General features: G+C 41.2%; 99 protein-coding genes, 1 tRNA gene and 6 pseudogenes (2 of these 106 cut by a window edge). 60 read left to right on the top strand and 46 right to left on the bottom strand.

Translation table 11 applies throughout. From position 1 onward, the window contains the following. Window positions 1-125, bottom strand: the 5' portion of a protein-coding gene (locus tag V7K38_RS13110; protein WP_334858341.1) for a competence/damage-inducible protein A. It extends 1,126 nt beyond the left edge of the window; only the first 125 of its 1,251 coding nucleotides appear in the window; the start codon lies at window positions 123-125; its stop codon lies beyond the left edge, outside the window. Between the two features lie 88 nt (window positions 126-213). Beyond that, window positions 214-1,497, bottom strand: coding sequence for a serine hydroxymethyltransferase (gene glyA, locus V7K38_RS13105; protein WP_334858340.1), 1,284 nt, complete (start codon window positions 1,495-1,497; stop codon window positions 214-216). 106 nt (window positions 1,498-1,603) lie between these two features. Here glyA and V7K38_RS13100 point away from each other — a divergent pair, with 106 nt between their 5' ends. The 3 genes from V7K38_RS13100 to V7K38_RS13090 all read left to right on the top strand — a co-directional run bounded on the left by V7K38_RS13100 (window position 1,604) and on the right by V7K38_RS13090 (window position 3,199). Further along, the gene (locus tag V7K38_RS13100) at window positions 1,604-1,756 is read left to right on the top strand and encodes a hypothetical protein (RefSeq protein ID WP_334858339.1); all 153 of its coding nucleotides are present in this window, start codon (window positions 1,604-1,606) and stop codon (window positions 1,754-1,756) included. Window positions 1,757-1,825: 69 nt separating this feature from the next. Next, window positions 1,826-2,578, top strand: coding sequence for a hypothetical protein (locus V7K38_RS13095; protein ID WP_334858338.1), 753 nt, complete (start codon window positions 1,826-1,828; stop codon window positions 2,576-2,578). Window positions 2,579-2,581: 3 nt separating this feature from the next. Next, a complete protein-coding gene (locus V7K38_RS13090; protein WP_334858337.1) occupies window positions 2,582-3,199 on the top strand; it encodes a DUF4231 domain-containing protein in 618 nt (205 codons plus the stop codon). 88 nt (window positions 3,200-3,287) lie between these two features. On the opposite strand, the gene V7K38_RS13085 is transcribed toward V7K38_RS13090, so the two are convergent. Beyond that, window positions 3,288-6,068: a M16 family metallopeptidase gene (locus V7K38_RS13085; RefSeq protein ID WP_334858335.1), complete on the bottom strand. Its 2,781-nt coding sequence runs from the start codon at window positions 6,066-6,068 to the stop codon at window positions 3,288-3,290. A gap of 488 nt (window positions 6,069-6,556) precedes the next feature. On the opposite strand from V7K38_RS13085, the gene V7K38_RS13080 reads away from it, so the two are divergent. After that, on the top strand, window positions 6,557-6,829 hold the full coding sequence (locus tag V7K38_RS13080) for a YlcI/YnfO family protein (protein ID WP_334858333.1): 273 nt from the start codon (window positions 6,557-6,559) through the stop codon (window positions 6,827-6,829). Next, a complete protein-coding gene (locus V7K38_RS13075; protein ID WP_334858332.1) occupies window positions 6,822-7,253 on the top strand; it encodes a type II toxin-antitoxin system VapC family toxin in 432 nt (143 codons plus the stop codon). The genes V7K38_RS13080 and V7K38_RS13075 overlap by 8 nt, the downstream gene beginning before the upstream one ends. A 33-nt stretch (window positions 7,254-7,286) precedes the next feature. Here the strand turns inward: V7K38_RS13075 and V7K38_RS13070 are convergent, their stop codons facing one another. The 5 genes from V7K38_RS13070 to V7K38_RS13050 all read right to left on the bottom strand — a co-directional run bounded on the left by V7K38_RS13070 (window position 7,287) and on the right by V7K38_RS13050 (window position 12,583). Continuing rightward, a complete protein-coding gene (locus V7K38_RS13070; RefSeq protein ID WP_334858331.1) occupies window positions 7,287-7,763 on the bottom strand; it encodes a Uma2 family endonuclease in 477 nt (158 codons plus the stop codon). A 126-nt stretch (window positions 7,764-7,889) separates the two neighbouring features. After that, the gene (locus V7K38_RS13065; protein ID WP_334858329.1) at window positions 7,890-9,959 is read right to left on the bottom strand and encodes a prolyl oligopeptidase family serine peptidase; all 2,070 of its coding nucleotides are present in this window, start codon (window positions 9,957-9,959) and stop codon (window positions 7,890-7,892) included. Between the two features lie 110 nt (window positions 9,960-10,069). Continuing rightward, complete coding sequence (locus V7K38_RS13060) at window positions 10,070-10,519, bottom strand: pentapeptide repeat-containing protein (protein ID WP_334858328.1); 450 nt, start codon at window positions 10,517-10,519, stop codon at window positions 10,070-10,072. A gap of 159 nt (window positions 10,520-10,678) precedes the next feature. Further along, window positions 10,679-10,894 carry a DUF2839 domain-containing protein gene (locus V7K38_RS13055; RefSeq protein ID WP_334858326.1) on the bottom strand — a complete coding sequence of 72 codons (216 nt, stop codon included), beginning with the start codon at window positions 10,892-10,894 and terminating at the stop codon, window positions 10,679-10,681. Between the two features lie 114 nt (window positions 10,895-11,008). After that, on the bottom strand, window positions 11,009-12,583 hold the full coding sequence (locus tag V7K38_RS13050) for an ATP-dependent DNA helicase (protein ID WP_334858324.1): 1,575 nt from the start codon (window positions 12,581-12,583) through the stop codon (window positions 11,009-11,011). Between the two features lie 110 nt (window positions 12,584-12,693). On the opposite strand from V7K38_RS13050, the gene V7K38_RS13045 reads away from it, so the two are divergent. The 8 genes from V7K38_RS13045 (at window position 12,694) to V7K38_RS13010 (ending at window position 22,071) form a co-directional block, all read left to right on the top strand. Then, window positions 12,694-13,665: a M48 family metallopeptidase gene (locus V7K38_RS13045; protein ID WP_334858323.1), complete on the top strand. Its 972-nt coding sequence runs from the start codon at window positions 12,694-12,696 to the stop codon at window positions 13,663-13,665. Between the two features lie 208 nt (window positions 13,666-13,873). Further along, complete coding sequence (locus V7K38_RS13040; RefSeq protein ID WP_334858321.1) at window positions 13,874-14,299, top strand: hypothetical protein; 426 nt, start codon at window positions 13,874-13,876, stop codon at window positions 14,297-14,299. Between the two features lie 298 nt (window positions 14,300-14,597). Continuing rightward, the gene (gene lysS, locus V7K38_RS13035; protein ID WP_334858320.1) at window positions 14,598-16,283 is read left to right on the top strand and encodes a lysine--tRNA ligase; all 1,686 of its coding nucleotides are present in this window, start codon (window positions 14,598-14,600) and stop codon (window positions 16,281-16,283) included. A gap of 151 nt (window positions 16,284-16,434) precedes the next feature. Continuing rightward, window positions 16,435-16,839 (top strand): type II toxin-antitoxin system RelE/ParE family toxin, encoded by a 405-nt coding sequence (locus V7K38_RS13030; protein WP_334858319.1) that lies wholly within the window; start codon window positions 16,435-16,437, stop codon window positions 16,837-16,839. Beyond that, the gene (locus tag V7K38_RS13025) at window positions 16,839-17,546 is read left to right on the top strand and encodes a helix-turn-helix domain-containing protein (RefSeq protein WP_334858318.1); all 708 of its coding nucleotides are present in this window, start codon (window positions 16,839-16,841) and stop codon (window positions 17,544-17,546) included. Before V7K38_RS13030 ends, V7K38_RS13025 begins: the two co-directional genes overlap by 1 nt. Before the next feature lie 135 nt (window positions 17,547-17,681). Continuing rightward, window positions 17,682-18,377: a hypothetical protein gene (locus tag V7K38_RS13020; RefSeq protein WP_334858317.1), complete on the top strand. Its 696-nt coding sequence runs from the start codon at window positions 17,682-17,684 to the stop codon at window positions 18,375-18,377. Between the two features lie 64 nt (window positions 18,378-18,441). Next, on the top strand, window positions 18,442-18,930 hold the full coding sequence (locus tag V7K38_RS13015; protein ID WP_334858315.1) for a hypothetical protein: 489 nt from the start codon (window positions 18,442-18,444) through the stop codon (window positions 18,928-18,930). 51 nt (window positions 18,931-18,981) lie between these two features. Further along, window positions 18,982-22,071 carry a CHAT domain-containing protein gene (locus V7K38_RS13010; RefSeq protein ID WP_334858314.1) on the top strand — a complete coding sequence of 1,030 codons (3,090 nt, stop codon included), beginning with the start codon at window positions 18,982-18,984 and terminating at the stop codon, window positions 22,069-22,071. A gap of 19 nt (window positions 22,072-22,090) precedes the next feature. Here V7K38_RS13010 and V7K38_RS13005 read toward each other — a convergent pair. Together V7K38_RS13005 and V7K38_RS13000 are read right to left on the bottom strand one after the other, a co-directional pair. Next, a pseudogene (locus V7K38_RS13005) lies at window positions 22,091-22,574 on the bottom strand (DUF29 domain-containing protein). A gap of 214 nt (window positions 22,575-22,788) precedes the next feature. After that, entirely contained in the window at window positions 22,789-23,385 is a 597-nt protein-coding gene (locus V7K38_RS13000; RefSeq protein WP_265274848.1) for a glyoxalase-like domain protein, read from the bottom strand. 197 nt (window positions 23,386-23,582) lie between these two features. Here V7K38_RS13000 and V7K38_RS12995 point away from each other — a divergent pair, with 197 nt between their 5' ends. Both V7K38_RS12995 and V7K38_RS12990 read left to right on the top strand, forming a co-directional pair. Further along, window positions 23,583-24,212, top strand: coding sequence for a sigma-70 family RNA polymerase sigma factor (locus V7K38_RS12995; RefSeq protein ID WP_334858311.1), 630 nt, complete (start codon window positions 23,583-23,585; stop codon window positions 24,210-24,212). A gap of 98 nt (window positions 24,213-24,310) precedes the next feature. Further along, window positions 24,311-25,384, top strand: a complete 1,074-nt coding sequence (locus V7K38_RS12990; protein ID WP_334858309.1) for a tetratricopeptide repeat protein — start codon at window positions 24,311-24,313, stop codon at window positions 25,382-25,384. 39 nt (window positions 25,385-25,423) lie between these two features. Here the strand turns inward: V7K38_RS12990 and V7K38_RS12985 are convergent, their stop codons facing one another. Together V7K38_RS12985 and V7K38_RS12980 are read right to left on the bottom strand one after the other, a co-directional pair. Then, window positions 25,424-26,131 (bottom strand): hypothetical protein, encoded by a 708-nt coding sequence (locus V7K38_RS12985; protein ID WP_334858307.1) that lies wholly within the window; start codon window positions 26,129-26,131, stop codon window positions 25,424-25,426. Window positions 26,132-26,658: 527 nt separating this feature from the next. Further along, a complete protein-coding gene (locus V7K38_RS12980; protein ID WP_334858306.1) occupies window positions 26,659-28,134 on the bottom strand; it encodes a sensor histidine kinase in 1,476 nt (491 codons plus the stop codon). A gap of 910 nt (window positions 28,135-29,044) precedes the next feature. Between V7K38_RS12980 and V7K38_RS12975 the strand changes: the two genes are divergently transcribed. The 6 genes from V7K38_RS12975 to V7K38_RS12950 all read left to right on the top strand — a co-directional run bounded on the left by V7K38_RS12975 (window position 29,045) and on the right by V7K38_RS12950 (window position 36,757). Beyond that, window positions 29,045-29,563 (top strand): Csu type fimbrial protein, encoded by a 519-nt coding sequence (locus V7K38_RS12975; protein WP_334858305.1) that lies wholly within the window; start codon window positions 29,045-29,047, stop codon window positions 29,561-29,563. Window positions 29,564-30,086: 523 nt separating this feature from the next. Beyond that, window positions 30,087-30,860 (top strand): fimbrial biogenesis chaperone, encoded by a 774-nt coding sequence (locus V7K38_RS12970; protein ID WP_334858303.1) that lies wholly within the window; start codon window positions 30,087-30,089, stop codon window positions 30,858-30,860. Window positions 30,861-31,047: 187 nt separating this feature from the next. Next, the gene (locus V7K38_RS12965) at window positions 31,048-33,381 is read left to right on the top strand and encodes a fimbria/pilus outer membrane usher protein (protein WP_334858301.1); all 2,334 of its coding nucleotides are present in this window, start codon (window positions 31,048-31,050) and stop codon (window positions 33,379-33,381) included. Between the two features lie 13 nt (window positions 33,382-33,394). Continuing rightward, complete coding sequence (locus V7K38_RS12960; protein ID WP_334858299.1) at window positions 33,395-33,835, top strand: Csu type fimbrial protein; 441 nt, start codon at window positions 33,395-33,397, stop codon at window positions 33,833-33,835. Window positions 33,836-33,971: 136 nt separating this feature from the next. After that, the gene (gene ppk1 / locus V7K38_RS12955; protein ID WP_334858298.1) at window positions 33,972-36,149 is read left to right on the top strand and encodes a polyphosphate kinase 1; all 2,178 of its coding nucleotides are present in this window, start codon (window positions 33,972-33,974) and stop codon (window positions 36,147-36,149) included. Between the two features lie 191 nt (window positions 36,150-36,340). Further along, entirely contained in the window at window positions 36,341-36,757 is a 417-nt protein-coding gene (locus V7K38_RS12950; RefSeq protein WP_334858296.1) for a response regulator, read from the top strand. A gap of 130 nt (window positions 36,758-36,887) precedes the next feature. On the opposite strand, the gene V7K38_RS12945 is transcribed toward V7K38_RS12950, so the two are convergent. After that, on the bottom strand, window positions 36,888-37,061 hold the full coding sequence (locus V7K38_RS12945; protein WP_334858294.1) for a hypothetical protein: 174 nt from the start codon (window positions 37,059-37,061) through the stop codon (window positions 36,888-36,890). Between the two features lie 380 nt (window positions 37,062-37,441). On the opposite strand from V7K38_RS12945, the gene V7K38_RS12940 reads away from it, so the two are divergent. Further along, entirely contained in the window at window positions 37,442-38,011 is a 570-nt protein-coding gene (locus V7K38_RS12940) for a DUF2854 domain-containing protein (RefSeq protein ID WP_334858292.1), read from the top strand. Between the two features lie 242 nt (window positions 38,012-38,253). On the opposite strand, the pseudogene V7K38_RS12935 reads toward V7K38_RS12940, so the two are convergent. Beyond that, window positions 38,254-38,942: pseudogene (locus V7K38_RS12935) on the bottom strand (group I intron-associated PD-(D/E)XK endonuclease). 42 nt (window positions 38,943-38,984) lie between these two features. After that, window positions 38,985-39,057: transfer RNA gene (locus tag V7K38_RS12930), tRNA-Arg, on the bottom strand. A gap of 357 nt (window positions 39,058-39,414) precedes the next feature. Between V7K38_RS12930 and V7K38_RS12925 the strand changes: the two genes are divergently transcribed. The 3 genes from V7K38_RS12925 (at window position 39,415) to V7K38_RS12915 (ending at window position 42,092) form a co-directional block, all read left to right on the top strand. Then, entirely contained in the window at window positions 39,415-40,074 is a 660-nt protein-coding gene (locus tag V7K38_RS12925) for an Npun_F0813 family protein (protein WP_334858290.1), read from the top strand. Window positions 40,075-40,214: 140 nt separating this feature from the next. Further along, a complete protein-coding gene (locus V7K38_RS12920; protein ID WP_334858288.1) occupies window positions 40,215-41,066 on the top strand; it encodes a hypothetical protein in 852 nt (283 codons plus the stop codon). Between the two features lie 21 nt (window positions 41,067-41,087). Continuing rightward, window positions 41,088-42,092 (top strand): transposase, encoded by a 1,005-nt coding sequence (locus V7K38_RS12915; protein WP_334858286.1) that lies wholly within the window; start codon window positions 41,088-41,090, stop codon window positions 42,090-42,092. A 119-nt stretch (window positions 42,093-42,211) separates the two neighbouring features. Here V7K38_RS12915 and V7K38_RS12910 read toward each other — a convergent pair whose 3' ends face one another. Both V7K38_RS12910 and V7K38_RS12905 read right to left on the bottom strand, forming a co-directional pair. Further along, window positions 42,212-43,153: an ADP-ribosylglycohydrolase family protein gene (locus V7K38_RS12910; RefSeq protein WP_334858285.1), complete on the bottom strand. Its 942-nt coding sequence runs from the start codon at window positions 43,151-43,153 to the stop codon at window positions 42,212-42,214. 409 nt (window positions 43,154-43,562) lie between these two features. Beyond that, a pseudogene (locus V7K38_RS12905) lies at window positions 43,563-43,667 on the bottom strand (RRXRR domain-containing protein); the annotation flags it as partial. Window positions 43,668-44,118: 451 nt separating this feature from the next. On the opposite strand from V7K38_RS12905, the gene sir reads away from it, so the two are divergent. The 5 genes from sir (at window position 44,119) to V7K38_RS12880 (ending at window position 51,071) form a co-directional block, all read left to right on the top strand. Further along, window positions 44,119-46,035, top strand: coding sequence for a sulfite reductase, ferredoxin dependent (gene sir / locus V7K38_RS12900; protein ID WP_334858283.1), 1,917 nt, complete (start codon window positions 44,119-44,121; stop codon window positions 46,033-46,035). Window positions 46,036-46,147: 112 nt separating this feature from the next. Further along, window positions 46,148-46,792: a Uma2 family endonuclease gene (locus V7K38_RS12895; protein ID WP_334858281.1), complete on the top strand. Its 645-nt coding sequence runs from the start codon at window positions 46,148-46,150 to the stop codon at window positions 46,790-46,792. Between the two features lie 13 nt (window positions 46,793-46,805). Beyond that, the gene (locus V7K38_RS12890) at window positions 46,806-47,534 is read left to right on the top strand and encodes a 16S rRNA (uracil(1498)-N(3))-methyltransferase (RefSeq protein ID WP_334858279.1); all 729 of its coding nucleotides are present in this window, start codon (window positions 46,806-46,808) and stop codon (window positions 47,532-47,534) included. 68 nt (window positions 47,535-47,602) lie between these two features. Beyond that, on the top strand, window positions 47,603-48,667 hold the full coding sequence (locus V7K38_RS12885) for a tetratricopeptide repeat protein (protein WP_334858278.1): 1,065 nt from the start codon (window positions 47,603-47,605) through the stop codon (window positions 48,665-48,667). A gap of 85 nt (window positions 48,668-48,752) precedes the next feature. Next, window positions 48,753-51,071 (top strand): VIT domain-containing protein, encoded by a 2,319-nt coding sequence (locus V7K38_RS12880; protein ID WP_334858277.1) that lies wholly within the window; start codon window positions 48,753-48,755, stop codon window positions 51,069-51,071. A 53-nt stretch (window positions 51,072-51,124) separates the two neighbouring features. On the opposite strand, the gene V7K38_RS12875 is transcribed toward V7K38_RS12880, so the two are convergent. After that, window positions 51,125-51,649 (bottom strand): hypothetical protein, encoded by a 525-nt coding sequence (locus tag V7K38_RS12875; RefSeq protein WP_334858274.1) that lies wholly within the window; start codon window positions 51,647-51,649, stop codon window positions 51,125-51,127. A 401-nt stretch (window positions 51,650-52,050) separates the two neighbouring features. On the opposite strand from V7K38_RS12875, the gene V7K38_RS12870 reads away from it, so the two are divergent. Next, on the top strand, window positions 52,051-52,683 hold the full coding sequence (locus V7K38_RS12870; protein ID WP_334858272.1) for an esterase/lipase family protein: 633 nt from the start codon (window positions 52,051-52,053) through the stop codon (window positions 52,681-52,683). A gap of 32 nt (window positions 52,684-52,715) precedes the next feature. Here V7K38_RS12870 and V7K38_RS12865 read toward each other — a convergent pair whose 3' ends face one another. Next, on the bottom strand, window positions 52,716-53,147 hold the full coding sequence (locus tag V7K38_RS12865; protein WP_334858270.1) for a VOC family protein: 432 nt from the start codon (window positions 53,145-53,147) through the stop codon (window positions 52,716-52,718). A gap of 610 nt (window positions 53,148-53,757) precedes the next feature. Here V7K38_RS12865 and V7K38_RS12860 point away from each other — a divergent pair. The 4 genes from V7K38_RS12860 to V7K38_RS12845 all read left to right on the top strand — a co-directional run bounded on the left by V7K38_RS12860 (window position 53,758) and on the right by V7K38_RS12845 (window position 60,964). Then, on the top strand, window positions 53,758-54,555 hold the full coding sequence (locus tag V7K38_RS12860; protein ID WP_334858268.1) for a TIGR00297 family protein: 798 nt from the start codon (window positions 53,758-53,760) through the stop codon (window positions 54,553-54,555). Window positions 54,556-54,865: 310 nt separating this feature from the next. Continuing rightward, a complete protein-coding gene (locus V7K38_RS12855) occupies window positions 54,866-55,648 on the top strand; it encodes a peptidylprolyl isomerase (protein WP_334858267.1) in 783 nt (260 codons plus the stop codon). After that, complete coding sequence (locus tag V7K38_RS12850; protein ID WP_334858265.1) at window positions 55,597-58,299, top strand: type I secretion system permease/ATPase; 2,703 nt, start codon at window positions 55,597-55,599, stop codon at window positions 58,297-58,299. Before V7K38_RS12855 ends, V7K38_RS12850 begins: the two co-directional genes overlap by 52 nt. A gap of 781 nt (window positions 58,300-59,080) precedes the next feature. Beyond that, entirely contained in the window at window positions 59,081-60,964 is a 1,884-nt protein-coding gene (locus V7K38_RS12845) for a S8 family peptidase (protein WP_334858264.1), read from the top strand. Between the two features lie 105 nt (window positions 60,965-61,069). Here the strand turns inward: V7K38_RS12845 and V7K38_RS12840 are convergent, their stop codons facing one another. The 3 genes from V7K38_RS12840 to V7K38_RS12830 all read right to left on the bottom strand — a co-directional run bounded on the left by V7K38_RS12840 (window position 61,070) and on the right by V7K38_RS12830 (window position 65,466). Continuing rightward, window positions 61,070-62,551 carry an HlyD family efflux transporter periplasmic adaptor subunit gene (locus V7K38_RS12840; RefSeq protein WP_334858262.1) on the bottom strand — a complete coding sequence of 494 codons (1,482 nt, stop codon included), beginning with the start codon at window positions 62,549-62,551 and terminating at the stop codon, window positions 61,070-61,072. A gap of 39 nt (window positions 62,552-62,590) precedes the next feature. Further along, window positions 62,591-63,466, bottom strand: a complete 876-nt coding sequence (locus V7K38_RS12835; RefSeq protein ID WP_334858261.1) for an SDR family oxidoreductase — start codon at window positions 63,464-63,466, stop codon at window positions 62,591-62,593. A 302-nt stretch (window positions 63,467-63,768) separates the two neighbouring features. Continuing rightward, window positions 63,769-65,466, bottom strand: coding sequence for a SpoIID/LytB domain-containing protein (locus tag V7K38_RS12830; protein ID WP_334858260.1), 1,698 nt, complete (start codon window positions 65,464-65,466; stop codon window positions 63,769-63,771). A 115-nt stretch (window positions 65,467-65,581) separates the two neighbouring features. Between V7K38_RS12830 and V7K38_RS12825 the strand changes: the two genes are divergently transcribed. Then, complete coding sequence (locus V7K38_RS12825) at window positions 65,582-65,845, top strand: sulfiredoxin (RefSeq protein ID WP_334858259.1); 264 nt, start codon at window positions 65,582-65,584, stop codon at window positions 65,843-65,845. A gap of 94 nt (window positions 65,846-65,939) precedes the next feature. Further along, a complete protein-coding gene (locus tag V7K38_RS12820; RefSeq protein ID WP_334858258.1) occupies window positions 65,940-66,431 on the top strand; it encodes a Dps family protein in 492 nt (163 codons plus the stop codon). Between the two features lie 167 nt (window positions 66,432-66,598). Here the strand turns inward: V7K38_RS12820 and V7K38_RS12815 are convergent, their stop codons facing one another. Next, window positions 66,599-66,805 (bottom strand): RtcB family protein, encoded by a 207-nt coding sequence (locus V7K38_RS12815; protein ID WP_334858257.1) that lies wholly within the window; start codon window positions 66,803-66,805, stop codon window positions 66,599-66,601. A 461-nt stretch (window positions 66,806-67,266) separates the two neighbouring features. Between V7K38_RS12815 and V7K38_RS12810 the strand changes: the two genes are divergently transcribed. Beyond that, complete coding sequence (locus tag V7K38_RS12810; protein ID WP_334858255.1) at window positions 67,267-67,566, top strand: ferredoxin; 300 nt, start codon at window positions 67,267-67,269, stop codon at window positions 67,564-67,566. A gap of 722 nt (window positions 67,567-68,288) precedes the next feature. Here the strand turns inward: V7K38_RS12810 and V7K38_RS12805 are convergent. Together V7K38_RS12805 and V7K38_RS12800 are read right to left on the bottom strand one after the other, a co-directional pair. Beyond that, window positions 68,289-69,191 carry a S1 RNA-binding domain-containing protein gene (locus tag V7K38_RS12805; protein WP_334858253.1) on the bottom strand — a complete coding sequence of 301 codons (903 nt, stop codon included), beginning with the start codon at window positions 69,189-69,191 and terminating at the stop codon, window positions 68,289-68,291. A 121-nt stretch (window positions 69,192-69,312) separates the two neighbouring features. Next, the gene (locus V7K38_RS12800) at window positions 69,313-70,053 is read right to left on the bottom strand and encodes a dienelactone hydrolase family protein (protein WP_334858251.1); all 741 of its coding nucleotides are present in this window, start codon (window positions 70,051-70,053) and stop codon (window positions 69,313-69,315) included. Between the two features lie 271 nt (window positions 70,054-70,324). On the opposite strand from V7K38_RS12800, the gene V7K38_RS12795 reads away from it, so the two are divergent. The 3 genes from V7K38_RS12795 to V7K38_RS12785 all read left to right on the top strand — a co-directional run bounded on the left by V7K38_RS12795 (window position 70,325) and on the right by V7K38_RS12785 (window position 72,038). Next, window positions 70,325-71,308 (top strand): GntR family transcriptional regulator, encoded by a 984-nt coding sequence (locus V7K38_RS12795; RefSeq protein WP_334858248.1) that lies wholly within the window; start codon window positions 70,325-70,327, stop codon window positions 71,306-71,308. Between the two features lie 186 nt (window positions 71,309-71,494). Continuing rightward, window positions 71,495-71,638 carry a hypothetical protein gene (locus tag V7K38_RS12790; RefSeq protein ID WP_334858246.1) on the top strand — a complete coding sequence of 48 codons (144 nt, stop codon included), beginning with the start codon at window positions 71,495-71,497 and terminating at the stop codon, window positions 71,636-71,638. Beyond that, the gene (locus tag V7K38_RS12785; RefSeq protein WP_334858244.1) at window positions 71,622-72,038 is read left to right on the top strand and encodes a Uma2 family endonuclease; all 417 of its coding nucleotides are present in this window, start codon (window positions 71,622-71,624) and stop codon (window positions 72,036-72,038) included. The genes V7K38_RS12790 and V7K38_RS12785 overlap by 17 nt, the downstream gene beginning before the upstream one ends. A gap of 240 nt (window positions 72,039-72,278) precedes the next feature. Here V7K38_RS12785 and V7K38_RS12780 read toward each other — a convergent pair whose 3' ends face one another. The 4 genes from V7K38_RS12780 to tig form a co-directional block, all read right to left on the bottom strand. Then, complete coding sequence (locus V7K38_RS12780; RefSeq protein WP_334858242.1) at window positions 72,279-73,196, bottom strand: alpha/beta fold hydrolase; 918 nt, start codon at window positions 73,194-73,196, stop codon at window positions 72,279-72,281. Between the two features lie 90 nt (window positions 73,197-73,286). Further along, on the bottom strand, window positions 73,287-74,627 hold the full coding sequence (gene clpX / locus V7K38_RS12775; RefSeq protein WP_334858240.1) for an ATP-dependent protease ATP-binding subunit ClpX: 1,341 nt from the start codon (window positions 74,625-74,627) through the stop codon (window positions 73,287-73,289). A 9-nt stretch (window positions 74,628-74,636) separates the two neighbouring features. Beyond that, the gene (clpP, locus tag V7K38_RS12770; RefSeq protein ID WP_334858238.1) at window positions 74,637-75,335 is read right to left on the bottom strand and encodes an ATP-dependent Clp endopeptidase proteolytic subunit ClpP; all 699 of its coding nucleotides are present in this window, start codon (window positions 75,333-75,335) and stop codon (window positions 74,637-74,639) included. Window positions 75,336-75,658: 323 nt separating this feature from the next. Beyond that, a complete protein-coding gene (gene tig / locus V7K38_RS12765; RefSeq protein ID WP_334858236.1) occupies window positions 75,659-77,098 on the bottom strand; it encodes a trigger factor in 1,440 nt (479 codons plus the stop codon). An 897-nt stretch (window positions 77,099-77,995) separates the two neighbouring features. Here tig and V7K38_RS12760 point away from each other — a divergent pair. From V7K38_RS12760 to V7K38_RS12750, 3 genes are all read left to right on the top strand, one after another. Beyond that, entirely contained in the window at window positions 77,996-79,033 is a 1,038-nt protein-coding gene (locus V7K38_RS12760) for an aspartate-semialdehyde dehydrogenase (RefSeq protein WP_334858234.1), read from the top strand. Window positions 79,034-79,159: 126 nt separating this feature from the next. Continuing rightward, window positions 79,160-80,044, top strand: a complete 885-nt coding sequence (gene dapA / locus V7K38_RS12755; RefSeq protein WP_334858232.1) for a 4-hydroxy-tetrahydrodipicolinate synthase — start codon at window positions 79,160-79,162, stop codon at window positions 80,042-80,044. Window positions 80,045-80,323: 279 nt separating this feature from the next. Then, window positions 80,324-82,096 carry a ribonuclease J gene (locus tag V7K38_RS12750; RefSeq protein ID WP_334858231.1) on the top strand — a complete coding sequence of 591 codons (1,773 nt, stop codon included), beginning with the start codon at window positions 80,324-80,326 and terminating at the stop codon, window positions 82,094-82,096. A gap of 146 nt (window positions 82,097-82,242) precedes the next feature. Here the strand turns inward: V7K38_RS12750 and V7K38_RS12745 are convergent, their stop codons facing one another. Together V7K38_RS12745 and V7K38_RS12740 are read right to left on the bottom strand one after the other, a co-directional pair. After that, window positions 82,243-83,064: a lecithin retinol acyltransferase family protein gene (locus V7K38_RS12745; RefSeq protein ID WP_334858230.1), complete on the bottom strand. Its 822-nt coding sequence runs from the start codon at window positions 83,062-83,064 to the stop codon at window positions 82,243-82,245. Window positions 83,065-83,328: 264 nt separating this feature from the next. Next, window positions 83,329-83,571 (bottom strand): annotated as a pseudogene (locus V7K38_RS12740) (anion transporter); the annotation flags it as partial. 476 nt (window positions 83,572-84,047) lie between these two features. On the opposite strand from V7K38_RS12740, the gene V7K38_RS12735 reads away from it, so the two are divergent. Then, window positions 84,048-84,425: a Mo-dependent nitrogenase C-terminal domain-containing protein gene (locus tag V7K38_RS12735; RefSeq protein ID WP_334858229.1), complete on the top strand. Its 378-nt coding sequence runs from the start codon at window positions 84,048-84,050 to the stop codon at window positions 84,423-84,425. 90 nt (window positions 84,426-84,515) lie between these two features. On the opposite strand, the gene V7K38_RS12730 is transcribed toward V7K38_RS12735, so the two are convergent. Next, entirely contained in the window at window positions 84,516-86,408 is a 1,893-nt protein-coding gene (locus tag V7K38_RS12730; protein ID WP_334858227.1) for a caspase family protein, read from the bottom strand. Between the two features lie 198 nt (window positions 86,409-86,606). Between V7K38_RS12730 and V7K38_RS12725 the strand changes: the two genes are divergently transcribed. The 3 genes from V7K38_RS12725 (at window position 86,607) to V7K38_RS12715 (ending at window position 88,302) form a co-directional block, all read left to right on the top strand. After that, window positions 86,607-87,089, top strand: a complete 483-nt coding sequence (locus V7K38_RS12725; RefSeq protein WP_334858225.1) for a hypothetical protein — start codon at window positions 86,607-86,609, stop codon at window positions 87,087-87,089. A gap of 156 nt (window positions 87,090-87,245) precedes the next feature. Beyond that, on the top strand, window positions 87,246-87,419 hold the full coding sequence (gene rpmF / locus V7K38_RS12720) for a 50S ribosomal protein L32 (protein WP_094328804.1): 174 nt from the start codon (window positions 87,246-87,248) through the stop codon (window positions 87,417-87,419). A gap of 277 nt (window positions 87,420-87,696) precedes the next feature. Beyond that, window positions 87,697-88,302, top strand: a complete 606-nt coding sequence (locus tag V7K38_RS12715; protein ID WP_334858223.1) for a sulfite oxidase-like oxidoreductase — start codon at window positions 87,697-87,699, stop codon at window positions 88,300-88,302. Between the two features lie 43 nt (window positions 88,303-88,345). Here the strand turns inward: V7K38_RS12715 and V7K38_RS12710 are convergent, their stop codons facing one another. After that, window positions 88,346-89,728, bottom strand: a complete 1,383-nt coding sequence (locus V7K38_RS12710) for an aldehyde dehydrogenase (protein ID WP_334858222.1) — start codon at window positions 89,726-89,728, stop codon at window positions 88,346-88,348. A 194-nt stretch (window positions 89,729-89,922) separates the two neighbouring features. After that, a complete protein-coding gene (locus V7K38_RS12705; protein WP_334858220.1) occupies window positions 89,923-91,041 on the bottom strand; it encodes a hybrid sensor histidine kinase/response regulator in 1,119 nt (372 codons plus the stop codon). Window positions 91,042-91,348: 307 nt separating this feature from the next. On the opposite strand from V7K38_RS12705, the pseudogene V7K38_RS12700 reads away from it, so the two are divergent. Then, window positions 91,349-91,693: pseudogene (locus V7K38_RS12700) on the top strand (transposase); the annotation flags it as partial. A gap of 375 nt (window positions 91,694-92,068) precedes the next feature. Here V7K38_RS12700 and ureC read toward each other — a convergent pair. From ureC to V7K38_RS12685, 3 genes are read right to left on the bottom strand one after another with little or no spacing between them, the layout of a single operon-like run. Beyond that, window positions 92,069-93,784 (bottom strand): urease subunit alpha, encoded by a 1,716-nt coding sequence (gene ureC, locus V7K38_RS12695; protein WP_334858219.1) that lies wholly within the window; start codon window positions 93,782-93,784, stop codon window positions 92,069-92,071. Between the two features lie 9 nt (window positions 93,785-93,793). After that, window positions 93,794-94,330 (bottom strand): DUF1349 domain-containing protein, encoded by a 537-nt coding sequence (locus V7K38_RS12690; protein WP_334858218.1) that lies wholly within the window; start codon window positions 94,328-94,330, stop codon window positions 93,794-93,796. A gap of 8 nt (window positions 94,331-94,338) precedes the next feature. Continuing rightward, window positions 94,339-94,644 (bottom strand): urease subunit beta, encoded by a 306-nt coding sequence (locus V7K38_RS12685; protein WP_334858216.1) that lies wholly within the window; start codon window positions 94,642-94,644, stop codon window positions 94,339-94,341. 30 nt (window positions 94,645-94,674) lie between these two features. Here V7K38_RS12685 and V7K38_RS12680 point away from each other — a divergent pair, with 30 nt between their 5' ends. Further along, window positions 94,675-94,875: a hypothetical protein gene (locus V7K38_RS12680; RefSeq protein WP_334858215.1), complete on the top strand. Its 201-nt coding sequence runs from the start codon at window positions 94,675-94,677 to the stop codon at window positions 94,873-94,875. A gap of 75 nt (window positions 94,876-94,950) precedes the next feature. On the opposite strand, the gene V7K38_RS12675 is transcribed toward V7K38_RS12680, so the two are convergent. Both V7K38_RS12675 and V7K38_RS12670 read right to left on the bottom strand, forming a co-directional pair. After that, window positions 94,951-95,604, bottom strand: coding sequence for a hypothetical protein (locus V7K38_RS12675; RefSeq protein WP_334858213.1), 654 nt, complete (start codon window positions 95,602-95,604; stop codon window positions 94,951-94,953). Between the two features lie 236 nt (window positions 95,605-95,840). Then, complete coding sequence (locus tag V7K38_RS12670) at window positions 95,841-96,968, bottom strand: succinylglutamate desuccinylase/aspartoacylase domain-containing protein (RefSeq protein ID WP_334858211.1); 1,128 nt, start codon at window positions 96,966-96,968, stop codon at window positions 95,841-95,843. 247 nt (window positions 96,969-97,215) lie between these two features. On the opposite strand from V7K38_RS12670, the gene V7K38_RS12665 reads away from it, so the two are divergent. Next, window positions 97,216-100,902: a tetratricopeptide repeat protein gene (locus V7K38_RS12665; RefSeq protein ID WP_334858209.1), complete on the top strand. Its 3,687-nt coding sequence runs from the start codon at window positions 97,216-97,218 to the stop codon at window positions 100,900-100,902. A gap of 60 nt (window positions 100,903-100,962) precedes the next feature. On the opposite strand, the gene V7K38_RS12660 is transcribed toward V7K38_RS12665, so the two are convergent. Further along, entirely contained in the window at window positions 100,963-101,094 is a 132-nt protein-coding gene (locus V7K38_RS12660) for a hypothetical protein (RefSeq protein ID WP_334858207.1), read from the bottom strand. A 131-nt stretch (window positions 101,095-101,225) separates the two neighbouring features. On the opposite strand from V7K38_RS12660, the gene V7K38_RS12655 reads away from it, so the two are divergent. From V7K38_RS12655 to V7K38_RS12645, 3 genes are read left to right on the top strand one after another with little or no spacing between them, the layout of a single operon-like run. Next, window positions 101,226-101,498, top strand: coding sequence for a hypothetical protein (locus V7K38_RS12655; RefSeq protein WP_334858206.1), 273 nt, complete (start codon window positions 101,226-101,228; stop codon window positions 101,496-101,498). Beyond that, entirely contained in the window at window positions 101,495-101,914 is a 420-nt protein-coding gene (locus V7K38_RS12650; protein WP_334858204.1) for a type II toxin-antitoxin system VapC family toxin, read from the top strand. Before V7K38_RS12655 ends, V7K38_RS12650 begins: the two co-directional genes overlap by 4 nt. Window positions 101,915-101,933: 19 nt before the next feature. After that, window positions 101,934-102,392 (top strand): hypothetical protein, encoded by a 459-nt coding sequence (locus V7K38_RS12645; protein WP_334858203.1) that lies wholly within the window; start codon window positions 101,934-101,936, stop codon window positions 102,390-102,392. A 34-nt stretch (window positions 102,393-102,426) separates the two neighbouring features. On the opposite strand, the gene V7K38_RS12640 is transcribed toward V7K38_RS12645, so the two are convergent. The 3 genes from V7K38_RS12640 to V7K38_RS12630 form a co-directional block, all read right to left on the bottom strand. After that, a complete protein-coding gene (locus tag V7K38_RS12640) occupies window positions 102,427-103,065 on the bottom strand; it encodes a histidine phosphatase family protein (protein ID WP_334858202.1) in 639 nt (212 codons plus the stop codon). A 504-nt stretch (window positions 103,066-103,569) separates the two neighbouring features. Continuing rightward, window positions 103,570-103,752, bottom strand: a complete 183-nt coding sequence (locus V7K38_RS12635) for a CsbD family protein (protein WP_069070399.1) — start codon at window positions 103,750-103,752, stop codon at window positions 103,570-103,572. Window positions 103,753-104,109: 357 nt separating this feature from the next. Beyond that, window positions 104,110-104,562: a hypothetical protein gene (locus V7K38_RS12630; protein ID WP_334858201.1), complete on the bottom strand. Its 453-nt coding sequence runs from the start codon at window positions 104,560-104,562 to the stop codon at window positions 104,110-104,112. Window positions 104,563-104,814: 252 nt separating this feature from the next. On the opposite strand from V7K38_RS12630, the gene uvrB reads away from it, so the two are divergent. The 3 genes and pseudogenes from uvrB to V7K38_RS12615 all read left to right on the top strand — a co-directional run bounded on the left by uvrB (window position 104,815) and on the right by V7K38_RS12615 (window position 108,054). Continuing rightward, window positions 104,815-106,812 (top strand): excinuclease ABC subunit UvrB, encoded by a 1,998-nt coding sequence (gene uvrB / locus V7K38_RS12625; protein WP_334858199.1) that lies wholly within the window; start codon window positions 104,815-104,817, stop codon window positions 106,810-106,812. Between the two features lie 92 nt (window positions 106,813-106,904). After that, entirely contained in the window at window positions 106,905-107,279 is a 375-nt protein-coding gene (locus V7K38_RS12620; RefSeq protein ID WP_334858198.1) for a DUF433 domain-containing protein, read from the top strand. A 172-nt stretch (window positions 107,280-107,451) separates the two neighbouring features. Beyond that, a pseudogene (locus V7K38_RS12615) lies at window positions 107,452-108,054 on the top strand (Uma2 family endonuclease). Window positions 108,055-108,200: 146 nt separating this feature from the next. Here the strand turns inward: V7K38_RS12615 and V7K38_RS12610 are convergent. Further along, complete coding sequence (locus V7K38_RS12610; RefSeq protein WP_334858197.1) at window positions 108,201-108,821, bottom strand: tetratricopeptide repeat protein; 621 nt, start codon at window positions 108,819-108,821, stop codon at window positions 108,201-108,203. Between the two features lie 208 nt (window positions 108,822-109,029). On the opposite strand from V7K38_RS12610, the gene V7K38_RS12605 reads away from it, so the two are divergent. The 3 genes from V7K38_RS12605 to V7K38_RS12595 all read left to right on the top strand — a co-directional run bounded on the left by V7K38_RS12605 (window position 109,030) and on the right by V7K38_RS12595 (window position 111,587). Further along, window positions 109,030-109,818 carry an SDR family oxidoreductase gene (locus V7K38_RS12605; protein ID WP_334858194.1) on the top strand — a complete coding sequence of 263 codons (789 nt, stop codon included), beginning with the start codon at window positions 109,030-109,032 and terminating at the stop codon, window positions 109,816-109,818. Between the two features lie 252 nt (window positions 109,819-110,070). Then, on the top strand, window positions 110,071-110,784 hold the full coding sequence (locus V7K38_RS12600; protein ID WP_334858190.1) for a rhomboid family intramembrane serine protease: 714 nt from the start codon (window positions 110,071-110,073) through the stop codon (window positions 110,782-110,784). A gap of 131 nt (window positions 110,785-110,915) precedes the next feature. Beyond that, the gene (locus V7K38_RS12595; RefSeq protein WP_334858352.1) at window positions 110,916-111,587 is read left to right on the top strand and encodes a rhomboid family intramembrane serine protease; all 672 of its coding nucleotides are present in this window, start codon (window positions 110,916-110,918) and stop codon (window positions 111,585-111,587) included. A 112-nt stretch (window positions 111,588-111,699) separates the two neighbouring features. On the opposite strand, the gene V7K38_RS12590 is transcribed toward V7K38_RS12595, so the two are convergent. Further along, the gene (locus V7K38_RS12590; protein WP_334858189.1) at window positions 111,700-113,874 is read right to left on the bottom strand and encodes a GumC family protein; all 2,175 of its coding nucleotides are present in this window, start codon (window positions 113,872-113,874) and stop codon (window positions 111,700-111,702) included. Between the two features lie 212 nt (window positions 113,875-114,086). Next, on the bottom strand, window positions 114,087-115,343 hold the 3' portion of the coding sequence (locus tag V7K38_RS12585; protein WP_334858188.1) for a polysaccharide biosynthesis/export family protein. Its footprint extends 102 nt past the window's final position; the window shows 1,257 of its 1,359 coding nt (coding positions 103-1,359); its start codon lies beyond the right edge, outside the window — the gene reads right to left on this strand; its stop codon occupies window positions 114,087-114,089.

The raw sequence follows: 115,343 nt of genomic DNA, 5'->3' as shown, positions 1-115,343 counted from the left end.
ACCACTGTTTGATAGTAGTGGGGGATACCTAGCTGCGCTAATTGTTGCGCCAAAAATTGAGCATTGCCGTTGAGGATATCTCCTAACAGCAGTTCAGTACCAACACAAATAATTTCTGCACTCATTGGATTGGGGAATGGGAAATGGGGAGTGGGGAGTGGGGGCAGGGGAGGCAGAGGGAAAAATAACCAATGCCCCATGCCCCATGCCCAATTATGCTAGTGCTGGGACAGGAATTTCCAAGTGAGGATATAGGGGGAAGCGATCGCACAATGCTGCTACCCGTTGCCGACAATCTTGGGTTACTACCTCAGAATCTGGAGAAAGCAGGCGATCGCTAATAATATTTGCAATCTCGCTAAATTCTGCTACTCCTAAGCCCCGCGTGGTCATTGCGGGTGAACCTAACCTCAGACCACTAGTAACAAATGGCGATTGCGGATCGAAGGGAATGGTATTCTTGTTAGCAGTAATATTTACAGTACTGACTAGTTGATCCGCTTGCTTACCAGTTAGATTTACAGAGCGTAAATCCACGAGGAGTAAATGGTTATCAGTGCCATTTGACACTATCTTTAAACCTCGACTTTGTAGTTGTTCTGCCAAAGCACGAGCATTTTCAATTACTTGAGCAGAATAGGTTTTAAACTCAGGCTTTAGGACTTCTCCAAAAGCTACTGCTTTACCAGCAATGACGTGTTCCAATGGCCCGCCCTGGCTGCCAGGAAAAACAGATTTATCTAGCTTTTTACCTAGTTCTGCGTCGCTGGTCAAGATTAAACCACCTCTAGGGCCGCGGAGAGTTTTATGTGTAGTTGTTGTGACTACATGACAATGAGGAATCGGATCGGGATGAAGACCGCTAGCAACTAAACCAGCGATATGGGCAATATCAGCAAGTAAGTAAGCGCCGATTTCATCAGCAATACTACGGAATTTCTCAAAATCAATTATCCGGGGATAAGCCGAATAACCACAAATTAAGAGCTTAGGACGCTCCCTCAGCGCCAGCTCCCGAATTTGATCGTAGTCAAGTTGTTCTGTTTGTTGACTGACACCATAGTGGCTAACTTGGAACCACTTACCTGAGACATTTACAGGTGAACCGTGGGTAAGATGTCCCCCATGAGACAAATCCATCCCCATAATTTTGTCCCCTGGTTCCAGCAGCGACAAGAACACAGCAAAATTGGCTTGTGCGCCAGAATGGGGTTGCACATTCGCATGAGCAGCACCAAATATCTGTTTAGCACGGTCGATCGCTAGTTTCTCGATTTTGTCGATAAATTCACAACCGCCATAATACCTTTTACCAGGTAAACCCTCGGCATATTTATTTGTCAGTACGGAACCTTGAGCCGCCAATACCGCAGCAGAGGTAAAGTTTTCGCTAGCAATCAACTCCAAGTGATCTCGCTGACGCTGTAGTTCGTCGTTGATTAACCCTGCGATCGCTGGATCGCTGGTGGAAAGAAAGTCTGAATTAGTCCTAGTCACTTCAATTATCCTTATGGGAATTTGTACAACGTCTGATTTGGCTCAGGCACAGCACCTAACAGTTCTATAGAGGCGATTAATCGTCTCCGTACCTGGAGGTTTATTTGTGCCAACTTATTTATTATTAGGCGTAAGCTTAATTAATGCATTAATTATCATAACGTTGCTTTTTGAAGCTGCTTGCGTAGGCGTAGCCCGTCGGAGACATCGCTCCTCGATCGATAAAAAGCTGAACCCTTCGGCAATTAACTGTCGGTAATATAACCCTTACGAAACACGAATGCGAAGTGTTACCCTGAAAAACTTAAGTACTCAGTATCTTTGACAAATGAAAAATTGTTTGCAACTTACTTTTGACAGTGGACAAACAGCATTAGCGATTCGAGCCGATCGACAAGCCGAATTACCAGATGCACTTAAACAAATCGGGCTTGGCAGTTCGCGTTCTGTTTTAGTAGTGGTGGGGGGTGCAAGTAACATCAGTGAAGCTGACTTTCTCCGCATTAAACGTTTGTTTACGGAAGTTTTAGCGCCCATCGCCGAAAGTTTGGGGGCTTATGTTGTCGATGGAGGTACGGATGCGGGAGTTATGAAATTGATGGGTGAGGCTCGTACCCAAATAGGTGCTAAGTTTGCTTTGATTGGTGTAACACCTGAAAACAAAGTGGCTTTACCTAATCAACAACAATCTGGTGCTGATTCGACACCCTTAGAGCCAAACCATACTCATTTTGTATTGGTTCCTGGCGATAATTGGGGCGACGAGTCTCCTTGGATATCTCGCGTTGCAACTGTGTTGGCCAATAACGCACCTTCGATGACTGTACTTTTAAACGGTGGTGAGATTACCTTTGAAGATGCATTTTCTAGCGTTAATACCGGAAGATTAGTTGTTGCGATCGCTGGTAGTGGTAGAACCGCAGATATCCTTGCAGATGCCCTGCGTGGAGAAGCTACTGATGAACGAGCGAAAAAGTTAGCTAAATCTGGTATATTACAATACGTCAATTTAATCGACATAGAGAAGGGAGTTAACAATTTAGGCAAAATAATTAAGGATTTACTTTCTAATGAGGAGTGAGTAATGGCAAAAAAAGATAGTTATCAGGAATTTTTAAAGGAAGATTTTAACAAGTTATTTGCAGGTATGAACTTAGGTGATGTGCAAAGGCATTTTTTGCGATCGCGCTGGTTAGACCAAGTACTCTGGATGGAAGGGAAGGCGAATTTATCACGCGATCGCCATTATCGGTTGCGGATAACAACTATTATTGGTGGTGTAATTCTCCCGGCATTGGTAAGTCTAAATATTAGCACTACTCAACCAGTTAACGATAGAGTCAAGAATGTCATTATCTGGTCAACTTTTGGTTTGAGCCAAATAGTTGCTATTAGTGCTGCTGTTGAAGAGTTTTTTCATTATGGAGAACGTTGGCGACACTATCGCCGGACAGTCGAATCTTTGAAAACCCAAGGGTGGCAATTCTCACAGTTGACGGGCCCTTATCGTAATTATACAAGTCACGAACAGGCGTTTAATATTTTTGCAGGTAATGTCGAAGATATTATTCAACGAGACGTGGAAATATATGCTACTCAAGTTGTCCAAGAAAAGAAAGAAGAACAGCAGAGTCCAGAAAATTATATCTTAATGCAAAATACAAAAATAACCAATTTGGAAGAAAAGAAAGAGGAAAAATAAAATCGGTAAAACAATATATGGGAGAAGCCATTCAATTTTAGATTTTGGATTGAAGAAAAAATCCAAAATCTAAAATTAACTTAGTTAATTAACTACCCTTGGGTACAGCGTCTCCAGGGCCGGCGGTGACAATTACCAGATTTTCTGGCTTAATTAAATCCTCAATTGCCTGTTGCATCTGAGCCATAGTAACTGCTTTAATCTGTTGGGGAAAGTCTCGGATTTCTGAAAGTGAAAGTCCCAAGACAGCATTATCCAAAATGATGCTCGATACATTACTGGGATTAGCTAAATCCACGGGGTAGCTATTGCTAATTGAGCGTTTTGCTGCGTTTAATTCAGCCTCAGTTACTCCCTGTTGGCGCAACTGTTTAAGTAAAGCGAGAGTACTGGCGATCGCTTTTTGGGTATCAAGAGGAGCAGTCTGCATCTGAATCAAGAACGGGCCGGGATTGATTCCGGCAGCAAAACCACTAAAGATACCGTAGGTTAGACCTTGGCGATCGCGCACTTCCGTACCCAAGCGACTCGATAAGGTATCACCACCCAAAATTTGATTCAGGATCACTGCTGCATAATAACGCGGGTCTTTTCGGGAAATGCCGTTGTAGCCGATGTAGGTAACAGCCTCTGCTTTACCAGGAATTACTTTGTTTAAACGTGTCGAAGTTTGTGGGAATGGCACGGATGATATTTTTAGCACAGGAGGCTTACCTGTGACTTGCCATTTGTCAAACGCCTGATTCAGCAAAGTTTTTACCTTAACTGGATCGAAGTCTCCAACTATTGCGATCGTTGTGCTATCTGGTCTGTAGTGTGTTTGGTAGAAGCCAAGCAAATCATCACGAGTAATGCTCTTTAAGCTCTCATCTGTAGGAAAGCTATGGAATGGATGATTTTCTGGATAAATTGCTTGCTGAAAAACTTGTCTTCCTAAACCTGTGGGGTCATCTAATCTGACTTTGAGACTTGTCAGCGCCCTTTGACGGCTCAGTTCTAGCTGTTCGGCGGGGAAAGTAGCGTTTTGTAAGACATCTGCCAGAGTTTGAATCAATATTGGCAAATTCTCTGAAAGTCCCTCACTGCTAACACTAGTTCCCTCTCGGCTGGCACTGAAGCTCAAACCGGCTCCCCGGTCTTCTAAGGTTTTTGCTAGGGTCAGAGCATTTTTAGTCTTTGTCCCATTCATTAAGTTGGCCGCAGTCAGATTTGCTAATCCAGCTTTTTTATTACCGTCAAATTCATTACCAGCGTCGATTTGTCCACTTAGATTAATGGTAGGGAGACTGCGATCGCGCAACAACAAAACCCGCAAACCATTATTTAAGGTAAACTCTTCTGGTAGTGATTGTTTGGTTGAATCTGTAGCTGATGTGGTAGGTGGGAGATATTTAGCCAGTTCTGCCGGATCTACAGGTTTACCAGGGCTGAAATTTTCCACCGTGCGCCCAGAACCAGCGCTAGAAGTTCCTGGTTTACCATCTGGTTGAGTTGGCTCAAAGAAGCCGATGGTTTGTTTCGCCGGATTTAGATAAGTTTTCGCTACTTTCTGTACTTGGGCTGGGGTGACTTTAGCGATCGCAGCCAGATACTGTTCAATAAAACGATAATCACCTGCGATCGTTTGGTTATACCCCAGTTGGTTAGCTTGACTAGTGATGTCTTGATTACCCAAGATATACGAGGCTTGCAGTTGCGTTTTCGACCGGTTCAGTTCTTCTATAGTGACTGGCTGCTGTTGCAACTTTCCTAAAGATTCTTGAAGCACCTGGGCAATTTTCCCTAACTCTTGACCCGGAGCCGCCGTAGCACTAATGTCATACCAACCTGGTTCGATGAGTTCGGCAGCACCGCCACTCACTGAACTAGCGAGTCCAGATTCTACCAAAGCCTGGTAAAGTCTAGAACTACGTCCACCTGTGAGAATGGCATCCATCACATCAATTGCCGGGACATCAGGATGCTTGATATCTGGTAAAGGATACACAGCTTGCAGTAGTGCCGCACTTCCAGGTTGCTTCAAAACAATCGGTGCTTTTTTAGTAGTAGAGGCAACCGGAGAAGACGGGGCGATATTTTCCCGTGTTCTCTTTTCCTCGTTTCCTCGTTTTGCCAACTTCCCATAAGTTTCTTTAACAACTTTCAGTACAGGTTCTGTGGCAAAATCCCCCGTGATTACCAACGTGGCATTGTCTGGGCTGTAGTAAGTTTGGTAATAATTCCGCACCTGCTCAACCGTAAATTTTTCTACATCAGCTTTTGTGCCTCCTACAGATAAGCCATAAGCTCTTGTAGGGAAAGCATCTCGCATTACTACCCGATCCAGACGAAAGCTTGGTGAATTTTCGTACCCCTGTAACTCAGAGATTACTACCCGCTTTTCACTCTTTAGTTGCTCAGTCCCAACTAAGGAGTTTTCCATGCGATCGGCTTCCAGTGTTAACAATGCTTCGAGTTTGTCTCTTTGCACTGTGCCAAAGTAAACTGTTTCGTCATAACTAGTAAAAGCATTGAATTGGCTACCCAAGGCACTAAATAACCTGCCAAACTGCACTGGACGGGCAGTTGTACCCTTGAACATCAAATGTTCAAGCTGGTGAGAAAGGCCATTTTCTCCCTTAACCTCGTTACGGGAACCAACTTTATACCAAACTTGCACGCTGACCACTGGAGCAGTATGGACTTCCTTGGTCAACACCGTTAAGCCGTTGTCCAATACCGTTTTTTTTACCCCTTGGGTGAATGAGGTAGTAGATACAGGTGTGACTGCTGTCGGTGTTGCAGCATTGATGAAATTGCCCGAAAACGGCATGATAGTTAGGAGCAGACTGAGAAAAAAACCTATAAACATATATGAACGTAGCTTCATAAGCAATGCCAAATGCCAAATTTCTAATTTTGAAGAAAAATTCAGAAGCGGAGCCGGAGTGTCTCCCGTCAGAATCAATATAGTAGAGAACTTACTACTGCTGTGCTATCTGTCAGTAGTACAGAATTCATTTTGACTCCTGAATTCTGTTTTGATAAAACAAAACCTTAGTAAGTAGGTAGGCGTAATTAAATATAAGATCAAACCTCACCCTCAATCCCTCTCCGATACTTTGGAGAGGGAAGCCAGAGGCAGGGTGAGGTTTTATATTTAATTTGACCCATTTACTTACCACTTTGTGTTAGTCTTCTGACTTACATTCTCGGCTTTTTTATCATTTTTAATGGTAGCCTTATTTTTTCTATGCCGTAATATAATAGTCGGTTTTCAAGTTTACCTATTTGCAACACACTTACGAGCAATATTCCACACGTTTATAAACTGAAGCCCTCTGGATATAAACTGGTTACAATAAATGGTATCAAAATTTGGTTGCAATTATTGCTATGGAACGCGAAGCCCTAACAATTCGGTTTCCGGCTGATTTACTTGTCAAAGCTAAAAAAATTAAGGATGGTAGCGAATCCTTGAATGATTTAGTAGTTGAGGCTTTGGAACGTGAGGTAAGCCGCCGCAGGGGATGGGCAGCCCATCAACGGATAATTGCCCGCAGCGAAACCGTTAAAGCTAAAACAGGGATACAACCAGCCTCTACAGATTTGATTCACAGCCTCAGAGAAGATGAAGGGAGACGTGACTAGAGTTTTGTGTTTAGATACCAGCGTTTGGATTCCCTATCTTGTACCAGAAGTTTATCAACCCCAGTCCAGAAAACTAGTAGCAAAAGCCTTAAGTCTGAATATACCCTTAGTGGCTCCAGCTTTTGCTTGGGCAGAAGTAGGATCTGTCCTAAGAAAGAAAACCCGTATGGGAGTAATTACAACAGAAGAAGCGCTAGGTTTTTTTGAAGACTTCTGCGAACTGCCTATTGATTACATTGAAGAAGAGGCAATTAGGGCAATAACCTGGAAAATTGCCGATAAATATGGATTATCCACCCTTTATGATGCAGCATTTCTTGCTTGTGCTGAGAGTAAGTCTGCGGAGTTTTGGACTGCTGATGCTGCACTGATTAGGCAACTCATACCCCGACCTACTTATCTCCGAGAAATAGCAGAAATATAGCAGTATAGGGAAGTTTTACTTTTGATAATTTAATTACCGTTTAATTTGCTTAGGAAAGTTAGGAACTAACAAAGATTGACCTAATTCACCTTGCTCATTATAGAATTTAATTTGACCTTGTTCATTACATAACCATACTTCCACAGCTTGAGCTTCTAAATATAAATTTCTTTTAAATTCCATTTCTTCCAAAGTGTTACCACTGGATTTTACTTCTACACAAATTTCTGGTGCAATAGATGCTGATACTTCATCTTCAATTTGAGAAAATCGTTCCTCTGAACACCAGACAACATCAGCAACTTTCACACCATCTGATGTGTTGATAGCACATTCTGGCATTACTTCTCCTGCATTCAATAAAGATTCTAATAAACGTTGGATTCTTCCTTGATAAAAAGAATGTTTAATTTTTACTGGACTCATAACGATTTGACCCCATTTATTTAATTCAATTTTGAAGGGTAAATCTTGTAATTGTTTATGTTCACAAACTTCTTCCCATCTCATAGTTGATATTTACCTAGAGTGATTGATTTAATGTTAACTCATCTATGAATACCAATTCTTTTCCTCTCATTGCTGACAAAATCTCACGCAAAGGCGAAGACACTTGCGTGAGACAATCATATTAGTCTAAACTTCAACATCCAAAGCACGCACTAAAAAAGCCCACTTATCGGCGGCTTCTTCGATAATTTTAGCTGTCGGTTTACCCGCACCATGTCCGGCTTTAGTCTCAATTCTAATTAGCGTTGGCGCATCACCTGCGTGAGCCTCTTGCAAAGCGGCGGCAAATTTGAAACTATGAGCAGGGACAACGCGATCGTCGTGATCGGCTGTGGTAATTAAGGTTGCTGGGTAAGCTGTATCTGGTTTGATGTTGTGTAGTGGCGAATAAGCATACAGCGCTGGAAACTCTTCTGAATTATCTGCTGAACCATATTCGGAAGTCCAAGCCCAACCGATGGTAAATTTGTGAAACCGTAACATATCCATTACGCCGACGGCGGGTATTGCTGCACCGAATAAATCGGGGCGCTGTGTTATGCAAGCACCCACCAATAAGCCACCATTACTACCACCTGCGATCGCTAGCTTCTCAGTTTTAGTATAGTTATTTGCAATCAACCACTCAGCAGCGCTAATAAAGTCATCAAAGACATTCTGCTTTTTATCCTTCATTCCTGCTTGATGCCATTCTTCGCCGTATTCTCCACCGCCGCGTAGATTGGGCATAGCATAGATACCACCCATCTCCATCCACACTAACAAACTTACCGAAAAGCCAGGTGTCATTGAGGCATTAAAACCACCATAGGCATAGAGATAAGTGGGGTTATTTCCATCTAATTTAATACCCTTTTTGTGGGTAATAAACATGGGTACTCTAGTACCATCTTTACTTTGATAAAAAACTTGTTTTGTCTCGTAACCATCTGGATTAAAATCTACCTCTGGCTGGCGAAAAACAGTACTCTTGCCAGTTATCATATCGTAGCGATAGGTAGTTCCTGCGGTGGTAAAACTGGTGTAACTATAAAAGGTTTCGGTATCATAACGCTTCCCTCCAAAGCCTCCGGCTGAACCGAGTCCAGGTAATTCTACCTCACGAATAAACGTACCTTTGAGGTCAAAGATTTTAATTTGGCTATGAGCATCTTTGAGGTAATCAGCAACAAATTGGTTATTAAGAATGCCTACACTTTCCAAGGTTTCTGCGGATTGGGGAATGATTTCTCGCCAATTTTCTGGCGCAGGGTTTTTGGTGTCAATTGCAATAACTCTTCCTCGTGGTGCATTTAAATCCGTGCGGAAATAAAAGACGCTATCATCATTGTCAACAAAGCTATAATCTGCCTCAAACTGGTTAATTAATTCTAAAACTTCAGCATTAGGGTTAGTTAAATCTTTGAAGAAAACCAAATTTTTGGAGTCACTACCCAGCCAAATAGAAATTATTAGATAGTGGCCATTTTCAGTAACACCACCACCGAAACCCCATTCTTTTTGGTCAGGACGATGATAAATTAGTACATCTTCTGACTGAGATGTTCCTAATTGATGATAGTAGAGCTTTTGATAATAGTTAACATCTTCTAATTGAGTTTTTTCATTCGGCTCATCATAGCGACTGTAGAAGAAACCTTGATGATCGTCTGTCCACGATACACCAGAAAATTTAATCCACTTTAAATGATCTTGTAGGTCTTCACCAGTTTCAACATCGCGTACTTTCCACTCTTGCCAATCAGAACCAGAGGTAGATAGGCCATAAGCTAAAAGTTTACCATCCTCGCTAATAGACAATCCTGAAAGAGCAACAGTGCCATCTTCTGAGAGTTTATTAGGGTCAAGTAAAACTTTGGGTTCGCCTTCGAGAGTTTTTAGAGTGTAGAGGACACTTTGGTTTTGTAGTCCGTCATTTTTAAAATAAAAGTAGCGTTCGCCTTCTTTAAAGGGGATACCATATTTTTCATAATCCCAAAGTTTCGTGAGGCGTTGTTTAATTTTTTCTCTGGCAGGAATTTCGCTCAAGTAGCCAAAAGTAATTTGATTTTGGGACTCAATCCAAGTTTTTGTTTCTTCAGAATCAGGATCTTCTAACCAACGATAAGGATCTGCGACTGAAGTACCGTGGTAGTTATCGACTTGATTGCTTTTGTGGCTGGATGGATAGGTAAGGGGTTTTTTGGAGGAGGGCATAATCTCACGTCGAAAGTGCTTCTTTATATACTACAAAGATAGACCGAAGACGTGGATCTGTAACATGAGCAAAAGAGGTACGGGTGCTGTTAAAGCTGGCAAGTAAAACTCTAACTATTACCTATACTGCCATCAGGCATAATTATAATTGTATTGCTATAGACACACTGCTCCATATATGCACCTTCCAAGTCGGCTCCAGTCAAGTCAGATCCAGTTAGATTTGTCCCAATCATGTCAGCAGCACCCAAGTAAGCATTAACTAACTTGGCATTCGTCAAATCAGTTTGAGATAGGTAAGAAAATCCCAAATTAGTTCCACTCAAATCAGCATTTCTGAGATTAGCCTTAACTAAACAAGCTTGCCCCAAATGAGCATTGCAGAGATTAGCCCCTTCTAAATTAGCCTCTTCTAAATATGCTTCACTTAAGCCAGAATTACTCAAGTCAGCCCCACTTAAATTAACTCCAGACAAGTCTTTTCCATCCAAACTGATGCCAGAAAAATTTATTTCTCCAGCAGCATATCTATTAAATAAGTCTTCAGTTTTTCTCGACATTAAACAACTTGGGAGTATATTAAACAGTTTATACTTTTCCTCTGTCTAAAGTGACAAAACAGGGTTAGTCCAATAGAAACCTAACCCCCAGCCCCTTCCCTACGAGGGAAGGGGAGTAAGATTCAAGGTCTTTTAGAGTGAAAAGATTAACAGCAGGATTTAGTAGACTACTTGCCACCAACCGAAGGTTGGGCCAATAAAACGGATAGTTGCCCATCCTACAACCATAAGGCCAATACCTATCCAGGCACCACGAGTTGTCCAAGTGACAAATTGTTCGCCTTGAGTTTTTGTGATGGGAACCCAAGGCAAGATGCGAGTTTCTTTACCGTATGTTTCCCCTTCTGTGGTTTTACGACGCTTTGCTTCACCCATAATCAGCAACTCAAATTTTATTTAGGTTCTAAATTTATCTTGCCAGGAATCATGACTATAGACAATTAAGGCATTGGGAATGGGGCATAGGGCATGGGGCATTAACAAATTACTTTAAGCGGAATTTTCTTCATCGGTATTAGAAAATAGACTGGGGTCGAGATAGTTAATGCGGGCGAAAGGACTTAAGGCAGCGAGGATTTTAGCGCCGTAGCTACGGTTAACTACACGACTATCAAGTAAAGCAACAATGCCTTGACTTTCTCGGACAGGCGCGATCGCTCTTTGTAATTCACTCAAGGCTGTCGGCAATAAATATAAACGAAACCAATCTTGATGCGATCGCTTATAAAGAGCTACCCTACCAGCTACAAGCGGATTTTCTAAAGATGGTAAAGGTAAAGTAGCAATAATTAACAGATGGGGTGCTGGCAAAACTCGCTGATGTTCTCGCCAAAATTCCCAACCGCTAATCAAAATACCATTTTCATCTAAACAAGTTTTTTCTACCTGCACCCGCGAACCAAACTCTGAAGCCAAAATTGTCGCCACTTGAGCCTTGAGTGGCACATCCCCCACCAAAACAACCGTTAATCCTGGTGCTGTAGCACTTAGACAAACCAGTGTGCGGACTTTGTGAATAAATGCCGCTTGAAATTCTGGCGTGTTGGGTAGAGGCAATTTATAGGGTACATACAGTTGAATTGCTTCCGCTTGACTCTCCGAAGAAAACTTCAGACAAGTTAAATCTTCCAAACCAAGGCGCTGTCGAAAAAGAGGAGCCTCAGTTTCTGGTTCTATGGCACTGCCAATTAAAACTACTGGTTGTCGCTGCCACAAGGGTGAGAGGATTTCGCTTAATTCCATTGGGGCGTAGTGCAAAGAAAATAAACCTTGCCGATGGGCAATAGTCGCCCAGAAGAGGGGAGGGGGGGCAGGGGAGGTAGGGGAAGCCGGGGGGAAAAGATTTTCGTCGAGGGTTTGTAATTGCTGCCAGAAATGTTTCCAAGTATCTGGGAGGTTTGCTGGATCTAAAGCAGCATAAAGACGGCTTAAAATCTCGATTTCTGGCTGGGAAATTAGGTAGCACTGATATGGATTAACAGGATGCTGAAAAAGTTCGTATGTTAGTTGTATCCGTGCTTCGCTAATTGCCTCAGCTTGATTTGGACAAGCCAGTATGAGTTCATCCCAATCATGAGGTTGAATATCTTGGGTAAGTTGATCGCGCACCCAATCTTCGAGATCGTCTACCCCATCAATAATTGTCGGGATGCCTTCGGGAAAGCAGGAGCCACCAGCAAATTGTCCTCTTAACCAAGCTTCTGGAGAGGTTAATAGTAGCCCTTGGAATTCAGCACTAGGCCAAGCGTCACCTGTTCTAATTGATTTATTGGCTGGTAGCCATTGCTGTAAACGGGGAATTTCTACCCGCAGCAGAAGTTGCTGCACGGGTTCTTGAGCAACAATAATTACAGGGCCATGCCACATTAGGGCTGATGCTACGAAACTGGTGCGATATCGTCCTTGATAGCCACAAACCGCTCCTACTTGAATGAGGGCGCTACGTCCCAGGCGCAAGGCGCGTGCTACCAACCGTGCCATCGTCAAATGATGGGGCCAGGAAGGGAACCCCGCTTGCGATCGCAAAAAGTTATGTAGTGACAAATGAACTTCTGCCTCAATCACACGCTTTTAATTCCATACAAAGTGACTTTTACTTCCAATTGCCCCATTTCTATTATGTGTCCTTTGTCATTTGTCCTTTGCCCAATTCCCAATTCCCAATCCCCTAAATTATGCCAACTTACACAGGAATTTCCAGCGAAGCCTTCAGGCATCCACTAGATCGTCAAGCCGAGCAAGCTTTACGAAATTTACCGGGATTTGATTTAATCGCTCGTAAATTTGTGGAATTTATCTACGAACGCCCTCAATTAGTCTATCTAATGGGTAACACCATCCAAGTCGGGCCGCGTCAATATTCCACTATTTACCAGATGTTTCGGGAATGCGTCCGAGATTTGGACATTTACCCAGAACCCAAACTGTTTGTCTCGCAAGATCCCCAAGCAAATAGCTATGCTCTGGGGCAAGAGAATCCTTACATAGTCATAAATACAGGGATACTAGACTTACTCGACGAAGCCGAGATTCGGGTGGTGCTAGCCCATGAACTGGGACATATTAAATGTGGTCATACTATTTTAATTCAAATGGCGATGTGGGCGATGAGTGCTGCTTCCGCCTTGGGAGAATTGACCTTCGGACTCGGTAATCTTATAACACAAGGCTTGATTTATGCCTTTTTTGAGTGGCGGCGGAAAGCTGAGTTATCGTCAGATCGCGCCGCCTTACTGGTAATGGATGACTTGAATCCCGTAATGTCAACGATGATGAAACTCTCTGGTGGTAGTAAAAAATATGCCAATGAATGTAGTTTACAAGAGTTTATCAAGCAGTCAGAAAATTATCAGGCACTCGATGAAGATGCGCTGAATCAGGTGTATAAATTCTTGATTTACAATGGCGCTCAGGGTACGATGTTGAGCCATCCTTTCCCAGTGGAACGCCTGCATTACTTACGGGCGTGGGCGGTATCTGAAGAATACCAGCAAATTCGCCGAGGAAATTATCAGCGATCGCCTGCTTCCGGCTCAGTAAATGTTGCAGCAGAATCTTCTCGAAATGAAACAGATAATTTGCGCCGTCAAATTGAGGAATTACAACGGGAAATCGACAGAATGAGAAGACCTGATAATAATTCGTAATTCGTAATTCGTAATTAACGAGTAATCACCGTAGGGCGGGGACTGCCATTAGTAGATAGTGCCTTCCCTACTTAAAATTGATGCCAGATGTGAGTTTTACCGCATTAAGGCACTTTTGAGGGTAGGATAAATTCAATATTCAAAATTAGAGACTTAAAAACTGCTTAACTATATCTGAGCCTTAAATGAGATGTAGGCATTTATCAATATGGCAATTCACTTGACAAAACGGCTCTCTGTGTTCGCTGCTATTCTAAGTATTGTCCTTTTCATGCCGGGAATTGCCTTAGCTGTACCGGTTCAACTACATATTACTTCTGGTGTCATTTTCGCCCAAATTAGTAAAACGGCAAGCTATTCCACCTCGTCGCAAATTAACCTGACTCCCTTACAACGTCAAGAACTTCAGGCTGTGCGTCAAAGAAGAAACAGGGAAATTGAGGCAGTATTAAACACATCGCAACGTGTCCAAGTTAATCACAATCTCCGGGCTGGTAATAATATGAATCAAGCCCTACAAAGGCTGAATTTAAAACCAGAACAGCAAGAATTTGTAAAGGCCATCGTGCAATATACTAATTTGAAAATGAAGGCTATTGCATCTAGGCATTCGCTAAAAATCGTACAGAAATAAAGATTTTAGTTGTAGAAGAAAATTATGCGCCTTTGTCAGCGAGGATATCAATAATATTTTCTCTATCATAGTTTTGGATAAACTACAACAACAGACGTGAGATTTAGTGTCTCTACAGGATTTTGATGATTTAATGGTCAACCTACGCTAGCGATGCCTGCGGCGGGCTGCGCCAACGCTTGAAATAATCTGATGCACATAGGATTGTCGCTACGTGTAGGGGATTTTAGTGCAAATATCTCTTCCTCTCAACTTTTGCAGCATCTATAATTAATCTTGCCCTATTTAGTTCGTTACCATGTCGGAAGAAGATATCCGAGCCGCAAGGCTGGAGAAAGTAGAACAACTCAAGCAGCTAGGGACTAACCCTTATGCCTATCGTTGGGAATCTACCCATCATGCAGCGCAGTTGCAAGAACAATTTGCCGATTTAGCCAGTGGTGAAGAAGTTGATTTAGAAGTTGCGATCGCTGGGCGCATTATGGCGCGTCGCGTTTTCGGTAAACTGGCTTTCTTCACTTTACAAGATGAAACCGGCACAATTCAGCTTTATTTAGATAAAAATCGCATCCAAGAAAGCATGGCAGATATTGATGCTGATGCCTTCAATCATTTAAAACAACTCACAGATGCCGGCGACATTCTGGGAGTTAAAGGTACTATTAAACGGACTGAAAAGGGCGAGTTATCTGTCTACGTTAAACAATATACTATCCTCACTAAATCACTGTTGCCCCTACCCGATAAGTGGCATGGATTAACGGATGTTGCCAAGCGCTACCGTCAGCGCTACGTTGACTTGATTGTTAACCCAGAAGTGCGCCAAACCTTCCGCCGTCGCGCTCAAATTACTGCTGGGATTCGCCGTTATTTGGAACAGCGAGATTTTCTCGAAATTGAAACACCAGTTTTGCAAAGTGAAACTGGGGGTGCAGATGCGCGTCCATTTATCACCCACCACAACACTTTAGAAATGGAATTGTATCTGCGAATTGCCACAGAACTCCATCTCAAGCGGTTGATTGTGGGTGGTTTTGAAAAGGTGTTTGAATTGGGACGGATTTTCCGTAATGAGGGAATTTCGACTCGACACAATCCCGAATTTACGACAATTGAAGTTTACCAAGCCTACGCCGACTACAACGATATGATGGCGCTGACTGAGGGAATTATTACCACTGTCGCCCAAGACGTACTCGGCACATTGCAAATTACCTACCAAGGGGAACCTATAGATTTAACACCACCTTGGCGACGGGTGACAATGCACGAATTAGTTAAAGAATTTACAGGCTTAGATTTCAATTCTTTCCAAACATTAGAAGAAGCAAAAACAGCAAGTAAAAATGCTGGTATTCCTAGTGTAGATGAAGCCAAATCAATTGGTAAGGTACTGAATTTAGCCTTTGAAGAAAAGGTAGAAGCTAATTTAATTCAACCTACCTTTGCAATTGATTACCCCGTAGAAATTTCGCCTCTAGCAAAACCCCACCGTTCTCAACCTGGTTTGGTGGAAAGATTTGAGTTATTTATCGTCGGCCGAGAAACTGGAAACAGCTTCTCAGAACTTACAGATCCCATCGATCAAAGAGAACGCCTAGAAGCCCAAGCTGAAAGAAAAGCTGCTGGCGACTTAGAAGCCCAAGGTGTAGATGAAGACTTTTTGACAGCCCTTGAATACGGTATGCCGCCTACAGGTGGTTTAGGAATTGGGATCGATCGGTTGGTAATGTTATTAACTGATTCTGCCAGCATTCGGGATGTAATTGCCTTCCCTCTACTCAAGCCAGAGGGCAGCGTTATTAAGCAATTTAGCTATGAACAAAAAACTCAAACACTGACTATTGAATTTGACAGTGGAAGTGTTTACGAGTATTTCAAAGTCCCTCCCAGCGTCAAGGAAGACTTAGACAATGCACCGTCTAAAGGTCAACACTTTAACAAGTTCATTAAAGGGAAATTCAAGTTTGAACAGTTGAGTTAGTAAGTACCATTCAACAGTAGGGTGCGTTAGGCAAAGCCATAACGCACCATTTTTATTACCTAAGTTGCACTTACTGATTCTATATGATATTCCTTTAAAGGAATAATTAATTGACATTCCTTATAAGGAATACTATACTGTGAGGTAGGAAGTGACCTGGACTTGGGAACTTTATCTAGATGTGAATGGGGAAATCCCCAAAGATTTGCTGGCTTTTTTCATCAGGATGATTCCCGAAGAGGAGCAACCAGAAAATCCACCAAAACCGTTACTGAGTGCTTCCGAAACCAAGCGCCTACAAGTTAATCTTGGCTACTTGTGCGACAAAGGACTCGCATCACTTACCAGTGGCATCTTTGAGAAACTGGAAGATGATTTGTATGAGTTACGGATGACTAAGAGCGAACATAATCCCCGGTTTATCTTAACGGCTGCTACTCCTCAGAGGTTTGTGGTGCTGCACGCCTTTATGAAGAAATACGACAACGCTATCAAAGATAGAGACAAAGAACCTGCAAGAGTGAGATTACGTGAATTGCAGCAGAGGGAAAAGTAATGAAAAAGCCTAATTTTCAAGCGTGGTTGCAGCAAAAAGTCAGCGACGAACCAGAGGTAATTTTGGCGGGAAAGTTAGAGTATCTGCGCCTTTATCTCACCGATGCCATGCGGGAAATACGTAATAAAGCAGGATTGACTCAGGCGCAGCTAGCGGAAAAGCTTGGAGTAAAGCAGGCGGCGGTGTCCAAACTGGAGTCAGCGTTAAAGGAACATGAGTTGGAATCAGTGTTGCACTATTTACACGCCTTGGATGCAGATTTGCTGGTAGCTGTAAAACAAGGGGATGAATTATATCAAGCTAGTGATAACGAAGGTGTATTGCTGGTAGATGTACCAGATGTGGTTTTCCAAAAGGCATTAGCGGCAAACATGAGCGTGCGCGAATATGTGCGTGTAGCCGTTGAGAAATTTTCGAGTGGGGATGATGGACTGAGAACAGCTTTGCTAAAACTGCTGGAAAGTGACGATTCGGTAGCGGTGAAAGTGAGAGAGCGTTTAGGTTCAAGGACAATCCTGGAAATTGCTGTAGATTTGGAAAAATGTTTGAGTCTTTCGGAGGAAGAAGACAGGATTTTTGCTGTGAAAAATGTTTTGGCTGCTAATCTAGGGTGTGCAGAAAGTAATCGTGTAAGTAGTGATGAAATTGATGAAATTGAGTTGTTGGATTTAGCGGAAGAATTGCTAGAGAAGTTGGCAGATATTTAGGATGACACAGACTAGAGTTTACCTTGAGGCTACATCTTGAATATCAAAATGGGGAGTTTTGTACCTATCGCTTAGACTGATAAAATAATATTAAAAATTTCAGCGACCAACTCCAGTTTTGAGGTTTATCATTATTTGCAAGCCCAAGAAATTAAAAAACAATTAAGATTACTCATAGAGGAAGCATCTGTCATAGATCCTGCTTTAGCGAAAAGGTTAGAAGAGATAAATCGCTGGGTGAAAGATGTCAAACCGGGTTCGCTGACTGCTAAAAGATTTGTCATCCTGTTTTTGCAACAAATGCTCCAAGATGCTGAAGTTTGGCTGAGACTTAAATCATTACCATCTGAAGAAGAGCAGCAATCAGCTTTAACAGTGCTGAATCCAACTTTACAATATTGGTATGGCTACTTGTTTCCTAAATGGTTGAGTGAAAACGACCCTAAATTTTATATTTGGAGACGAAAACTGATGGCGGGGGAGTTCAATCAGGATGATGCCAAATTAATTGACTCTATTGCTAATAATATTAAAAATTGTGGCGGGACAATTGTACAACGCTATATTGCAGACCTGTCTATGGCAACTGATATAATTGTTAGCAGTAGGCAAGAGAGGCCACTATGTATTCAACTCACTAGTGTTTCAGAGCAATTTTTCCAAGAAAAATTTGATGATTGGGAAAATACCCTAATTTTTTGGACAATAGATAGAGGATTATTTTTAAGTTACAATCCTCGTGCAACTGAGTTTGTGAATCAAATAGTCAACATATTATTATTTAACAGCAATAATCTGAGTATAGGTAGTTATTTAAAATTTAATTTATAGTTGTCGTCCACTTTTATTTACTGGATTTGTATAGCCACGTTATTACTTAACAAAGTGAGTCCTTATGGTTCCGGAAAAACAATCTGACCGTCAACAGAGATTAAACAAGTTTTTACAAGCTGTAGACGCTGCTCAAAAAGTGCAGGATGACATTATGAAGTATGGGCTTGAAGCCGCTCATTTATATTGTGATGATGTTGATGGAAATTGGCTAGAAACATGGGGAGAAGACGAAGATGAGCAGCAAAATTTTGTAGAATTAGTGACTAATTTGCTTGAAAGTGATGACTTGGTAGCTGTGAGGGTAAGAAAGCAGCTAAAAGATAAATCGCTCCAAGAGATTGCTGTTGAGTTGGAAAGATGTCTAAGTTTATCTGAAGAAGAAGACCGGATTTTTGCTGTCAACAATTTATTAGTGGGTGGTGTGGCGGTTGCAGAAAGAAATAGCGGAACTAGTAATGAAATTGATGAAATTGAGTTGTTGTATTTAGCTGAAGAATTGCTACAGAAATTAATACACATTTGGGCTAATAATCAAGGCTTAGGTTATTGATTTTATATTTGTCAAACTACCGCTTCGGAATGGGAAGTTTATAGAGTCTATATGGCAAAGGGATTCGGGACTAAAAAACAAACTATAGATGACTATTTAAACTTTTTAATAGAAGTATTACAGGCAACTATAGAGAGTGAAGATAAAGATGAATTAGTTATTCCACTTTTGCACGCAAATATAGACAAACTGGATGATAAATTTGCTCAATTTTTCCAAGATTGGGCAACTTCTAAGCTAATTGTAGAAATGCCAGACAAAGCAGAAGAGATAGGAATACTAATCGGTGATTTTAGTGACATCATTCGAGAACTGCTCATAGGAAAGAGAGCTATCAATTTAGAAATTGCGATCGCTGGGTATGAAATCGCTATTCAGGTTATTAGCCGTGAAGAGTCTGGGGAAGAATGGGCAAGGTTTCAAAATAATCTGGGAATTGCTTACTTCAAACGCATTTGGGGTGATATCTCTGCTAATTTTGAACTCGCTATTGCTTGTTATGAGAAAGCATTACAGGTATACACCCCAGACAATTTCATAGAAGATTGGGCTATGGTACAACAAAATTTGGGCAATGCCTATAGAGAGCGTATTCAAGATGAGCGAACAGAAAATCTAGAAAAGGCAATTGCTTACTATGTAAATGCTCTACAAATCTATAGCCCTAAAAATTCACCTCAATCTTGGGCTATAACTCAAAGCAATTTAGGGAATGCTTATTGGAAGCGTATTTTCGGCGATCATGCGGAGAATATTGAACAGGCAATCGTCTGTCAAAACAAGGCTCTAGAAGTTTACACCCGTAAAGCTTATCCACAAGCTTGGGCATTGACTCAACATGATTTAGGTATTGCCTATTGTCAACGTATTCTGGGACTGGAGACAGAGAATCTCAAACAGGCGATCATCTGCTTTGAAAATGCGTTGCAGGTTCAAACCCGCGAAGATTTTCCACAAGAATGGGCTATGACTCAACTTAGTTTGGGCAATACGTACAGTGATCTTATTCTGGGAGAACCCGCAGAGAATCTCGAACAAGCAATAGCTCATTATCAAAATGCTTTCCAAGTCTACAGTCGCCAAAATTTTCCCCAAGATTGGGCTTTGACTCAAAATAATCTAGGCGTTGCTTACAGGGATAGAATTTTAGGGAAAAAAGTTAAGAATTTAGAAAAGGCTATTGCCTGTTATCATAAGGCTTTGCAAGTTTACACCCATGAAGCTTTCCCAGAAAATTGGGCTATGACCCAAAATAATTTGGGTGTTGCTTATGAGGAAAGCGTTTGCGGGAATCAAGCGGAAAATTTGAAACACGCAATAATCTGCTATAAAAAGGCTTTGCAGATTCGTACTCCTACTACATTCCCAATAGACTGCCTTACAACGGGGCGAAACATGGGTCGGGCGGCTTTGAATGCTGGATTGTGGTTCACAGCAATTGAAGCTTATACCATTGCTGTTGAAGCAGTTGAAACCAGTCGAACCTGGGCAACTTCTGAATCTCGCCGTCAAGAAATTTTAGAAGAAGCCATTGATGTTTATCAAAAAATGGTGCAAGCTTGCATCAATGCTGGAGAAATAGAAAAAGCTTTTGAATATTCAGAGCGATCGCGTTCCAAACGCCTGGTAGACTTAATGGCAAGTAACAATCTCTACCAAAGCGGCGAAATTCCCCCAGCAGTTGCGGAGTTATTGCAACAGTATGAAGAACTGCAACAAATAATTGACAAAGAACGCCAAAGCCATAAATCTGAAAATAATCGTAGTGAAACACGCGCTGCATTCCAAGCTTACAATGAAGCGATCGCATCTTTAGAAACCCAAAAACAACAAGTTTGGGAAAATCTCAGACGCGAAGATCCCGTATTAGCTGGCGAAATTCAAGTTAACCCCCTCAGCTTGTCAGAAATTCAAAAGCTAATTGACCAACCCAATACAGCTATCCTCAGTTTCTACACTACCAACAGCGACACCCATATTTTTGTCGTGCAGCAAAACCAAATTACTCTCCACACCTGCACAGGACAAGGGTTAAATATGTTGCAAGGCTGGATTAGCCAGAATTGGTTATTGCCTTATATGAATGCTCCCAAAAAATGGGAAACTCAAATTAACAGTATTCTCCGTGAACTAGCTGAACGCCTGCAAATACCTGAACTCATTTCCCAACATCTTCAAAGAATAGAAGAATTAATTTTAGTCCCTCATTTATTACTACATCAGATTCCTTTCGCTGCTTTGTCTACAGGAGAATATCAGCAATATTTAGGAGATAAATTTCTGATTCGTTATACCCCAAGCTGCCAAATTTTAGAATTTTGTCAACAACGCAAAAATGTAGGGACATTTAATGAAACATCTCTAGAATATGGAACTGTGGAAGATGCCGAAGATAATCTTCCCTGTGCCAGATTTGAAGGCGAAAAACTCGCCCAAATGTATAACGTTTCACCAGAAAATAGATTAATTGGTAGCAGTCAAGCCACCTCTAAAAACTATCGACAGCTAGCACAACAAGTTCAAGTACTTCATTCCTGCCACCATGCCCAATCTCGTCTCGATAATCCTTTAGAATCAAAGTTAAAATTAGCGCATGGCAGCAGCATCACCTTGGGGCAATTGATGACACCAAGCTGGCGTTTACCTCAACTTGTAGAAGTGTTTCTCTCTTGCTGCGAAACTAATTTGGGTACTCCTTCTCCAACTGATGATATTCTTACTCTGTCTACAGGTTTTTTATGTGCGGGTGCTAGAAGTGTAGTTAGTACTTTGTGGTCAGTCAATGATTTAGCCACAGCATTATTTTCCATTTTTTACTACCAGCAGCGACAAGAAGGTAAAAACCGTCCTGAAGCTTTACAGCAAGCCCAAATCAAACTGCGCGAACTTAATAAAGAAGAATTATTAAAGAGAGAGGATATTCAAAAACTATACAATCATGCAAAAACTGAATTTGAAGAAGCGCAGAGTAAAAGATACCAATACCAAAGACATTCAGCAGAATGGTTAAAATGGACTAGTAAATATCTAACGTACCAGAAGCTTAAAAATCAGATTGAAGTGCTAGAAAATTCCATAGAGCAATTTCCTTTTTCAGATACTCGTTACTGGGCTGCTTTTATTTGCCACGGTTTACGGTGATAAAACAGGAATGAGCTAATTACTCGTTCTGCTCATTAAGCTGATTCAGATTTGGTAAGAATTCAGAATTTAGAGTTTCGCCTAAAGTATAAGGGCATATTTCTGGAAAAACTTGCTCACCTAACTCAGTTTCTCGAATTGCTAAAGCTAAACCTAGTTCATAAACAGTCACGAAAACTTCATTTAGATAAGGTTTTAAACTAGGGCTATCTTGCAGAAGCAGCTTAACTTGGACACGTTGCTCTCGAATTGTACTCAACCAGCTATTACTACGTTTTTCAGGTGGAAATTGCCATTTTAGTAAGTGTCCTAGCAATACTCCGAGCCGATTTCTCAATTCTTGTCGTTCTCTTCTGCCCAAAGTTTCAATTTCTTCAATCAGGTTGACTTTCTTCAATCAGGTTGACTGTATCTAATTGATTCCACTGTTGAGTTTTGAGCAAGCTAACCTGCTCTTGAGTCCAACCATAAAAATCTGTTTCATCCAGGTGAGATACGTACATCTTTTCAAGGGTCATAAGTTTCTACCTAGCAAAACCCTATAATGACTGTTCGTAGTGAGCGATTCATCGCTCATAGCAAGGTTTATCAATACTAAAATCCTTACTACAAACTTTAATTTATTTACGCCTAACTGCTCAAAAAAAATTGTGTGGCGCGATGCCTACGATCGCAAGCTACGCACCACACAATATAAAATTATCTAAAATCTAATGATTAATTCGCTACCTCAGCTACCTCAATCACGCGCCCTTCATAGTCTTTGACCAAAAAGTTCAGTGGCTTCTGGTTACGAATCTTGAATTTCAAACCGCGCGTTTCGACTCGCATTAAAATCATTTCTAGGCAGTCATGGTCAAAACAAACGTGGCGTTGCTGATTTTTGCTACCTAAACTCGCACCAGTAATAATGTGTAGCTGAGTATTTTTCTTCAATTGATACCACAGCCCTTCGGTGGCATTATTCATCATTTTGCTTGACAAACTCGGTCCAGTAGACATGTATAGCGGATCAATCCCAGTTGCGCCTATAGTTTGTTCGTAGTTGTAGTAATAGTGCAAGGGCACCTCAGCTGCTGGCAAATCTAGCAGCCCTTCATACAACTGTCGGGCAACCTCCAAATCTGACACCATTACAGTGTGTACTTTTGGGGCACTGGTGAGGAACATCCACATCGCACCAGCGTAAGCTGCTAGCAGCATTACCATAATGCCTTGGGTGGAAAACAGGCTGTCTAAAGGCAAGGAAGGGAGAAAGGAGCCTAATGTAAGGGGACTGAGCAGGAACGACATCACACTAACTGCTATAACCATGAACAAATAAGGATTCTATAGGGGAGTCGATTTTATAATTGTCGATTAAGACTAAAATTAAGTCCTTGTTTCTAGTTTATCAATAACTCAAGTTGTCTGAGTCTCGGCTACAAACTGGGCAACACCAAGATATTATGCGATTAACTACGGGAGTGCAATTCCCAAAATTATTTTAACAACTATCAACTCAAAGAATTGTGCAAATTCCTCATTTTCCTGAAGCTAATCACCCTCTGGTAAAGTCGCTATTCCATCACAGTGATCATGAACTACTGACTCTGTTTCAGCGCTATCCAGATGCCGGAAAGTATTTTACGGTGATTTTTTGCCGCTATAGCCCCATAGTGTATACCTTAATTCGGCATTCGGCGCGATCGCCTGTGCAGGCAGATTATCTGTTTGCCCTTACCTGGCGGCATATCTATTACGAACTCGGTGGACTAAATTTAACCGCCCCTGAATCAGGTGAGCAAGCTTTAACCATGCAAAATTGGTTAATTAATATGACAGCTTTTTGTATTAACGAAATTGAGCTACCACCCACAGAAGCAATTCATTATTCTCTGCAAGCAACTTCGCCGCCGCTATGGTGCTATGTACAACAGGCATTAGACCAACTACCACCTGTTTTACGATTAATTGTGTTAATGTCTCAAACTTTCCACTGGAGTGAAACTAGAATCGCTGCGTATCTGCAAGCCGAAGGAGAAGCGATCGCTCCTAACGAAGTAGCCAATTTTCTCCACGAAGGCTATCGTATGCTAGAGGACAAATTACCCACAGATATCCGCTCTATATACTTTGGGGAAGATTTTGCTCAATCATAAACTTAAGTGTAAATGCGTATATCATTTATCTTCAATTTAAAACTTAAAACTTCTTCTTAGACCTTCTACTTAAACCTGCAACTTTACGGGTAATTTTTATGAAACAACGGCTTGCATTTCCCAGGCAATTAGTTTGCGTAGGTGTGATTTCTCGTCCCCAGGTACTTTTACACAGCTTTTTACTGCTTACTTTTTTGCTGAGTCCCATAGCTGCGGGTGCGGTTGACATTACGCAACAACTCCACCGTCCTTTAAATAGTTCCATTGGGCGACAATCAAGAGATGAAGCAGACAGCTTGCTACGTATCGGTGAACAACAATATGCTTCAGGATATGCCGATAAAACAATTGCATCTTGCTTGCAGGCACTAGAACTATATCACTCAATTGGCGACCTAAAAGCACAAGGTCTCACTTACAATTTGCTTGCAAAATCTTACATCCAGCTTGGTAGTTCAAAAGAGGCAGAAGATGCTTTACGACGAGGATTAGCGATCGCTCGTGATACGAAAGACTTCCAAACTCAGATTTTTGTGCTAAATAATATCGGTACATTTCTCCTGCAACAGGGGGAATTTGCTGATGCTGGTAAAATAGTTGAAGATGCACTCACAATTGCTCACGGTGTCAAAAACATTGAAGGGGAAGGACTATCTTTGAGTAATTTGGGTTTGGTAAGTACCAGGTTGGGAGATTATAACAAAGCCATTAAATTGTATGAAAATGCTTTACTTTTTCGCCGTCAGACTGGCGATGCCATCGGTGAAGCAAATACTCTGAATAATTTAGGTGATGCTTACTTAGCATCGGGAAATTATCAGGATACTATTGCTAGTTATGGTGAAGCGATGCAGACAGCTAAAACTAACCGCGATCGCACTAATGAATTACGCGCAATTGACGGTTTAGTTGAAGCTCACACTGCTGTCGGACGCTACGAACGCGCCTTTTATTTACTAGAGCAACGTTTAGCACTTGCTAAAGAATTGCAAAATTTGCGAGAAGAATTAAAATCTTTTGAGTCTTACGCTCAATTATACAAGCAACAAGGTAATTACCTCACTGCTCGTAATTTTTACGAAAGGGCAATTATACTGGCGCGAACATTAGAAGACAGCAAACAAGAAGTGCAATTGCTCGATCAGTTAACTAAAATGCTTCAGAAACAGTAGGGGCAATTCATGAATTGCCCCTACTTTCGTACTATTTGATTAATTCAAAAACACTGAACCATTTCCTTCAATTCTCATAGCACTTCTACCCTGTGCTGCATTGGTGGCTTCCTTAAATGTAACTTCCAAACTTCCTGGAGATGAAGAAGCTTGTGGAGTGACTATCAACTGTCCGCCATCTTCTCGTTCAAATGTCACCGTTACTGGTGCTTTTAGACCTTGCAATGTGACATTAGACTTTCCTTGTAGCGATCGCGGTGCAGTATCGCCAATCACTTGGAAAGTTACATTAGCCGCAGTGTCATTTACCAAGCTGATATTAACAGTACCATTAGTTAGTGCGATCGTTGCACTTGGGGTTTGTCGTGGTGGTAGTAGTCGTTGTTGATCGGTGAAAATCCCTCCTGGTGAGGGCTGTTGAGTTTTAGCCTCAGGACGTTTAGCACTTGCTTCTGGAGTTTCACCGCCGATACCCAATCTTGTTTGTGTTTGCTCTGGTGATGGGTTAGCAGGAGCGGGAAGAAGCCCTTGAGCAGCTAGTCTTTGTGTTAGGGCATTAGGGGGACATCCCATCGGCACTACAACTTGACTATTATGTGGTTCTTCGTAGAAAATCCTGGGACAAGGGTTAACTTTGGGAGTAGATTCTTGCGCTAGTGCTTGAGGAATTGCTGGCGCACTAATCAGTAATCCCCCAAAAATAGCACCCAGTAATTGAGCGGATATACGAAAGTTTTGAGACTTCATATTTTTTATTTACTCCTGAGAAAAGTTAAAATATTTTTTCTTATAAGACTTGGCAAAATCATTGAATACAGTGAGAAATTAACGAATTACCTCAGAGTATGTTTGAAAAGTCGTATTCTCGGTATAAAAAGTTTTAAGTCCCCCTTATAAAAGGGGACTTAAATTCCGGTTCCCCCCTTTATAAGGGGGGTTAGGGGGGATCTAAAAGTGCCTAAAATAACAGTGAAATACTTGTTCATTCAACCTCTCACCGAAAATTATGTTTGTGGGTATTGTTTGCGTCATTCATTTTTGAGATGAATGATTTTTCAAGCAGTAAATTAATTAAATTAGGGATTATCAGACATTCAATATATTTATAATATAACAACCTATTAGATTTTTGGTATCTAGCTAAGGACTCGTAAATAATCTAAAAAAATAAATATATTTCATTCTCAAGATTGAAAATTTCAATCAGAAAATAAGCCCAAAGGTTTTAATCATTTGTAATTAACAACATTTTTCTAACAGTCAAATTGTGTTCTTTAAGACTCAAGAGTTATTGGTAAAGTCACGGTAAAGATTGTGCCAAAGCCTTGAGTACTTTCAACTTGAATATGACCCTGATGATGTTCGACAATAGCTTGAGCGATCGCTAATCCCAATCCTGAACCAGTAGCGCTGGCCGTAGCTGTATTCCCAGTTGTATGAGTTCGTGCCGGATCTACCCGATAAAAGCGATCAAACAAGCGTGGTAGTGCTTCTGCGGGGATGCCAACTCCGGTATCACTCACCTTAACTTGCAACTGGGCACTGGTGTAACGTAGTCCAGAAACGCGATTTATTCCCTCAATCCGCGCCAATTCCACTTTTACCCGCCCACCTGCTGGAGTGTAATGTAAAGCATTAGCAATTAAATTTGTGAATAGCTGCACCAGCTGATCCCAATTGCCCACAAGGGTAAACCAATTTTCCAGTAATTCAGGGTTAGTTTCAAAAGCAGGAGGATCAACTAAGTCTAGAGAAAGGGCGATCTTTTTTTCAGGGGCTAACAATTGTTGTTCTTCAACCACCTCCATCAGCAAGGCATCTAGCGGACAAGGTGAAAAAGTTTCTTTGCTAATACCGCTATCCTGCCTTGCTAAAAAGAGTAAGTCATTAACTAACCTACCCAAACGCTGCGTTAAGCGTTCCACTATCTTTAACTGTTGCCGATATTGCACAGAAGTAGTAGTTTCTGCCTCTGCTAACTCCAAGTCTGCGAGGGCGACTTGCACATTTGTTTGAATCAAAGTGATGGGACTTCTAAGTTCGTGAGAAGCATCAGCAGTAAATTGTTTGAGGCGTTGATAAGACTCCCCTACAGGTTCCATTGCTTTACCCGAAAGAAACCAGCCACTTGCGCCCACAGAAGCCAGCATTAACCCAATACCTAGCGCCAAATCAAAAATCAACTCACGACTGGGTTTAGTGACTTCAAACCAAGGATGACTAACACGCAGATATCCTACTACTTGCCGCCCCACTTCCAACCGTTGGGTAATTTGCCGTAATAAGAGTGGTGAGTTTTGAGTGAGGAGTGAGGAGTTAGGAGTTAGGAATTTTGAATTTTCACTCTCTCCCTTGACTACGCGCACAGTTTCACCAGTTGGGTTGACATGAATGGGAATATTTAGGGGTTCGGATAGCGTTGACCAAAGTAATTTACCAGTGGGACTAAACCATTCTAGGTCGATGTGGTCATCTTCTACGGTGTAGGCATTCTCACGAAAACTGGCTTCTAAATTAATGCGAAATTTATCTGCATCAGCATTAATTGGCTCAAATATGAGCGTAGATGCACAGGGATTTGTTGTCAGACAACGCTCTACTATTTCAACTACATGGTTAAGGGTATCATCAATCCGCTCAACCAAAGTACTACGAACGTATAAATAAACGCCACTAGCGAACAGTAGTAATAATACAGCAGTGACGGCAGTGTACCAAATTGCCAGACGACGGCGAGTAGCTTGGAACATATTTTTTTCTCTATTATTTTGTTAGCTGAAATAGCACATCTAAAGACTTTTTAAACATCTTTTAAAAATGACTAAGAAAGGGTTTGACTCTACTTAATACTGTTTCTTTGTGAAGCTGCATATAATTTACCCCCCTTAATCCCGCCTTATAAAGGGGGGAAACAGGAAATCCGGTTCCCTCCCCTTTATAAGCTACGGTCTACACACAAGTCTTTGAGAGTGGCCTCATAAGCTTTTGATCCCCCCAACCCCCCGATAAATTGGGGGGCAAAAGTCTCTTGAAGTCCCCCAATTTATCGGGGGATTTAGGGGGATCTCCAACGATTTTGGGTTTGTACAAAGATGTGTGTACACCGTAGCCTTTATAAGGGGAGGGTTATGGTAAGTGAACTCAATATCCAGTTTTTACAAGAGTTTCACGTTAGGGACTTCCAACAAATAAATTATCCAATTTTGTGGGGCGGACAAGATGTCCACTCAACAAGAAGTAGTTGAGTATTTTTTTATTTGGAAGTTCCTTAACTTGATACCAATGGCAACATGAACGCCCTAGTTGTGCAAATTAAATGTGCGACAGCTTATAATCTTTGAACAGTCGTTGTAAGACGCTTAAGTAATTATTTTTAGATTGTATTATAAACTTTAAGAGTTATTACTGAACTCATCCTGTAGTAAAATTCGTATCGTTGATTACAGTGCTTCATGAAAATGATAAGCAAGTTTCCTGGTTAATGCCGTGTCAGATACTTTTAATCTTCTGCTACTCTATCCCGGTCAAAGCCACGCTTTATCTCAGTTTAGAACAAGTTCTAAAGAGTTAGAGTTGGGTGTTATCAATTCAACAAACACGGTATTAACGATAGATGCGAACTTTTCAAAAAGCACATCAACTATTTGGAGAATTAACTATATGATGTTACGTCGTCTTGCTTTAGCTTCTGTTTTACTAATTGCTAGTTCATCTGCTCCCGCAATGGCAGGTACAGCAGGTACTAACTTAACTGTTTCAGCTACAGTTGGTGCTACATGCAGTATAAGTACCACTGCCCTTACTTTTGCCATCTATTCAACAACAGTACCTAATGATGCAACTGCATCTGTAATAACAAACTGTACGAGTGGTCTTGTAGGAGCGAAAGTTACCTTCGGTCAAGGTCAATATGCTGATACTACTGGTGGCAGTACTGATGCTGCACCTATACGTCGATTAAGCGATGGTAGTACTACTCCTAACTATTTAACCTATAACCTTTACTCAGACGCAGGTCGTGGAATTGTTTGGGGAAACACACCTGCTACAGGTGTGGTAATTCCTACTGCTACCGGTTCTAATCAAACAACCTCTATTTATGGTCGAATTGATGCTAATCAGACGACAGCTCCGGCAGGAAATTACTCTGATACAGTGGTAGCTACTGTTACGTACTAATACCAAGATTATATAGGTTTTGATGAGTTTAAGGCTAAGTTTGGGAGCCATTCAATGTGATGGCTTCCTGAAATCAGGAGAAGTTACATTTCAATAAGTAGACACAAAACGCTTAAACAAAAATTAATCCCACACCTGAATGGTCAGGTGTGGGATTAATTCTTGGGCAATAAATAATATAGTAATCCTAAATCATTAGTGAACAATTAGATCCCCGACTTCTTAAAGAAGTCGGGGATCTAAGCCTTGCAACTTTACCAATCAAATAGGATTTCTATAGCTCCACCTTAGTTGTGAGTATCTGCGTTAACAATTCATTAAATCTTTACAAAAAATTAATTTATAGAGTATTTTTATTTATTATTCAGTATTATTACTAATGTCAATTCACTATATCATTAATTAAATTACAGACTTACATAAGTAAAAAAAAGTAGGGTTTCATTCCTGCTAATAAAGCAAATGACAATATCTCAAATTGCTATAGCTTTGCAGTGTTAACTAAAATTTTTAATAAATTATTATGCTTTTCTTTAACAAAAAAAGTTCCCTAATTTTAAGTTTAATGTTGAGTCTGGGGCTGGTTGTAATAGACAAAGCTGGTGCGAGTAACTTCAGAGTTTTTCCGATTCAAGTCGCGTTTACTTCTAAGGTGTCTAGTCAAGTCCTCAATGTACACAATGAAAGTAATGAGACTTTACGCTTTCAACTTCACACATATACTTGGAAGCAAAATGCTAAAGGTGAGATGCAGCTTGATGCTACAGAAGACATAGTAGCTTTTCCTGGCTTATTTACCTTAAAACCTGGACAACAGCGCCTTGTACGTGTTGGGACATTAATCCCTGTCAGTCCCATCGAAAAAACCTACCGCATTTTCATTGAAGAACTCCCTCCAGAAAAAAAACCTAATCAAGAGCCGACTGGAATTAGCATCTTAACAAAAATAGGGATTCCTATATTTCTTCAACCTAGCAAGCAAATTGTAGAAGGAGGTATGGAAAATATTGTTGTTAGCAAAAATCAGATAAATTTTCAGGTCAAAAATACAGGCAACGTTCATTTTATTACTCAAAAAATCAGGGTGCAAGGTCTTGGGGAGGGAGATAAAACTGTTTTTGACCGCCAACGAAATGGTTGGTATATTCTTGCTGGGACATCTCAATCCTATGACTTAAAAATATCTCAACAGGAGTGTAGTAAAACTCGAACTTTAGTAATTGAGGTCAAAACAGATAATAAAGTTTTCACAGAAAAACGTGAAATGCCTAAAGGTGCTTGTAGTGCCTCAAATTAAGTAGCCGAGTGAATATAATTCGCGCTTACACAGACAAAACCCACCTCAGTGGGTTTAAAACCCTTGATTTTCTTTTAGTCCACAGAAGTGGACTTCTTTGCGAGACGCTATCCAAACACTTATGTAGTAGCGAACTTTATTGACCTAATACTTTTAAAACATCCTCTTAAGGAAAGTTATTTAGTTGATGAGAAATTGGCATTCATTACAGTTCCTTGGTAGCCTCACTTTTTGTTTAGGTTCTAGTCTTGTAATATGCCATCAAGTTGTAGCACAAGATCAAAAAGCTATTTTAGAACTGAACGTTAACCAAGTTTCCCAAGGAGAAGTTTTTGTTATATTACGGAAGAGCGATATTCTCGTTCGCCCCTCAGACTTACAAAAAGCACGATTGCAAGGCTTTTCTGGTATTCAGGAAAGTATAAACAATGAAACTTATGTTTCTCTTGCTTCACTAGCTCCTAATGTTAGCTATCAATTTGATGAAAATACTCTAACTTTAAGCATAATAGCCCAACCTGAATTACTAGGTTCTACCTCAGTAAATTTAGGAAGTGAGTCACCAAAAAATATTGTCTATAGCAAAGATACAAGTGCTTTTTTAAACTATGCCTTCAACGTGCCGCTTAATGGGCAAGCATTTGATAACTATACTTTCTCTGGAGAAGCTGGGCTAAGTTTGAAAGGCAACCTGCTCTTTAGCAGCTTTTCGCGCAACTTAGACGGCTCATTTGTGCGAGGCTTAACAAATTTTACTATAGATGATCCTAACAATTTGAATCGATGGGTAGTTGGAGATAGCTTTGCCAATACTGGCAATTTAGGGGGCGGAGTATTTCTGGGAGGTGTTAGCTTCTCACGAGAATTTGGACTTAATCCTTATTTCACTCGCCAACCAACCTTTGCACTATCTGGTGCTGTTCTTAACCCTTCTACACTAGAGGTTTTTGTCAATGGCCAACGAGTTCGTCAACAAGATTTGCCCCCTGGTCAGTTTCAACTAAATAATTTAGTATTACCTGTGGGTAATGGTTCTGCAAAACTTGTTATCCGCGATTCTTTTGGTCGAGAACAGGTTATTACCTCACCATTCTATTTTTCTACAGGGCTTCTCAAGCCAGGGCTATCTAGCTACAGTTTTAACCTGGGCTTCCGTCGGGACAACTTGAACATTGATAGCTTGAATTATGGTTCTCCTGTCTTTTTGGGTCAATACACTCAAGGTATAAGTAAATCCCTAACTTTAGGAGGACGTTTAGAAGCGTCGAGTAATTTAATTAGTGGTGGTTCTACTCTCACAACTGCGCTACCTTTTGGTGCGCTAGAAATATCTTTAGCCGGTAGTAGTGAATCAGGAGTACCGGGTGCGGCTGCATCAATAGCCTATAATTACTCTGGTAGAACTTTAGGTTTCGGTAGTTCGGTACGCTTATTTACTGACAAATATGCCAACTTAAGCTTAAGTTCGTTAGACGATAGACCAAACTTAGAAACTAATGCCTTTATATCTGCAACGCTAAATCGCAATTATAGCTTAGGTTTACAGTATGCCTTAGCTGATTATCGCGATCGCGGACAGACCAATCGAATTTCTCTATTTAATACTATTCGGCTGAACAATCGGTCAAACTTATCTATAAATCTTAGCCATTCTTCTCAAGCTACAGAGTCTCCAATAAACGAGATATTTATTGGGTTTAATTATTCTCTTGGTAACGCCACCAGTGCCGACGTGGGTCAGAGTATTAGTAGTGATAAAAAAGCTGTAACTACCTTATCTTTGCAACAATCCCCTCCTGTTGGGGAAGGCTTTGGCTATCGCTTTCAGTTGAGTCCTAGCGAGGAACAAATACCAGGTAATGGTAGGTTAGTTTATCAAGCTCCCTTTGGTATTTACGAGTTTAATTACGATCACAACCGCAACGGCGAAAATGCAAGTACTCTTGCCTCCGGTAGTATTGTAGCAATAGGAAACAGTGTCTTCTTTACCCGTCCTGTAACAGGAAGCTATGCACTCATTCAAGTACCAGCAGTTAGTGGAGTGCGGGGTTATATGAGTAATCAAGAAATTGGGCGAACTGATTCTAGGGGCAACCTTTTAATACCAAATCTACTGCCATACTATGGCAATAATATCAGAGTTGAAGATCAAGATATTCCACTAAACTACAGGGTTGATGCTAACGAAAAAGTAATTGCGCCTAGTTTTCGAGGTGGGGCAATTGTTCGCTTTCCTATAGAACGTATTCAGAGTATAATCGGCAATATTTCTCTAGAAGTATCAGGAAAAACTATAATTCCTGTTTATGGTCAGTTGACTGTAAATCTAAATGGCAATCAAGTAGATTCACCGATTGGTAATCAGGGAGAATTCTATTTAGAAAACATTACTCCTGGTCACTATGCGGCTAAAGTAGAATATGAAAAATTTATTTGTACTTTTGATTTAAATATTCCGCGTTCTGACAAAAAAATAGTTAATTTGGGAAGTTTAAAATGTACTCCAAATCCTGGGAAATAAGTAGAGAATTATAATGAATAAAAAAATTGTATTAATATTAGGCATTATTTTAAACTGCACAACTGCCTTACCAGCTTTATCCCAATGCACTATAAGCGCTAATGGTGTGGCTTTTGGTTCTTACGATGTTTTTAGTAGTACTAAGAAAGAGTCTACTGGCAATATAAATTATAACTGTACTTCGGGAACTCCACATTTTACTATTTACCTCAGCAAAGGTAATGCTCCATCTTATAATCCCCGGAAATTGACATCTGGAAATCATTCTCTTAATTACAATCTTTATCTAGACGCAGCAGGATTACAGATTTGGGGCGATACAACAGATAGCACCAATCAATATAGCAGTTCTAACCTAACGGGTAACGTAATTATTTATGGCATAATTGCACCTATGCAAAATGTCAGCGTTGGAAATTATACAGATTCCATTACAGCTACAATTAATTTTTAAGACTAGGGACTGCTAGGGTGGGTTAAAACTTAGCTATTGCTAACTGTTGTCTCAGCATACCGCTCAAGCACCATTTAACTTACTATGTGTATTGTCCCCCAGTTAAATGGCTATATCTGCCTGCCTTTAAGTCATTATGGCAAAATCTAAAAAAAGCTCTACCCCCATCAATCTCAGCGATCCACAATATTATCTTAACCGAGAGTTAAGCTGGCTAGAATTTAATGCCAGGGTGTTACATGAAGCCTGTGACGATCGCACGCCTCTTCTGGAACGCCTCAAGTTTTTGGCAATCTTTAACTCTAATTTGGATGAGTTTTTCATGGTGCGGGTTGCTGGTTTAAAGCAACAAGTAGAGGCGAAAGTCAGCTTATTAACTCCCGATGGTCGGACACCACAACAACAGCTAGATGATATTAGGTCTACCCTGATTCCTCATGTCAAGAAAGAGCATCAACATTTTGAGGAAGTACTTCGTCCCCTACTAGTCAATCATGGCATTCATATTCTGAATTACATAGATTTGAATCAAAAACAACGAAGTCATCTAAATAGCTATTTTGAGGAGCAAGTATTTCCAGTTTTGACACCTTTGGCTGTCGATCCTAGTCATCCCTTTCCTTTTATTTCTAATCTCAGTCTGAATCTGGCTGTTGTGGTTAAGAACCCAGACACAGAAGAAGAATTTTTTGCCAGAGTTAAAGTCCCTAGTGTTCTCCCGCGATTTTTACCAATACCGCCTGAGTTGGGACAAAATAACGACAAACCTGCTCACTGGACTGGAGTACCTTTAGAACAGGCGATCGCTCATAACTTGGAATCTCTATTTCCAGGGATGAATATTCAAGAATATCATCCGTTCCGCATTACCCGTGATAACGATTTGATTTTAGAAGAAGATGAAGCAGATGATTTGCTGTTAGCCATTGAACAGGAATTGCGAAAACGGCGGCTAGGTGGGAGTCCAGTCCGGCTAGAAATTCAATCCCAGACTCCTGAAACAGTGCGATCGCGATTATTGCACGATTTGGAATTAACAGAAAGCGATCTTTATGAAGTAGACGGTCTTTTAGGACTGCGGGATTTGATGTCTTTTATGGCATTACCACTACCGGAACTCAAAGATCCACCACGCCAATCTGTTGTCCCATCACGCCTGCAAAGGTTGAGGGAACCGAGTTTAGACCCCGATGTACTAGAGACCGACGAAGGAAAAGACTTTTTTGCTGTGATTCGAGAAAAGGATTTACTAGTACACCATCCCTATCAATCCTTTTCGGCTACAGTGGTGCGCTTTATCACCCATGCCGCCTACGATCCGAATGTGTTAGCGATCAAGATGACACTTTACCGCACTTCTGGCGATTCGCCCATAGTCAACGCCCTTATTGCTGCTGCTGAAAATGATAAGCAAGTATCTGTACTGGTGGAATTAAAGGCGCGATTTGATGAAGAAAATAATATTTACTGGGCAAAACGACTAGAAAGAGTTGGAGTGCATGTAGTCTATGGTTTAGTGGGGCTGAAAACCCATAGTAAAACCGTCATGGTGGTACGGCGCGAAAAAGACCGGATACGTCGCTACGTACACATTGGCACCGGAAATTATAACCCAAAAACAGCACGGTTGTATACAGATTTGGGATTATTTAGTTGCCGGGAAGAATTAGGTGCTGACATCACAGATTTATTTAATTTCTTAACAGGATACTCCCGACAAAAGTCTTATCGAGAGTTGCTGGTTGCACCTGTGAATATGCGCGATCGCTTTTTAGCACTAATTCACCGCGAAATTGACAATGTTAAAAATGGATTTTCTGGACGCATTGTTGCCAAAATGAACTCCCTAGTCGATCCAGAAATTATCGCTACTTTATATGAAGCTTCCCGCGCCGGAGTGCTAATCGACTTAATTATTAGGGGTGTTTGTTGTTTGCGTCCAGGACTTAAAGACATTAGTGAAAACATTCGCATTATCAGCATCGTCGGTCGCTTTTTAGAACACTCTCGGATTTATTATTTTCATAACAATACCCAAGAGGAAATCTATATCGGTAGTGCCGACTGGATGCGCCGCAACCTAGATCGGCGAGTCGAAGTAATTACACCAATAAAAGACCCTGATATTGCCAAGGATTTACAAGAAATTATGGGAATTATGATTGCAGATAATCGCCAAGCTTGGGATTTACAAGCTGATGGCAACTACATTCAACGCCATCCCTATGATGATTCTCCAGAAGCTAATTCACAAAAAATTCTCATGAATATGGCATTACGCTCAACTGGTATAGCCTCAAACCTGATTGATTAAATAATTAGCTGGTTATACCTTGACAACTAGCTCAACTTAGTAAATTTTAGAAAACTTTAATTTTTTGAGAAGTTATCTAAGCTGCTTGTCATCGGTTCACACAAGTTATTCAACCATTGGATAGATTGAGTGCTGGTACTTGTTAACATAAGCTAGAGGAGTTATCCTAAATAAATTTGTCTTTCACCTCGATGTTAATGTTATCCTGTGAGCTTTCTACCTTGCGTGTTCTAGTAGTCGATGACCACGAACTGACTCGTTTAACCTTACAACTAGTTTTTTCTTGCCAGGAAAATATTCAAGTAGTAGGTTTAGCCAGTAATGGTGAAGAAGCTATAGAAATGGTTAAACGTTGCCATCCTGATGTAATTGTTCTAGATTTACAGATGCCGGTCATGGATGGCTGGAGTGCGTCTAGTCACATTAAAGCTCTATCTCCAAATACCCAAATCCTTGCTTACTCCTCAGTGGAAGACGTAAATTTTCAGGGAGCAAAGGCAATGTCTAGCTTTGATGACGTTTGCAAGAAAGATGTACCCACAAGCGAACTGATAGCCTTAGTTAGGCAATTAGGTCAGCGTTCAGGAAATGGTTCAGTTGCAGGATAAATTAATACAGCTACGTTGCTTCGCCAACTCAGGCTTAGTCCAATTTTGGGGGTTTAAAGACACGATAGGACTAAAAAGCGTCGGTAGAACCGGAAATTTATGGTTAGACCGACGCAATTTTTGGTAATCTCTACTCTACCGGAATAGTGCGTTTAAATTCATCAATTAATTCATCCAGTTCTTCCAAAGCCTGATTTACGTCAACTCTCAAAGTTCCCAGGTTCGGTTGCTCTAGTAAGCCTAACAGGTAATCGCGTTTACTTTTAACTGCGACAATCCGTTCTTTTATAGTCTGTAAATCCATTATTTTTTCCTATTTTTAACTACCTTTAAGTTTTAAGTTAACTTAAAATCAAACATTCTGGGGCACTAAGTAGGTAAACCTAATTAAACATCACATCAAATGTTCAGCAGTATAGATATAGCGGTTCTCGGTTGAGTGAGATACACCCGTAGGGGCACGGCACTTGGTCTTTACTGTCAATACGTAAGTCTTAACTAATCCTCTTCCCTAATTTGTTACTAATAGCCGATGATAATAAGACTGATACCTTTTTGCAAAATTGCTGCTACAGGTACGTTGGTAGTGGCTTACAGCATTATGTCACTACAACCAATTCATTTGTTGCCAAAGTTTTGGGAAATTGTATTAAGGGTATTCAAAACTGATATTAATTTAAGCTCATGCTAGGTAAAATCTCTTTGGGAACACTCGGTTTAACTGTCGGCGGCATATTAACCATCATTGGTTTCGTCGCCTATGCTGGCAATAATGCCACACTCAATCTTGTCGGATTTTTTTACGGGATTCCTCTATTGTTGGGAGGGCTGGCGCTGAAAGCTAATGAACTCAAGCCAGTACCCTTTACCCAAACTACATCACCGTCAGCATTGATATTGCGACAACAGCAAGCAACTGATACTCAAAATAAAATTCGCAAAGACATCACCCGATATTGTTATGGTCAAGATGCTCATCTAGATACAACCCTTTCTTTTCTAGGTTTAAGTCCCACTGACGAGGAACGGCCAACAGTTACAGGGTTGCGAGAAGTAGAAGTTAATGGCAACTATGCCTTAATTTTAGAATTTGATTCACCGCTAATACCAGTTGATGTATGGCAAAAAAAGCAGGAAAAAATGACCAATTATTTTGGCCCCGGATTGGAGATTCAAATAAGGCAGCCATGTGAAAATACAATTGAGCTAGCGCTGATTAATACTCCAAAAGAGTCCCTAGTCACTAGTCAATAGTCAAAAAATCTTTTTTACTGTAGCTAACCTAGCTTCAAGAGCATAATTACGATGCTTTCATGAATACCCCAATAACAAGAATTCATCGAAACATAATTAGTTCGGGTAATCTGAAAAATATCTGAATTGTATAATCAAATTAAATCAAATTTTTGCAGGGTGGGCAGGTTCAAATGAGCGCTCACGCCGAAGTATTACCTGCCCTAATTGTGCAATTTCAATGTTGAATATCTTAATGCTAGCTAATCATTTTTTATAATGTTTCCATAAGCTTTTTTCACCCAATACCCTCTAGGTGGCTTGTCTATTCCATAGCTTTACACCATTTTTCTACAGCCTTATCAGACACACCAAAATCTCTACCAATTTGTGCTGTTGGTTTTTCCCACACCAGTTTTTCTAGTTCTTCTTTTAATGGTCTTTCTACTTTTCTGGTATGAATTCTAGAGCCTGGGTTAATTTTTCTGGTTGTTAAATCAACGCAAAACTCCTTATAGGTTCGCTTAGATGCTGTTTCAGGTAAGTCTATAAAATCTTCCCACCAGTAAAACAGTGTAGCTGAATTAGGTATCTGAGTAGTTATGTAGCAACCATTAAACTTAATTTATGGATAAACAACTTTATCTATATCAGGCAGATAAACAGCATAAAAGTCAAAGTCATTTACTTTGTACTTCTTCTGATGAGTACTATTTTTATCTACCCAAATAGTTTTATTGACTACTCTATTATCTCCCGCGTATTTAGCTTGTATTTTGTAAAATTTATCGTCTTTGTAGGCAACAAAATCAAAAGGTAAATGCTCACAAACAAATGGTGTGAGGACTAAATACCCTTTAAGGGTTAAATCAGCGATCGCTCTTGTAGCAGCAATATCGCCTTTATTCTTGGTATGATGCAGCAATAACGAACCCTCAAACGGAGAAATCATCATATCACTTTACACCGCTTGAGGGTTCATATTGAGTTAAAACGAGCGCGGCAGGGTTCGAACCTGCGACCGATTGCTTAGAAGGCAATTGCTCTATCCACTGAGCTACGCGCCCAAAACAAAATTATGGCTCCCAAAGGAGTCATCTAAACTATTATATCTTTTCTGCGTATCAAGAAGCAATCAAAAATTGCAGATTTCCTACTAACAAGGCTAAGATGCTAGTCGCTAGCTAGTCAATTTACACTAAAAACGAAACAGATGGGGTACTGGTTTAGATATATTCAGTTGTCAAGGGGTTATTTGCCTGTTAACACTACCGTCCTGTGGGCGACTACCTTCGGGAAGGATCTGGCGATCGCTAGGCCGATTTTCACAGTAAGCTAGGTAATTTCAGCCTTGGCGATACTGCCAAATGCCATTATATATTCCATATTAAGAGTGCCCCTGTGAGGAGTTATTTGCTAGTGCCATGTTTATTCTCAAACGGCAGGATGTTGAAATATCAAGCATTCAGCACCCAAAAAAGGATCAGCAGGTGCCGATCCTCAATTATCAAGGGCAGACTTTTCGTTTGATTAGTGTTTTCAAAGCTAGTCAAGAAGAAGAGGCTAGAGCCTTATGGAGAGAATTAACGGATAACCGGGGTAAAGCCTGTGTTTTACTAGAGGAACCAGAACGCTTTAGCGTCTGGGGTAAAATCCGTTTAGAGCAGCTAAATGGTGACACAGGTGGTCATGGCAAAACGGCGATTTTAATCCAAGCCAGTATTTTGCTATTGCAAGGTGTTTCTATCGATATTGAAGAATTTTTGGGTGCTAGGCAAGCTGCATTATTTGAAAAAGATATTGCGGAGGTATTAAAGCAGAAACAATTTCCTCAAGCATCTTCCCTAGAAGCAGTTAAATATTTGGTGTCCACTACTCCTTTGCCGACCGCCAAAATACCTGATTGGCAAGAAAATCATGTAGTTATCTTGTTACAAGAACTGCATCGATTAGGAAAAGCTTATTTTGGCAACGCCAATTTTACCAAACAAGTGATTTATAAGCTAGAAGATATGCCAGAAGGTGAGCGATCGCTATTTATCAACTGGCTAAATCAATCGCCACTGGGTAAACTGTGGCAGTAGCATGGAAAATTTTAACAAAATTCCGGCCACTGGCACTTGCTTTTTGTGTGCGATTGTGTATTATTTGGCAGACATACTGCTAAATATACAGTTATTTAACTCAAAATACTGCCAGAGTGCATCTACATAAGTCTTGTCCTATGAATAACTCTTACGCGAATTCGTTCCTTTCTAAATCCATTTTCAACACTCAGAACATTGTCTTAGCTAATATTGGCTGGGGCGTACTAGCACTGCTATACTTTTTGTTGTTTAGTGCCAAAGTTCCCGGAACCGATGGCATAGAAACCCGGGCCGAGTGGTATGTGATTGGCACAAATATTTTTGAAGCTTTAGCTTATTTGGGTGCTAGTATCTTATGCTTGAGGAACTGGCTGAGTCCACAAATCGTCAGTGGGCGAAATGTTTGGCTCTTGATTGGCTTGGGTATGCTTTCCTATTTCGTTGGGGGGATAATTTTTGGATATACCGAAATAGTTTTAAAAGATGAACCAGATGTGTCTGTAGGCGATATATTTTTTGTACTGACTTATCTATTACTTGGCGCAGGCATGATTTTAGCTGTGGCTTCCAGGCGAATCAATCTGGAAAAATGGCAATGGCTAATTGTGTTAGCAATTGCAGTGTTCGGGAGTTTGTTGGCATGGTGGATTTCTATGCAACAGGAAACACCCTCAGAATTGCTAGTCGCTATTTTGAATTGGTTTTATGTAGTTAGCGATGTAGTTCTGTTAATTATTGCTACCACTCTGCTATTAGCCTTTTGGGGGGGAAGAGTTTCCCAGTCTTGGCGAATGATTGCAGCAGCGGCCTTTTCGCTTTACATTGCAGATATGTGGTTTAAATACGCCCAAGGCCCTAACTATCAAAGTGGGGAAGTATTAGAAGTATTTTGGGTGTTTAGTGGAGTGTTATTTGGTATGGGCGCTGTCTTAGAATATGACGCATCACTAAGACGAACGCGGCGTACCACCGGACGTAAACGAGCTTAGTAAAGATTTTTGGTATCTACCGTGAGAAAACTAACAGACTCTGACAAGCAAGAAATTCTTAAGTTATATCGAGAGACTGCCGAAACAACCTCAACTTTGGCAGAACGCTATGGTGTGAGTAACTCGACAATAAGTCGCCTACTCAAAAGCACTTTGCCAGAGGATGAGTATGAATATTTAGTCTCTTTAAAACGGGCTGCGAGAACTCCTGAAGGCAGGGCGCAGGTAAGCTACGAGCAGTTACCTCTGCTGACTCAACCGGAACCGGAACCGGAGATAGAAGTTCCACCCATCGAGAGCCAACCCTTAGAAGTGCCAAAGGTTGAGCCACTGCCACGTCGGGTAATTCGTGTAGAGCAAGAACTGTACTCAGAAGAAACAGCAGAGTCACTTGCTGCTAGTAGACGGGTGCGCCGTCGTCCGTCGGCGGCGGAAAAACCCAAGCTCCGAGTCACAGAGAAACTAGAAACTCCAGAGCAGAAGCCGCCGGAAATAGTCAGCATCTCAATTCCACCGCTAAAGGATAAACATCCAGGAGCGGCTGTCATCGCGCAGATGCTAGGCGAAGATTTGCTAGACGAATCTGAGGATTTGGACGATTTAGATGATGATGATTTAGATGATGACGATTTTGAGGAAGAAGACTTTGATGACGATGACCTAGATGATGAAAGGCCGTTAGTCACAAAAAGAAGACCAGGTGAAGCATCAGTTCAAGTTTTACCTCTGTCAATAGCCAATTTGCCGAAAACTTGCTATTTGGTAATTGACCGTTCTTCAGAATTAATTACCCGACCCCTGAAGGACTTTGGTGATTTAGGGCAAATTCCCAGTCTGGAAACCCAGCAAAGGACTCTACCGGTGTTTGATAATCATCGCGTTGCCAAGCGCTTTTCTACCAAACGCGATCGCGTGATTAAAGTTCCTGATAGTAAAATGCTCCATAAGGCTCGGACTCATCTCCAAGCTAAGGGCATTACACGACTGTTGATTGATGGTCAGGTTTATTCTTTGTCTATGGTTTAAGAACATGGGGCATTGGGCATTGGGCATTGGGCATTGGTTATTCTCCTTGAGTCCCCAGTCCCCAGTCCCCAGTCCCCAGTCCCCAGTCCCCAGTCCCCAGTCCCCAGTCCCCAGTCTCTTCAACTGTAAACAGCCCTTGTAAAACGCTCTGCCAAATAAATAATGTCCTGTCTACGGGCAATTTGGTTCATCCATTTTTGAGGAATATTTTCCACCCCGTAATAAATTCCCGCTAACCCACCAGTGACAGCAGCAGTAGTATCGGTATCTCCGCCTAAGTTGACAGCTTTCAGCACCGCTTCCGAATAAGATGAGCTATTTAATAAACACCACAGGGACGATTCTAAGGTATCAATCACATAGCCACCAGAATTAATCTCTTCAACTGGTAACTTGGCAATCTCACCACTAAAAATTCTGCCAAAATGGGGCTTTTCTAACAAAAATTCTCGGACAGAATATATTGTTTGGATATCTTGTAATGCTTGTAGATAAGCTGTTTGGGGGTTAGCACCTTCTAAGAGCGCCACTGCAATACTAATATAAATGCCACAGGCCATTTGCGATCGCGGATGAGCATGGGTAATCGCTGAAACATCATGTACCCGCGCCAGCAATTCGCCTAAAGTCAAGTTTCGGTGACAATAAGCCATTGGCAAGATTCTCATCAACGAACCATTGCCATTAGTATTTTCAACCTTACCGCCCGCCTGATGGGGAACAACTCCCTGTTTCAGGCGCATAATTGCTGTGTGAGTAGTTTGACCAATATCAAATACATCGCCACGGGGAGTCCAGTAAGCCTCCTTGTACCAGCGCCAGAAGGAATTGGCTATGGCATCCAACGAATACCCCCGACAAAGGCATTCCGCCAAGCAAAAGCTTAAGGAACTATCATCTGACCAAGTTCCTGGTGGTTGATTCCATGTGCCATAACCCTGCATCGTTGTCACTGGAGATTTTACTCGTTCAGCACGGCTAGTAAACTCCACTGGCACACCCAACGCATCACCGACACATAAACCCATCAAACCAGACAACGTTTTTGTACCGGTTAGCATTATTCAATCTCCACGATAACTGCTCAAAATTAACTTTATAGATTCCCTCTATAGCTTGTTGCAACAGATGCTACAGCCGAGTTTTCATCCTCTGTGAAAAGCTCGTCAACAAATTGTTAATTGAGTATTTTATTTCCACTATTCCGATATAGTTTTAGTTCCAAATATTGTGCCAGTTTTAAAAGCGTCTATTTTTGGAACAAAGAACCGAGATAAAAAGACATTAAATCTAATTATAACAGCTTATTTATGATTCTTAAGGATAGTTAACCTACTAATCTTATGCATCAACAGCAACATCCATTTGATAAAATCATGGGAAAAATTTGGAACATTCTCATCCGATTTTCGATAGCGATACAGGAAAATCTGGACGTGATTCTTTAAGAATCAAAGTGAATGGAAACTATCTAAAAATTGCTGCTTTTTTATTTCGTAGTAATTGCCTCGCTTGTGCCGAGTGAATTGAATCTAACGGTCTTTTTTCTGAATCAATTAAGAATACTTTGGACATAAGTCCTCCTTGCAGGTAAAGTTAGCTTCGCCAAAGTTATCGGTCGGTACTATCCAAATTACACTTCCTTAACCCTGTTACAGATGTTAAACAATTTGGTTTTAGAGCAGGGAACTAGCTACGCATTCCCCGGTAAATCTTTAACTCTTGCCGATAACGTAGTCAATTAAAACTTAGGCTGGTCAGATTAGGGCAATTTCTGCGCCCCTGCCTTTAGGTATGGGGGTTTCTGACTCTATACTTTATTTAAGTACTCAGGACTTAGCACTAAAAACTCACTACTTGCAAAAGCTGGTTTTGTTAAGTGTTACATCACTGACAAAGCCGGCTTTTGCCGTGGTAAAATTAAACTATTCCTCATTATTCCGGCCGGATTACCGGGGATAAAGTAGCCGAAAGGTGCTGAGTCGGTGTCTACGTAATGCTTTATTGAGAATACTATACAAGTCTAATGGTTAAATCTGCTCCTTCCCCAATCGCTAGCCGTAAGCCTTCCAAAGTAGAAGTAATCAAGGAAAACAGTAATTTTTTGCGTGAACCTGTAGCAACTGAGATCCTTCAAGATACTACCCATTTTACCGAAAATGCGGTGCAGCTTTTGAAGTTTCACGGTTCTTATCAGCAAGATAACCGCGACAACCGCACCAAGGGACAGGAAAAAGATTACCAGTTTATGCTGCGGACAAAAAATCCTGGTGGTTTAGTACCGCCGCAGCTATATCTGGCTTTAGATAAAATCGCTGATGAGTATGGCAACCACACCTTACGAGCAACTACCCGTCAAGGTTTCCAACTGCACGGTATTTTAAAGAAGAATCTGAAATCATCAATTGCCACGATTGTCAATAACTTGGGTTCGACTTTGGGAGCTTGCGGTGACATCAACCGCAACGTGATGGCACCACCAGCTCCTTTTAAGAATCGCCCAGAGTATCAGTATGCTTGGGAGTATGCCCAGAATATTGCTGATTTGCTCTCAGCGCAGACAGGCGCTTATTACGAAATTTGGCTAGATGGGGAAAAGGCAATTAGTGTTGAGGAGAACCCAGAGGTCAAAGCAGCACGACAGCGTAATGGGAATGGCACAATTATTCATGACAATGAAGAACCAATTTATGGCACGTACTATATGCCCCGCAAGTTCAAAATTTGCGTGACGGTGCCAGGGGATAATTCGGTAGATTTGTATTCCCAAGACCTGACTTTGGTAGTAATTACCAATAAGAAGAAACAATTAGAAGGATTTAATATTTTTGCTGGTGGTGGCTTAGGGCGAACACATGGTAAAGAAGAAACTTTCGCTAGGTTAGCAGACCCTATTGGTTATGTAGCGAAAGATGACGTTTACAACGTAGTGAAAGCGATTGTTGCTACTCAGAGAGATTATGGCGATCGCACCGATCGTCGTCACGCCAGATTAAAATATCTAATCAACGATTGGGGTGTAGATAAATTCCGTACCCAAGTTGAAGAATACTTTGGTAAACCCCTCGAAGCCTTCAAACCATTACCAGAGTTTAAATTTCACGACTTCCTCGGCTGGAATGAACAAGGTGATGGCAAGCTATTCTTAGGAATTTCCATTGACAATGGTCGAATTAAGGATGAAGGTTCGTTTCAACTGAAAACCGCCTTGCGGGAAATTGTTGAGCAGTTCAACTTACCCATCCGCCTCACATCCAACCACAACCTGATTTTTTACGATATCGAACCAGATAGCAAGGAAGCCATTCAAGATATTCTCAGCCGTCACGGTGTCGGAGATGACCCTAGTAAAATCGAACCTTTAGTGCGGTATGCAATGGCTTGTCCGGCTTTGCCCACTTGCGGCTTGGCAATCACCGAATCAGAACGGGCAATACCAGGTATTTTGGAGCGAATTCGCGCTCTATTGAATAAATTAGCTTTACAAAAAGAGCATTTTGTGGTAAGGATGACAGGATGTCCTAACGGCTGCGCTCGTCCCTACTTGGCAGAATTGGCTTTTGTGGGTAGCGCTCCAGAATCTTACCAATTATGGTTAGGGGGTTCGCCAAATCAGACTCGATTGGCACAACCTTATACAGAAAAACTGCACCATAATGACTTGGAAAGCTTCTTAGAGCCGATTTTTGTTTACTTTAAGAAATCTCGGAAATCTAAGGAAAGCTTCGGTGATTTTTGCGATCGCGTTGGTTTTGATGCCATCCGCGAATTTAGCGCCACCTACGAACCCCAAGCAGCCAATGGTGCAAACAAATCGCGCCACAGGGTGAATTTGAAAGAAGAGGTTTATAGCAAGTTGAAGGAAGTGGCGCAAAGCGAAGGTAAGCCGATGACTCAGTTAGTGACTGAAGCGTTAGAGGTTTACTTTCAGAATCTTTCGTAAGCCGAAAAATTGAAGATAATAAAACTACAGATAGACACAGATGGATTTATCTGTGTCTATCTTGTGTAAATCCTAATGCAGTTAGGTAACACATCCACAGGAAAACGGAACTATGGTAACAACAGCAAAATTTGCAGAAACTAGGGATGTGCTGCAAAACATCAGCTGGCAGACATTCAAAGCTATGCTGGCAGATATGGGATCTGAGCGAAATAAAAGGCTAGCTTATGACAACGGAATAGTAGAAATTATCACCCCGTTAATGGCACACGAAAATTCAAACCGTCTAATTGAAGGTTTTGTTCTTGTGCTGTGTGAAGAATTTGGTTTAGAAGTTAAAAGCGCTGGCTCGTTGACTATGACGCGAGATGATTTAGAACGAGGAGCCGAGCCGGATAGTAGCTACTATATTCAAAATGAATTGTTAGTCCGCAACAAAGAAAATATTGACCTGAGTACAGATCCACCACCAGATTTGGTACTGGAAGTAGAATATTCCAGATCGAAGATAGACAAGTTGGATCTTTATGCTTCAATGAGAGTTCCAGAATTCTGGCGGTATAACGGAAACGTGTTGCGCGTTTACACTCTCAATGGTGAGGAATATTCGCAGAGCGATCGCAGTCCCACTTTTGCGCCTGTGTTTGTGACGGAGATTCCCCGATTTATCCAAGAAAGCAAGAAAATGGGACAAATTGCAGCAACTCGTGCTTTCCGTACTTGGGTTAGACAGCAGATATCTACAGCAGAGCAATAGTTTATTAAGAAAAATGTCTCAACTGCAAAGAATTGCGATCGCACCCTCCCAATTCCAACAAGGGCAAATTTTGCTCACCAAAGAACAGCAACATTATTTAGGGCGGGTGTTGCGCTTGCGTGAAGGCGATCGCTTTATTGCAATGGATGGTAAGGGAAAATGGTGGTTAGCGCAGCTAGCAGGGGAACAAGCAGAGGTTTTAGAACCGCTTTTGGTAGAAACAGAATTACCTGTATCAATTACGCTGATGGTGGCGTTACCTAAAGGCAATGGATTTGATGAAGTGGTGCGGTGTTGTACAGAGTTGGGAGTAACTTGTATTGCACCAGTATTGAGCGATCGCACCTTACTTCATCCTAGTCCTCAAAAGCTCGAACGTTGGCGGCGCATCGCTGCGGAAGCCGCCGAACAATCAGAGCGCTCTTTTGTACCAACAATTTTAGAACCTGTTGCTTTTAATACGGGTCTGTCATTAGTGATTGGTCATCTGTCATTTGTAAACAGCCAGCAATATATCTGTGAAGCGCGTGGTGAGTTTCCCCATTTAAAAGATTGCTTACAGCACAAAGGACAAGAAACGATTGTTATTGCTACTGGGCCAGAGGGAGGATGGACAACACAAGAAATTGAGAATGCGATCGCATCTGGATTTCAACCTGTTTCCCTTGGTCGCCGCATCCTGAGAGCAGTTACAGCCCCAGTAGTAGCATTATCCTTGATTACCGCAAGTTGTGAAGTATAAATGATTTATAGCTCACGCAAAAGTAATTTTGCGCGAGACATCACTCCACCATGTATTTAAAGTAAGTGATGATTGAGCAAGTTGCGATCGCCTTTGACCATAAAGATTATCAAACAGCTGCTAAATTACTCAAACAGCTGCTAGTAGAATCGCCAGACAATCCTTGGGTGCAGTTTTATCATGGTCGGTTGCATGAAGTATCTAGAAAATATCAGGATGCAGAAAAAGTTTATCGGCAACTGCTGCGAAATACAACAAATACCAAAATAGTGAGCCTAGCACGTCAAGGTTTGCAACGATTACAAGAAATTGAGCTTGAAGAAAGACAAAGAGCCATTTCCCAAGCAAAATCTGAACCGAATAATACCGAAATCGGCGTACTGGTTTTAGAGCCACTCAGTAATGAACTCAAAACAGAAGCATCTCGAAAATTCGCCCAGATTATGCAGTTAGATCCCTACACCGCAAGGCTATTACTCCCAAGTCGTGGCTGGAGGTTGTATCGGACTGGACAAGTAGGAGAACTAAAATTTTATGGGAAACAGTTGCAGCAGGCTGGCATTCCTTGCTTTTGGGCAACAATAGCTCAAGTTCAGCAAATTCGAGTTTATCAAGTCAAACATTTCCAAGAATCTACCCCACAAGCTACTGTTGTTTGCCTTAATGACACAAATCAACTCGGTTCTCTCACCTTTGATTGGTCAGAAGTTACAGCCAAAGTAGTGGGACTATTGCCAATTTTTGAACAAGTTATAGATGTTGATGCCCGCCGTAAACTGGAATGGAAAACTCAAACACAAGACTATGCCCAGTTTTGTGATTTACACCTACCAGCTAGGCGTTGCATTCTCCGTTTTGATGATAACGGCTATGAATTCCAGCAAGGTTTAGAAATCATTCCTCAAGCTAGCCAAAATACAATCAGAATTAATTGGAATAGTTTATCGAGTTGGATTGATCGGCAATTACCTCAAGTTAAAATTTGGTCAGATTTCACGTCATTTGCAGATACAACATTAGATCAGACAGAAATGCTGAGTAATATCAAGTCTCATATTCATTTGTTTCGTAGGGAACAGAGTAACTGGGATTCAGCTTTTCATTTATATAGTGGACTGGTGCTTGTTAAATAATTGGGAATTGGGAATTGGGAATTATGTTACCTATTACCTACCTTAAGAAGTAAGCTCATAAATCAAATAAGAGTGCATCAAATCTATGAATATAGTAAGTGATAAAAATCAACAAGTAGGGGGTTTGTATGTTGAATCTCCTGAAGGAGAACAGCTAGTTTTTCCGCTCAAGCATACGGAAGTTCTAGCAAAAATTGCAGGTAACTTGTCACGAGTTGAGGTGATTCAAAGCTTTGAGAATCCCTTTATGGAGCCTTTAGAAGCAGTATATGTCTTTCCATTACCCGATGAGGCGGCGGTGGATGACATGGAAATCAAAATAGGCGAGCGCATCATCAAAGGTAATATAAAAAAACGTGAAGAAGCTGTAGCCATTTACGAAAAGGCAAAACAAGAAGGACGTACTGCCGGACTTCTAGAACAAGAACGAGACAACATCTTTACCCAATCTCTAGCTAACATCAAACCTGGCGAACAAATTGATGTCACAATTCGTTACACAGAAAGCTTAAAATTTGAGGCGGGAAACTACGAATTTGTTTTCCCGATGGTGGTGGGGCCAAGATATATTCCTGGAACGCTGATAGATGGTAGCGGTGACACAGATCGAGTTCCTGATGCTTCCCGCATTACACCACCTGTAGTCCCAGAAGGAATGCGAACCCGTCACAATATTAATGTCACAGTCGAAATTGATGCAGGTTTAGCAATTTCTGAAGTGCGTTCTCCTTCCCATCAATTAAAAATTGAACACTCAGGTGAAATTGTGCGGATTCAATTAGCCGGGGAAGATACAATTCCCAACAAAGATTTAATTCTCCGCTATCAAGTTTCTGGACAAGAAACTCAATCCACAGTATTAACTCAAACCGACGATCGCGGCGGACACTTTGCAATATATCTAATTCCAGCTTTGGAATATTCCTCTGATGAAATTGTTGCCAAAGATGTCGTATTTTTGGTGGATACTTCAGGTTCCCAATCTGGCGATCCGTTATGGAAGTGTCAGGAATTGATGCGGCGATTTATCAATGGGTTGAATCCCAACGATACTTTCACAATTATCGATTTTTCCGATACAGTCAGGCAGTTATCGCCAAAACCTCTACCGAATACAGCAGAAAATCGCGCCCAAGCGATCGCTTACATTAACAATTTACAAGCTGATAGCAGCACAGAAATGCTCAGTGGCATTCGTACAGCCATCAATTTCCCCACACCAGTCGGAAGATTACGCAGTGTTGTACTTCTCACTGATGGCTACATCGGCAACGAAAATGAGATTTTGGCAGAGGTACAACAGCACCTGAAACCAGGAAATCGCCTTTACAGTTTTGGTGTTGGTAGTTCAGTTAACCGTTTTTTACTGAATCGTATCGCCGAAATTGGCCGGGGAATATCTCAAATTATTCGTCATGATGAACCCACAGAAGAAGTTGCCGAAAAGTTTTACAGGCAAATTAACAACCCGGTACTCACAAATATTCAAATCTCTTGGCACGGTGTTACAGAATCGCCTGTAATTTACCCAGCCATAGCGCCTGATTTATTCAGCGAACAACCATTAGTGTTGTTTGGTCGCAAACAAGATAGAGTCGGCGGTAATCTGCAAGTCTCCGGTATCGCTGCGGGCGGTAAGTACTACGAAAAAAAGTTTAGCCTCAAATTTGAAGAAACAGGAAATATTGCTGTAGCGCAGTTATGGGGACGCGCTTGCATCAAGGATTTGATGAATCAAATGGTAAGTTTTGAAACTAAAGCTGGTGTAGAAGCAGTTACAAAAACAGCCTTAACTTATCAACTGCTTTCCCAATACACCGCTTTTGTGGCTGTCAGTGATGACGTGCGGGTTGAACCAGGAAGCGAATATTTATCTATGCAAGTACCAGTGGAAATGCCTGAAGCCGTTAGTTATAAAGGAGTCTTTGATAGTCGTGCGGGTGGTGGTTTTGCGCCTAAAATATCACTCTCAATGCCATCACCATCAGTTTCAGCAGAAGCTCCAGATTTTCTCCGCAAAAGGCGATCGCCACCATCTCCAGTAGCCAAAGAAGTCAAGTTCTCTTTGAGCTTTGATTCCGAGGAGATGGAACAAGATGAAATATCAGACGCAGCCATAAACCATCAGTTAGAGGTCATCAGCATTACAGGCTTGGAGCAAATAAGAATCGCCGATCTAACCCAACACTTGCAACAACTAAACTTGCCTTCCGGCTTCAGTGGTGAAATCGTCTTTGAGTTCACTGTCAACAAAGGTCGAGTCGGACAAGTACTTTTGGATGAAAAAACCTCGACCGTAAAAGATGCAGTTGTAGTGGAGAAAATTAAGCGATCGCTCCTAATTTGGAGAGTTCCTCCATCTACAACTGGCAAAGTTGTCTTAACCTTGCAGATTCACACTTAACTCATCAGTACTATAGAAACACTAAAGAGACGCAATTATCGCGTCTCTTTGACTTAACCAGGGGTTTTGATCTGACGTGCCATATCTAGGTAAGCACTCATATTCGCTCCTGGACGGCGACGGCCATTTGAGCTAGTAACCGAAGGAGAGAGATATTTAGGTGCAAAGGTTGTTTCTTTTGGCTCCTCTTTGAGGACTTTGGCTGCTGCGGCTTTTGCCTTTTTGCCAGGTTCAACTCTAAGACCCTCAGCAGTCTGCACTAGCGTAACATCAGCTGGTTTGGGATTTTTAGCTGATTTTGCCTTACCCTTCTGTGCGGCGGTTTTTGTTCCGTTCAACGAATCTGGCTTGGATTGAGTTGGTGCTTCTGATGTAATTGCTGCCGTTACTTTCTTCGCATTCGATGTAACTGTCTCTGCTACTTTCTTCGCGTTCGATGCTACTTCTTTAGCAGCATCTTTGGCAGCATCTTTAGCTTCATCCAATTCTAAGAAGTAGCCGTTGCTTTTTTTCTTCCCTGGTAACAGCCCAGTTATGAAACCCAGAATACCTGAAAATAACTTTTTGATAAAATCCATTACAATTACTCCTGCCTGTTATATTTTGGAACTCGACCGTAATTGTTAAAAATTACGAAAAAATGTAACATTTTCTGCTTTGCGTCACCTCATTCTGGTGACAACCCTTATAGGTTTGTCCTTAATCAACATTGTAGTAAAACTATAGGGCAAATGTTCTTTACACAAGCACTTGCAACCTGTATACACCGAGAACTAATTATTAAATTTTACTGTAACTAAGAGCAAGATTCTGAAAGCAAGCTTTATAAAAATTAATACTTCATCGTTTAAAAATTATTGATTGGAGAAAAAGCCAGCAGTTTACTTTTAACCAGTGGGAGCAGTGTCATAGACTGTTGGCAGATAGCAAGAGTACTCAGTTACATTTAGTACAGACTTAATTCCGCCAGATTTGAGAGATGAATACTAAAAATCAGCAGCGCAATGCCGTGTTATTAGTACATGGCATTGATGATACGGGGTTAGTTTTCTATAAAATGGCAGCGCACTTAAGATTACAGGGTTGGTCTGTATATTCCCTGGATTTGGTTCCTAATAATGGTGATGTGGGTCTTGATGAATTGGCAAAGCAGGTAGCCGATTATGTTACAGCCACCTTTGCACCAGAACAACACTTAGATTTAGTAGCCTTTAGCATGGGAGGAATTGTCAGCCGTTACTATATCCAGCGACTGGGAGGAATTAACCGCGTACAAAGGTTTATCACCATCTCTTCACCCCATTATGGAACTGTGGTTGCTTATGGTTCCCAGCGTCCTGGTTGCATACAAATGCGCCCCGACAGCATTTTTCTCAAAGATTTAAACTCGGATGCAACAATATTGGAGCAGCTAGATTTTACATCTATCTGGACACCTTATGATTTGATGATTGTCCCAGCCAATAGTTCACAAATGCCCGTAGGTATCGAAGTAATAGTACCTGTCGCCCTACACCCTTGGATGCTAACAGACTCCAGGAGTTTAGCAGCAGTAAAAGCAGCTTTAAAAAACCCTATCAAGCTACCCTTCTTTAAAAAAGTATCCAGTTAGTAACCATTATTCATCTTTAAATTACGAATTACTTAAGTCCTATCCCCAATTTGCGTATGTTCGTAACTCCCAAAAATCGCCTCTGGGTGACGATAATACTTGAACTCCATAAGGTTATAAAAGGGATCTTCTAAAAAGAAAGTACGATGCTCAAGAGGAGAACCGACAAAGCGATTTTTGGTTTCTTCATGAAAAAGTAGCTGTTGTTGTTGTGCCTTTTCTAGTAAGTCTTGCCAGTCACGCTCTTGGGTAAAAATTAGCCCAAAGTGTCTGGGATAGATACTCTTTTGCGGTATCAAGGGTTCTTTTGTGACGTGAGCTACTAATTGATGACCATACAGATTGAGAATTAGCGCGTGATGGTTTTCACGGCCAGGAATGCAGCCCAAGCCATCAACGTAATATGCTTTTGTTTGGGTAATGTCAGTCACAGGGAAAGCAAGATGGAATAAAGTTTGGCTCATAGCTTGTGGAAAAAATATTAGTTGTTGATGCTGTCTACAATTGATTCTGTTAAGTTTTGATTGTAGTCAAGTTGAACACAGTTTTAATTGACAATAACTTATATTATTTATCTTTATAACTAAAACAAGGAACTGAGTACAACTTCAGTCACTGCACCTTGTAGCTAAGGACTTCGCCCTACATTTAGATAATTTACACTCAATTTTTCAGGTGACTCCTTTCTATCGTGCAGGTATACTAATTTATGTTTGTATGGACACACACTCAGGAACATAGATTTAATAGCTTACAACTTTATTATGGATGCTATGTTGGCAACTTAATGCACCATCCATAATGAAATTCTTGGGATCTGTTACTCGAAGAGTTTAGCCAACTAAACAAAAGTTTTGCATTTTGTTTAATCCACGTTCTTGAGTCAATATTGCAGTGTATATGTAAGGCGTTGTTTGTAATTCTATACTCAGCTTTCAGGGTGATGCAGATGCAATTTAGTTAAAAATACAAACATATTACTTTAGCTGAAGAAGTTTCAGAAATTAAGCACTAAGCATGACAAATTCGTTATTCTGTTGATGTTCAGACAAAATTACTCATGATTAATTGCTGATGTCATCTTTAATTTATTCTGTTAATCCCTGGTTGGTAGCAGTAGTCTTAAACACAATTCTATTGGGTTTAGCTTGGATTGCTCCGAAAAAGCTGCTCACCCCTGCTGGATCGTTCCATGCGTGGTTTCTGGCTATCCTAATTTGGGTAACTTTAGGCTGGCAAGGATATGCAGTAGTAATGTTCTATTTTCTGGTTGGTTCTGGCGTTACCCGCATCGGGATGGCACAGAAAGAGGCTGAAGGAATTGCTGAAAAACGTTCTGGGGCAAGGGGGCCAGAGAATGTCTGGGGTTCCGCTTTGACTGGGGCGCTGTGTGCCTTGGGAGTAGGGATAATAAATTCGGGATTTCTTGTACTTAGTCCTCAATCTCTAGTCCCTAATCCCCAGTCCCTATTATTACTAGGCTATGTAGCGAGTTTCAGTACCAAGCTGGCTGATACTACTGCTAGCGAAGTTGGTAAAGCTTATGGTAAAAGCACTTTTTTAATTACCACACTCAAACCAGTGCCTCGCGGTACAGAAGGAGCGGTAAGCTTGGAGGGAACTTTAGCTGGGATTGTGGCTTCTATTGCGATCGCATTTGTTGGTTGGGCAGTTGGTTTAATCGATCTATTAGGAGTCGCTTGGTGTGTACTGGCAGCATTTATTGCCACTAACTTAGAAAGTGTAATAGGAGCAACACTGCAATCTAAGTATAATTGGCTGACCAATGAAGTAGTAAATATTTTTAATACATTAATCGGTGCGATCGCAGCTGTGCTACTTTCCTGGACATGGGTAAATATCATTAAGTAGATTGGGCATTGGGCAAAACAGTTCCTCTTTTTAGTTAGCGGTAGCGGGGCAGTAGTAGAAAAGAAGTAAAAGCAATCTGCTTTACTACTACACCAGCATCTGATATTTAAAATCCTGTTTTGCCCCCGCTAGAGTGTAAACATAATCATGGGAAATTATTGTATATTTACTAGCTATATAATTTTTTGACCATTGGATGTAATTAGTTCATCGAATCTTTATCATTTTCGACAATTAGTGACCAAATAATTCCTATGTGATTTAATTTAAAAGTCCTATAAGCATTTAACCATTTTCACATAATTAATTCATGGAATCTTTATCATTTTTGACAATTAATGACCAAATAATTTCTATTGAGGAAGCTGTAAAGTACCTGCAAGCCTCTGGAAAATTGGGGCAGTTCATTGGGGATATTCTCCGTCAGCACGTAATTGAGGAAGAAATCCGAACACGAGACGATATTGAAATTGGTACAGCAATAACCGAACAGTCCATTATTGACTTTAGACTAAAAAATCAACTTACTGACCCCCAAAGTTTTCAAGAATGGTTAAAGACTAATAACACAGATTACGCTACCTTTCACACATCGGTGACTTTTGGGTACAAGTTAGAAAAGCTGAAAGCCGTAGTCACACAAGGAAAAATCCAAGAATATTTTATTGAACGTAAAATCTTTTTGGATCGGGTAGTACTTTCTCGGATAGTTGTTGATAATCGAGAATTGGCAGATGAATTACAAACCCAAATTGAAGAAGGAGGTAGTTTTGAGCAACTAGCTAAAGAGTATTCACTTTCAGATGACCGAATTATGAACGGCATGATGGGAATAGTCAGCCGAGGAAATATGCCGGATATATTACGGGCAGCTATTGATGTGGCGAGTCCTGGACAATTAATAGGACCAATAGAAATCGTTGGCAAAGACTCTCCCCAAAGAGAAGTACCTTATGGTTTGTTTCGAGTAGAACAATTTCTGCCAGCGTCTTTAGAAGATACTCAACTAAATCTTGCACTACAAAATGAGTTATTTGAGAAATGGCTAGCAGAGAAAATTCAAAAACTGACAGTCAAGTTACAAGTGAGTTAAAAATTCTGGATAATGAATCTTTACGATTAAAAGTGCTAGCTTCTTTGCCTTGGAGTCAGCCACCACTATGCTGGCTAACTCCCGAACAAAAATCTCAATTGGAAAATGAGTGCCAAACTCGTCAATATCGTTTGGGAGAAAAAATTTGGTCAAACGATGTTGGGCGTTACCAATTCTTAATTGTGGCTGGAAAAGTTCGCTTACGCGAAGAGGGCATTGGTAAACCAATAGCCGCCCTAGATATGGGAGATTGGTTTGGTGATTTACAAAAGCTGTCTGCGGATTTTAAAGCTGTAGCTGCTAGCAAAGAAGTAGTGGTAGTCTATTGGGATTCAGCCCTGTGGACAGAATTTTCTAACCCACAAATTCAAGAATTTTGGCAAGTGTTACCAGTGGGTATAGAGGGAGAAAGGGAGGCATTTTCCTTCTCTTCCACTCGTTCACTAGCGCCAACCTCAGAGGGGACTTCCAGCCCTCACAGCATTCAACCGCAAAGAAGACTCCCAGCCGCCAATTTAATCGTCTCAAACTATCCGTTTGTTGCTAACTGGAACACTGCTGCTGCTTGTTTAACAATGGTGGCACAACAACTAGAAAATTCTGTGCAACTGGAATGGGTACAGCGTCAACTCAGAGGACAGCATCCAAAACAAGTTGTAGAAGCAGGAGAAAAGCTAGGGTTAGTATTGCGGCGCTTACAAGTGAGTTGGGGAGAGTTGCGACAGTTGTCATTTCCAGCTTTACTATTGTGGAATTCTGACTCACCCCAGAGTCCATCTTGGGTGGTAGCTTATAGAGTTAAAGGCGATCGCTTAATTATCGCTAACCCTCTAAATCCCGATCGCATTTGTGAAAGCTTATCGCAGTCTATAGTTGAGGCATCTTGGGATGGGCGATTGTGGCAAGTAGAACTCATATCCCAGCAAGAAAAGTTTAACCTCAGTTGGTTCACTCCAGCAGTTTGGAAGTATAAGGGATTGCTAACAGAGGTATTATTAGCATCTTTTACCTTACAGCTTTTGGGGTTAACAACACCGCTAATTACCCAAGTCGTCATTGATAAAGTGATGGTGCAAGGGAGTTTGCCGACTCTTGATGTTATGGCGATCGCACTTTTATGCGTAGCCATATTTGAGTCCGTACTTGGCATCCTGCGCCTATTCATCTTTACCCATACAGCCCGTCGTCTAGATTTAAGTTTATCAGCACAGCTATTTCGCCATCTGATGCGGCTGCCTTTGGCTTATTTTGAGTCGCGGCGCGTCGGCGATACAATAGCACGAGTTCAAGAACTCGAACAAATTCGTCAGTTTCTCACAGGTACAGCATTAACTGTGATTCTAGATAGCATCTTTGCTGTGGTCTATCTAGCATTGATGTTTTACTATAATATTCCGCTTACCTTTGTGGCTTTAGCAGTATTGCCACTATTTGCGACTTTGACGATAGTTGCAACACCAATTCTGCGTAACTGGCTCAACGAAACCTTTAACCGGAGTGCTGATAGTCAATCGTTTCTAGTAGAGATAATCACAGGGATTCATTCAGTTAAAGCCCATGCAGCAGAACCAGTCGCCCGCGATCGCTGGGAAGGCTTATTTGCTCGCTTCATCCGCACAGGTTTTAAAGCCTCTACTACTTCCAATATCAGCAGCAATATCGGTGACTTCCTTACCAATTTTTCCACCATGCTGATTCTCTGGTTTGGAGCCAAATTAGTCATCGAACAAAAGCTCACAATTGGACAGCTAATTGCCTTTCAAATGCTATCTGGTAGAGTCACAGGGCCACTTTTGCGCTTAGTACAGTTATGGCAAACCCTCCAACAAGTGCTACTTTCTGTAGATCGCATTGGTGATATTCTCAATGTCTCCCCAGAAGCTGAACTAGGAACCGGTCTAGTTTTACCACCCCTAAAAGGACAAGTCACCTTCGAGCAAGTCTTTTTCCGCTACCGCCCGAACTTTGAAGCAATTCTGCGCGGAATATCTTTCAATGCCGAACCAGGGCAATTTGTTGGCATTGTCGGACGCAGTGGTTCTGGTAAAAGTACCCTTTCTAAGCTATTGCAACGCCTCTATCAAATTGAATCAGGACGCATCCTTATTGATGGTTTTGATATTAAAAGTGCTGATTTAGCCTCACTGCGGCAACAAGTTAGTGTAGTTCTCCAAGAAGACTTTTTATTCAACGGTTCCGTTTTGGAAAATATCACTCTCGGTAGTCCTGACATTACCTCAGAAGAAGTAGTAGAGGCGGCAAGACTAGCAGTAGCACACGACTTCATCAGTCAATTACCCTACGGTTACGAAACCAATGTGGGTGAACGCGGTACAGCTTTATCTGGTGGACAAAGACAACGTATTGCCCTAGCGAGATTATTTCTTTCCCAAGCACCGATTTTAGTTTTAGATGAAGCTACCAGCGCTTTGGATAGTGAAACTGAACAACAAGTACTACAAAACCTGCAAAAAGTTTCCGCTAACCGTACCGTGTTTCTCATTGCTCACCGTTTTGCCCCTCTCAAACGCGCCGATTTAATTTTGGTATTAGAGCAAGGTGTGATTGCTGAACGTGGTACTCACTCAGAGTTATTGCAACAAAAGGGTTTGTATTGGTCACTATATCAACGGCAGCAAGCAAACATTTAATAAAATAAAATTAAGCAGGTCGGTGCAATTAAAGCTAACTAGTGAGGGCTGTCATTTGTCCTTTGTCATTGGTCATTGGTAAGAGTTTAAAGCCTATTTACGTTTCGTAATATAGTTGAATTTATTTCCGCCCATTTACTTAGTACTGTTTTCGGAAGTAAAATAAAATTCCTGTAGGAGGCAGAATGAGTGGCGTTTGCTGCTCATTCTGCCGCTTATTTTATAATTAATCGTATTCTAAATATGTGATATCAAATCCGTTTATATCAGAATTATTGCTCTTTTTTATCGTAAATAAAAGGGTTTAAGACCCCAACCATAAAGGTAGCCCCAGTTTCAGTCGGGGTTTAAATCCCCCGGAGTTGCTCCTCTACAGCGCTTCTCTGCGAGACGCTTTGCGAACGCGCATCCTGCGGCGGGGGAGATCCCAAGACCGCACTCCTCTTCTCCCTTGGCGCTAGCCTCTCCCTTTGGGAGAAGGGGAGACGCTACGCGAACGTCTGAAATTGTCTAAAATGTTTGAATTTTAAATTTTGAATTTTGAATTGTTAACACTTTGTGCTCTGAGTGTCTCTGCGGTTTTTATTAATCATTCAGATGATACCTGATTTGATAGAAAAATCGGTGTAGCTCTGCACCAAAAGCATAATTATCATTCTATTTTTTTGGTAATAAAATTAGCATTTTATTCTGAAATTTCATAGTAATTATTAACAATACAGCAAAAACTTTAACAATTTTAGCTGTTAAAAAACATTGCTAATTTTGAGAAAAAATACTTATGCTCAATGATAATAACAATTTACTTTCTACTAATAAAGGGTTAAATATCACTCCAAGTTCTTCATCAGATACATTTAATACCAAGGATAGCTCCAGCCTTAACTTAAGCACACGTAGTAGCTACAACTCAGCCGATTCTGATGTGCAGTTGCTAAATAATGACGACTCAGAAAATAGCAGTAATGCTACTACTAATACTTTTAGCACAGAGAGTTATAACTCCACCAATGGCTATGGCCTAATTAATGCAGCAGCAGCAGTAGCTAAAGCTACTAATCAGAATACCTTTGCTGATGTTGCCGATCTTGGTGGCAATAATTGGGGGGCAGACCTTGTTAAAGCACCAGAAGTCTGGGCACACGGATACACAGGTAAAGGCGTTGTTGTTGCTGTTGTAGATACTGGGGTTGACCACAACCACGAAGATTTAAAAAATAATATCTGGACGAATACCAAGGAAATTGCGGGTAACGGTATAGATGATGATGGTAATGGCTATGTTGATGATACTTACGGCTGGAACTTTGCGGATAAAAATAACAACACCCTAGATAACAACGGTCATGGTACTCATGTTTCCGGCACGATCGCAGGAGAAAATAATAACTACGGTGTCACTGGTATTGCATACAATGCCAAAATTATGCCCGTCAAAGTTTTGGATGACTCTGGCTCTGGTTCCTATACTTCCATAGCTAAAGGTATTCGCTACGCTGCGGATAATGGAGCTAATGTGATTAATCTCAGTTTAGGTGGCGGATCTAACAATAGTACTCTAGAGTCAGCCATTAACTATGCCAGCAGCAAAGGAGTAATTGTCGTCATGGCAGCAGGTAATGATGGTGACTCATCACCAGACTATCCCGCCCGCTATGCATCAAAGTCGGGAATTGCTGTTGGAGCAGTAGACAAAGATAATAAAATGGCCGACTTCTCTAACCGCTCTGGAACAAATGAAATCTCTTATGTCACTGCTCCAGGAGTCAAGGTCTATTCATCAGTTCCAAATAATGAATATGCCACTTATAGCGGCACTTCTATGGCTGCTCCCCACGTTGCTGGTGTAGTTGCCCTGATGCTTAGTGCTAACCACAATTTGACTGATTCTCAAGTCCGTCAGATTGTCACAGAAACCGCAGGAAATAGTACACAAAGTACAAACTCTAGTTTAAATGTTTCTAATGTCAGTTCTCTGGCAAGTCAGGTGATTTCTACAACAAGCTACGCAGACACAGCAAATAAATCACAAACTACAAACTCTAGTTTAAATATTTCTAATGTTAGTTCTCTAGCGAGTCAGGTGACATCTAACGATAATGTGCTACACATCTATGGACAGACGCAAAATTATCTAACATCACAGACAAGTTCTAGTTTAAATAATTCTGATGTCGTTTCTCTAATAGGCAAGACAATCACAGAAACGGCAAAATATTTCACACCAGAAACTACCACTAGTTTAAATAATTCTGATGTCGTTTCTCTAATAGGCAAAGTAGTTACAGAAACAACAAAATATCTCACACCAGAAACTACCACTAGTTTAAATAATTCTGATGTCGTTTCTCTAATAGGCAAAGCAGTTACAGAAACAACAAAATATCTCACACCAGAAACTACCACTAGTTTAAATAATTCTGATGTCGTTTCTCTAATAGATGAGGCAATTGCAGAAACGCCAAAATATCTCACACTATCTGAGGGAAATAATGGATTAGCCAATCTAAAATTATGGTCGCAATCCCAAAACTATGAAAACATCATGAGCATCATCAATCTGGATAGCAATAATGAAGATGGAAATAATATTGATTTTGGCAACCTATTAAAGGGATTTCAAAAACAAATTGAGCAGTATAGAAAATACTTTGGTCTTGGTTGAAAATTATAACGATTTTGATTAGGTTAGTGCAGATGTACTAGCTTACCAATCTATTGGTATCAACTTTAAAGTGAAATAGCGATCAAAATAAGATAGGCTACAAACTTACCTAACCGAAAATGCCTCGTTGAAGCGCCGTGTCACAGGTTCAGTAATGAATGTCAAAATTGACTTTTTACGAGTGACAATTTCACCTGTAGCAGACATACCCGGTGTAAATTCTACCTCTTGACCACGCACATTAACTGAATGTTTATTTAGCTTAATTCTTGTAGGGAAAACTAAACCCAATTCTTTATCAACAATTGCATTCGGACTGACTTGCATGACTTCGCCTTCCACAACACCAAATTCTTGGAAGGGGAAAGTCGCCATTTTCACTTTTGCCTTCATTCCTTGACGAATAAACCCAATATCGCGGTTGAGAACTTTCACCTCTAGAAGCATTTCTTCCCCTTCTGGCAAAATTGATACCAATTCTTCACCAGATTGGACTGGCCCCTTGGTAGCTTTGACTCTGTAAATCGTGCCAGCAACGGGAGCCTCAATAGTTTCCAAAGATTGCTGCTTCCTCGCCTGCTCTAATTGACCTTCAGCAGTTGTTAGTTCTTCTTTACGCTTGTTAAACTGCGTCAAAATTTCACTTTGGCGTTCTGATGATATGCGCTGGGCCTGACTGCGGGCGGCATTATAAGCTTGTTCTGCTTGGCGAATTTCTTGGGCTTGGGCAGCAATATCTTTTTCTAATGATGTGACTTTATCTTGAGCTTCTGTTACTTTATTCTGGGCGTTAGTCACTTCATCTTGCGCTCTGGTAATTTCTGTCTTTGCACGAGTTAATTTTTCTTGAGCATCCAAGTAATCAACACGAGGTACAGCACCAGGAGTAATTAGGGTGCGTAAGCTTTTTTCCCTTTCTTCGGCGAGAGCCAAATTGCTTTCAATTTTAATTCGGATGCTATCTGCGTTGACAACGTTGGTTTGAGCATTCGCAAAGCTACTTTTAGAATTAACTAAGTTGTCTTGCAATCGAGTCAAGCGAACCTTGGCTTGATTGATAAGTGCAATTTGGCGATTTGCTTCTGCTTCCGCCCCTGCTTGACGCGCTTGGTAGTCTTGCAGGCGTGAGGTTAAAAGTTCATCTTGTAGTTTTGTCCCAGTAGTTTTACCCCCAACACGTTCTGCATCCAAACGTTGCAAATCGTCTTGAATCAATTTAGTAGATTTGGCTAGGCGCGAAACGTCACTTTTTTGCAAGTCTGGGTCTTTTTGAATTAGAACTTGACCTTTAGTAACGCGATCGCCTTCTTGTACTTTAACAGCGACAATTGACCCCCCACCCAAAGATGTCACCGGTCTTACCTGGGTGGAAGCAATTAATTCCCCTGGCGCTGTTGCTACTTCATCAATTTGCGAAAAATACGCCCAAGCGATCGCCCCAAATACAATAAAGCTTATTGTTCCCGCTAATAATCTCGTATACAGGGGCGGTAATTCCTGTACCGCCTTCCCCAATTCATAAGTGAGTTGTTCCTCTGGTTGGGCGAATCGCTCTTTTGTCTGACGTGCTTGAGCAGCATTTACCATATATTTTTGTCCTTCGTTATTTGTTATTTCTCATTTAATTCAAACTGCTAGATAGCGCCGCAAAAAGTTTTCTAATGTCTCCAATTGAAAGTTAAAAATCGCTTCTAAATTGGCAATTTCATCTTTTGTACAGAAAAATTCATTTGCTAGCAATGTGCGATAAGTTCCCAAAGCTTTTTGGATTTGGGGATTAAATAAACCCAATGCACCTTGTAATCCATCAATTAAAAATAGTGGTGAGTTAATTATTACTGGCTCTTTGGCGAAAATCCGACCAAAAATCCGGGGAATATCTTCTCGTAATAAAATCTCCGGGCCTCCCACTGGTAAAATCTGGTTACGAGCGCCTGTAACTGTCACAGAATCTACTACTATCCTTGCCAAATCATCGGTACTGACAATTGAGGTACGGTTTTTGCGATCGCCAACCAGCAGATATAATCCCGTTTCCCGAAATCGTTCTACCAGTGGCAGCAAGTTAGATGCTAATCCAGATGGACGTAAAATTGTGTAATTCAAGCCACTAGCTGACAAATATCGCTCTACTGCTCGTTTAGCTTTGAACACGGGAGCATCTTCATATCCGCGATCGGCTCCTAAAACGGAAATGAAGACGAAATGCTCTACGCCATTGGCTTTTGCTTGGTCAATCAGTTCAATATTGGCGCTGTAATCTAAGGATAGAGCATCGCTATCAGAACCGTGAGCGCTGATAATATACTTCACACCCCGACTAGCTTTTTCAATATCTTTTTCCCGTAGCAAATCACCAATAAAAATTTCTGCACCCCGATGTTCTAACTCGCTGTAGCGCGAGGTAAGGCGGACAAATGCCCGCACGGACTGTTCTCGTTGTCGTAGAAGTCGCACAACTCTGCGACCAATTCCTCCGGTTGCTCCAGTTACTAGAAACATATAAATACCTAAATTGAATAGTTACAGTGTTGATAGTTGTCAAAATGCTCAATATATATATGTTTAAGACCCATTTATCAATACTTAAACAGAAATATGAGCATATTTTTATACTGTGTTACCATAATCAAAATATCCTCACGCCAACTAAACCAATAGGTCACACCCTATTTATCTTAATACCTCCAAAATGATCCCCTACATCTACCAAGATATAGGGGATAAGTTAAAGTCAGGGAATTTTAACTTGCTTAATTTGTTGCAGTGCTAAAGATAGATGCAACTTAACAGTGGCAACCTGCTTAAAGTTTTATCTCTTTGTTGATAATTTGAATCTGAGTACCAGGATAGTAAAATTGGATAATTTTGGGACTTGACCAACCTAATTTTGCGAGATTTTGAGCGCCAGTTTGACTCAAGCCAACTCCATGTCCCAATCCACCACCAATAAAAGCGTATCCCCACAGTTCTGATTTGCCCTTATTCAGAGGTTCTAGGTAAAAAAGCGTACTTGTAGGAGCAGCAAAGGCACTACGAACTTCATCTTTGTGGAGAATAAAGGTACTTTTATCAGTTTTAACGGCGAGTTCCAGGATGCGTCCGCTCTCGCTTCGCTTCACCACTGCCATAGCCTGAATTGTCTTAAATTTGGCATAAGGACTGTTTTTCACCTGCAAAAATTTCTGCAAGTCTTTGATAATATCCTCCAAACGGGTTTCCTTGTGCCAACGAAACGCATCCCACTTACTCTCATTAAATCCTTGTTGGATATTAATAAATTTCTGGAAGTTCTTTTCATCTGCCAAACTTTGCTTAGACAAATCCCAAAAATTAATTGCAGCATCTAGTACAGGGCGCAAATAGGGACGATCGTCGCCATTCCAGACATCGCTGAAGGAAGCAGTAACGCCACCGGTAGTAGAAGAATACAGGGCATCTACTAGTTCGTTTTTATAAGTTACTACCTTACCTCTGGTGGAAGCGATCGCTTTGTCTGTTTTGGCAGCCGCTCCATTTAGCCCATAATAAACTTGGCAGTGAGTATCAGCACACAACTGATAATTATCTGCGGCAAACCTGCGTAAATTTCTTAAAGCATAAGTTCGGGCGAGAATTGCTTGGGCTTCTAATGCCGCCGTTGGTGCATCTGTACCTATTTCGTAAGGCACAACCCCACGTAAATAAGTTTCTAAAGGTACTTGGTTAACTAGAGTGTATGTGCCGTAAGCATTTGGCTGCAAATTCAATTGCCCAGCATAAAGACGAGCATTTTCTGGTTTTTCGCTTTTATTCACCCGAATCAAGTTTTTATCAGTGCTGATTTCCAAATTATCTGGGCTATAGCGTTTACCATCTACCACCCAACTAACTCGCGGCACTTGTTTTAAAACTTTAGTATCAAGATATACTTTTTCTTTGGTAGAAGCTTGGATGTTTTGCAATAGCAAGCGACGCAGTAAAGGAGTGCTATAAACATCTCGTTTAGCCCAAACTTGCCAGCGTTCTGGCTGGGCAATTTCCACTTCTATTCCCTGAGAACGCCATTTGTTAGCACTGTCTTCCGCAGTTTCAAAAGTGCGATATGTGCCTAAGACTACCATTTCTTCAACATCTGGCTGGGGTAAAGCTTGCATGACTGTTTCCAGCAATACGTGGTTCTTTGTCACCAGAGTTTGCTGCTTGTTACCCGCTTTAAATTTTAGCTTTAAGCGATCGCCTTTTGTGGGTTCCAGTTGCAGTCTGGCTTTGGGTTCTGAGCCAAATCGTTGCACAATCCCAATTTTTAATTCCATGCCCTGGATATTGCTCTCAGGCCCTGATGCAGCAGTTAGTCCCAATAGACAAAATGTTGTCAGCACAGCGTGGGAAAAACGGCAAAGCGAAAATTTCATGGCTACCTGATAGCGGAGCGGTAGTAAGTAATTTAGCGTCTTTTGCCCCCTAATGCGGCGTTGGATCTGATTTTCCAATTGCTTTGCAGCACGGTCTTTTTGTCGCATGAGCGCTCCAATGATACCATTACCAGTTTTGCCCAAAATATACGTTGCAAAACAAAGTCATAACGACTATGATTTATTTAGAGACATAAAACAGAACAAGTTGGATAAACTCTTTATGGTTAGAGTCCAAGAAATTCCATTAAATCAGATAAAACGGCCATTGCCCCGTGCAAACGATCCAAATAAAGTACAAGCCTTAATGGAATCGATTGCGGAGATTGGGCAGCAAGAACCTATTGATATCCTAGAAGTAGATGGACAATATTATGGCTTTTCAGGCTGTCATCGATATGAAGCTTGCCAGCGTTTAGGCAAAGAAACCGTTTTAGCCAGAGTCCGTAAAGCACCCCGCAGCGTATTAAAGATGCACTTGGCGTAGGGGATGGGGAATGGGGACTTAATTTATTTTCTTGCCAATGCCCAATGCCCAATTCCCCATTCCCAATTACATATAACTTAATTAGGAGAAAATTATGTCATCGAAAGTAACAGTAAAAAATGTAAATATCGGCATTGATCAGGCAAGTAGGGCTAAAATTGCTGAGGGTTTATCTTGTCTGTTGGCTGACACTTATACACTGTATCTGAAAACCCATAATTTCCACTGGAATGTCACGGGGCCAATGTTCCAAACCCTACATTTGATGTTTGAAACCCAGTATACAGAATTAGCCCTAGCAGTTGATTTAATCGCCGAGAGAATTAGAGCGCTTGGCTATCCTGCACCAGGAACCTACAGCGAATATGCCAAACTGAGTTCGATTCCAGAAACTCCAGGAGTTCCTAAAGCTGTGGAAATGATCCGCTTATTAGTGGAAGGACAAGAAGCCGTAGTCAGAACTGCACGGTCTATTTTCCCCGTGATAGAGGAAGTTAACGACGAACCTAGCGCTGATTTATTAACTCAACGGATGCAAGTACATGAAAAGACAGCTTGGATGTTGAGAAGCTTACTGGAAGAATAGGGACTAAACCTTTTTTCTCTATCTAACTAGCTGATTGCAAAATTATCATTAAATTTATGCAGTAATTGCATTAGTATCGGTTTGCGATAACTTCACAGATGCGATTCTAATATCAGGGAATAAAGATGGATACCCCTGGTGTTGACCAGGGGCTTTCTATTTAGGGGCTACGCCTTAAACGTCAACACAGGACTAAATCGCGCCACAACGTCAACCATTTCTGCCTCAACCTGCACATCAATCACAGACTGAATCGGTTTGGAGGCGGCGGGTGCTTCTTCAATGCGGTGTTCTTCACCCAAGGTAATTCTCCAGTTACCATCCATTGAACCACCTAAGAAGATGCGTTCGCTCTCTTGGGTAATTTGTTGCAAATCAGATTTGATTACACGATACTGTTATATAAAAACTTGGTATAAACCCATTATGTAACGTGCCTACAAATAGGTTTTTGTTAGCCTTGTTGTTGCAGGAAATTTTTTGATTTCAAACTTCCTTAATTTTATTGATTTCCTTGACAAAAATCTTCTCTTATGGGTTAAAAATTCCTATAACAAATTTAGATAACATCAAATTTAATCATGTTTTACTAGTGAGTAGATAGCTTTTTATTATCACTGCCTGAATAGAGTAGTAAATACATAAACAAAACTTATCAGGATTAAGTAACTAAATTTCATTACTAATCGGGTTCAATTTCCAGTTACATAGTTTAATTTTTCTCGTAGTATCAGAATTGAAGCAAATATAAACTAGCGGCTAATTCCATAGAACACCCGCAACCTTTGCCTTAAGATAACTTATACTACCGTTCACAAAAGAGAGGATTACTCAGATGCCAACTTATAAAGTTAGACTAATCAACAAGGAAGAAAATCTAGACACAACCATTGATGTTGAGGACGATACCTATATTCTAGACGCTGCTGAAGAGAAAGGTTTTGACCTGCCCTACTCTTGCCGCGCTGGTGCTTGCTCGACCTGTGCAGGTAAAATTGTATCAGGTACAGTCGATCAAGGCGATCAATCATTCTTAGATGACGATCAAATAGAAGCTGGATATGTACTTACCTGTGTTGCTTACCCAACTTCTGATGTCACAATCGAAACTCACAAAGAAGAAGAACTCTATTAAGAGCAAAACTAAATAGCCAAAAACCTATTCCATTGGTGATTTGTAGTTGGTTAACATCTGGATTGAGCGATCGCCGAACGTCTCAATGCTGCAAGAATTACATCTCCTACACTGAACCAAAACGGTTACAGTGTAGGCTTCCAGCAGACCGATAAATAGCATTGCCCACACTTCCCCCTCAGAATAAATTCTGCGGCTTATAGGAAAGGTATTCTGACAACTGAAATTCTGATTTTACCTGCATTTATAGCCAAGGATACGCTTAAACTTGGTTGCTTTAATAGCCTCTAGCGCATTATCTTCTACTGTTTGTAACAAAACGGAAGGCACACTTGAATACTGTCGTCGTAACAGCGCGTAAAAGTATTTGTGTGCCTTATTTTTGTTAAATGTTTTGTTCTCTATTGCTTAGTCAATGTGTGCATCAAATATAGCTGTACACTCTTCAATAACGAACAATATCCGCACTCGCTAAAGCCGTGCTATCATGCACCCCATGTCCTCATCAACCTATGAGAGGTGTACTCGTTGTCACCTATTTTCATCCTCACCTGACTAAGAGTTGAATGGGAAAAGCGTCTCTTAGAGGGTGAGGGCTTCCGATATCCGTTAATTTTTAGGCGCTATTCACCGATTAATCTCACGTATCGGAGGTGTGATATCTACGACGTGGTGTAGCTGCGGCATTATTTATGCGTTTGTGCAAATAGCCAACCTCAAAACTATTCAGAAGCTTTGTTATTAGCTCTATTAGCACGCGCCTCAGCCGAAGCCATCACCTCATCCATATTTTCTAGCACTTCACCAGGGAAGTTTTCTAGAACTCTGGTAGAAAGAGCAACTCGCCCTTTCCCCTCATCCAAGTCAATAATTACAGCTTTAATTGGCTGACCAACTTGAAATACCTTTTCCAAAGAATCAATGAATTTTTGGCTTACCTGCTTGATATGAAGCAAAGCCCCCATACCATTTAAATCAACAAACACACCAAAAGGTTTGATGCCAGTAACTTTACCTTCCACCAGTTGACCTAGTTCTAATAAGCTGAAGTTGCTAGAACGAGTTGCTAAACGTTGAGAAAGGATGAGTTTGTTGGTGTTTTTATTAATTTCCAAAAAGCCCACAGTCAGATTTTGACCTTTGAGTGCTTCTAAATTATCACGCTCTGCCAAGTGCGATCGCGGAATAAACCCTCGCAAAGAAAGAATATCGACGGTAACACCACCTTTATTCACACCCATAACCCGTACTTGCACAGTCTGAGTATTTTCCTGCATTTCGGCCAATCGTTCCCAGATGTGCTGGATTTCCAACTGCTTGCGAGAAAGGGTGACTTGACCTTCTGCATCCTGATCCCGGATAATCAAAAACTGCATTTCTTCTTGCAATGGCAGCACTTCCGATAAATCGGTAACTGCTCTCAAAGAAGCCTCATCGCGTGGGAGAAAAGCTGACGACTTACCACCAATATCGACATAAGCTCCATCATGGTCAAGTTGAAACACTTTACCATGTACAACTTGTCCCTTTTGAAACTGGTAGTCGTGTTTTTCTAGTGCTTTGGCAAAATCGTCCATTGTAAATGACGAATTGGCTGTTTGAGAAAGTTTCGATTCGGAATTCATGACTTTTGAAGATTAATTTTTATTTGAGCTAATGCCATTGAAGTTTAGATTGTTATTAGTCATTTGTCCTTTACAAATAACAAATGACTAATGACCAAAGACGGACTTGGGTGCATGGTTTTTAGTTCAGTTGACCAAAAAGTTGTTTTACCTGCTCCCAAGCATCTGCTGCCGCTTTAGGATTATAACTGGCACGAAGGTCACAGAAAAATCCGTGATCAGCTCCATCGTAGCGAAACACACGATGAGGAATTTTATATTTTTCTAACTCTGTTTCAATCTCATCTACTTGTTCGGGTGGAATGCTAGCATCTTCTTTACCAAAAAAGGCATAGACAGTTCCTGGAATTTCTCTGGTGCGGCTGACAGTGGGAGCGCCACCTCCTGGTGTGCGAGTGGTAATTCCAGCACCGTAGAAGGAAGCTGTAGCTTTAATATCTGGTAAGGTGGCTGCAAGATATGCAACATGACCGCCAAAGCAGAAACCAATACAGCCAAAGCTATCCTTTTTGACCTGGGGGAGATTTTTGAGGTAGTCAATTGCTAATTGGATATCGCTCGATAACTCTGATGCTTGAGTTTGCATAGCGTAACCTCTGCCCGTTTCAATATCTTCGGGTGTGTATCCGGTTTCAAAGCCAGGAGCAGTGCGTTGAAAAAGTGCAGGTGCGATCGCTACATACCCAAGTTTGGCAATCCGTTCTGTAACATCCCGAATGTGAACGTTGATACCAAAAATCTCTTGTAATACCACGACTCCTGGGTAAGAGCCAGGTTCTTTTGGTTCTGCAAGATAAGCAGACACTTGAATATTATCTTGCAAAAGATTAACCGTTGTGGTAATTATTGCTTGCTCTGTCATAATAATTTTTACCAGTGCTGTGTGATTAGCCGTGTGTTTATTTGATATAACTATGCCAGTATGCCCAGGTTTTTTGTAATTAAATTATCAATAGACATTTCTACCAGAAAAGCTTCATGTGTAAATAGAATATTTGATATGTAGCAAATGCATCTGGACACAAAAAGAGTGCTGAGTAGAAAAGCAATACTTAATACTCAAACCTCAGCACGGGCTAAAAGCCCCGCTACCGCTAACAGAACTCAGCACTTAGTATTCAGGAGGTTTGGTGATGATTCAATTCCGTATTCAGCCAGACAGCGAAATTCCCGCATCAACCCAGCTGTTTAATCAAATCCGATTTGCGATCGCTTCCCGGCAATATCCCCCAGCGTACAAATTGCCAAGCACACGGGCGCTGGCAATGCAAACTGGATTACACCGTAATACCATTAGCAAAGTTTACCGTCAACTAGAAGAAGACGGATTCGTTGAAAGTATGGCTGGTTCAGGAATTTATGTTCGCCCCCAAGGTCATGAGGGCGGTAGCAGGCTGCAATCACCAATTCTCAAACAAAATCCTGATGCATATCAAGTTGTCCAGAAAGCACTTGACGATCTGCTTACCCAAGGATGTTCACTCAATCAAGCCAGAGAGCTATTTTTAGCAGAAATTGACTGGCGCTTGCGTTGTAGTGCGCGGGTACTTGTTGCAGTGCCATCCTATGACATGGGTGCTGGTGAATTGATGGTCTATGAATTAGAGCGATCGCTAAAAATCCCAATCCAGTTGGTAGCAATGGAAGAATTAACAGCCGTGTTAGATAAAACTACCTCTGCGACAGTAGTCACAAGTCGGTATTTTATCAGTAATGTAGAAGCGATCGCAGCTCCAAAAGCCGCACGGGTGATTCCTCTGGATATCTACGACTACAGCAAAGAACTCAGTCTCTTGAAAACCCTACCAAAAGAAAATTGTGTAGGCATAGTTAGCCTCAGTTCCGGGATTGCACGAGCCGCAGAAGTCATCCTCCACGGTCTGCGGGGAGATGAACTACTAGTCATGACTTCCCAACCAAAAGATACTTATAAACTTCAAGCTATGGTTAAACGGGCTGAGGTAATCATAACTGATCAAGCCAGTTTTGCAGCCGTGCAAGCAGCCGTACAAGCAGCCGATGAAGACATTATTCGTCCACCGAAGCTAATTAAAGTTGAAAATTATATCGGCACTAACTCGATTAACTTACTAAAACGAGAATTAGGTTTGAGTTAATTCAAAGATAAATGGATTTACGCAAACAATAGTCAAAACCCTTATTTCCAGGTAGGGGCAATTCATGAATTGCCCCTACCAAGTTCACTTTTGCGTAAGTCCTAGATAATTAAGAGAAGGGTAAAAATATCTATCATCTATATTGATTCACCTACTTATCAATCAAAGCAACTGTTGAGAGGCGATATGAATATTCCACTTCTAGACCATCCCATACAAGAGAAACTTGTAACGATAGCTAATGTTTCCTGGGAAGAATTCAAAGGTATAGAGGCACAGTTAAAAGACAACCGCAATAGGAATATTAGAAATTATGTCGCCCATTGGTGAAAAACATGAGTACGTAAAAAGAACTCTTGGCTATTTGCTAGAAGCTTACATGAGAGAGTTTGGTATCCGGTTCTACGGCCGCGGTGGTTTCACTCTCGAAGAACCTGGGTATGCTTCTGGAACGCCAGATGAATCTTACTGCATTGGCAGCAATAAAGAAACGCCAGATATTGTTATTGAAATCATTGTTACTAGTGGCACTATTAACCGTAAGGAGTTATTCAAACCCAAGAAAGTACCTGAAGTTTGGTTCTGGAAATCCGACCAAATAAAGATATTCCGGTTAAACGCGGTTGGCGAATATAAAGAAGTAAACCGTAGTGGTTTCTTACCGAATTTAGATCCAACTTTGTTGCTAAAATATATCGCCCATCCTGACCAGTACGACGCTATTGCCTAATTTTTGCAAGCTATCCAACAAGAACTTCTTGCAACTAACTTTGATTCAAGAACAGATACTAACTATCTCAATCCACAATGAACGCTTAACAAAAAAATTAACAGGAGCTTCCAAATAGAGAAATATCCAGAACTGGCGCAAAAACCCTCTCTATTTTTCCTCTCTCTGCCTTCTCTGCGCGACAGTCGCTCTGGGGGAAACCCCCATGCGCTGCCTTGTCTCTGTGGTTCGTTTAAGTCATCACACCTGGGGTTCTGGTATGGAAACTTGCAAAAACTCTTGCACTAGTTGCATATAAGTTGGAGCATCTTCCAACATCGGGAAATGTGCTGTGTTGGGAATCATCACAAATTCTACTTTGTCATTCAGTGCAGCTGCTTTACGCCCCATCTCGGCTGGAATAATCTTGTCATACTCCCCCGCCACGAGCAGAGTCGGTACTGTTAGCTTGGCAAACTCAAGCGGCATCACTTCAGATTGAGTCTTACTAACAGAAGTAAAAATTGTACCCAAAGCTGCATCGTAATCAGCTTCGAGAAAATCTTGTAAAAAAGCTTGACGCTCAGAATGTGGTATTGGACTATATAAAAATCTTGCCATAAACATCCGGTCAACAAATGGGATTTTACTTAACCACTTGGGACGGAATTTCACCACATAGCCACCGAATTTATGAAAGGCACTAAAAGATTTTTCGTCGTACTCAAAAATACCGCTACAGGTTAGAATTCCTCGTTCCACTCGTTGGGGGTAGCGATTAAAAAATAAAGCGGCAACAGAAGCGCCCATTGAGTGAGCATTGATATAGACGCGCTGAAGATGCAACCCATCTAACAAAGCTGCCAAATCCTCAGCATATTCTTCTAATTCATAAGTCAACTCTCTGATTGCCTCTGATTCTTCTTGCAGGGACTCAGACTCAGCAACAGCTTCACTTGCTTGGGCTAAGGTTGGCTTACCACCAGAACGGCCAAATCCTCGCAAATCGTACAGTAAACAATCAAATTGCTCTGATAAAGTATTAGCGGTATTTTGCCAATACCTAGCCGAACCAGCCCAACCGTGCATAAAAACCATCGCTGGTTTTACCAAAGAACCAGATGGTTTTTTCACCCATTCGTAGTAATGCTCAACGCCACGAACTTTAATATAAGGCATTAGTCATTTGTCCTTTGTCAGTTGTCATTAGTCATTTGTACATGGTTATTATTCCTTAGTTTTTGACCAATGACCAACGACCAATGACTATTAAGCAGATTCTGGCTTAGGTAGTGAAGATGGATGGATTATCAGTTCGGCAGTTGATCGCTTCTCGACCATCTCCCGTGTTACTGTACAACGTGTCACATCCTTACGGGATGGTAATTCGTACATGACATCCAGCATAAGTTCTTCGATAATCCCCCGCAGCGCTCTAGCACCAGTTTTACGGCGGTAGGCTTCTTGAGCGATCGCTCGTAAAGCTTCTGCTTTAAAATCTAACTGGACATTATCCATCTTCAGCAGTTTTTGGTACTGCTTGACTAAGGCGCTGCGTGGTTGGGTGAGAATCGCCATCAGCGCTTCTTCATCTAGCGGATCTACTACTGCTACCATTGGCACGCGCCCAATAAATTCAGGAATCATGCCAAATTTTACTAAATCGTCCGGTGCTAGATGGCGAAGAGTATCTGCTGCCCGTTTTTCTTTCGTTTGGACTTCTCCAGGTTGCACAAAGCCTATTGCTTTTTTGCCAACTCTCTGATCCACAACCTTTTCTAAGCCTACGAAAGCACCACCACAGACGAACAAAATATTACTTGTATCAATCTGGATGCAGTCTTGATAAGGATGCTTGCGCCCTCCTTGGGGTGGTACATTGGCGATCGTTCCCTCTAACATTTTCAGCAACGCTTGCTGCACGCCTTCGCCAGAAACATCGCGGGTAATTGACGGGTTCTCACTCTTACGAGCAATTTTGTCAATTTCATCAATATAAATAATTCCTCGTTGCGCTTCTTCTATATCTAAATCTGCCACTTGCAACAGTCGCAGCAAGATATTTTCCACATCTTCTCCCACATACCCTGCTTCCGTTAGCGTCGTAGCATCAGCTACGGCAAAGGGAACATCTAGGATTTTCGCTAGGGTTTGCGCTAAAAGAGTTTTGCCGCAACCAGTCGGGCCAATTAACAAAATGTTGGACTTTTGGAGTTCTACAGCATCATCCGCCCCACCTTTCCCACTGCCTTTAGACTGAATAACTGCTAACCGTTTGTAGTGATTGTAAACGGCTACTGACAGCACTTTTTTGGCTTCGTCTTGACCAATAACGTGTTCGTCTAGATACTTTTTAATCTCTCTTGGCTTGGGTATTTGATTAAACGAAATATTAGAAGATTGAGTCCGTCGTTTTTGAGGTGGTTCTGCTCTTGGTGCAGGTTGTGCTGCTGCACCACTGGTATCGAGTAACTCTTCGTCTAGTATTTCATTACACAAGTCAACGCATTCATCGCAGATGTAGACTCCCGGCCCTGCGATTAATTTACGCACCTGCTCTTGAGACTTGCCGCAAAACGAACATTTTAAATGGGAGTCGTACTTAGACATACCAGCCTCTTATTTCACAATGGTGACGTTTTCCCCTGCTGTGGGAAGATTTTGCCTGGAAATTACCTGATCGATCAAACCGTAGTTTTTTGCCTCTTCTGCCGACATGAAAAAATCGCGCTCAGTATCTGCTTCAATTCTTTCTAAGGGTTGACCAGTATGATGAGACATTAACTGATTCAACTTAGCCTTAACGTAAAGAATTTCTCTAGCTTGAATTTCAATGTCAATAGCTTGACCTTGAGCGCCACCAAGTGGTTGGTGAATCATAATCCGGGAGTCGGGTAGAGACATTCGCTTACCCGCAGCACCTGCTGTCAACAAAAATGCGCCCATGCTCGCGGCTAACCCAAAACAGATGGTAACAACATCAGGGCGAATTTGCTGTATTGTATCATAGATTGCCATCCCTGCGTAGACCGAGCCGCCAGGAGAATTAACATACATTTGGATGTCTTTCTCTGAGTCTTCGGAATCTAGGAATAACAATTGAGCCACAATTGAGTTGGCTACGGCATCGTCTATTGGCGTTCCCAAAAAGATAATCCGCTCTCGCAGCAGGCGGGAGTAGATGTCGAAAGCCCTTTCTCCCATGCCAGATTGTTCTACCACCATCGGTACGATGTTGCTAGGGCTGTTCAGCTGGGAGTTAATGTTTATTCGACTTTGGTTGCTGATGGGGTAGTTTACCGACTGCGATACAAACATACAAGCTTTCTTTGACGATAATTTAGGACAGATGTTTCAGCAGCAAATGCTGCCTTTTCAATGAATGGAATTTTTATAGCTACGTGTTAACCATTATGCCTCATATAATTTCCTCTCGTGTAACACCGTATCAAGCTCAGTCCATAACATATGTCACAATTTGCCGAAAATTCATTACATTATTTAATTATTTATTGGGAATTGAGAATTAGAAATTGGTTATTTTCCCCCTGCTCCCTGCTCCCCCACTTCCTTCCTTACCTTACCCATTTCACCAGTACTTTAACTCAGAACTGGTGAACTTATGGCTGTGGGATTTTTTCTTATCCTTCTGTAACTTCTGTGGAAGGTTCGCTGCTTTCTTCCTCTGTCTGAGGTACATCACCCTCACCATCGGATTCTGCGGCTTCCTCTTCCTCGGCGAGACTCAAGGAACCTTCGGGTACAAGTTCAACAGATGAATGTTCTAAGAGCCAATCAATGGTTTTTTCGGTTAGTAGTTCGTTTTCCACGATTGAGCGTAATTTATCTTCATCAACATCCTGCTCCTCTGGGTACTGTTCCAAAAGTTCTTTGACTCTGGCTGCGATTTCTTCTGGTGTTACCTCAATAGATTCGCGTTTACCGACTTCCCGCAAAGACAAGGAACGTTTGATGCGTTCAATTGCTTCAGTACGCGATCGCTCCCGCAATTGAGGAATAATATCTTGAGTAAACAACTTCTTTACATCCAATCCCTGCTGAGACAGCCGCATTGCTGTTTGGGTTAGCATTGCATCCACTTCTTGCTCAACCAAGGTTAGTGGTAAGTCAACTTCTACATGCTTAAGCAGTTCCGTTAACAACGCCTCCTGCTTATTTGCTTTTGTTTTGTCGTCCGCCTCTTTTTGATATCGCTCTACCAAAGAAGCACGTAACTCCTCTAAGGTTTCAAAATCGCTGATTTCTTGAGCAAAATCGTCATTTATTTCTGGTAGTTCCTTTTCCTTTAGTTCTTTGAGCGTCACTGTGAAAGTTGCCGCTTTTCCAGCTAAATCTTCATTAGCATAGGGATCTGGAAACTGCGCTGCAATTTCTTTGGTTTCTTCAGGATTCATCCCTACTATTCCCGAAATAAAGCCCGGAATAAACTTATCTTCCTGCAACTCAACTTGAAAATCAGTCGCTTCGGCTCCAGGAATCGGTTCTAGTTCAGCTGTTTCGTGTTCGCCCTCAGCTTTGGCGAATGAACCTTTAAAATCGACTACGGCTATATCGCCGATTTGGGCTGCACGTCCTTCCACAGGAATCAATGTCGCTAATTCTTGACGTTCCTTGTCGAGACTACTCTCCACTTGTTCTGGATCGTACTTGACTTCTTCGGCTTGGAAAAGCAAATCAGTGTACTGCACTAGATTTACTTCTGGTTCTACATCGACAGCAGCCGAAATCGTCAGAGGTTTTCCAGGTTCATAATTCTGAATCAAATCCTCAAAGGAGGAGCGCAATTGCGGCTGGCCTATTGCCGGGATAGCTTCTTGTTTAACTGCTTGCTCAATGCAATCTTGAATTAGTTCTTCCAGCGCTGCTGCCTTTATACGAGTCGTACCCAGCCTTTGTAGTAATATTGTCCGAGGTACCTTGCCTTTACGAAACCCAGGAATATTGGCAGTACTCGCTAAGTTTTTAATCACCTGTTCGTAAGTTTGCTTGGTAATTTCCGGCGTAATCTCTATTTCCAGGCCAATTTGGCTGGCGGGAAGTTTTTCCTGGGTAACTTTCATGCTTCGTCTCTAGTTTTCTGGTATTTTAATCTCCGAGTACACACAAGACGCAATAAAATTGTTCGCGTTTATGGCTTGATGTCTCTTGGGAAGGATGGGAGGTTGTCACAAGGTTTTATGACATCCAAAGATGGATGGTGTGTCCTGGCACAGAGATCCAGTTTACTGCCAATGACCAAGGACTTGACAATTTACTGTCATAACAATTATTGACACTCCCAGGGCTAGGAGCCTCTGGGGTTTCTTGCCTAATATTTGTAATAATTACTCAATCATTACCGATTGGAAAGAGTTTAATGCCTATTTTCCAGCCCGTAATCTTCAGTCAGTCTGAATTTAACACTGGAAACTCAAGAATTCATTATTCGCTGGGCTAACACCGTGATATCCTGGTTTTCAGTCAGTAGCTAATACTTCAAAGTTATAGCATTGAGTGTAGCTATACTTAATGGTGTCGTAGCAAATATGCTACCTTACCTTATATCTAAATTTGATAGTTTGCTGATTTTATACCATTTTCATCATGGGACATTCATTATCCTGACAATCAATCAACTTTACAACAAAGACGCTTATTCACCTTACAGGTCAAAAGCCTAAGTGCAGATATATCTATTCTATTTTTCTGCTAGATGGCAGTTTGTTGTAAAATAGTATAATCTAGTCTAGATAAATGAAAAAATTAGATTGACAACCGTTGTAAAATGCAACATCACTTAACTGATTAAATAACCAAGCAAATAAATTTATTATTAGATATATAAAATAGACTAAATTAGAGAAAAATCTAAATCAATTCAAAATTTATTTCAAGACTGCGATCGCTATTTAAATATAAACAAATTGTCAATTGTTCCGAAAAATTGCAGAGTAAGTTTCTTAAAGGAGGAAGCAAGTTTGTCGAAATCCTATCGTTTGGCTATTTTGGGAGCGACTGGTGCAGTTGGCACAGAGTTGCTGGAGTTATTAGAAAGCCGTAATTTTCCAATTGCTGACTTGAAATTATTGGCATCAGAGCGGAGTGTCGGGCGATCGCTCCAGTTTAAAGGGGCAAATATCCCAATAGAGCCAGTCAGCGATCGCGCCTTTGAAAATGTCGATATAGTACTAGCTAGCGCAGGTAGTTCCACATCTAAAACTTGGGCAGCAGTTGCTGTAGAAAAGGGCGCAGTGGTAATTGACAACTCCAGCGCCTTTCGGATGAACCCGGAAGTTCCCTTAATAGTGCCAGAAGTAAATCCCCAAGCCGCAGCTAATCACCAAGGCATTATTGCTAACCCCAACTGCACAACAATTTTAATGGCTGTGGCAGTATGGCCATTGCATAAAGTTAAACCAGTACAACGCATCGTGGCTTCAACCTACCAATCTGCTAGTGGCGCTGGTGCTAGAGCAATGGCAGAGGTCAAAACCCAAACAAGCGCTATACTACAAGGACAACCGCCAGTTGCTGAGGTTTTGCCTTACCCACTGGCATTTAATTTATTCCCCCATAACTCACCATTAAACGATTTGGGCTATTGTGAGGAAGAAATGAAAATGGTCAACGAAACCCGGAAAATATTTGGCACGCAGCAAATCAGAATTACTGCGACCTGTATACGGGTTCCCGTACTCCGCGCCCATTCAGAAGCCATTAATTTAGAATTTGAGACTCCCTTTAGTGCAGAGGAAGCCAGAGAAATTTTAAATTCCTCCCCTGGAGTAAAATTGGTAGAAGATTGGGAAACTAATCATTTTCCGATGCCAATTGAAGCAACTGGTAAAGATGAAGTCTTAGTGGGAAGAATTCGCCAGGATATTTCTCATCCCTGTGGCTTGGAATTATGGTTGTGCGGCGACCAAATTCGCAAAGGTGCAGCATTAAATGCAATACAAATCGCCGAGTTACTAGTAGAGAAAAATCTACTCAAACCATTAGCTATTAGTCATTAGTCATTGGTCATTAGTCATTGGTAAGTGACAAAGGACAAATGACACTTGAAAGGAATTTGCAGATAGGTTATCACAATAGAAAACCACCAAGATACAAAAACATGGGTAATCAGGAGTGAAAACAGGGTGGGAGATTTTGGCAATGTTTTAACCGCTATGATTACGCCGTTTAAAGCAGACGGTAGTGTAGATTATGGTGTAGCGGCAGAACTGGCAGCGCATCTAGCTAACAACGGTACAGATACATTGGTGGTGTGCGGCACAACAGGAGAATCGCCTACCCTGACTTGGGATGAGGAATATCAGTTGTTTGTCGAGGTATTACAGTCTGTGGCAGGAAAAGCTAAGGTAATCGCAGGTTGTGGATCAAATTCCACCAAAGAAGCGATCGCAGCCACCCAAAAAGCGTCTAAGATAGGAGTACATGGTTCCTTACAAGTTGTTCCTTATTACAACAAACCGCCGCAAGCGGGATTGGAGGCGCACTTTAAGGCAATAGCACAAGCCTGTCCCGACTTACCATTGTTGTTATATAACGTCCCAGGTCGTACCGGACAAAACCTTCAGCCAGAAACAGTTGCCCGGTTAGCTAAGGTTAGTAATATTATTGGGATTAAAGAATCCACTGGTAGCATAGATCAAGCAAGCGAAATTCGTCGCTTGACACCAAAAGAATTCCACATCTATTCTGGTGATGATTACATGACTTTGCCCTTGTTAGCGATCGGGGCAAAGGGTGTGGTAAGTGTGGCTTCTCATCTGGTAGGAAACCAACTACAGCAAATGATCCAAGCTTTTAGTGCGGGGAAAACTGAAGTAGCTAGCGAGATTCATCTCCAACTATTCCCGTTGTTTAAAGCTTTATTTCTAACTTCAAATCCCATTCCAGTGAAAAAAGCACTGAAACTTCAAGGTTGGGAGGTTGGTTCAACTCGTCCGCCGCTATGTGAAGCTGATTTAGAAGTAAGTCAAAAGTTAGAAGCGGTTCTGAAAGAACTTAGTTTAATCTAGGCATCATCTGGTTAAGGGCTGTTAATCTGCTGCTTTCTAAAGATACATATAAACAATGATCATAATTGTTCATAAGTTGCAATTTAAAAATCTGTGTTACGAGTGGTAGACATACTATAAATTCTTCAATGTACAGTCGCTTTTATTGAATAAAAAATTGAAATCTTCAATTAAAACTTGATTGCTTTGGGACTGAATTAAGAGACAAATGATGTTGTCTTAAATACAAGTCCGTTAACTATCAACTAAATTATCCACAAGTAACAATCTAAGGAGAAAATGGCTAAAAACGAAGCTAATAATTCCGCCTTGAAAATTATTCCTTTGGGCGGTTTACACGAAATTGGGAAAAATACCTGTCTTTTTGAGTATGACGATGAAATTATCCTGTTAGATGCAGGATTGGCTTTTCCCACAGAGGCGATGCATGGAGTAAATATTGTTCTCCCAGATACAACTTATCTGCGGGAAAATCGCCACAAAATTAAAGGGATGATCGTTACTCACGGTCATGAAGACCATATTGGCGGCATTGCTTTCCATCTCAAGCAATTTGATATCCCCGTGATTTATGGCCCAAGACTAGCTATGGCAATGCTAGAGGGTAAATTGGAAGAAGCAGGAGTGCGCGATCGCACAGAAATTAGAACTGTTCTACCACGAGATGTAGTCCGAATTGGCAAAAACTTTTTAGTCGAATATATCCGCAACACGCACTCTATCGCTGATAGTTTTACTGTTGCCATTCATACTCCCCTTGGTGTAGTAATTCACACAGGGGATTTCAAAATTGACCACACCCCAGTAGATGGTGAAAAGTTTGATTTGCAACGCCTAGCAGAACATGGAGAAAAAGGCGTTCTTTGTCTGCTAAGTGATTCCACTAACGCTGAGATACCAGGATTTACACCTTCGGAACGTTCAGTTTATCCCAATCTGGAGAGAGTATTTAGTCAAGCCACAGGGCGATTATTCGTCACAACCTTTGCTTCTAGCGTCCATCGCATCAATATGATTTTGGATATCGCCAAAAAGCAAAACCGTGTAGTGACGATTGTGGGGCGTTCCATGCTCAACTTGATTGCTCATGCTCGCAATTTAGGTTACATCAAGTGTGAAGATAATCTGCTGCAACCATTGCACGCAGTCCGCAATCTACCTGATGAAAGAGTACTAATTTTAACTACAGGTTCTCAGGGTGAGTCAATGGCAGCAATGACCCGCATTGCCAACAAAGAACATCCTCATATTAAAATCCGCGAAGGAGATACGGTAGTATTCTCTGCTAACCCAATTCCCGGAAATACGATCGCTGTAGTCAACACCATTGATAAATTGATGATTCAAGGTGCAAAAGTGGTCTATGGTCGGGATAAAGGGATTCACGTCTCTGGTCACGGCTGTCAGGAAGAACAAAAACTGATGATTGCCTTAACTCGGCCCAAGTTCTTTGTGCCATTTCACGGCGAACATCGGATGTTAGTGAAGCACGCAGAAACGGCTCAGAGTATGGGCATTCCCGCAGAAAACATGATCATTATTCAGAATGGTGATATTGTCGAACTGACTGAAGATGCTATTCGCGTCGCTGGTAAAGTGCCATCTGGTATTGAATTGGTGGATACTACCAGTTCGGGTATGGTAAGTTCCAAAGTTTTACAAGAACGGCAACGCATGGCTTCAGAAGGCATTATTACCATTGCAGCTGCCATTGATTGGAATGGTAAACTGTTGGCCAAACCAGAAACTCACCTCCGAGGTGTAGTTACAAGTGTAGAGCGATCGCTGCTACAAACCTGGGTAAAACAACGGATTGAAGAAATCCTCACTGTGCGCTGGACAGAATTTGCTCCTGAGCAAGGTGAAGCAGCAGATATAGACTGGGGTGGATTACAAGGAACTTTAGAACGAGAATTGCAACGTTCCATCCGTCGGGAATTGCAATGTCAGCCATCTGTAACTTTGTTGATGCAAATTCCTGATGAGCCACCTGTAAAAGTTGCCGACGGCAGAAGACGACGCACTCGGACTGCTGCTCAAGTAGCATCGTAATTTAAGGTAAAATTTCACGCAGAAGCGCAGAGACGTAGAGTTTTTCTAACGTCTTTGTGCTTTGGTGTGAGATTTAGAAAAAAATTATTTGCTTTTATAAAATTGAGTCGTTGCGTATAAATAACTTTACCGGAAGTGCTGATTTATTATTCTGATATCCATTTCCAGAAACAATAAGCACCATAACCAACTGCTGCCGCTGCAACTGCTGGTGCTGCAACCGTGATAGCTACACCTGCTGCCATACCACCGCCAACTGTCGCCCCAACAGCCGCTAACCCTGAAGTTATTCCAGCAGCACTCAGACCAGCAACGCTTCCAGCAGCTGCAACAGCACCAACGGCTCCCGCAGTGCCAGCAGCAGCACCAACAGTCGTCATCGTTCTGCCAACAGCACGAGCTTCTCGCTCGTCGCTAGTAAGATTTTCATCATCTTCTAAAACCCTATTCATTGCCAGGGTTGTTATAGCAGCAGGAGCCATACCAAGTGCGCCAATGCCTGCAACAGCTCCCCCACCAACAACTCCACCAACTGTAGCCAGACCTGACATAATCCCGGCTCCACTTAGCCCAGCCGCGGCTCCGGCAGCACTCACAACACCAATACTACCTGCAACTGCGGCTCCACTTCCAGAAGCTCCTCCTGCCGTTGCTCCAGCATTTTTGACTTGTTCGCTTGCGTGTATACCTGTTTTACACCATGTAGCAAAGTGTTCACAATTATTACCAAACAGGTCATAGATATTTTCCCCCAATCGGCTTTCGGCACGTTGAATTACAACATCAGGTAAGTCAGAACTACCATACTCCCTTAGAAATACTGTCTTTCCAGATGTAAATGAATCCCAAGAAACACGAGAAATATTTCCCTGATTTTTTGTGTAGTGGACAACCGTACCATCACCGCAGTCGATACCATGATGGCTGTAACCACCACAATGAAAGTAAATATGATCGCCTTTTCTCATGTTGTAGTCGCCTTTAATACTTGGTTGTTATTAGTAGCAACAAAACTATTGGTTGCCTAAGATATTTGTGGCACACTCTTTATCTGGATTACTAGAGTGATTAAGCTGAGTTAGCTTAAAATTCTCCAATAATATTTATCCAGTTTTTATACATCAAAAATTAATTGAAGCCAGCATTTACACATAAAAAATAAAAGGTAATCCTTTATAAATGTCTGAGTTTAATTTTGAGCAAGTGATCGCACTGCTATACTTCACGCACATTCAATGAACCCAGAGGTATACCAGAACTAGAGTACACACTGTTAAAGACACTCCAAACCTTAGATGTTCCCAAAAAAAAGTTAGTTTGTAACCTAAATCAGCAGCAGCTTCTACAACTATTAAGTTGGCGACTGAACCAAATAAAGTTAAATTCCCTGCCAAAGTTGAGCCGGCTGCCAACAATAGCCAATACTTCGTGTCACCTGAAGGAACCAGAGGATGCAGAAGAAGTACAGGCGGAAGCATCTACTCACAAAGCCAACCCACCTGGCTTTCAGCCGCAGTAATATCTAAAGACTTCTCTGTACGTCTACAGTCTCCAGCTAGCAATGAACAAGACATACTTACGTGAGAAAGTGGGAACACTGAGCGGAAAAATGCCTTCTAGGGTATTACTGATGTTTATACTTAGCAAAAAAACTTTTAGAGAGACCCTATATTAAGTTCTGTAAATGTTACACTAAAACCTATCCAATGACTGATGTCTTTACTAAAATCTAAACTATGTCAAGTTATGAACAAGATCGTAATATTACACTACCGATCCCCAGAAATTTGCGATTAACTTGACGTAGTAATAAATTAGGTTCTGACTTAAGTGGCTAATTAGGTATTATATTATATCGCAGTCAGGACGCGATTTTTCCGGGAAAGTTCGTTGCCACGTTGTATATATTCATCAAAAAGGTGAATAACCTCAATAATACAGAGGATAAACCATGAAGGTATTCGACAATACCACAAAAAAGATTTTTCTGGCTAGCTGGGTATCAATCAATCAAGCAGAGACTAGTCAACACAAAGTAACCCAGCTAAACCGTTCCATTTCTAAGCCTTACTGGGATATTCTCCGACCTTTACGGCAGCGTGTAGAAAACATTCAAGTCAGCGATCGCCAACTAGCTCACCGTTTATGCAAACTAATCCCATCTCAGTGTCCCTTTGAGCGAGATGTCAAAGTATTTGGGAAAACCTTGTTTCACATTCCGCCAATGTGCAAACTCAACCCCTTATATGACGAAGTGGTTGGTTTACGTTTCCGAGCGCTGTGCTATCTAGCCGATGAATGCGGCGAAGATATATCACAGTACTGTTGAATCAAAAGTCAGGAGTCAGGAGTAATGGGTCAGGGATCAATAATATAACTCCTAACTCCTAACTCCCTGCTATTTTTTACTATTTTTTTATTATTTCTTTTGCCATTTTTGGATGGCATCTTGAGCGTCTTCGTAAGCGCCTGTCTCCTCTGGTACTAAAGTAGCAGTCGCAATCGCCGCATTCCGATCTCCTTCGGTGGCGCGACGCTTTGCCAGGTCTAAAATTTTCTCACTCCATTTATTGATCGATTTTTGGGCACTATCAAAGCCTGGTTGACCTGCGGGTACTTTCTTGGCAACTTCGATCGCCCGATTGTAGGTAGATGCCTGTCCAGACTTAATTAAGCCATTAGCTGCATCTAAAAGAGTTTTGTTACTCACATACTGCTTACCCTCTAGTCGCCAGAGGTTAATTGCTGCTTGTGCTTTGGCATAAGCAGCTTCATCTTTGGCGATTAATCGAGCGGCGGCAATAGCAGCAGCATACTGTCTCTGTTTAGCACGACCCTCTGCTAAATCTAAAATCATTCGACTCCAAATCTTAATATTCTCCTGAGCTTGTTCGTATAGTGGTTCACCGGGTTTAATTTTCCGGGCTGTACTGATCGCCATGCTCAAATCGCTAGCCTGAGTTTGTCTGAGCGACATTTTCGCTAGGTCTAATACTGCTTGATTCCGTTTTTTCGACTCGGAATTAGAATTTATTTGAGCGCTAGATTGGTTATTGACTCTAACTACTGGAGTGCGTAGGCGTAGCCCGTCGTAGACATCGCTTGGTAAATTCTCAATGACCTGGCGATCGCTAGCAGTAGCATTGGGTGATGTGCTTGATATTTGCTTAATTCTAAAAGTTTCTTGATTGCGGAGAAAAACTACAGCAATTAAACCTGCTACCAGCAAGCTGCCTCCGCCCCACAAGATAAACTGTTTCCAAAAAGGGATACTTGGCTGGTTCAGTGGTAATCGAGAGACGTAACCTTTGGCAGAATTGGGGATAAATCTTCCCCTCGGATTCCCTCCTAAAGAAGTTTCCGCCATTGGCTGAGAAACTAGGCTAGTAGCTGACTCTTGGACTTTAGGCTTCTCAACCTTGTGAGCCTTCACCTGTTGGGAAGAGTTCACAGTAGCTTCTCCCCATCTGCCGCGTTCTGCTGAAGTTCTAGGGTAATCATCGAGGGGAGGGGCTGCAAGGGCGACAGCAAAAGACTCTTCTGGATAAATCACCGGATTTGCTTCAAATTCCTTTTCAATTAGCAATTCTGGCAAGATTACCTGCGCTCTTGATGGGATAATCGTCGCAGGATTTTGGACAGGCCGCCAGTGGTGGTGACATAATTTTGGCACGATCAGGCTTAGATAGCTTTCTAAATCTGACAAGTTGCTGCCATTACCAGAACGCAAAGCTTCTAACAAGGCTGCTGTAAAGAATCCGTGACCTAATTCGCTACTTTCGTGGGAAAATTGCTCTGGTTGACAAGAAAGAATTGTCGCAAGTTGTAGTTCTTGGGCTAGTTCTATTGTTTCTTCACCAACAGGAGCATCCGCTTGAGTGCCAAAAGCGCGGTTGATATCAAGTAGTAGCAATACATTCAAGTCAGCAAGTTGGAGACTTTGCATTAGCGATCGCAATTCTATGCCAGTCTCTTGTACGAGTTCGGGGTTGCCTTCTGCTGGCATTAAGTAATCTTTGCCCTTGTAGTTGACTCCATAACCGCTAAAAAATAACCACAGATAGTCTTCTGGTTGCCAACTTGTCGCTGCCAAATCTTCAAGTAGCAGTAGAATATTCTCTTTAGTTGGATAAGTCGATCTATCTCCCATTGGCGGCGAAGTATCCGTCATTAACAGACAGTGTTTGGGGAGAAAACCTGCCTCTGTCACCAACAAATCCTCTAGTGCCTCAGCATCCGCTTGGGCACAACTTAAAGGTTGAAATAACTGATAGTGATTGATGCCAATCGCGATCGCCCAGTAATTTGCCATCCCGCTCTTTGTCAGTTATTGTAAGTGGTCTTAAAATTGCGGTTGGCTTTGCCAAAAAACAAAGCTAACCTATGTCTTGTCGTCTCGGTGATTCTCATCGAATCTTAAGTTAGAATGTAATTTTTGTTACGTTAAATTGTCGGAAAATACCTTTTACCTAATTTCAATAACAGATCCTTACTAAGGAGATAGAAGGTCATGAGCAAGATTTCTGCTCACCTACCATCATCGATCGCTCCCTTTTCAGTTATTAGCCAAATTGCCAGACAAATCCGGATAATTCCTTTATTAATTTTGCTCGGATCTACCATTCCTGCGTGGTTTTTGACGGAAGCGCTCGCACCCCAGGTTGTGCGAGCTTACACCGCTAGAGTCGATCTAGCTATTGACCGCTTGCCGGAAGAAAACTATGAAACCGTTCTCCGAAGGGCGGAAGCGGCAGCTAGGGCAGCTGCTCAGAGGAGCTTCGACCAAGATATCTTGGTGACAGATGTTTCAATAATTATCTCAGTACAAAATTATGGAGCGATCGCACCAGTTCTGGCATTAGATGTGAGTCGTCCCCAATGGCGATCGCGTCCTGATGCTCAAAATTGGGCCACTTATTTTAAAACGGCGCGATCGCTACTTTTCTTTGACAATACCTCTACAGCAGCTAGCAGTGTACCAACCAAAAAATGACAGGTTGAGCTAGACACGGAGACGCAAAGAGTGAAAGATTGAAAAAATTCCCTCTGTCCCCGTGTTTTACTTCAGTCTCAACCACTTACTGTTGTTCTTCACGTCAGTGGATGGACTAGAATAAGAAGGTTGTCAAGAATCACGATATCTGCTGACATGGCTGTTCCTAAGAAGAAAACTTCCAAATCAAAACGAGATAAACGTCGAGCTACCTGGAGACACAAAGCTGTCGTCGAAGCTCAGAAAGCCCTATCTCTGGGTAAGTCAATTTTGACTGGACGTTCTACATTTGTCTATCCAGCTGCTGAAGAAGAGGAAGAAGAATCATAATTTCCCAGTCAGGGAAAGCATAAACAGCACCAATCTTCTTACACTGGATAAACGCTTTTTATTCGCTTTCCTGATTGCATCTTGAATCATAGATACTCTACACAAGCTCATTAAAACGAGAAAAATTGGTAGTGAGTAATTGGGAAGATCCATTACCCATTACCTATCATTAATGAGTAACAATTAAGTAATCATATAAAAGTAAAACATCTGGTAGTGTTAGCAACTCAGTAAGAAAGCTTGTAAACACCTTGAGAAAACTTATTTTTCTCCAACTATGCTAGGAAAATTTTTTCATAAACCAGGGAAAGAAGAGGGGGAACGTGTCCCTCCTGGTCAACACTTAGCTAAAGGTTTCCCCGTATTAACTTACGGCGCAACTCCCCAAGTCAGCATTGAGGAATGGGAGTTTAAAGTTTGGGGTTTGGGAAAACCTGCTACCTTTAGTTGGTCAGACTTTATGGCGCTACCTCAACACGAATTCACAGTAGACTTCCACTGTGTAACGCGCTGGTCTAAGCTTGATGTCAAATGGACTGGCATTAAAGTTACAGATTTCATGGGTCTGATTGAGCTAGACCCGAAAGTAGCCCACATTATGGAACACTGCTATGGCGGCTACACTACCAATATTTCTGTAGAAGATTTTGTCCGTGAAGAAAACTTCTTTGCCTTTAAAGTCTTTGGTGAAGACCTTCCATCTGAACACGGTGGCCCGATGCGGCTAGTTGTTCCCCACCTCTACGCTTGGAAAAGTGCTAAGTGGATTAATGGTTTAGAGTTTTTGGCTGGTGAAGAACTTGGTTTTTGGGAGCGCAATGGTTATCATCGTCGTGGTGAACCTTGGGCTGAGGAGCGTTACAGCAACGCTTTTGGGTTTTAGGAGACGCGATTAATCGCGTCTCTATCCCTAACTTCTAACTTTTTTAACCCAAAAGTTTCTTTATGAGTGGTAGTTTGCCCGCATAAGGAGCGTATCGCCATTTTAAATCGAGCCAGAAGGAGTTTTGCAATACACTTTTTTTATGGGAAAAGGTGTCAAAACTAGCTTTACCGTGATAGTTGCCAATACCGCTATCTCCTACTCCACCAAATGGTAAAGACGAGACAGCAACCTGCATCACTGTGTCATTGATGCAGACTCCACCAGATGAAGTTTCCTGCAAAACTCGTTTTTGCAGGTTTTTGTTTTGAGAAAATAAGTATAACGCCAAGGGTTTGGGTCGAGAGTTAATAAAGGCGATAGCTTCAGCAATGTCAGTATATTCAATAATGGGTAAAATGGGGCCAAAAATCTCTTCCTGCATTACAGAATCTTCCAAAGAGACATTATCAATCACTGTGGGGGCGATATAACGCTCTGAAGGTTGATTTTCTCCACCGATGATAACTTCACCATCTTTGAGAAAATTAACCAACCTCTGAAAGTGTTTTTGACTAATAATCCTAGCATAATCAGGACTGCTTACAGGATTATCACCATAAAACTCTTTTAGGCATTTTTTCAGTCCATCTATTAAATCTTTTTTAATTTTTTTATTAACTAAAAGATAGTCAGGGGCGATACAAGTTTGTCCAGCATTAATAAATTTGCCCCAAGTAGTTCGTCTGATAGTGTGTTCAAGATTAATATCACTATCTACGATACAAGGACTTTTACCACCCAATTCTAAAGTAATTGGTGTCAGATGTTTAGCCGCCGCCGCCATAATGATTTTGCCGACGGCTGTGCCACCAGTAAAAAAGATATGGTCAAACTTTTCTGCAAGTAGTTTTTCACTTGCTTCTACGCCTCCTTCAACCACTGCAATATAAGCGGGGTCAAAATGTTTGGCAATAATCTTAGCGATGACACCAGAGGTATGAGAAGCAATTTCTGAAGGTTTGATAATTGCACAATTACCAGATGCGATCGCACCTACTAACGGTGAGATAATTAACTGAAATGGATAGTTCCAAGGGCCAATGATTAAAACAACCCCTAACGGTTCTGGATAAATCCTCGCTGAGTAGGAAAAAAAATCAAAAGAAACGGCTGCTTTTTTAGGCTTAGTCCAGCTATTGATATGTTTTATAGCATAATCAATTTCTTTAACTACACCTATTTCTGTAAGGTAAGTCTCCAATTGTGGTTTATGTAAATCTGCGTGCAATGCCTCGACTATTGCTTGTTCATGCTCAATTATTGCTTGCTTGAGATTTTTAAGTTGTTCAATGCGAAAAGTGACATTTTTAGTTTTGCCAGTTTTAAAAAACTCTCGCTGATTCTGGATAATATCGCCAATGTTAGATAATTCAGTGGTAATCATTGTTTTATACCCTAAAAAACTATGTTTTTAATGTAGTGCTGCTATCTCAGCGGATTTAATTCGTCAATTTTTCGTGTTTGATTTTCTAATTGGAATATTTACTTTCAATTCTTGGTAGATATTAGTAAAGTTATAATTTCTGAAATATCAGGATAAAATACTCCGTAATTCATAAATTATAATTGCTAATTTTCTCATGTTGTGGTGGGTAAAAGGACAATAAATACACTATTTTTGCCCAAGTCAGAATTCAGCCAAATAATGCCTTGATGTGCCTCGACAATTCGACGAGCAAGGTAGAGTCCTAAGCCACTACCAGAACTCTTGTGGCTACCTTGACGAAATCGTTCAAATATGGAGGCTTGTTCTTCACTGGGAATACCTAGACCAGTATCCGCGATCTCAATGCTAATATATTCAACGGAATTGGGTTTTCCAGATGTGAACTGATGTTGGGAAGTGAAACGAATAGTCACAGATCCAGAATCGGTAAATTTGATCGCATTGCCGATAAGATTTGTAAATAAACGATGCAATTCTAAGCGATCGCCCATAACTGTGTTTGACTCTTCAGTAAAATCTAAATTTAGCGACAGTTTTTTATCTTGAGCTAGAGGTGCTAATTCTCCAGTCACCTCCTCTAGCAAACGTCCGAGACTAACTGGTTGAAATACCAAGCTTTTGCGACCTGCTTCAAAGCGATAAACTTCTAATAAGGTGTTGACCATAGTTAGCAGGTTGATATTACTACGGGTCATGATGGTGATTACTTCCTGCATTTGCGGTGATAATGTTCCCAAAGCACCTTGTTGAAATAGCATTAACATGCGATCGGCAGCTACCAAGGGAGTGCGTAAATCGTGAGTGAGGCGGGAGACAAAATCTTCTCGCTGACGGGCAATTTCATCACGTTCATCCATACTATGCTTCAAACGTAAGAGCGATCGCACTCGTGCCAGCAATTCATCTACTGTTACAGGTTTGCGGATAAAATCATCAGCACCCAAATCTAATCCGTGGGCGACATTGGGCGCATCATGGGCAGTAATCAGTAGTATGGGTATGTATTGCGGCAGTTTCATCTCTCCACGAATATATTTAGTGACTTCGTACCCATCCATACCTGGCATCATCAGATCCAGTAGAACCAAGTCACAAGGAGAAGTTTTCAATTCTGCCAAAGCCGAAATACCATTTTCTGCGGTGCTAACTGTGTAACCTTCTTCCTCCAAAATAGTTTTGATCAAAAACACGTTATCAAGAGAGTCATCAACTACCAGAATTTTGCCAGAACGAGAAGATTGTGAAGTCATATCGACGCAAGGTATGGGATAAAAGTAAATTTTTTTAAGACTAGCTGTATTTGTAACAATTTGCCTGCCAAGTTTTTTAGTAAGTCTGCCTACTAAATTTTTTACTAGCAATTTTGTATTCCCTGGAGTTGAGAATTTTCTTCTAAGTACAGTTTGGCTGGTTTTTTTGCTAAAAAACAACTCACTAATTAGGGCTTGCTGGTTAAGGCTGAAACCCTTGTATCAATAGTGATTGAAGTCTATAAATCGAACAAAAGTGCAAGGCAACCGGGCAAAATGGGTAAAAATCCTAACATAAACATAAAAAATGTATCGAAAAATTGAGACTATACCTACTCCAGTAGAAAAGTTTGAACTGCCATTTGAGGGGCAGTTGGCAGAAGATAATAGATGGGTAATAATGGCGAATTTGATTCCGTGGTCAGAATTTGAAGATGAATATGCGAAACAATTCACGATTGAAATGGTGGCACCAGCAAAGTCTTTTCGGACAGCCATAGGAGCTTTAATAATCAAAGAAAGATTGGGATTAAGTGATAGAGAAACAGTAGAACAAATAAGAGAAAACCCATATTTACAATACTTTATAGGATTGAACAGCTATAGTAATGAAGTACCATTTGAGGCATCAATGTTAGTTCATTTTAAGAAGGGTTGGATATATTGCTTAAGAAATTGGATGCTAAACGGAACATTGAGCGCAATCAAGTTTATAAAAATTTATCTTTGTACTGTAAAGAAGATTTACTCAGTAAAATTGCTTTTATTACCTTTGAACAGAAAGACTATTTTTTTAAACAAAAAACTGTAGAGGCATATATCGCCAAACAGATTGAGCATAACTTGCTATTACCAATAAGTAAATTAAAAACAGAAAATAACACAAATATTTTCTAATTTAACATTAGAAACTTTTATCCTAACAAACTGGATAAGTGAGTTTGGCACTTATACAAATCACGTCTTTAGGAGTTTCGAGAATCTCTTCTTGGTAACTTATAATTTCAGCAGATTGATTTGTGATGAATTAAAACAAAAAGTACCTCTGTGCCATTGGTAAAACTGTCGCAGGTTCACAAATCAGCAACTCACCATCTGCCCTGACTTGATATGTTTCTGGATCTACTTCTATGTGGGGTAGTGCATCATTCAGCTTCATATCCCGCTTACTCAATTGGCGTGTCCCAGAAACTGCAACTGCTGACTTTTGTAAACCTAGCTGACTAGGAATTCCCTTCTCTAAAGCTGCTTGCGAAACAAAAGTTAATGATGTGGCATGACGCGCCCCAGCAAAACTACCAAACATCGGTCGCATATACACTGGTTGCGGTGTGGGAATACTGGCGTTGGCATCGCCCATTTGCGACCATGCAATCATTCCGCCTTTAATTACTATCTCTGGTTTCACTCCAAAAAATGCCGATCGCCACAAACATAAATCTGCTAATTTTCCCTCTTCCACTGAACCCACATATTGAGCAATTCCGTGAGCGATCGCCGGGTTAATTGTATACTTAGCAACGTATCTTTTTGCCCTAAAGTTATCCGCTTTTTGCTCTACTCCTTGTGGGTTAAGAGTTCCCCGTTGCACCTTCATTTTGTGAGATGTCTGCCAGGTGCGAATTATAACTTCGCCTACCCTGCCCATTGCCTGGGAGTCGGAAGAAATCATGCTAAATGCGCCTAAGTCGTGCAAAATATCTTCGGCGGCAATAGTTTCTCTGCGGATGCGAGATTCAGCAAAAGCAACATCTTCAGCGATCGCAGGATCGAGGTGATGACATACCATCAACATATCCAGGTGTTCGTCTAAGGTGTTGAGAGTGTAAGGGCGGGTGGGATTGGTGGAAGATGGTAAAACGTTAGCTTGTCCGCAAACTTTGATGATATCTGGTGCGTGTCCGCCGCCTGCGCCTTCAGTATGGTAAGTGTGGATGACACGATTCTTAAAAGCTGCGATCGTATCTTCCACAAATCCGGCTTCATTTAGGGTATCAGTATGAATCGCTACCTGCACATCATAAATATCGGCAACACTGAGGCAAGTATCAATTGCTGCGGGTGTGGTTCCCCAGTCTTCATGAAGTTTTAACCCCATTGCACCGGCGGCTACTTGTTCTACAAGTCCTTGTGGTTGACTGGCGTTACCTTTACCCAAAAATCCTAAGTTGACAGGGAAAGCATCAGCAGCTTGCAACATTCGGTAAATATTCCAAGGGCCGGGGGTGCAGGTAGTGGCATTTGTACCTGTAGCGGGGCCAGTACCGCCGCCAATCATGGTGGTAATCCCGGAAGCGATCGCCACTTCAATCTGTTGGGGGCAAATAAAATGAATATGGGCATCAATACCGCCAGCAGTGAGAATCATTCCTTCACCAGCTAAGGCTTCGGTTCCGGGGCCGATAATAATATCTACATTGTCCTGAATATAAGGATTTCCGGCTTTACCAATTTTAAAAATCTTGCCATCTTTAATGCCGATATCCGCTTTGACAATACCCCACCAATCGAGAATTAAGGCATTAGTAATGACTAAATCTACAGCACCATCGGCGTTAGAAATGGGGGATTGTCCCATCCCATCGCGGATAACTTTACCGCCGCCAAACTTCACTTCATCGCCGTAGGTGGTGAAATCTTGTTCAACTTCAATAAATAATTCTGTGTCTGCAAGTCGGATGCGATCGCCTACTGTTGGGCCGTAGGTTTCGGCGTAGGCGCGGCGATCCATTCTGTAACTCATAACTACTCCTCACAAACTGCGAATTTGGAATTTTTCAAACCTCATCTGAAAACCATTTCCTTCAGGTGAGGCACACATCACACCGACACTTAATGTTTCCACTGGAGTCAAATAAGCAAGCCGCAGCATTGTGTACTCAGTTCCATTTAAAGAGTATTCAACTTCTATTGCTGTGCCGCGTCGAGTTACACGTACCCAAATTGTAGATGGATTTTGGAGTACTGGAATAACAGACCAATCTGAGAAATTGCGTGTCACTACTGCGCTAATTTGTTGTACGCCGTTGACAAATTCAATACCACATTTTAACCAATTCAATTCATCTGAACGTATCATCAAGCCTGCTTGATCGTATAAATCCTGATACTGTCCACTGACTTTAACTTCTGCAATAAAGTCACCTTGAATCTTTTGATAAAAAAAGTGGCCATTATCTCTAATAAAACCGTAGTGAGTTTCCCGCCAAAAATCCGTTTTTCCGCCAGAAGTGATAGCGATCGCTTCATCTTTTACTTCCCAAACAGGCGGTTCATTGTACCATTCCATTTTCATATCTATAGAGAACCGTTAATTTTGGCGTTGAAGCCGTAGACTTGGCGAGTACCAACTAAAATAACTAATACGACTTCTTTTTCATCCCCTGGTTCAAATCTAACTGCGGTTCCTGCGGGGATATCGAGGCGCATTCCTCGCGCTTGTTCTCTGTCAAAGTTTAAGGCGGTGTTCACTTCATAAAAGTGATAGTGGGAACCGATTTGTATGGGGCGATCGCCTGTATTTGAAACTTGCAATTTTACAGTTTGACGACCAACATTTAATTCAATTACACCAACAGGTGTAATTATTTCTCCTGGTATCATGTTCAATCAATCCAATATTTAATTTAAATTATGTATGATTTACGCACATTCTACGAATTATTATCTGCAAGACGCTGCGGTTGGCGTTCTTGGCATCATGGCGGTATGCCTCCGGCTAGGGTGTTGACTCTGAACCCTTTACCCTATAAGACTTCATGCAAAAAATGTGTCGCCTGTTTTTGTTGCAAAGCGGCTGTTCCAGCCGCTTTGCAACAAAGAAAAGTAGCATAAATAATTTTCTCTGAAATTGACTCAAAACACCCAAAGTCAACAGCCTAGCCTCCGGCACGCTATGCGAATGATGAATTACGCTTTGTTGGCGATTTTTGTGTAAGTCCTGTTAAGTTTTAAAAAGTTTGCTTGTTGACCCTTAAGATATGTAAAAGTTTCAATAATGTCATTTTCAAATTTGAATGGGAAGCTAAATTTGGATTTCCACGAATATTCAATTTGCTGTTCTTGCCACCGCAGATGTTCTATTTTCCAGGAATTATGGTAATCCAAGAAATCTAGATAACTGTCTGGCATTATTTCACCTTTAATTAAGTGTGTTTTTGCCATCAAAAGCTCTTTAATTTTTTCATGGCGAGGAAAAGCATCTTTTTCTATCCAAAAAATCCAGAGTTTAATTTCTTCTTCATCTCGTAAAGGAAAAATTATATGAGCATTTTTTTCACCTACTTTCAAAGAATCAAAAATATGCTTTTTACCACGCATTTCTATTAATTTTTCTGCTAAATCTGTATAGGTACGTCTACCTTCCCAAATCAGAAAAGCAAGTGGACCATATAGTTCTTCTAGCTGCTGTCCAGTATATTTTAATGATGCACTTGTCTGCTGATTTTCTCTGTCTCTATTGCCAGACATAATGTGATTAACTATTCCAGCTACAACAGCAAAGGCAGTAGTTATAGCAGTAGTTATAATGGTTGCTGTAAAGCCAGTATTTCCTGTATTCATTGCCTTTAGCCTTGACTATATTTAAGTACCAAATTTTTCCTTATGTCTAAATTTTATACCTATTATTAATCAATGTCTATCAAATAGCTTCGTCTTGAAATTGGCGTTTAGACTAAAACTGCTAAAATACAGAGTTTTTCAGGTAAGTGAAGTACAAAAGAAACAAGCCTCAAAATCAGCTTAAGCCTTCGACTAAAGCAGGTAAGCTTCTAATCGCTAAATATATTTACTATCTCCTAACTCACAATTCCCAATACAAACTCGCCTTCATTCACAGCCTGATTCGTTGCGACATCATAAACTAATCCATCTTGTTGAGCGCAGACATGAATTACACTTGGTAACTTACCTTCTTTGTTAAAACTGAAAATTTCATACAGCTTATCTCCAGCTTTTACTGAACTACCTAATTCAATTCGGGATTGAATCATCCCACCGGCGATCGCATAATATTTTTTCCGCTTGCTGCTAGATGTAAAAGTCATCTCATGGGTTTTTGTGTCATCTGATAAATTAGAAACTTGTAATACACCTTTCTGCACTAAATAGTTTTTCACACCCCGTAAACCTTTAGCCACTGAATCAGGGTTCATTTGCATTCCTGACCCTAATTCTAGTGTCCAAGCTTCCACATCAAACTTGATATCTCTACCCAACTCTTTAAAACAAGCTTCCAGTGCTAACCAAGGTTTGATAAAAGCTTCATCAAAAGCATCACCATCATATTTATCAAGCAATATTCCAAAATCAAACCCGAAGTATTTTGCACTGTCGTCTCGATTTCGGAAGTAATAAAGGTAATCTAAAGCTTGGTTTGTAGAAGTATGTAAATCAATTAGGTAATCTGCATCTAAACTTATATTTTGCAGTTTATAGCCAAAAAGCTCTGTGTAGGGTACACCACTAGGAGAATTAATTTTTCCTAATATTTTTGCAAATTGTTGCTGAATTATAGTTAGATAATTTTGTCGAACGACCTTTGGATCAATATTAAGTTGAGATTTAGTAAAAACTATTAAATTATCAGCTTCTTTCTCATAGTCCCAAAATATCCGATTCCAGTTTTTGGCTTCGTAAAGGCAATATCGTCCAGGTGAAAAATGATGAGCGCGTTCATTTGTCCCCATTGGATTACAAACGGGAACTAGCCAAATTTCTCCAGCCAAATCTGTATCATTTATTGTTAATAAAAACTCAATTAGCTGGTGAATTACGGCATTACCAGCAATTTCTGCACCGTGCAGATTAGATTGAATGTAAACCTTTTTACCAGGTTGAGCGCCGATAAATTTGTATAGTTGTAAGTATAGGCGATCGCCCGAAGCCATTTGACGTAAAGGAATAGTCTCAATAACTGGCAGCATAAAATAATTCGCTGATAATTTGAGTATATTATCCCTGTATCTGTACTGAATTCAAACTCAATCTGCCTCTAAGTGTCTCTGCAATAAGATCCCCCCGCCTACGGCAACCCCCTTAAAAAGGGGGTAAAAGAGGCTTATAAGCCCCCCTTTTTAAGGGGGGTTGGGGGGATCTTCAAGGAATAACGCCTCTGCGTGAATTCCTCAAATTAAGCTAGCATCAAATAACCCAGTAACCAGCACAGCAGCAATGGCAACAAATTGGTTGCGAATCACACATCAAAGCGAAACAATCCAACTTTCTTGGCAACGCGGATATGAAAATCCTCGTCTAGCCCCAGCAGTGTCCTTTCAACAACCCTTCGATGAAGAAAACGCGGCTGAATTGCGCTGGTATTTAGAAGATTATTTAAAATTTCCTTACGGTATATTTCCTGATAACGCTGCAAAAATCGAACAAAAATTACAGCACTGGGGACAACATTTATTTGAGCTAGTATTTCGCAGCACAGAGAAAGGAAGAGAGTTTTTTCAAGAAGCCACACGGGAAGGACTCGATAAATGTGAACTGGGCATCATTTCCGATAACGCCAACGTGCTGAATTTACCTTGGGAATTGCTGTATTCCCCCGACGATCAATTTCTTGCACCTTCACTAGCGGGAATGTATCGCAGTCTCAGCACTCAGGGCGTAAAAGCACCATTGCCACCAATGCCCGATGATCAACTAAATATTTTATTAGTCATTGCCCGCCCTTATGACGAACAAGACGTAAATTTTAAAACTATTGCCCGTCCTTTGCTGGCGGCGTTGCAACCAATACGTCAGCGAGTCAACTTGAAAGTATTGCGTCCCCCTAGCTTGAAGGCGTTTGAAGCAGAACTCCAGGCAAATAAAGGTTTTTACCATATCGTCCATTTTGATGGACATGGAAATTTTGACAGCGAAACTCAAGGAGTTTTAATCTTTGAGGATGAACAGGGAAATGAGCAAGCTGTCAGCGCTAGAGAAATTGCCCAATATTTGACAGATTGTCGCGTGCCGATTTTTGTACTCAATGCTTGCAAGTCTGGACAAGTTGGCGAAGAAGCTTTTTCTTCTGTGGCGGGACAGTTGGTGAAATTGGGGGCAAAGGGTGTAGTAGCGATGGCGTATTCAGTTTACGCCAAGGGTGCAGAACACTTTGTTGGGCGCTTGTATGGGGAATTAGTCAGGGGAGAGTGTATCGCCACAGCTGTTGCAGCTGGGCGCAAGTCCATGTCTATTGACAAAATGCGCCCCAGTCCGAAAGGAAATTTACCTTTACAAGATTGGCTTGTGCCGGTGCTTTATCAGCAGGAACCCTATACGCCTTTTGTTCCTAAAAAGACGGCATCCAGTTTTGCTGATTTGATGGCGCAAGCGGATAACACCCCAGAAAGTAGCAAAGCTGTAGGTTTACCCGATGAAAGCGCTTATGGTTTTATTGGGCGAGATTATGAGATTTTGCGTTTAGAGAGAGCATTTCGGCAAAATCATCTGGTTTTGGTGCAGGGAATGGGCGGTGTCGGTAAAACTGAGTTAGTCGCAGGTTTCGCCCGGTGGTTGGATGATACCCAAGGACGCGAATATACTTTTTTCACCTCCTTTGAACAGGGTGCGGGGTTGAGTCAGGTAATTAACCAAATTGGTAGGGCGTTGGGCGGTGAGAAATTTTCCCAAATGATGCCAGAACAGCAAGACACTGTAGTGCGGGAATATCTGCAAACTCATTCTTGTTTGTTGATTTGGGATAACTTTGAACCTGTCAACGGTTTCCCTACGGGGAATGAACCATTATTGAGTGGGGAAGAGAGAAATAAGCTGAAGCGGTTTCTTAAGGAATTGCGGGGTGGTAAATCTTGGGTATTAATTACCAGTCGCCGCGAAGAACCTTGGTTAGATTGTGGGTATAGTTTAATCAATTTGCGGGGGTTGTCTCAAGCAGATGCCCAAGAGTTAGCCGCGAAGATTCTGCAAACGGTGGGTGTGGAGAGAAAGAACCTGCCAGCAGAGTATTTGGAGTTGCTGAAATTGTTGGGGGGACATCCGTTGTCTTTGCGGGTGGTGTTACCGCATTTAAAGATGCAGACACCCGTGCAGTTAATTGAGGCGCTGCGGCGGGGGTTGGATACTTTTAGGGGACAAGAGGAAGAAGGGAGAGAAAAATCTCTTACTGTATCGTTGGATTATTCCTTTGCTAAGTTGTCGGAACGTACACGCCAACATTTACCATTTTTGGGGCTGTTTTGCGATCGGGTTAATGCACATTGGCTGTATAGTTTTTCAGGAAGTTATGATAATAGCTATGGACAAGCTTATCAAGCGGTGTTTGGGGAGAACTTGCAAAAACCAGATTGGATGAGAATTCTCAATGAAGCCGCCGCCGCAGGTGTTTTGGAATATTTGGGTGAGACTATCTACAAGATTCACCCTGCACTACCTTGGTATTTGCGTCAGCAGTTAAACACAATTACTTCCCAGGAGGTGATTAACGAACTCGAAAAAAAGTTGCTGATTTTCTACGCTTATTTGGCGGATAAATACGATAAAGAACTCATCAGCAATGCAGAACTGGCAACTTTTGTGCTGCGAGTCGAAGAACCAAATCTGTTGCAAAACTTACGCTTTGCAGAACAACGACAGGAATGGGCTTATGCACAATCGATTCTGCAAGCCTTGGGAGAAGTGTATCAGCGTATAGGGCGTAAACCCGAATTTAAGTCACTGCGACAACGGGCGCTGAACCAAATTGGTATGCACTTGGCAGATACAAAAGCAAAGGGTAAAGGTGCTGTTAATTTTTGGATATATTTGCAGATTAACGAAGCTAATGAGGCAGTGCTAAATGCTAATTTGGCAGGTGCAAAGAAAATTTATCAAGAAATTCTCTATGAATTAATCGCTTTAAATGACCCCTCAGTTAATAACATAATTGCTGATGTTTATCATAATCTAGGTATGGTAGGCGAAAAGCAGAGGCAGTTTGATGTGGCTATTGATTACTACCTCAAGGCGCTGAAGATATTTGAAGATGCCGGGAATTTGTACTCTACTGCTAGAGAATATAACCGTCTGGGCATTGTCGCTTCTGAGCAACGGCAGTTTGATGTGGCTGTTGATTACTACAACAAAGCGCTGAAGATATTTGAAGATGCCGAGGATTTGTATTCTGCTGCGGGTGAGTATCAGAATCTGGGCAATGTCGCTTCTGAGCAACGGCAGTTTGATGTGGCTGTTGATTACTACAACAAGGCGCTGAAGATATTTGAAGATGCTGGGGATTTGCAATCGGCTGCGGGTAACTATCTCCATCTGGGCAATGTCGCTTCTGAGCAACGGCAGTTTGATGTGGCTGTTGATTACTACAACAAGGCGCTGAAGATATATGAAGATGCTGGGGATTTGTACAGTGCTGCTAGTGTCTATCACCAACTGGGCAATGTAGCCGAAGAGCAACGGCAGTTTGATGTGGCTGTTGATTACTACAACAAAGCGCTGAAGATACATGAAGATGCTGGGGATTTGTACAGTGCTGCTAGGGAATATAACCGTCTGGGCACGGTAGCCGAAGAGCAACGGCAGTTTGATGTGGCAATTAACTATTATCAAAAAACCTGGGAGATTTATGAAGAATTCCGCGATTGGTATTGGGCTTCAGCAACATTGGGTGAGTGGGGAAGGGTTTTAGAAGCTCAAGAAAATTACGCTCAGGCTTTGCCAATTTACATTCGTGCTTTAGGCATTGACTTAGAGCATAATCAAGATTGGATTGGTTCAGATATCAATGATTTAGCCCGGATGCTCCAGCAGTTAGGAGAAAGCCAGTTTCAAGTTATTTGGCGCGAGGCGACGGGTGAAGAGTGCGCTGGAGAGGTACGCGAGGCAATTTGGGCAGTGCGGGATGAGCCAGGTTGATTCAGATACCCGACTTCTTGAAGAAGTCGGGTATCTCGCAGCTTTTCAAATAAGTTTTGTTTAAGTGTTGTTAGCGATCGCATAAGCGTTTGCCACAAAAATGCTCATTTTCATTAACAAAATGATCGTTTTCATAGACAAAATGCTCATTTTCATTAACAAAGCGATCGTTTTCATAAACAAAATGCTCATTTTCATTAACAAAATGATCGTTTTCATTAACAAAGCGATCGTTTTGACCACTACAAGCTAGTCATTTGGAAGTGCGATCGCAATATTGATAGCAGCAGTGTTCTATCCTAGAAACAAAAAGGGGCAAAAGTATGCAAGCCTACAAGCTCAACGCCACAATTGATGAATCAGGTCATTTAATTATTGACGAACCTCTGAATATTGCTCCTGGAAAGGTGGAAGTGATTATTTTGCAGCCAGTTCCATCTTCGGAAACTTCTACTGAGTCACAGCCAGAAAAGCCGAGAAGAAAGTCTAAAGTCAAAGCATTTGAAGGTTTATTTGAAAATGCCCCACCCACACCACCAGACTTTGACCCAGACCAAGCCAGATGGGAAGCTTTAAAGGAGAAACATAATCTGTGAAAATCTTGTTAGACACCAACATCATTGTAGATGATGCCCTTGAACGTGAACCTTTCCTAGACACAAGCGAACAAGTGTTGATACTAGTTGAGCAAGGAGAGGTAGAAGGTTATATTTCCGCCTCAACTTTTAGTGATTTGTATTACATTATCCGTAGGGCAAGAGGTCGAGAGTGGACACTTACTTATTTAAGGCAGTTGGTCAACTTCTGCCGTGTCGCCACTGTAGACAGTGCCACAATCAACATGGCATTAACCGTTAACTTTAGAGATTTTGAAGACGCTATTCAATACAGCACTGCGGCACTCAATCATTTAGATGCTATTATTACTCGCAATCCTAGAGATTTTCCAGTTGCTACTCCCAGAATTATTACACCTGAAGAGTTGATTCAGGAACTAACAAATACTCAATAAATAATTAAGTCAAATATATATGAATGCCCAATTAACCCCTGTCGAAATCCAAGAATTTCAGCAACTTCTCGCAAACGACACCCCAGCGCAACAAGCGCTTACTACCCTGCAACAACACAACGGCAATCTAGAAGCCAGTTTTGATGCACTTTGGCAAGAGAAAGTCGGCAAAACAGATTACAGCCAGGGTAAAAAATCTCTCTTGCAACTCACCCTCAATGAAATTCGCGCGGAAATCTGTGGTGATGATGGTTTACGGGGCAAAATTAAAGAATACACCAATAACCCTGGTAGTTCTTCTCTGCTCAATAGTATCATTGGTTCACTGGTGATTGTTGCTGCTGCACATGGAATACCGATTGATGGTGCGATCGCCACAATTGTCGTATTATATATTATCAAAATTGGAATAAATGTTTTCTGCAAATACACTGAACCAGATAGCAAAGCAGAGCAAGGTAAAAATAATAATTCCTAACTCCTGTACAGACAAAGATTTTTCGCGTCTCCCCTCACGTCCCCGGTAAATTTCGCAACCGCTCATCCAAATGACTGCGGTCTGCCAAAACCTTTACCAATGGCCCATGTGAAGAAAATTCTACAATACTGAGCGAAGCGACAGGGCATCCCAAACGAAAACGGAAGCGTCCCACATCAATCCCCAAAAAACTACACAGAAGAATTCTAATAGTTGCTTTGTGTGAAACAACTAAAACATTGCCGCTAGTGTAATTTTGCTTGATTTCTTCAATTACCTGCAAGGCGCGAGAAGCAATTGTAACTGCCATTTCTCCACCACTTGGAGCATTCCAAGCCGGATCTGCTGACCAACGAATATAATCATCGTGATATTCACGACTAATTACTTCTGGGGTTTTTCCTTCCCACTTACCATAGTTGATTTCTTTTAAACCATCTCTGAGTTGTGGTTCTATCTTTAGAGCTTCACACAAAGGTTTTGCTGTCAAGACAGTTCGCCGCATTGGACTACAAAATATTGTTGTCCAATCCATAGAACTATATGCGTCAGCAAAAGCCTTTGCCATAGCCAAGCCTTCTGGGGTAAGTTCTGAGTCTATGGAACCGCAAAAGGAATTATTGCGACTGCATTCTGTCTGTCCGTGACGGAGGAAATAAAGAGTTAGGCTCACAATATATTGTCATCAATTGTAAATTTAAGGGCGCTAACAATCAGATGTAGCTGAACATAGTTAATGCCTGTGGTATATTACTACAATTTTCTGATATTTTGAATAATTTTCAGGGTAATGCATCGGCAGTTAGTCCCATCGGAGGCATTGCCATTAAGCGATCGCAATTTGGCTCATTTTGATAAGCAAAAAATAAAGGTGGGTAATACCCACCTAATCTCTTACTCATCCTCCAAACTTAAAATTATTTATTTGTATTTATAAAATTAAAATTCATTAATATTATTCCTCTGATTTTAGAAATTGATTATTTAATGTAGAGACGTAATAAATTACGTCTCTACATGAGTTTTGTCAATTTCACCTCAACCTTTATCTTTCCATGCTTGCTTAGAACATCAAAAAGGTTTATGGCATTGAATTTTGAACAATTCATAATTTTTTGCAAAAATGGAATCCACCCCATTTACATCCCTAAAGTTTCTGCAAAAAAATTATGGATTGTTAGTCAATGTTTTTCTTTACATTGTCTTTCACGTCTTCAATTCCATGACGTACTTCGCTTTCAGCTTGCTTTGCTTTACCTTTAGCTTTATCTTCTGGATCTCCAGTGATATTGCCTAATGCTTCTTGGGCTTTACCTTCAACATTTTTAGCAGCTGCCTTTGCGCGATCTTCTATACTCATTTTGTTCTCCTGATTTAATAAAAAACTTGTTTCAAAGCTATATACTAACTTTGAAATCTTTTTTGTGATTACTTTTACAGAGTAACTTAAAGTTTTTGCTAAAGCCTTCCACCACAAGACATATTAGACAATTCGCAATTCGTAATTCGTAATTCGTAATTCGTAATTATGAAAGCTAATTATAGTAAGGATTCTGGCTGTTGGCTGAATCCAAAATTAAGTAATAATAGTTTAGTTACCTATGCTAAAAGACATAGAAAAAGTGCAAATATTGTAATTTCTACTTTTGACTTTTTAACTAAAAAACCCAGTTTCTCTAAGAAACTGGGTTAATAAATTTATGGGGATGTTTTTTGTCTAATCTAGAAAACCCATCAGGCTTTCAGAATTGTCAACTTCATTTGATGCTATAGGACGATTACCAAATGTTGAATAACTTTCAGAAATTATCAATGCACTTGAGGCAATTGGACGAATCCCAGAGAGGTTGATACTTTCAACAACTTGGAATGTATTAGCACCAATTGGACGAATACCCATTGAGTTATAGGTTTCAACTACTTCCAAGGTACTGGTGCTAACGGGACGCACCCCAGCAATTGAGAGATGTTCAGCAACTTCTAAGTCGCTAGCGCCTATGGGACGAATTCCAGAAATAGCAAGAGTCCCAGAAGCTCCCACTGGCAGTTCAGTACCTTCCTCGACTTTATCTGCATTCAAGCTCTGGTCTTGTTGATTTTCAACTTCCTCTGTAGACTTGGCATACTTTTGCCGAGAACTGGTTGCTTTACCAGTGTTGCTAATAGTCATAAACGAAGACCTCTGGTTTGTTAATTGAATTTTACAATAATTAAGGAAAGATGAAATTTTTTCCCATATACATTAGAGTTTAACCTTAAAAAACCTCATATAGATATAAGAATCTTTAAAACTGATACATAAGTAAATTTTAATTAATAAGTTTTGTAAAAAAATATTACCATTTCTTTAGTTAATCAGCCAGCTAGAATAGATACAGGGCGAAATAGTCACCATGAGATAGGGTATTTTCAACAAAACTGTATGACAGAATTTTGTCTTCAAGCTCCCTTTAGTCCCACAGGCGATCAACCACAAGCGATCGCACAACTAACTGCTAGTATCCAATCAGGCAACCGTTACCAAACTTTACTAGGAGCCACTGGAACTGGTAAGACATTTTCGGTAGCAGCAGTTATTGAGAAAATTGGCAAGCCTACTTTAGTTCTGGCGCATAACAAAACCCTCGCTGCACAGCTTTGTAATGAGTTGCGAGATTTCTTTCCCAACAACGCAGTCGAGTACTTTGTTAGCTACTACGATTACTATCAGCCAGAAGCCTATATTCCCGTTACCGATACTTATATTGAAAAAACGGCGGCGATTAATGATGAAATAGATATGTTACGGCATTCAGCGACGCGATCGCTGTTTGAACGCCGTGATGTCATTGTTGTTGCTTCCATCAGTTGCATCTACGGTTTAGGAATGCCGGCAGAATATCTCAAAGCTGCCATCCCTCTTCAGATAGGTATGGAAGTAAATCAACGCCAAATTTTACGAGATTTGGCAAACGTTCAATATAGCCGCAACGACATCGAAATGGGTCGGGGAAAATTTCGCGTCCGAGGTGATGTCTTAGAAATTGGCCCAGCTTATGAAGACCGGATTATTCGCGTAGAATTCTTTGGTGATGAAATTGACGCGATTCGCTACATTGACCCGGTGACAGGGGAAATTCTCAAAAGTTTGGAAGCGGTGAATGTCTATCCCGCGCGTCACTTTGTCACCCCAGAAGAACGATTAGAAGTAGCTTGTAATGACATTGCAGCCGAGTTAAAACAGCAAAAACTAGATTTAGAACAAGCTGGGAAACTATTAGAAGCACAACGCATAGATCAACGGACACGCTATGATTTGGAGATGCTGCGCGAGGTAGGTTACTGCAACGGCGTTGAGAACTATTCCCGTCATTTAGCAGGAAGACAAGCTGGAGAATCACCAGAATGTTTAATTGATTATTTTCCCAAAGATTGGCTACTAGTTATCGATGAATCTCATGTTAGCGTACCACAAATTCGTGGGATGTATAACGGCGATCAAGCGAGAAAAAAAGTTTTAATTGAACATGGATTTCGTCTTCCTAGCGCTGCTGATAACCGTCCTTTGAAAGCAGAGGAATTTTGGCAAAAGGTGAATCAGTGTATTTTTGTTTCCGCAACTCCCGGAAATTGGGAAATAGAAGTTTCTGAAGACCATGTAATTGAGCAAGTGATTCGACCAACTGGGGTGGTCGATCCAGAAATTTCTGTGCGTCCCACAGAAGGACAAATTGATGATTTGTTGGGAGAAATTAAAGATAGAGCCGATCGCCATGAACGAGTGTTAATTACCACATTAACTAAGCGGATGGCGGAAGATTTAACTGAGTATTTGCAAGACCACGGTATAAGGGTAAGGTATTTACATTCTGAGATTAATTCTATTGAGCGCATTGAGATTCTGCAAAATTTACGCGATGGTATATTTGATGTATTGGTTGGTGTGAATTTGCTGCGGGAAGGGTTGGATTTACCCGAAGTTTCATTAGTAGCAATTATGGATGCAGATAAAGAAGGTTTCTTGCGAACCGAGCGTTCCTTAATTCAAACTATTGGTAGAGCCGCGCGTCACGTCCAAGGACAAGCGATTTTATATGCCGATAATATGACAGGTAGCATGATTAAAGCCATTGATGAAACAGACAGGCGGCGTGGGATTCAAACGGCACATAATCGACTGCATGGAATTACACCACAACCAATTGTCAAAAAATCAAGTAATGCGATTTTGGCTTTTTTAGATGTATCTCGACGGTTAAATGCAACTGACTTGAAAGTTGTAGATGAACATATAGATGAACTGCCATTAGAACAGATTCCAGGGTTGATTACTCTGTTAGAAGCGCAGATGAAAGAGGCGGCGAAAAAACTGGAATTTGAAGAGGCGGGTAAATTGCGCGATCGCATTAAACATCTGCGGGATAAAATGCTAGGACGCTAACGTGAATCTTATGCTTTTAAGCATATAAAGGTTATTACGTCAATAGATAGTTTACAAGATATTATAAATGTAGATTCTAAGAGGGGATGGACATGACTCTAGGAGCAAATAAGAAGTCATCCATTATTCGTACAGAGCGAGGACTAGCGATCGCAGGCACACGTATCACCCTCTACGACGTGATGGACTATATGACGGCTGAATATCCGCCTCAGTTTATCCAAGGATTATTTGATCTAACAGAGGAACAAATTAACGCTGCTTTGGCTTACATTGAGACTAATCGCGTAGAGGTAGAAGCGGAGTATCAGCAAATTCTCAAAGAAGCCGAAGAACTCCAGCAATACTACCAAGAGCAAAATCGTGAGCTAGTTGCCCGAATTGCAGCACAACCGCCCAAACCTGGAACTGAAGCCGCGTGGGAAAAACTTCGGGCAGTTAAGGCAAAGCGCGAATCTAAGATATGATTTTTTTGATCGATCACAATCTCAAAGGTCATACGCTAATTTTCTTTGGTGCGATCGCATTAAACACCTGCGAAATAAAATGCTAGCACGTTAGTGCTTGGTCAAGGTAGGAATCAAGATAACACCCTTTTTTAGCTATCCTAAAAAAGTAAATCATTAAGAGATCGCGCCAATGGTTGCTTTACCCGACAACATTTTGATGAGTGCAGAAGAATATCTAGTTTGGGAAGCCACCCAAGAGGAACGCTACGAGTATTGGGATGGCGAAGTTGTGATGATAAGTGGTGTGACACGCAACCATAATCGGATTTATGCAAATTTCTTTAAGCTCCTAGACGATGCCCTAGCCCATCGCTCCTGTGAGGTATAGATTGTAGATGTGAAGGTGCAGGTAGAACCGGGGCGAAAGTATTTTTATCCAGATGTGGTGGTGACTTGCGACGATCGCGATACCGATCAACAATTGGTACAATTTCCCTGCTTAATTATCGAAGTGCTATCACCTTCAAGAGAAGCAGCCGATAGAGGGAAAAAGTTTGCCAAATATCGCCAATCTCCAACCTTGCAAGAATATGTTTTAGTACAAGTAGCTCAACCGGGTGTGGAAGTGTTTCGGCGCAATGAGCAGGGAAAATGGGTGTTGTCGGAGTATAGTTTGGGCGATATATTGCGACTAGAATCGGTGGGTGTAGAAATAGCGATGTCTACGACGGGCTATGCCTACGCCCATTTGTACCGACAAGTGCAATTTGAAACTGAAGCCACTGAAAATTGAATAGATGATAGATTAAAATTCCATAGAGTTGCTGCAACAGATCTAGCCGAATAATGGCTGCGAGGTTTGTGATGGGGGAAGTATCACTGACAACAATCAACGTTTTGATACCTACAATAGGACTTTTAAAACATCCTCTGAGCAAATCAAGGCCATCCTCGCAGATTTTTATGTACCTGCGCTAAATACCACATATAATCATCAATTTTGTAATTATCAACAGCTTTAACTATATATTCCTGAGCCAAATCAACATTATTCTCAACTTCGTAATATAATCCCAAGTAAAGATGACTGTAAAAATTTCCCTTTATCCCTTCTGATTGACCAACAGTTAAAACATCATCTGGTGTACAATTTCCCGCATAAAAATCATATACGCGCTGCATGATGCGTCGCGGGTCATTTTTCACAGTTAGTAAATAATTACGTGCCTCTTCAACACCTAACGAACGAGCTATGCAGAGATATCGCCATACTGTTTCTTCTACATCTTGAGCATTTACAGTCAAATCTATTTCAAATTGTTGAGCGCCTTCAGCAAATCTTTCTGCATAATAATACGATAATCCCCGTTGCCAGAGGTAGGGTTTAATATGAGTATCTAGTTGCTCTGCTATGTCAAAATCTTGAATAGATTCATCAATTTTGGTAAGCTGAAAATTTACCATACCACGACGAACGTAAGCATTAGGATTTTTCGGCTGATTGCGAATGGTTTGGTTCCATCGCTGGAGTTGATTTTCCAGAGAATTTGAAAAAAACATGGGTTTGTTAGCTACTCTGCATTAAATAAAATATTTTCAGGTTTGGGGAGAACTTGTCAATCCCTAAAATTAGTCAACTTTTGTCATAGTAAATGCATACCGCTATATAATGTTTTGCGATCGCCTATGCTAGGCAGCTACGCCATCGCACCTGCGGATTGTGGGTATTATCTGACTAAATTCTGAATAAAAGTAAAACTATTTAATTATGAAGCAATTTACTGACAAAGTTGTTTTGATTACAGGAGGGAATTCTGGTATTGGCAAAGCAACAGCATTAGCTTTTGCTCAGGAAGGGGCAAAAGTAGCGATCGCCAGCAGGAGAATTAAAGAAGGTGAGCAGACAGTTAATTTAATTGAGAAATCAGGTAGTCAAAGTATTTTTATCCCCACAGATATTACCCAAGAAACAGAAGTTAAAAATTTAATTAGCCAAACAGTTAAAACTTTTGGTCGTTTAGATTATGCTTTTAATAATGCTGGAACTCCTGGATCTCTAAAAGTAGATATAGATGATTCTGAAGAAAATTGGAATCAAGTTATTAATACTAATTTAAAAGGAGTTTGGCTATGTATGAAATATCAAATTCCTGAAATGCTTAAAAATGGTGGTGGTGCTATTGTGAACAATGCTTCTATTAGAGGATTAATTGCTGCTAATTTAACTAACGATCGAGAAAAGAAAGCACAACATAATATTCATTTTTATTGTACTAGCAAACACGCAGTTTTAGGACTTACTAAATCTCTAGCTGTACAATATGCTAAGGATGGTATTAGAATTAATGCTGTTTGTCCAGGAACTATTATAACTCCTATGGTAACGGAGTCTTTAAGTGAGGAAACAATAAAGAATTACGGTAATCAATATCCTATAAAACGATTAGGTACACCGGAAGAAATTGCTCAAGCAGTATTATGGTTATGTTCAGATTCAGCTAATTTTGTTATTGGACATTCATTAGTTTTAGATGGTGGTTTAACTATTCAACATTAGTTTTAGATGGTGATATAGAACTACCTCCTAACAAGATGGCTATGCGTTCATGTAAAGGGCATTGAATCAGGTAGGAGGCAAGGCAGAAAGTTGAATGTGGCAGAGTGAAATCGAAGTGTTAAAAACTGTATTTTTTACACTCGCTTGCAATCTTGCTAACAAATCTTGATGGAATCCATCCATGAGGTAGAAGAAACTACTTACAGGATTCAGTATTGTAGAGTTTGTGTCTTAAAATCAGGAAAAACTCCCGTGGTTCCCATTAGAGATAATAATCCGACAAAAATCACGCCTTATGTAACTTATGGGCTGATTGCTGCCAATGTCCTCGCTTTTCTTTATGAAGCTAGTCTTCCCCCGCAAGCATTAAATGGGTTTCTACACCTTGCGGCTGTAGTTCCACGAGAACTGACTTTAAGCTTTGGTGGTATCTCTCTACATCAACCAGTACCAGAGTGGGCAACTTTGATTACCTCGCAATTTTTGCATGGTGGTTTCTTGCACCTAGCAGGTAATATGCTGTTTCTCTGGATTTTTGGTAACAACGTTGAAGATAAGTTAGGTCATGCCAAATATTTACTGTTTTATTTAAGTTGTGGTGTTTTGGCATCATTAACTCAATGGTTCTTCGCTCAAGATTCTAGCATTCCTTCTTTGGGTGCGAGTGGTGCGATCGCAGGCATTTTAGGAGCGTACATTCTCCGCTTTCCCAACGCTGAAGTTCTCGGCGTAGTCCCTTTAGGATTTTTCTTTCCAACTTTCCGCGTCCCCGCATATTTCTTTTTGGGATTCTGGTTTCTCGAACAAGCCTTCTACGGACTTGCTAGTTTAGAGACACGTACTAATATCGGGATTGAAGGCGGCGGTATTGCTTACTGGGCTCATGCAGGTGGGTTTATCTTTGGGGCAATTCTCGGCCCACTATTGGGTTTATTTAACGATAAATCACAAGAAGAATCTTGGTAGAGATAATTTTCATGGTATCGTTATTAACCTAAAATCTACTGATTGATTTAATAAATGAAATTGCCTACATTTCGCAACTGCTAGCCTGACAAGCTATATTGCAGTTAGTAAATAATTTAGGAAAAACACCTGTGTTTCCCCTCTACGACGAAAATCCGACGCGAATCACCCCGTATTTCACCTACGGGTTAATTGGCATGAATATTATAGTTTTTATTCACGAGGTGAGTCTGTCAAATGCACAATTGAGTCAGTTTTTAAGTCAGTATGCAGTAATACCTCAAGAGTTAACCATCAACTTGAGTGGAGAGTGGATAACGTTATTTACGTCACAATTTTTACACGGTGGTTGGTGGCACTTAATCTCAAATATGTTGTTTCTCTGGGTTTTTGGCAACAATATCGAAGATCGATTAGGTCATGCCAAATATCTGATTTTTTATTTGGTATGTGGTGCTTTAGCTGCCTTGTGCCAATGGTTTATTGGCATGAATTCTGAGATTCCTTCCTTGGGAGCAAGTGGCGCGATTTCTGGGGTTTTGGGTGCATATATTATCCGCTTTCCACACGCTAAAGTCATGACCTTAGTTTTTTTGGGGATTTTTATCACCACAATAAGAATTCCAGCACTATTTATAATTGGACTGTTCTTTGTGCAGAACGTCATATCTGGTCTTGCTACCCTACAAACAGCTGCTCACATGACTGTGCAAAGTGGTGGTGTTGCTTATTGGGCGCATATCGGTGGTTTTGTTTTTGGGATAATTCTTGCTCCCCTGTTTGGGTTATTTAGGCAGGACTAAATACAGCATTTTCTAAATAAATTCATAGCGAATTTATCAAACCTCTACCTGTTCCTCTGCCTACCTATCCTATGGGAAGGCGAAGCATTGAAATTTCCTTATTAAGAAACAATTAGTTTTTGTTGGCACTCGCCGAAACTCCTTCTGATTCTTCTACCCCAGACGTAAATATTGGTGATTCTACAACTTGTTCAGGTACAGAAACTATAATATCAGCACCATTGATAATTGCTCCTAATAACCCCACTTCATCTTCCACTAATTGATCGATCGCTTCACCTAGCATATTTTCTTGTGTATAGTGTGGTCGCGCCACTAATACGATTCCATCGCAGTAGGGTTGGATTAATAAAGGATCATTAGATATGCTGAGAGAACTAGTATCTAAGATAACTAAATCAAAACGTTCGCGCACATCTTCCATCAACCGCCGTATTTCACTAGATTCAAGGATAGCAGCAGATTGCCGCACAGGGCCAGGGCTGGGAAGAATGTATAAATTTTCTACATCAGGAACTAAACGGATACATTCACTTAAGTTAGCGTAATAACGTAGGGGTTCAATTGTGGCTTCGGGATCAGGAATTACATTCAGAGATGTACAACGAGAAGGCGATCGCAAATCTGTTTCGATAATCAAGGTTCTTTTGCCAGCCCGGGCAGAAGCTATACCCAAGTTATAAGCACTTGCCGTCTTACCCTCTAGGCTACTGGTGCTTGTAATCAACACCACTTTTAAATTTTTACCACCAATTCGGCGCAGATTACTGCGGAACTTCTCATAAAATTCTAAGTAAGGAGAATCTGCGGAAAGTACTACTGGCACTGCTTCTTGAGGCAAATCATCAACTGGCATTAAAGGCAATTCTCCCAACACTGCCACTTCCCGTTGCTTGAGGCTTTCGCGGATATCCTCTCTGGTTTTGAAAGTGCCTTCCAGCGATCCTAGTAAAAATATCACCCCGCCACCAATTAACATACCTAAGAAACCGCCCACAGCAAGGGTAATAGGTACACTCTTAGGGGGTTTGAGGTCGGGAGCGGCTGTGGCCCGTCTGGCAATGCTGAGGCTGCTGGTAGTTTCTGCCTCTGCGGTTTTAGCATCGGTTAGCTTCACCTGCATTTGGTCATAGATGGCTTTTTTGAGTCCAACCTCTTGTTCTAAACGCGATCGCTCTAATTGTTTATTGGGTATCAGAGAATACTCTTGCCGTAGTCTTGCTTCTTGTTGGATTTCTTGAACTAGCTGTTGTTGCAGTGTTTCTCGTTGGGTTTGCAAAGACACCATTTGGTTTGCCAATTGCTGGCGGGCAGGATCTAAGCTACTTTGGGTGCGAATACCTGCAATGCTACCCTGAAGTGGAGCCGCCGCCCCATCACCACCTAATACCTCAGATGCTCGTTGTCGCAGCAATTCTTCAGCCGCTTGTTTCTGACGCTGCAACTGAATCATCGTTGGGTGTTCTGGTCGCAAATCTTTTCTGAGTACGGCAATTTGCGCCTCACTTTGATAAATTTGCGCTCGTAAGTTACCAATAATTGGATCGGCACTCAAAGCAGAAGAAACATAAGCTTGTCCCACTGTTAAGCCTAACTTATTTTCTAAACTACGAACTTGACCATCAACTCCAGAAATAGTTAATTGCATTTGCCGTTGTAGATTTTGGCTGGCAGTAATAGCGCTTAACAAACTGCCATTCTCTGCTGCTAATATTGCTGTTCGCTCAATGCGATCGTACTGTTCCAACTTCTTTTCAGCAACTTGCAACTCCCGTTTAGCCTGCGGTAAGCGATCGTTAATCTTTTGAATAATTGCTTGTAATCGCCCAGTATTGATGTCACTGCTCAACTTAATCATTGATTGCATCAATTCTGTCAATACTTCTATGGCTCGTTTGGGGTCACTATCTACATATTTAAGTTCAAAAATACTCGTTTCAAATTCTCCAGTCCTGGGATTTTTTTTAGGTAAAGTAAGCACAATACTTGTACCGAGTTGTTTCGGTTTAAGATTTACTTTCTCTGCCACTGTCGCAATTATCTGGTTTGATAATAAAACGTCTTCATTCAGTTCCTTTCCTTGCTGTTGGATTTGACTACCAGTTGTTGAGAAAGAAACCGGTGGCCCCGCATAGGTTAGTGCGGCAGATGCTATGTAGTTAGTAGGTGGCTCTGGCTGCATAGCCACCACCGTTGACCCCACAACAACTAAACCAAAACTAGCTAGTCCAATCCACTTGTATTTTTCAAAAGCAATAAGATAGCGCTTAACAATTGGTGGGGTCATGGTTGCTTCACTCCAATTAAAAATTAAAAATTAAAAATTCAGGAAGCACCAAACTAAAGATACTGGCTTTTATACAAGGCAAAGGTGCTATTAACTTCCTACTGTATATCTCAATTGATATCTTTAATATTTTAATGAATTCAAAAATAACTTGGATATGTGGCTTCCTACACTCCAAACTATTTCTAGCTTGTATCCTTCTTCTAGAGTTACTAATTTGAGCCACCACCGAAGTTGTCAAAAAAGCGGAGAAAAGATTGGACATTGAAAAAGGGTTGGGTAATAGTAGTCAAGAAATTAGTAATTCTACCGATGAGGTTCCGACCAACAACAAGAACATCATTATCTTGAAGCGCCACATTTTGAGATGCATCACCTCCTAGAGCTTTTTTAGCATCAAGTTTCTGGGTGACAGCTTTACCTTGTTCAGGATCAAAACGAACCAGAGCAATATCTCGAAGATTAGCAGTATCAAGATTTACTCCTCCCAAAGCATCTACAAATGTACTACCGTTAGGCAGTGCTTGAATAGAAAGACCTCCCGCAGCGTAGTTTAAAACCCGGACTCTAATCTGTGGTGTAGCTAAGGATGAACGTGCTACTAAATTGCGGTCATAACCATCATCATTACCAACTTCACGACGGGGGATGAGGATTGCATCTCCATCTTGTAAGCGGAAATTAGGGATTGAACCGCCATTTTGCAATGCTGCATATAAATCAATAGTTTGTGAAATCACAGAACCATCAATTAATTTCCGACGTACTTGTATTTGTCGCAGGTCTGCATTCAAGGTTGAACCACCAGATACTAGCAAGGCATCAGCAACACGGGGTGTTGGTGAACTAATCGGATAAATTCCTGGTCGAAATATTTCTCCACTAATAGTAACTTGAACTGGTCGCGCCCCTGCCAAAGATACTACTACAATTGGATCTGGCAAAATACGACTTAAACCCAAACGAATTTTTTCTTGAGCTTCTTCTAATGTTAAACCTTGTAATGACACGGTTCCCACTTGCGGCACTACAATGGTGCCTTCTGGACTAATTACAGCTTGAAAGCTCAAATCTTGACGCTGTGTTGCTAAGGCTAAAACTATTACCGGATTAACCACATAACGATTTAAACCCAAGCGAATTTTTTCTTGAGCTTGTTCTAATGTTAAACCCTGTAATGACACCTTTCCCAGTAGCGGCACCACAATGTTACCTTCTGGGTTGATTAAAGCTTGAAAGCTCAAATCTGGAAAGCGCTGAACCGAAACGCTAATTCCATCTCCTATTCCTAAGCGGTATAGGCCAGGAGGACGCTGAAGTACAACATTAATTCCATCTCCCGGGCCTAAGAGGTAGCGGCTAAGTTGGGGAGAAATTTCGTCATTTGCACCTGGAGGTACAAACTCAGTACCTGGTACAGGCGAGGGAGGTTGCCTTGGTGATTGTCCTTGAGGTGGAAAAGGCTGGGC

The organism is Nostoc sp., assembly GCF_036917465.1.
Lineage (GTDB): Bacteria > Cyanobacteriota > Cyanobacteriia > Cyanobacteriales > Nostocaceae > Nostoc.
This window is presented reverse-complemented; position numbering and strand designations above follow the sequence as displayed.

Bases quoted from the DNA above. Each gene is read 5' to 3' on its own strand.
- V7K38_RS13095 (WP_334858338.1), top strand. From the start codon at position 1,826: ATGAAAAATTGTTTGCAACTTACTTTTGACAGTGGACAAACAGCATTA.
- V7K38_RS13090 (WP_334858337.1), top strand. From the start codon at position 2,582: ATGGCAAAAAAAGATAGTTATCAGGAATTTTTAAAGGAAGATTTTAAC.
- V7K38_RS13085 (WP_334858335.1), bottom strand. From the start codon at position 6,068: ATGAAGCTACGTTCATATATGTTTATAGGTTTTTTTCTCAGTCTGCTC.
- V7K38_RS13070 (WP_334858331.1), bottom strand. From the start codon at position 7,763: ATGAGATGGGAAGAAGTTTGTGAACATAAACAATTACAAGATTTACCC.
- V7K38_RS13065 (WP_334858329.1), bottom strand. From the start codon at position 9,959: ATGCCCTCCTCCAAAAAACCCCTTACCTATCCATCCAGCCACAAAAGC.
- V7K38_RS13060 (WP_334858328.1), bottom strand. From the start codon at position 10,519: ATGTCGAGAAAAACTGAAGACTTATTTAATAGATATGCTGCTGGAGAA.
- V7K38_RS13055 (WP_334858326.1), bottom strand. From the start codon at position 10,894: ATGGGTGAAGCAAAGCGTCGTAAAACCACAGAAGGGGAAACATACGGT.
- V7K38_RS13045 (WP_334858323.1), top strand. From the start codon at position 12,694: ATGCCAACTTACACAGGAATTTCCAGCGAAGCCTTCAGGCATCCACTA.
- V7K38_RS13040 (WP_334858321.1), top strand. From the start codon at position 13,874: ATGGCAATTCACTTGACAAAACGGCTCTCTGTGTTCGCTGCTATTCTA.
- lysS (WP_334858320.1), top strand. From the start codon at position 14,598: ATGTCGGAAGAAGATATCCGAGCCGCAAGGCTGGAGAAAGTAGAACAA.
- V7K38_RS13025 (WP_334858318.1), top strand. From the start codon at position 16,839: ATGAAAAAGCCTAATTTTCAAGCGTGGTTGCAGCAAAAAGTCAGCGAC.
- V7K38_RS13015 (WP_334858315.1), top strand. From the start codon at position 18,442: ATGGTTCCGGAAAAACAATCTGACCGTCAACAGAGATTAAACAAGTTT.
- V7K38_RS13010 (WP_334858314.1), top strand. From the start codon at position 18,982: ATGGCAAAGGGATTCGGGACTAAAAAACAAACTATAGATGACTATTTA.
- V7K38_RS13000 (WP_265274848.1), bottom strand. From the start codon at position 23,385: ATGGTTATAGCAGTTAGTGTGATGTCGTTCCTGCTCAGTCCCCTTACA.
- V7K38_RS12990 (WP_334858309.1), top strand. From the start codon at position 24,311: ATGAAACAACGGCTTGCATTTCCCAGGCAATTAGTTTGCGTAGGTGTG.
- V7K38_RS12985 (WP_334858307.1), bottom strand. From the start codon at position 26,131: ATGAAGTCTCAAAACTTTCGTATATCCGCTCAATTACTGGGTGCTATT.
- V7K38_RS12980 (WP_334858306.1), bottom strand. From the start codon at position 28,134: ATGTTCCAAGCTACTCGCCGTCGTCTGGCAATTTGGTACACTGCCGTC.
- V7K38_RS12975 (WP_334858305.1), top strand. From the start codon at position 29,045: ATGATGTTACGTCGTCTTGCTTTAGCTTCTGTTTTACTAATTGCTAGT.
- V7K38_RS12970 (WP_334858303.1), top strand. From the start codon at position 30,087: ATGCTTTTCTTTAACAAAAAAAGTTCCCTAATTTTAAGTTTAATGTTG.
- V7K38_RS12965 (WP_334858301.1), top strand. From the start codon at position 31,048: ATGAGAAATTGGCATTCATTACAGTTCCTTGGTAGCCTCACTTTTTGT.
- V7K38_RS12960 (WP_334858299.1), top strand. From the start codon at position 33,395: ATGAATAAAAAAATTGTATTAATATTAGGCATTATTTTAAACTGCACA.
- ppk1 (WP_334858298.1), top strand. From the start codon at position 33,972: ATGGCAAAATCTAAAAAAAGCTCTACCCCCATCAATCTCAGCGATCCA.
- V7K38_RS12950 (WP_334858296.1), top strand. From the start codon at position 36,341: ATGTTAATGTTATCCTGTGAGCTTTCTACCTTGCGTGTTCTAGTAGTC.
- V7K38_RS12945 (WP_334858294.1), bottom strand. From the start codon at position 37,061: ATGGATTTACAGACTATAAAAGAACGGATTGTCGCAGTTAAAAGTAAA.
- V7K38_RS12940 (WP_334858292.1), top strand. From the start codon at position 37,442: ATGCTAGGTAAAATCTCTTTGGGAACACTCGGTTTAACTGTCGGCGGC.
- V7K38_RS12925 (WP_334858290.1), top strand. From the start codon at position 39,415: ATGTTTATTCTCAAACGGCAGGATGTTGAAATATCAAGCATTCAGCAC.
- V7K38_RS12920 (WP_334858288.1), top strand. From the start codon at position 40,215: ATGAATAACTCTTACGCGAATTCGTTCCTTTCTAAATCCATTTTCAAC.
- V7K38_RS12910 (WP_334858285.1), bottom strand. From the start codon at position 43,153: ATGCTAACCGGTACAAAAACGTTGTCTGGTTTGATGGGTTTATGTGTC.
- sir (WP_334858283.1), top strand. From the start codon at position 44,119: ATGGTTAAATCTGCTCCTTCCCCAATCGCTAGCCGTAAGCCTTCCAAA.
- V7K38_RS12895 (WP_334858281.1), top strand. From the start codon at position 46,148: ATGGTAACAACAGCAAAATTTGCAGAAACTAGGGATGTGCTGCAAAAC.
- V7K38_RS12890 (WP_334858279.1), top strand. From the start codon at position 46,806: ATGTCTCAACTGCAAAGAATTGCGATCGCACCCTCCCAATTCCAACAA.
- V7K38_RS12885 (WP_334858278.1), top strand. From the start codon at position 47,603: ATGATTGAGCAAGTTGCGATCGCCTTTGACCATAAAGATTATCAAACA.
- V7K38_RS12880 (WP_334858277.1), top strand. From the start codon at position 48,753: ATGAATATAGTAAGTGATAAAAATCAACAAGTAGGGGGTTTGTATGTT.
- V7K38_RS12875 (WP_334858274.1), bottom strand. From the start codon at position 51,649: ATGGATTTTATCAAAAAGTTATTTTCAGGTATTCTGGGTTTCATAACT.
- V7K38_RS12870 (WP_334858272.1), top strand. From the start codon at position 52,051: ATGAATACTAAAAATCAGCAGCGCAATGCCGTGTTATTAGTACATGGC.
- V7K38_RS12865 (WP_334858270.1), bottom strand. From the start codon at position 53,147: ATGAGCCAAACTTTATTCCATCTTGCTTTCCCTGTGACTGACATTACC.
- V7K38_RS12860 (WP_334858268.1), top strand. From the start codon at position 53,758: ATGTCATCTTTAATTTATTCTGTTAATCCCTGGTTGGTAGCAGTAGTC.
- V7K38_RS12855 (WP_334858267.1), top strand. From the start codon at position 54,866: ATGGAATCTTTATCATTTTTGACAATTAATGACCAAATAATTTCTATT.
- V7K38_RS12850 (WP_334858265.1), top strand. From the start codon at position 55,597: ATGGCTAGCAGAGAAAATTCAAAAACTGACAGTCAAGTTACAAGTGAG.
- V7K38_RS12845 (WP_334858264.1), top strand. From the start codon at position 59,081: ATGCTCAATGATAATAACAATTTACTTTCTACTAATAAAGGGTTAAAT.
- V7K38_RS12840 (WP_334858262.1), bottom strand. From the start codon at position 62,551: ATGGTAAATGCTGCTCAAGCACGTCAGACAAAAGAGCGATTCGCCCAA.
- V7K38_RS12835 (WP_334858261.1), bottom strand. From the start codon at position 63,466: ATGTTTCTAGTAACTGGAGCAACCGGAGGAATTGGTCGCAGAGTTGTG.
- V7K38_RS12830 (WP_334858260.1), bottom strand. From the start codon at position 65,466: ATGCGACAAAAAGACCGTGCTGCAAAGCAATTGGAAAATCAGATCCAA.
- V7K38_RS12825 (WP_334858259.1), top strand. From the start codon at position 65,582: ATGGTTAGAGTCCAAGAAATTCCATTAAATCAGATAAAACGGCCATTG.
- V7K38_RS12820 (WP_334858258.1), top strand. From the start codon at position 65,940: ATGTCATCGAAAGTAACAGTAAAAAATGTAAATATCGGCATTGATCAG.
- V7K38_RS12810 (WP_334858255.1), top strand. From the start codon at position 67,267: ATGCCAACTTATAAAGTTAGACTAATCAACAAGGAAGAAAATCTAGAC.
- V7K38_RS12805 (WP_334858253.1), bottom strand. From the start codon at position 69,191: ATGAATTCCGAATCGAAACTTTCTCAAACAGCCAATTCGTCATTTACA.
- V7K38_RS12800 (WP_334858251.1), bottom strand. From the start codon at position 70,053: ATGACAGAGCAAGCAATAATTACCACAACGGTTAATCTTTTGCAAGAT.
- V7K38_RS12795 (WP_334858248.1), top strand. From the start codon at position 70,325: ATGATTCAATTCCGTATTCAGCCAGACAGCGAAATTCCCGCATCAACC.
- V7K38_RS12790 (WP_334858246.1), top strand. From the start codon at position 71,495: ATGAATATTCCACTTCTAGACCATCCCATACAAGAGAAACTTGTAACG.
- V7K38_RS12785 (WP_334858244.1), top strand. From the start codon at position 71,622: ATGTCGCCCATTGGTGAAAAACATGAGTACGTAAAAAGAACTCTTGGC.
- V7K38_RS12780 (WP_334858242.1), bottom strand. From the start codon at position 73,196: ATGCCTTATATTAAAGTTCGTGGCGTTGAGCATTACTACGAATGGGTG.
- clpX (WP_334858240.1), bottom strand. From the start codon at position 74,627: ATGTCTAAGTACGACTCCCATTTAAAATGTTCGTTTTGCGGCAAGTCT.
- clpP (WP_334858238.1), bottom strand. From the start codon at position 75,335: ATGTTTGTATCGCAGTCGGTAAACTACCCCATCAGCAACCAAAGTCGA.
- tig (WP_334858236.1), bottom strand. From the start codon at position 77,098: ATGAAAGTTACCCAGGAAAAACTTCCCGCCAGCCAAATTGGCCTGGAA.
- V7K38_RS12750 (WP_334858231.1), top strand. From the start codon at position 80,324: ATGGCTAAAAACGAAGCTAATAATTCCGCCTTGAAAATTATTCCTTTG.
- V7K38_RS12745 (WP_334858230.1), bottom strand. From the start codon at position 83,064: ATGAGAAAAGGCGATCATATTTACTTTCATTGTGGTGGTTACAGCCAT.
- V7K38_RS12735 (WP_334858229.1), top strand. From the start codon at position 84,048: ATGAAGGTATTCGACAATACCACAAAAAAGATTTTTCTGGCTAGCTGG.
- V7K38_RS12730 (WP_334858227.1), bottom strand. From the start codon at position 86,408: ATGGCAAATTACTGGGCGATCGCGATTGGCATCAATCACTATCAGTTA.
- V7K38_RS12725 (WP_334858225.1), top strand. From the start codon at position 86,607: ATGAGCAAGATTTCTGCTCACCTACCATCATCGATCGCTCCCTTTTCA.
- rpmF (WP_094328804.1), top strand. From the start codon at position 87,246: ATGGCTGTTCCTAAGAAGAAAACTTCCAAATCAAAACGAGATAAACGT.
- V7K38_RS12715 (WP_334858223.1), top strand. From the start codon at position 87,697: ATGCTAGGAAAATTTTTTCATAAACCAGGGAAAGAAGAGGGGGAACGT.
- V7K38_RS12710 (WP_334858222.1), bottom strand. From the start codon at position 89,728: ATGATTACCACTGAATTATCTAACATTGGCGATATTATCCAGAATCAG.
- V7K38_RS12705 (WP_334858220.1), bottom strand. From the start codon at position 91,041: ATGACTTCACAATCTTCTCGTTCTGGCAAAATTCTGGTAGTTGATGAC.
- ureC (WP_334858219.1), bottom strand. From the start codon at position 93,784: ATGAGTTACAGAATGGATCGCCGCGCCTACGCCGAAACCTACGGCCCA.
- V7K38_RS12690 (WP_334858218.1), bottom strand. From the start codon at position 94,330: ATGGAATGGTACAATGAACCGCCTGTTTGGGAAGTAAAAGATGAAGCG.
- V7K38_RS12685 (WP_334858216.1), bottom strand. From the start codon at position 94,644: ATGATACCAGGAGAAATAATTACACCTGTTGGTGTAATTGAATTAAAT.
- V7K38_RS12680 (WP_334858215.1), top strand. From the start codon at position 94,675: ATGTATGATTTACGCACATTCTACGAATTATTATCTGCAAGACGCTGC.
- V7K38_RS12675 (WP_334858213.1), bottom strand. From the start codon at position 95,604: ATGAATACAGGAAATACTGGCTTTACAGCAACCATTATAACTACTGCT.
- V7K38_RS12670 (WP_334858211.1), bottom strand. From the start codon at position 96,968: ATGCTGCCAGTTATTGAGACTATTCCTTTACGTCAAATGGCTTCGGGC.
- V7K38_RS12665 (WP_334858209.1), top strand. From the start codon at position 97,216: ATGGCAACAAATTGGTTGCGAATCACACATCAAAGCGAAACAATCCAA.
- V7K38_RS12660 (WP_334858207.1), bottom strand. From the start codon at position 101,094: ATGAGCATTTTGTTTATGAAAACGATCGCTTTGTTAATGAAAATGAGC.
- V7K38_RS12655 (WP_334858206.1), top strand. From the start codon at position 101,226: ATGCAAGCCTACAAGCTCAACGCCACAATTGATGAATCAGGTCATTTA.
- V7K38_RS12645 (WP_334858203.1), top strand. From the start codon at position 101,934: ATGAATGCCCAATTAACCCCTGTCGAAATCCAAGAATTTCAGCAACTT.
- V7K38_RS12635 (WP_069070399.1), bottom strand. From the start codon at position 103,752: ATGAGTATAGAAGATCGCGCAAAGGCAGCTGCTAAAAATGTTGAAGGT.
- V7K38_RS12630 (WP_334858201.1), bottom strand. From the start codon at position 104,562: ATGACTATTAGCAACACTGGTAAAGCAACCAGTTCTCGGCAAAAGTAT.
- uvrB (WP_334858199.1), top strand. From the start codon at position 104,815: ATGACAGAATTTTGTCTTCAAGCTCCCTTTAGTCCCACAGGCGATCAA.
- V7K38_RS12620 (WP_334858198.1), top strand. From the start codon at position 106,905: ATGACTCTAGGAGCAAATAAGAAGTCATCCATTATTCGTACAGAGCGA.
- V7K38_RS12610 (WP_334858197.1), bottom strand. From the start codon at position 108,821: ATGTTTTTTTCAAATTCTCTGGAAAATCAACTCCAGCGATGGAACCAA.
- V7K38_RS12605 (WP_334858194.1), top strand. From the start codon at position 109,030: ATGAAGCAATTTACTGACAAAGTTGTTTTGATTACAGGAGGGAATTCT.
- V7K38_RS12590 (WP_334858189.1), bottom strand. From the start codon at position 113,874: ATGACCCCACCAATTGTTAAGCGCTATCTTATTGCTTTTGAAAAATAC.